A 110,894-nucleotide genomic window follows, 5' to 3' on the forward strand; every position below is an offset into this window, starting at 1 on the left:
CTGATCCCGATGATTGACGTGATGATGTTCCTGCTGGTGTTTTTTGTTCTGATCAGCCTGAACGTTATTCCTTCCCAGGGAATGAAAACTCAGCTGCCGGGCGCGGCCAGCGCGCAGCAGTTAAAACCGCAGCAGCACGCCATCGTTACGCTGGGCATGGATAACCGTCTGGAGCTGGACGGGCAACCGGTTACGCCAGAAACGCTCGTTAACCAGTTGAAAGCGCAGCAGGAAGACGGACAGAAAACGGCGATCGTGCTTAACAGCGATAAAAGCGTGCCCGTCGAGCGGCTGATTGCCGTAATGGACTGCCTGCGGCAGGGCGGCTTTACCGCTATTTCTGTCGCAACACGGAAACTATGACATGTACGCCGTCTATCGCTTTCGCCATGTTGTTAGCTGGCTGCCCGTGCTGATGGCGGCTGGCTGGGTGCTGATGAACCAGCACGCCACGCTGAAAATCGAACCGCGCTACGACGAATCAACCATGGAACTGGCGCTGGTGGAACCGCCATCGGCTGAGACACCGCCGGTTGAAACGCCTGCCGAACCACCAGCGGAACCCGAGCCTCAGCCCGTAGAGGAAACGCCGCCGGAACCGACGCTCTCTTCGCCTGAACCCGTTGCGCCGCCGCCGAAGCCCAAACCAAAGCCAAAGCCAAAACCGAAAACGGCGAGCCAGCCAGCCGGGGCTTCTGTTAAACCGACCGCCGTTGCAAAGCCGATACCCGCCGCGTCGCCGGTTGCCACGCCCAAACCCGTCACACCGCGCGTCAACAATGGCGCCATCGAAAGCGGTTGGATCGCAGGGCTACGTCACGATCTGGAAGCACAAAAACGCTATCCCACCGGCCGTCAGGCCTCGCTGGAACGCCCGGAAGGCAGCGTGGAGATCTGGCTGGAAGTCGATCGCAGCGGTCGCGTACTGGCTTCCGGCATCAGCAGTAAAGCTCGCAATATGCTGCTTAATCGTGCCGCGCTGGGCAGCTTACAAAATATCAGGCAGGTCAAGCCGTTCCCGGCCGACGCCTTCGCCGGACAAAGCAGCAGGCGCTTTACCGCCACGCTGAATTATCGGGCGCCGTGAGCGCCTGACATCAACACAGGAAATAATAATGAGCATTTTTATACGTTCCGGGGTGTGCCTTGCGGTGATGTCGGCCTTATCAATGACGGCACAGGCAGCAGAGAGTACCGATGTCGGTGCCATTAATGTCCAGGGCGAGACGCTGGGCGGCGGCATGATGGTACAGGAAGAGTCAGCGAAAGCGCGTTCTACCATTACTAAAGAGGCGATGCAGAAACAGGCGGATATGGCGGGAAACGCGCTGGATCGACTGAAATATACGCCCGGCCTGAACGTTAACAGCAACGACGCCAGCGGTCTGAGCGGCGTTGATTACACCATGCGCGGCATGAATTCCGATCAGATTGGCCTGTCGATCGACGGCATTCCGATTAACGACTCCGGCAACTACGCGGTTTACCCTAATCTGGTAGGCGACGCAGAAAATATCGAAGAGGTGTTTGTGACTCAGGGCTCGTCAGAGGCGGACGGCCCTCATATTGGATCGAGCGGCGGCAATATCGGTCTGGTGACTAAAAGGCCCGCAAAAGATTTCGGCGGCTTTGTGAAGCAGACGCTGGGCAGTAACAATCTGAGTAAAACCTTCGCCCGTCTGGAAACCGGCGAATATAACGGCTTCAGTAACTGGCTCTCTTATTCGCATACCGAAGCGAAAAAATGGCGCGGCGAAGGACGCTTATATTCCAATAAATTTGAGATGAACTCACTCTTCGAGGCGGAAAATGGCAACAGCAGCAGCCTGATTATGAAGTATAACCGTCAGGAAAATGCCAATTACAACACGTTAAGCAAGGCGCAGTTTGAACAGGACGGACGCTACGCCAACGATTATTCCGCTATGCCGCAGTATAATAGCCGTGGTCAGCTGTTGAGATACTACAAGCTGAACCGTAACCCGTTTGAGAATTTCACCCTCAGCTTTACGCAGAAACTCCAGCTACAGGATAACCTGTCGCTGACGTTGCAGCCTTACTACTACTGGGGCAACGGCGGCAGCTTTACCGGCCAGAGCGCCAGCACGCTGGGGCCAACGTCCGATCGGGCGGGCCAGTACGATCTCAGCAACCTGACCAGCAATACTTATTATCGTCCGTCGTGGACACAAACCTGGCGGCCCGGCATCACGACTAAACTAAAGTGGGATATCAACGAGCAACACAGTCTGGATCTGGGCTACTGGTATGAACGCGCTCGCCAGCTACAAACGCAGCCTTATGTGGCGATCAAGCGCGACGGTAATCCAGCTGACCTGTGGGGCGATCCGAACGGCGCCGGGCAGGTAAAGGATGCCAACGGTAACACCGTGCAGGGCCGCAACCAGTATACCATCACGCCTGCGCAAAAAATCTGGCTACAGGATAGCTGGTTCGTCACGCCCGACTGGACGCTGGTCGGCGGTCTGGCCTGGCAACACGTCGATCGTCGCGGCGAAAACAAAGGCAGCCTGGCAAACGCGCCGGAGCATCGCCATGCCACCTATCACAAGTTCCTGCCGAACTTCAGCGCCAGCTATCGGCTCGATCGGCAGAATCAGGTGTTTTACAACCTGACGCGCAATATGCGTACGCCGCAAAACTACGTGCTCTATAACGTCGGCGATTCGATTAATACTAAACCGGAGCTGAGCTGGAACCATGAGCTGGGCTGGCGCTTTCAGCGGGACGATATGCTGCTCAGCGCCACGCTGTTTTATCTGCGCTATACCGATCGTCAAATTTCCACCACCAATCCGGACGGCGACTATGAAATGATGAACGTTGGCAAGGTGGAGAATCGGGGCCTGGAGGTCGAGTGGAGCGGCAAACTGCCCTATAACTTCAATTACTACACGTCTTACACCTATACCGACTCCGGGCAGAAAGATAACGTCACGCGGGAAGGTATCCCTTTGCCGACCAGCGGCAAGCAGCTGCCCAACTCGCCCAAAAATTTGTTGAACCTGACGCTGGGCTACGATGATGGCCGCTACTACAGCAGCGTCAGCGGAAAATATGTCGGCGCGTTTTACGGCGACATGACCAACGATGAAAAAGTGGGCGGCAGAACGGTGTTCGATCTGGCGGCAGGCGTTTATTTGCCAGTGGATAAAAAGATCGTCAAAAGCGCCGCACTGCGCTTCGGCATCCTCAACCTGCTCGATAAAGAATACCTGACGTCGGCGCGCACTACGGTGTTTAACGCCGATGCGCGTAACGGTCTTGGCGCCGCCACACCTTATTACAATGTTGGCGTAGAGCGTACCTACAGCGTTTCGCTGGAAGCCACTTTTTAACCGGAAGAGAGAAGAAGATGAATGCAACCCTGATGCACGATGCAATCTTTTATGTCATGTACTTCTCGCTGGCGGCAGCGCTGGTGATTATCATTGAACGATCTATCTGGTTTGCGTGGACGCGGCGGCAGGCCAGCCAGCTGGCGGCGGTAATGACGACGGAAACGCACGCTCTGCCGGAAAGCGTAACCCGACGCAGTAGCGTGCCGCTGCGCGCAGTGCAGCCCGTACTGGCACGTAAAGGGCAGGCTTCAGCCGAGGCGCTCAGCGACGAGGTCGACGCGCAGTATCTGCTGAGCAAAGCGGCCATGACGCGCGGCCTGTGGCTACTGGAAACGGTAGTAACCGCCGCGCCGCTGCTGGGGCTGCTGGGCACGGTAATGGGAATTATCGACACGTTTAAAGCGCTGGCGGCGGCAGGCGTGTCGGACGCCAGCCAGGTTTCCGCCGGGATGGGCACCGCGCTGTATGCCACCGGATTAGGCATTGCTATTGCGCTGGTTTGTCTGGTTAGCAATAACTTTTTGCAGAACCGTATGGAGCGCATTAATGAATTACTTAAGGTGCTGCTGTTGCGGGCGGCTACGCCCGTACAGCGGGCCGATCCTGTTGCCGGGCCGCAGGACAATGGCGTGCGCCGCTATGCATGATCTTGCGCAGCGGTGCAAAAGGCTGCTGTGCGGCGGGCTGCTGCTGTTCAGCCCGCTGGGTGAGGCAAAGTTCGCCGTCGCGGGTTATGAACTGGTTTATGATGCCCCTGCCGAAACCACGCTGACGGCGTCAGATCTGCGCAGCAGCGCCGTGGTGTGGCAAGAGATGTTCGCCAGCGCCCGTACACAGATCGATATTGCACAATTTTATGTGGCCAACGAGCCGGGTTCGCGATTGGATAAGGTGATCCAGACGCTGCGGCAGGCTGGCGAACGCGGCGTAAAAATTCGGTTTTTAATGGATCAAAAGGGGCTGAAGCTCAGTACGCCGGAAACGCTGGCGCAGCTGAAAGCCATTCCGGGATTAACCTTGCGCGTTATGCCTTTCGCCCGCCTGGCTGGCGGTATTATTCATGCAAAATACCTGTTGGTGGATGGCAGGCAGAGCTTTGTCGGCAGCCAGAACTTCGACTGGCGGGCGCTGGAGCATATCCAGGAAACCGGCCTGCTGATTAACGACGCGCCTGTTGTAGCGCAAATTGCCGCCATCTTTGATCACGACTGGGCCGCGCAGCCGTTGCTGGAGGCGGGCGAAAAGGTACCCGAAACCGGTACGGATGCTCTGCCTGCCGATCTTCGCGCCGGCCGTTATCTGATCGCCAGCCCGCGCGCCTGGAATCCGGCAGGTATTCCCGATTCACAGTTGGTGCTGCCGCAGCTGCTTGCTTCCGCCAGAAAGCGTATTCGGGTGCAGGTAATGGAATATGCGCCGCTGTCGTTTGGCGAAAATCGCACCCGCCCCTTTTATGCCGTAATTGACAATGCGTTGCGCGCAGCAGCGGCGCGTGGCGTACAGGTTGAGCTAATGGTCGCCAACTGGAATACCAAACAGCCCGACATCGCCTGGCTGAAAAGTCTGGCGCTGGTACCGGGCGTGACGATAAAAATCGTGACGATACCGGAGGCGAGCAGCGGCTTTATTCCCTATGCCCGCGTCGTGCACAGTAAGATCATGACTATCGACGGCGAGCTGGCCTGGACAGGCACCAGTAACTGGAGCGGCGGCTACTTTGATAATTCACGCAACCTGGAGCTGGTGCTGAATGACGCCGTCATGGCGGCACGGCTGGATGCGCTTTATCAGCAGCTGTGGCAGAGCGGTTATGCCGCGCCGTTACGTATTGATACCGACTATCCTGCGCCCGATCCGGGCGGCCTGCTGCGGAAAAATGCGTTGCGCCCGGACGCACCAGAACGCTAAGCATGGGGCAACAGGAGAAACCGGTATAAAGCATCAGCAGCACTCGCTGTCGCCACAACCCGGCCCGTAAAGGATAACCTGTCTCCAGCGGGCAGGCCCTGTCACCGCCAGGCAATCAGCAAAGCCAGCCCCAGAGTTGTGGGCACAATAGCGCCGAACAGCCGGCGAAAATTTATGCGCGCTTCTTTTTTAAACTCGTGGAGGCCGCTTTTGATTTCCTGAATATCTCCCAGCATATGCCAGACATCGGTTTCCAGCCTGGTGACTCGTATCTCCATCTGTTTACCCTCCATTGCGGTCTGCACGGCAAAGTTAACGCTTACGGTAATTAAGATAGCGATTTGCGGCAGCGCGATAATCTATAGCCACATAAAAAGTGGAGAGTTTTTCTGACGGCGCAGCGGAAACACAGCGGAAAAGCATTGAGGATTCCGGCATGGCTCGCATTCGTCGTCCGATTTTGCAGGCTGTTGCAGTATCCGTTGTGCGCTGTCCGGCAGCATTGCTGTTCCTCTTAAACAGGCGGAGCGAGGCTCAACATATTGTTGTATAGATGTTATTCTCAGCCCGGATAAAAGGAGGAACCCATGGCAATGGTTTTATTGCCGGGCGTTATGTGCGACGCCGGGCTATGGCAGGCGGTAGCGGCGGATCTGGCACCGTTTGGCCCGCTGGTTTACGGCGATCTCGCCACTGAAAGCGAGCTTGAGACGATGGCGGCCAGCGTGCTGCGGCAGGCGCCCGAGCGTTTTACGCTGGTGGGTTTTTCAATGGGCGGTTTTGTGGCGCGCGAAGCGGTCCGCCAGGCGCCGGAGCGGGTAGAAAAGCTGATCCTGATCGCTACCTCCAGCGCGGAAGACAGCGCGCAGCTAAAGGCTTTTAAAGCGGCCACGGCACGCTCGCTACAGTCGGCAAGCGGTGCCTTTCGCGGGCTGGGGCAGAAAAGCATTGCGCTTTCGCTCAGTAAAAAACATGCCACCGATGAACAGCTGAAAACGCAAATTTTCCAGATGAGCCTGCGAGTGGGGAAAGAGGCTTACTGTCGTCAGCTGCTGATGGCGCGCAACAGCGATAGCCATCTGCTGTCGCAAATCAGGTGCCCGACGCTGGTTATCGCCGCTGCCGAGGATCGTATGCGCACGATGCCCGAGTCGCACACCCTGTATGAACGTATTCCGCACGCCGATTTGGAAATTATCGAGGATTCGGGCCATATGTTGCCGCTGGAACAGCCTGCCGCCCTGGCTGAAGTCATGACCCGTTGGCTACGGCGCGACGCGGTATAAACATTTACCAAAAATAATGCGGAAACGGGTTCATTCAGGGCGATGAAAAGGTAAATTAACCGGCAGCGTGGAGCCGCCACGCAAAAGCGTAACGGGCAGAGATTTGTTGATGAAAAAATGGATACTGGCGCTGGGTATAGCGCTACTGGCGTCGCAGGCTGGCGCGGCGGAACAGGATCCGCAAAAGGTAAGCCAGGCTTTTTACAGCTGGTATCTTAGCGCCTTGAGCAAGGATGAAAGCCCGATCGACGAGCACGATCCGGTGTTAAATCAGTATGTCACGCCGCAGCTGCTGCAAAAGATCAACGTGCTGATTAAAAGCCCTGACGGCATGGACGACGATTTCTTTTTGCAGGATCAGGATTACAGCGACAGCTGGGTGGATCACGTCAGCGTTAGCCGGTTTACCGTCAACGGCGAAACCGCTTCCGGCGACGTGGCGCTGGGCAAGGATCCGGAGGATCGTCAGCTGCTGCTGGTCACGATGCGCAAAGATCGCGACGGCTGGAAAATTGATGATGTGGCAAAGGAAAATCGCTAAGGTGAACCGCCCGCGGGCCGGTACGGTCACCTGGGGCACGCGGATCAGCGGATATGCGCGGTGAACTGCTCTGCAAGAGCGTCCAGCAGTTCGTAACGTTTCCGGTATTCCGACCGTTTCTTGCTGGCTATCTCCTCCAGCGGCTTACGCGCAAAAGTCACAGGCACGCGACAGAGCTTCGACGACAGCGGAACAGCGTTAAGCGTCTGCCAGAACTCGTCGTAGCTGGCATGAAACAGACTTTTCTTTTTCAGGCGATAGCGCCAGCTGCGGAAAATATGGCCGGTGTCGCTGACGGCCAGAATTTGCGTCATCCCCGTTGCCTTACAGAACAGCGCCAGGGTTTCCATCAGCAGGCGTTTCGGAAATAAACCATAGCAGGCCCTGGTCGCCGAACGGATCAGCTCGTGCGGCGTATCGCGATGCGCGCCCTGAATACCGCCGATTATCACTACCTTTTCACCTTGCTGTGCGGTTATGGCAAAGGTCACTATCGCCAGCTTGATCCCGTCCTGGCTGAAAAACAGATTAACCTCGCCTTCTCTTTCACAGCGTCCGGTACAGGCCATGGTAATGGAAAAGCTTTCGCCGCCTTTGCCTGCAAAACGCAGCAGCTCCGCCCCTTGTTGGCTAAGCAGCGCCTGACGAAAGACCGAGTAAGGCAGGTCTCTGGCGAATCGGTAGTGCGTGATAATCGCCCCGGCCCGGTCGGCCACCGGCATACCGCTATACAGGTAGGGTCGATGGATCTTGCTCGGCAGCGTATGCTGGACGGCCAGCATTTCACGCATTACCGGCTCATGAATAATCGCATCGGCCAGTTTCAGGGTCTGCCGCGGACAGGCGAGCGAGCGAAACAGATACTTGAGGCGATATTCCCGGTCATGCCACAGTTTGCCCGGTTTCAGCCTGCCCGTAACCAGCGACAGAAAAAAGGTCAGGCTGCTCTCCTGACCTGACGTAAATGTGATATCGGACATCTTCGGCGTTCCAGTGGAAAAAACTCAGTTGAACACCGGCAACTTCAACATTGAGTAAATGTTGATTTACAAGTTAAGAGCATTGCCTGTCGGTTGAATGATTGTTTAATTTATTAATCACTTATGCCAAATTGATTGCATAAAACGAGCAAATTAAAAATGACGTTGCTGATGACGTTATACTTTTGTTTTCAGCAGTAGAGATCCTCGCTTAATTTTCCGGAGGCTTGCTTGCAGGGTGTACCCGCGCAGTTTAATGATGAAAAAGATCGCGCCCGCTTTTGCCAGCTTGCCGGGCTGACGGGCGTGGAGCTTTATCAGGCGCATATTTCGCGCTACGCCTTTGAGCCGCACACGCATGAGGCATTCGGCATCGGTACGATAGACGCAGGCGCGGAGCGTTTTCGCTATCGCGGCGCTGTGCATATGGCGCCCGCGCAATCGCTGGTGTTAATGAATCCGGACGAGCTGCATACCGGCGAATCGGCCAGCGAAGAAGGGTGGCAGTATCGTATGCTCTATCTCGATCCGCTGCGGCTGGCCGCCATAACGGGCGAGCAGGGCTGGTGGTTTACCGAGGCAGTGCGCTTCGATCCGCCACGAGCGGCCCGGCTTTCCGCGCTGTTGGCTATGCTCTGGCAGGTGCGGGATCCGCTGGCGAGAGACGGCATTTTACTGACCGCGATCGATCTTTTACGTCCCTGCGCCCGGATTGGCGATAAGGCGGCAGCCGCGCCCCGGCACCGCTTCGACCTCATAAAAGAGTATTTACGCGACAACCTTGCTGACAGTATTACCCTGAACGAGCTGGCGGCGCTGGTCTCGCTCAGCCCCTGGCATTTTCAACGACAGTTTAAGGCGCAGTATCACGTTACGCCCCATCAGATGCTGATGGCGTTTCGCCTGTGGCGCGCAAAAGAGCTGCTGGCCTCGGGCCGCCCGGCCGCTGACGTTGCGCTGGCGGTAGGCCTGACCGATCAGGCTCATCTGACCCGCAGTTTCGCTAACCGCTACGGCACTACCCCGGTGCGCTATCAGAAGCAGATAAGAGGCTAAGCGCAATCTGCTACAATCTTTTCCCCTGACGGCGCGTCAGAATAGCGTTTTCGCTTTAATTAACGGGATCGCTGTTTATGTTTGCTGGTGTCATTTTTGCCCTGAGCGCGGGACTGATGTGGGGACTTATTTTCGTCGTGCCTCTGCTGGTGCCGGATTATCCGGGCGCGCTACAGTCGGTAGGCCGCTATGTGGCTTTCGGCCTGATTGCTCTTCCGCTGGCGTGGCAGGATCGACGCCGGTTGCGTCAGCTGTCGCGCGACGACTGGAGAGAAGCACTCAAACTGGCGCTGGTCGGTAACCTTCTTTATTACACCTTTTTAGCCAGCGCTATTCAGCGTACCGGCGCACCTGTTTCCAGTATGATTATCGGCACGTTGCCGGTAGTTATTTCCGTCAGCGCTAACCTGTTTTATGGGCACCATGAAGGGCGGCTGCCGTGGCGAAAGCTGATGCCGGTACTGCTACTGATCGCGCTGGGATTAGGCTGCGTTAACGTTGCGGAATGGCAGGACAGCGCTCAGCATGGCGATCTGCCACGCTACCTGAGTGGTGTAGGGCTGGCGGTAATGGCAATGATTTGCTGGACATGGTATCCGCTACGTAACGCGCGCTGGTTACGCGCGCATCCGCAGAGAAGCGCGACGACCTGGGCGACGGCGCAGGGCATAGCCACGCTGCCGCTGGCGCTGGTGGGCTATCTGCTGGTGAGCATCCAGCTGCACGTTACCCGTCCCGACTTTTCGCTGCCTTTTGGTCCTCATCCCGCTCTTTTTATCGCCTTAACGATCGCGCTGGGCCTGCTCTGCTCCTGGCTGGGCGCTTTGTGTTGGAACGAAGCCAGCCAGCGTTTACCCACCGTATTGGTTGGCCCACTGATTGTTTTTGAAACGCTGGCGGCATTGGCTTACACCTTTTTATTAAGGCAGGGCTGGCCTTCGGCAGTCACGATCTGCGGCATTTTGGCCCTGATAGTGGGCGTAGTGCTGGTGACGCGTATCAAACCTGAACCGGTTAAAAAATCCGTCTTTTCTTAAGAGACTGGCCAAAAAGGGCACGTTGGTTGGCGGGTTATTTTGATTAAGGTAAAAAAAAGAGCGATTTTTGTGCTCTTTTTTATTGCCGCTGGCAGCAATTTCCGGAAATTTTTAGCTCTATGTGTGATTTTTATCACGTTTTTTTTCGATGCGGCGAAGAAAAAAAGCGGTTTCCCTCAAACAACGCTATGACACAGCGACCGATTGTTCCGCTATAAGAATAATCGCTAATCGGATTTCGTTATTTTCAAATACAGTCAACGCTTACTACACATTCAATATTTCTTCTTTTTTGAGACTGTTTTAGCGACAACAAACCATTTTTAACTCAAATTTTAATGAGCAGCGGCGGATGAAAAGACAAAGCCCGGTAGATTGATACATTAATAAATCACAGAAAAAGATTAGCTTTTCACATCAAAGCCGGTCGTAAAGGTTGTTAATGTTAAGTTGTGTTGCATTATCATTGGTCTTGAACGCAGCGTGGCGAAGCGGGAGGGGCAGTGGCGGCGGGCTTTTCGCGAAAAACGACGCTCAGCGAACCGCAGGAAACAGTGAGAAATGTAAACCATTCGTAAACCGAGAAGTATTACCATTACTGAAGCTGACACGGGATTTTCGGGCTGATTTGTAAGAAGGTTTTATGTCAGAATTGGCGCATTTATCGTTGACCCAAAAGATAAATGCGCTGTTAACTGTATGAAAGTAATGTAATTTTTCTGGTGACGATCAATTGTGGTGGCCTGGCGAGGCGGGTTTATAGGAATAAACTCATCACCGAATCAGGTCGCCATAAAAAGGAACGGTACTTTTTAATTAAAGATCGGAATATTTTAATTTGGTCCTGAACAGTAAAAAAATTGCGCGCTGCGTCGCAATTATTGGTTCTCGCAGTTGTAAGGATAATGATAAACGCTGCGGCTAATATCCAACAAGCGGCAGCTCCGGCGCGTGCCGATATCAAAAGTGTCCTGAAGAAAATTAACCGCCTGACGCTTATCATTGGTAGTAAAGAAGTTTTTCAGTACGCTCTGTAGCATTTCTTTATCAGAAGAGAGCATCTGGAGTTCGCGTTCCATACTGTGTACGCGCTCCTCTAACTCTTTGATTTTTCTTCCTTCTTCAGAGAATAATCCGGCGTATTTCTTTTTCCAGCTGTAGAATGTGGCCTCAGAAATCCCCAGTTCTTCACAAATCTCCTTAACCTTTACGCCGCATTCAGATGCTTTAATGGCACTGGTGATTTGCTCTTCTGTATATCGTGACTTTCTCATGGATGCTATTACCTTTCTTAACTATAAAGTGATGAGAATGGCTGCACTAAAGAATGGATCTAATTTATCCATTAATCAGGACAGCGACGTTAAGTTCGCGATTTGAATTGCAGGCTTTAAGTTAAGGGATTATGAATAAATATCATCATGGGATTTCTCCTATTTTATTTGCAAAGCACCTGGTTAGCTTTCGATAAAGCGCTTTTTGTTATAAATTCGATTCATGCCAGCAGCAAGGCCAGTTGGTAATTCAGAATGATCCAGCATGCGGAAGAAAAAAACTGTGCCAGGATATTCTCCAGCGTTGTTCGTGCTGAGGTACATTGCTAACCAGTATCAAGTCCAGGAAGAATCAGACGGTTCGTTAAAAAAACGATCTGATAAAATAAAATCTTTTAAATAAGAACGGTGCGCTATCGCCCGTAAAATAATATTCCGGACGCTTATTTTTGCCGGGCCCAGGCCAGGTTTACTTTCTCTGTGATAGACAAGGATGTACTGACTTTCGTTATAAGTTATTAGTTTTACGAAGGAAGCTTCAATGAAACACAGTGTCGTCACGAACGCTGCCTGGATGATGTCAGAGAAGGTAGTTTCGGTATTTGGTGTAATTTTTGTTACATCCTATGTTGCAAAATCTTTTGGGCCATCTGTTTTTGGGCAAATCGCATTTTCTGCATCCATTTTTTCCATTGTTCAAACCGTAGCGATTTTTGGTACGGAAACCATCCTGTTTAAAAGCATCAGCAAAAGCGCGGCGAAAGGCCTGCGGCTGATGGCCGTGGCAAAACAGCTACGTATGGCGTTGTTATTACTGCTTTCTTTTCCGGTGCTGGCGTGGGTCTGGCTGGAGATGCGTGAAAACTTTTTGATTTTTGCCGTGGCGTCGTTTCTGTCGGCTATTTTCGTGACTCAGGATATTTTTAGCGTTTATAACAACGCGCGACTGGAATCGCGGATGAACACGGTTGCTAACGCAACGGGAATGATTATCAGTTTCGCCATTAGCTTTGCTATTGCGTGGTTCAAGCTTAATCCGCTACTGCTGTCCTTCTCGATTGTTGCGGTGACCTTGGTGCCGTACCTGATTAAGCGGACGATGTTTTATCAAAAAAATACCATCAGTCCGCCAGCCAGGCGCAAGCACCGCAGCTATCTGCGCTATCTGTTCCATGCGGGACTGCCGCTGGCAATCTCCAGCGTGTTTATTTCTGTTCAGGTAAAGCTGGCGCAGTTTTTCCTGGTCGGCGTGGGATCGGCACACGAGCTGGGGCTGTTTACCGCTGCGAATACGATTTCTGCCTCATGGATATTTATCCCGGTGGCGATTATCACCTCCAGCTTCTCGGAAATTTTCCGTGAGCGGGCGGATGTGGCTTTGAGACTGGCGGCCAGGCTTAACGGCTACGTTATGGCTGTTTCACTGTTTATGCTGCTGGTGGTTGCGCTGTTCGGCGAAAAAATTGTTAGCCTGCTGTACGGCCATGACTATCAGCAGTCGGGCGATCTGGTCACGTTGCTTTCCCTTGCGACCTGCTTTTCCGCAATGGGCACCGTCGCCTATCGCTACATGGTGAAAGAGGGTGGTTTTAATTATCTGCTGGTGAAAATTATTTTACTGGTGGCGGTCAGCGTAGTAACCAACTGGTTTTTCATTCGTTTTTGGGGCTTGACGGGTGCCGCGTGGAGCGTGCTGGTCACGGAGCTGTTATCCCTGACGCTGATGAATTATTTCTTTAAGAATGGGATCATTCTTAAGATGCAGCTTTCCTCACTCAACTACAAAACCTATAGGTGAGTAAGAAAATGGTAGACGCAAAAAAACAACTTAAAAAGGCCGCTCTGAGTTGCATCCGAATTATGCCGTGGTCTTGCCAGGACAGAATATATTATTTTCATCGCTTTAAACGGATGCCGCATATTCGCCATCCCGGTTCCTTTAATGAAAAGGTACTGTTTCGCAAGTTTATTAAAGGCGATTACGATTGTTACGCCGTGTTATCAGATAAAATCCTGGTGCGGGATTATATTTCCCACAAGATAGGTGGGGAATACCTGATCCCGTTGCTACACACCACGGATAATCCTGAGACGCTGTTTGAGCTGGAAACGTTAAAAGATACGGTTATTAAGCCAAATCACGGTTCAGGAATGGTTAAAGTCTTTGTAGAAGAACCTGATTTTGTCGAAAAACATCAGCTGATTGAACGCTGTGGCGAGTGGCTGACAAAAGATTATTCGCATGAAGCGCGTGAAATCCATTACCGCGATATCAAACCGCAGATCATGGTTGAGCAGCGGGTAGGAGACGGTAAGTCTACGGCGATTGACTACAAGTTTCATATGTTTAACAAGCAGGACGGCCACTTTGAGTATGTGCTACAGGTGGTGTTTAACCGTAGCGATAATCAGCCGCTGTCGATGTTGTTCTATGTCAATAATCTTGATAGCTGCTTCTACCGCCGCTTTGACAATGCCGGACTGGATATCAGCCACAACCGGGCCGCGCTGGAGAAGGCACTCGCGCTCAGCAAAAAGCTGGCCAGTGATTTCGATTACGTACGGGTTGACTGGTATATCAGCCAGGGCGACGTCTACTTCGGCGAGCTGACCTTTACGCCAGGCGCAGGCCTGATGCCGGTGCTGAAGCACGGGCTGGACGAAATGATGGGTAAGATGTGGCTGCAGGATGGTCAATCAGCCGCTCTGGCGGAGCGGCTGGAAAGCGCGCCGTCGACGTCGCAGAAAAAACAGTAATAAAACCCAGGACGGCCGCTGGCCGCTCTGTTCGGTAAAAACGGAGTTGTCGTCCCGCGAAGGGCACTACCGCAAGCAGAAATCTGCTCAGCGCGTCCTTAACGGGCTTTTCGTCAGTGAGTTTTCTCTCTTCTGATGCCAGAGGCATGAATCTGGTGTTGTCTTGCAGGAAGCAGAGACCGTGAGCAGGAAAACTGCATAAACGGGTAAAGCAGCTGACGGATTTTTTATGTCTGCCGGGAAAAATGAGACGCGGGTTTCGCGATTTCGGATGGCGAAAAAACGCTATTTTGAAGACATTTTTCCTCAAACAATTATAAAGCCTGCATATGAGGTCGAAAATGCTAAAACTCAAAGCAGAAATAAGAAAAGGTTTCCTGTTCCTTTTCAAAAAAATGCCCTGGTCCTACCAGGACAGAATTTATTATCTGCATAAATTTAAAAAACTACCCAACATACACCAGCCGAAACTTTTTAATGAGAAAGTTCTGTACCGCAAATTCGTCACCGGCGACTACCTGCGTTATGGCATGCTATCCGATAAGTTATTGGTTCGTGACTATATTTCTCAGACCATTGGGGATGAATATTTAATCCCGCTGCTGCATGAAACGGCCGATCCTGTCACGCTGCTGGGGCTTAGCTCGCTGAAGAACACCGTTGTGAAACCCAATCACGGGTCAGGCATGGTGGAAATTTTGCTGGAAGAGCCGGACTGCTTGCAGAAACAGCTGCTGATCAAGCGCTGCGAAGAGTGGCTGAGCCGGGATTTCTCGCACGAAGCGCGTGAGATCCACTATCGCTATATTAAACCGCGCATTCTGGTTGAGCAGTACGTCGGCGACGGTAAATTTGCCGCCGTTGACTACAAGTTTCACATGTTTAACAAGAAAGACGGTACTTTCGAGTACGTTTTGCAGATTATCTATAACCGCTGCGGCAACGCGCCGCTGTCGATGAACTTCTACGTTAACACGTTAAAATCCTGCTTCTATAAGATCCGCGATACGGGACTGGATATCAGCGGCGACCTGGAAACGCTGGAAAAAGCGTTGGCGCTGAGCAAAAAGCTGGCCAGCGACTTCGATTACGTGCGCGTTGACTGGTATATCAGCGAAGGGCAAATCTACTTCGGCGAGCTGACCTTCACGCCGGGTGCAGGCATGGTAACCGGTCTGGATCAGGGGCTGGACAAGATCATGGGCGACATGTGGCTACAGGAACGTAAGCCAAAAACGCTGAAGGCTATTGGCGGCGAAGCGGCGGCCATGGCCGGGACGCTGAAGAAAGTTTAAAGAAGAAAGCCGCATGATCTTCATGCGGCTTTACGCTTTTATGGCAGAGGATAATCGGCTGGGGTATGGCTCATGACGTCAACAAACACGTCTTTGGTGATATGCCAGAAGTTAAGCAGGTTATCCATGCTCAGCGTGATACCTAACAGGCCGGTAACGAACCAGCACGACATGCCTATGCCAACGCCGGTAAAAATGAAGGCCATGCCGTTGCGGCTGGACTGACGACATTTTACGTTAAAGGTGCTGGCGAGAAACATCATGACTGCACTAACCAGTTCCCATCTCATCAGCACCAGGCTAGCGGTTAAGGTACCCATATCTCTGAAACTCCGCGTCAATCAGGCCTGGCAATAGAAAAAGCGTCATCTTTCCGGACGAAAAGGCCAGGATTGCTTTTCATCGGGGCGGATACAGGGAGTAAGTGTGATGACGGTCACATTATAGCATTGCGTCAGGCGAGTTTTGAACACTTTTAAGACCGCCTGTGGGCGTTTTTTGATCGCGCACAATAATCACATTTATTTCCCGTAAGTTAGCGATGATATTGCGCGGCAGGTGCTAAATAGCGCCTTAAAAAGTTAATATCTTGAAGTTGCATTCAAACTCAGGTTATTTTTGAGACAAGGAATGATAGTAATTTACATCATCCCTCCCGCCGTTTCGGAATTGGCTTAACGCTTTAACCTATTTATCCACGCCGTTATTTTTATCTGCTCGCTGAATTATGCCAAATTATCCGGCAATAGTTGGCTCCTTTGGGATGAATCTGACCTGTTAAAAGTTGTATGGGATGAAGAGGAGTTGTAGGATTTTTGAAAACTAATTTTTGCTATTTTATTTCCTGCATAAGCTATTAGCGCTAAACGCGCGCAGGATAGCAACAGCGGAAATTTTACGTCAGATAACCGGAGCCTGCCTGTTTGCCTGTGGCTGTTCAGGGTCGAAAAGCCATTTTTTGCCCGCAAACAACATTCCCCTCGTGTGCAGCTTGCTCTTTACCTCAGATCGGGGCAGCAGCCTGGTCCCGGCAGCATCACTGCTACGGGCGGTCGCCAACGCAAGCCCCCCAATGCAGAAGCGCTGCATGAGCGGAGATCCGTTCGGTTGGCGTGGGAGGAATCATGGATCATGACCGTCCCGCGGGAAATATTACCGCGCAACCGGCAGCTAAGCCGCTGCCTACGCTACGCAAGTCGCTACAGCGTATTCATCTAACTATTATTCTTGTCTCGCTAACGTTCAGCGGCATCTCGCTCTCGCTGCTTTCGGTGCTGGCTTTGCGTAACTATGCCGAAAACAATTCCGAGCTGCTGGCAACGACCATCAGCTACAGCGCCCAGCAGGCGGTAGCGGCAGGCGACGGCACGGCGGCGCGCGCTATTCTCCAGGATATCGGCGCGAAAACGCAGTTTGGTCAGGTGCGGATCCTCGATGCGGATCGACGTTTGCTGGCAAGCTGGGCCGCAAACGATAATCGCGACAAGAGCGCCTTCAGCAATCTGGTGTCGCGCTGGTTATTTCCCAAACCGGTGCAGATCCCCGTCCTGCGCGGCGGCAAAGAAATTGGCACCATCTGGCTGACCGGCGATGGATGTCGGGTAATGCATTATCTTTATCAGGCGCTGACGTGGTTGGGATGCAGTATGTTGCTCTCCGCCCTGCTGGCCTTTTATCTGTCGCGCCGAATGCATTCAGGCATCGTCAGCGCGTTGTCAAACATCGCCTGCGTGGCGCATGAGGTGCGCAAGCGACGAGCCTTTTCATTGCGTGTGCCTTCTTCTTCTATTGCCGAATTAAACAAGCTGAGCGGCGACTTTAACAGCCTGCTGGACGAGCTGGCCGACTGGCAGCGCCATCTGCAAAGCGAGAACGCTACGCTGGCGCATCAGGTGCGGCACGATGCATTAACCGGCCTGCCAAACCGCACGGCTTTCGAGCAGGAGCTGCACAAACAGCTGAACAATTCTTTGACCGCCGCGCGGGTGGCGGTGCTGTTTATCGACGGCGACCGTTTTAAAGAGGTAAACGATCGCTACGGCCATGCTGCTGGCGACAGGGTACTGACCATTACCGCACAGCGCCTGCGCGCGCGCTTGCGCAAAGGCGATTTGGTGGCGCGGCTGGGCGGAGATGAGTTTGCGGTACTGCTGTCTGCGATTGACAGCGGCGAGCAGGCAGGCTGCGTCGCGCAAAGCATTATCGAAGCAATGCGTGAACCCATACGGCTGGACGACGGCACGATCCTTACCCAGTCGCTGAGCATCGGCATCGCGCTGGCGAAAAATCATCACACCGGCGAGGCAACCATTGCCCAGGCCGATGCGGCGATGTACCACATCAAAGCGCTGGGCGGCGGCTGGTATTTTTCGCCCGCGCTCTGGAGCGCGCCAGCGGCGCTGGAGTGCGAAAGCGTTTAGCCGTTGGTGCTGACCGCTGACGGGAACTCAGAGCAGTCAAAATAGAGCGGGCGCTTTTGCTGACGGCGCATGGTGTTGCGCCAGGCCGTTGGCGTTTGGGAAAACTGGCGGCGAAAAACGCGCGAGAAAGTCTGCTGCGAATCATAGCCATACTGCATGGCGATATCAAAAACCGGACGCTGCGTCTGGCGCAGCTCTTTCGCGGCCAGCGTCAGGCGACGCTCACGAATATAGTTGCCCAGCGTCTGTTTGGTCACGGCGCGGAACATACGCTGCAGGTGCCATTTTGAATAGCCGGATCGCGCTGCAACGTCATCAATAGAAAGCGTCTTGTCCAGATTGCTGTCAATCCAGTCGGTAAGCGCGTGAATAATCTCATCATGCATACTGGTCTTCTCCCTGGGGCTGGCGGCCGATCGCTATGGCGAAAAAGAGGGGTTCGCCTTCTTAAGGGCTGGAGTATAATTCCTCAAGTTAACTTGAGGTAAAGTGCAAAGTGAAAAAAAATCCCGTATTGAATAAGCGCGAGCTGACGCCCGGCGACGTGGCCGCACGCTGCGGCGTCGCTGTCTCGACGCTGCATTTTTATGAAAGCAAAGGCCTGATCGTCAGCTTTCGCAACGGCGGCAACCAGCGCCGCTATCATCGCGATGTCCTGCGCCGGGTGGCGGTTATTAAAATTGCCCAGCGGATCGGCATTCCGCTGGCGACCATCGGCGAGCACCTGGTGCAGTTTCCGCCGGGCAAGCGGCTGTCGCCCAAAGAGTGGGCGCTGCTGACCCGTAAATGGCGCGAGGAGCTGGACAGCCGTATTGATACCCTGACCCGACTGCGTGACGATCTGGATGGCTGTATCGGCTGCGGCTGTTTATCGATGGAGGACTGCCCACTGCGCAACCCGGATGACCGCCTGAGCGAACGCGGCACGGGCGCCATCCTGCTGGAGTCTGAACGCGGCCGTCTATACTGATAGCACTTCGTTTACGCACAAGGAAAGGTCATGATCACCATTCACCACCTGAACAATTCCCGTTCGCAGCGTATTCTCTGGCTGTTGGAAGAGCTGGAAACGCCTTATCAAATCAAACTGTACCAGCGCGAAAAAACGATGCTGGCGCCCGAGTCGCTGAAAAAAGTGCATCCTCTCGGCAAATCGCCGGTGATCACCGATGGAAATCGGGTGATTGCAGAGTCCGGCGCGATCCTTGAATACCTGGCTGAGCACTATGACGCAGAAAATCGTCTGAAACTCGCTACGGAAGACGAGCGTATTGAGTCTCGTTACTGGCTGCACTATGCGGAAGGTTCACTGATGCCGCTGCTGGTGATGAAGCTGATTTTCAGCCGCATGGGCGAGGCGCCGGTGCCGTGGCTGCTGCGGCCAGTAGGCCGCGCCTTTGGCAAGGGCGTGCAGAAGGCGTTCCTGGATAAGCAGCTTGCCACTCATCGTGAATTTATCGAGCGACACCTTGCGGGCAACGACTGGTTTGCGGGATCGCATTTCAGCATTGCCGACGTGCAGATGAGCTTTCCGCTTCAGGCGCTCAGCGCGCGCGGCGGCGCAGGCGATTTACCTGCCATCCAGGGCTGGCTGAAGAAAGTCCAAAGCCGTGCGGCCTGGCAGCGGGCGCTGCAGAAAGGCGGTGCGCTCACGCTTGAATAAATTATCGCGCGGCGGCCCCTGACGTTTCATCGCGCCCGCGACCATAAGAAAGTGCTATGACCGCGCTTGTCAGCGAGCCAGCTAAAGTCTGCTCAGGCAGGCGCGGACGTAAAAGCGACGAAAATCTGTCGCCTTCCCGGCATCAGCAGTTGAAAAGGCGGCCTTAAAGGCAGGATAATCGTTTGCCTTTATAAAAAGGGCATTATGCCTGTCGGGTTAAACGTTTGCTTTTTTCCGATCGCGGCTTCTTTACGAAGTTTTGGCGATCTGCAATAGCGCTATCAGGGATGTAAACGTGGTACCAACCCGCCATCAGGCATCGATAATTCATAAGAAAGTTCAGGGGATTTCCATTATGTCGACTCATCATCAGACCGGCGGAACGTTAGACGCCTGGTTTAAAATCTCTGCGCGCGGCAGCAGCGTTCGTCAGGAGATTTTAGCCGGACTTACCACCTTCCTCGCCATGGTCTATTCGGTGATTGTTGTGCCGTCCATGCTCGGCAAGGCGGGCTTTCCTCCCGCCGCCGTTTTTGTCTCTACCTGTCTGGTGGCGGGCTTCGGCTCGGTGATTATGGGGCTGTGGGCCAATCTGCCGATGGCGATCGGCTGCGCCATTTCGCTGACCGCCTTTACGGCCTTCAGCCTGGTGCTGGGCCAGCATATCAGCGTGCCCGTGGCGCTGGGGGCCGTGTTTCTGATGGGGGTACTGTTTACGCTGATCTCCGCAACCGGCATCCGCGCCTGGATTTTACGCAACCTGCCGATGGGCGTGGCGCACGGTACCGGCGTCGGCATCGGCCTGTTTCTGCTGCTGATCGCCGCTAACGGCGTGGGTCTGGTGGTAAAAAATCCCGTACCCGGTGCGCTGCCGGTCGCGCTGGGCGATTTCGCTTCCTTTCCCGTATTGATGACGCTGGCAGGCCTTGCGGCGATCTTCGGTCTGGAAAAGCTGCGCGTGCCGGGCGGGATCCTGCTGACTATTATCGCCATCTCCGTGCTCGGACTGATTTTCGATCCGGCCGTAAAATATCAGGGGCTGTTTGCCATGCCTTCACTGTCGGATGCGCAAGGCAACTCGCTGGTGTTCAGCCTGGATATTCTGGGCGCGCTGAAGCCTGCGGTATTGCCAAGCGTGCTGGCGCTGGTGATGACCGCCGTGTTTGACGCCACCGGCACCATCCGTGCGGTAGCGGGCCAGGCGAACCTGCTGGATAAAGATCATCAGATCCTGAACGGCGGCAAAGCGCTGACCACCGACTCGGTCAGCAGCATCTTTTCCGGCCTGATCGGCGCTTCGCCTGCGGCGGTGTATATCGAATCCGCAGCGGGCACGGCGGCGGGCGGCAAAACGGGCCTGACCGCTATCGTGGTAGGCGTGCTGTTTCTGCTGATCCTGTTCCTGTCGCCGCTGGCTTATTTAGTGCCGGGCTATGCTACCGCGCCTGCGCTGATGTATGTCGGCCTGCTGATGCTGAGCAACGTCTCTAAAATCGACTTTAGCGATTTTGTAGACGCCATGTCTGGCCTGCTTGCCGCCGTGTTTATCGTGCTGACCTGCAATATCGTTACCGGTATTATGCTGGGCTTCGGCTCGCTGGTCATTGGCCGCGTCTTTGCGGGCGAGTGGCGCAAGCTCAACGTCGGCACCGTGGTTATCGCTGTCGCGCTGGTGGCTTTTTACGCCGGCGGCTGGGCGATCTGATCCCCTTTTGCGAGGCCGGTTTTTCCGGCCTCTGTTCCGAATTTTCGCTTTTTTCCACGCAATAGCACACTTCAGCTTTTTCAAGCCATCCCATTTTTGCTTTACTATCATGCAGGGCATTATTTGTTCCGGGCCTGATATTTTTGTCGCTATCTGGAAGCTATGAAAGGACAACATGGAAATCTTTTTTACTATTCTCATCCTCACGCTGGTGGTCTCGCTCTCTGGCGTAGCCGCACGCATTATTCCTTTTCAAATCCCCCTACCGCTGGTGCAAATCGTGATGGGCGCGCTGCTGGCGTGGCCGACTTTCGGCCTGCATGTCGACTTCGATCCCGAGCTGTTCCTGGTCCTGTTTATTCCGCCGCTGCTGTTTGCTGACGGCTGGAAGACGCCAACCAGCGAGTTTTTGCATCACGGACGCGAGATTATTGGCCTGGCGCTGGTGCTGGTGCTGATCACCGTGGTCGGCATCGGTTATCTGATTTACTGGCTGGTGCCGGGTATTCCGCTGCTACCCGCTTTCGCGCTGGCGGCCGTGCTGTCGCCGACCGACGCCGTGGCGCTCTCCGGGATTGTTGGAGAAGGGCGCATCCCGAAAAAAATTATGTCGATACTGCAGGGCGAGGCGCTGATGAACGACGCTTCGGGCCTGGTGTCGCTGAAGTTTGCCGTTGCGGTCGCGATGGGCACCATGGTGTTCACGGTTTCCGGCGCGTCGCTGGAGTTCGTGAAGGTCGCCGTCGGCGGTCTGGTGGCCGGTATCGCTATCTGCTGGCTGTACGGCAAGTCGCTGCGCCTGTTCAGCCGTTGGAGCGGCGACGATCCGGCTACGCAGACGGTGCTGCTGCTGCTGCTGCCTTTTGCCTCCTACCTGATTGCTGAACATATTGGCGTATCGGGGATCCTGGCCGCCGTGGCGGCAGGCATGACCATCACCCGTTCGGGCATTATCCGTCAGGCGCCGCTGGCGATGCGTCTGCGTGCCAACAGCGTCTGGCAGATGCTGGAGTTTGTCTTTAACGGCATGGTGTTCCTGATGCTGGGCCTGCAGCTGCCGGACATCTTACAGCTGTCCGTGGCCCAGGCGGAGGCCGATCCTAACGTCGATCTGTGGATGCTGGTGCTGTCGGTGGTACTGATTTACGCCGCGCTGATGATCGTCCGCTTCGCCTGGCTATGGACGATGCGCCTGATCAGCCAGCGCCTGCTGAAAAAGCGGCCGATGGAGTTCAGCAGCTACAGCCTGCGTGAGCTGCTGATTGCCTCTTTTGCCGGTGTACGCGGGGCTATCACCCTGGCCGGCGTGCTGTCCATTCCGCTGTTTCTGACCAACGGAGACGCTTTCCCGGCGCGCTACGAGCTGGTTTTCCTGGCAATGGGCGTGATCCTGTTCTCGCTGCTGGTCGGCGTAGTGTTGCTGCCGCTGCTGCTGCGCGGCGTGGCGGGCAGGGATAAGACGGCGCACCGCCATGAGATCCAGATGGCGCGCGCGGCGATGGCGGAAACGGCTATCGATAGCCTGCACAAGATGGAAGAGCGCCTGGCGGCCGATACCGAAGAGAATATCGACGCTGACCTGGTCAAGGAAATCGCTTCGCGAGTGATTGGCAATATGCGCCGTCGCGTGGACGGTAAGGACGATCTGGAGCGGGCGCTGTATGCGGAAAATCTGGAACGCCGCTTCCGTCTGACCGCGCTGCGCGCCGAGCGCGGCGAGCTGTATCATCTGCGCGCCACGCAGAAAATCAGCAACGAAACCATGCAGAAGATGCTGCACGATCTCGACCTGCTGGAAACGCTGCTGATCGAGAAAGAAGAGTAGCGGGAAGACCGCGAGCCGCCCGGCTCGCGGTCTTTTTACATTCTATACCGCATCAAACTCAGTGTTCTTCCCGTATCAGCGGGCCGTTTGGCCTTTGGTAATAAGAGGCGCCTTCCATGCTGTAGCTCATGGTTCCCGTTGTCGCTCTGGTAACCTGCATCAACCAGTTTACTTTTTTAATACATCTTTCCTCCGCTTTTATATCCTCAAAACAGAGCAGATGGTCGGTACTATGACTGGGGAAAAAAGTAGTGTCATCGGGTTTTTCTTGCTGATAACCGTCTTTAAAGTCCCAGATAGTTACCCAAAAATTCTCGCCTTTTCTATTTAAAAGAAAAGGGTGTTGTTTATCCAGTTTCCGGGCATTTTCTTTCCACCATTCAATCTTTCCTTTGTTGGTTAGAGGAAAGTTTTTCACCAAAATATCTGTGACGGAATGATTCTGGTGAACAGCTATAACCTCTACAGGCCGTAGCATCATAACGATGACGTACAGCCAGCTGACTACGACCAGAGCCGGGAAAAATCTATTCATCTTTTTCACTTTTTGCTTCCCGTCAGCGTGATGGTCGCTGCCATATTGGTAAAGAAGGGCTTGTACGCGTACCTTCTCCAGCGCTGTAGCACAAACCAGATTCGGAAAATATTCAAATGATGAAAACGAGGAACCATGATATCGCGGTCATCAAGGCCAAAGTGATCCTGGCCTTTGTAATGCAGGGTGGCTTTGTATTTATCTCCGTTAACTTCCAGAGACTTTAGCGTGATTTTTGTCGCGTATATACCGTGCACTGACATACCCAGACCATTCATCTTGTCTTGTAATCTATTAAATGTCGGAAGAAAACTTTCTCCGATAACTTTTCTTAAAGCCTGTTTTTTATTTTCGGCAAGAAAACCATTATTCCAGTCTATATTTTCTCGTATGAATTTATCGATAACCTTTGACGAGTTTGCGTTATCTGAATGCGCGCTTTCTATCAACCTCTTATAAGCCCCATTTAATTCACTGCTGGAAGAGGGTTTTCCATCGCCATATTGAAAATGGTCGATTAGTGCCATAAACAGCCCGCGATGGCCGAAAAAAGAGAAGGGCCGCGACTCGCGGCGGAATTCGTTGAATAGTTTGGCTGCCACTTCATGATGGCGCATCTTATGACGTATCACGGCGTAATTGCTGATGGGAAAATCCGTTCTCTCTGCCCGCCAGGGATCGTACTGACCGGATACTTTCTCCAGCCGATAGAAGTTCTTCAGCTGCAGCTCGCTTAAATCGCCGCACTGCATATCATCGGCACCGTAATCATCCATGCGTTTCTGCGTCTGAAAAACATCGAAGGGCAGGCGTAAAGCCTGTAGAGAAGGTGACATGCAATATTCCTTTTGCTGGTCGACGAGCGCTATTGCCCGGTTTTCTGTTAGTTTATCAGCTTAATTTATGTTCGTCATGCTGCGTTAAGAAAATCGCCTCTGTCATCTGATGTTATTCAACCGTACAGCGAAAGTTAAATTCGTCATATAACGATAATTATATTTTGGAGGGAAGGGAAATATTATGATAAGGGGGGTAGTCGGTGGTTTATTCTGCTTGCTGCTGTTCTGATGAAATGAGAGGTTCCGCCAGGCTAATACTATTTTCTTTTGCTTTTGTTTTGTAAACGGCAGGAAAACGCGCTTTAAGGCTCAGGGTTGGGTCTGGTAAATATCAGGCCAGTCTCTGACGTAACAGTTCTGCTAATTATTGCTGATGAAGTCATACGCTTTCATCCGTGCCGATCTATATCTTCTTCGGCATTCTTTTCCAGAACGCAGAGGCAGCAGACAAGCTGAATAGCAATATCCGTAAGAGGCAGAACGAATAAGATTAAAAGACAAGTAAAAATGCGCCTGTTTAGCGTCTCCGGGGCCGCTGCCAGCGCCCCCGTTTTTTATAACGACAGCGTCGGCGTCTGACCGGGCCAGAACTGGCGACAGCAGGCGATCCAGGCCTGCGCACTCTTTGACAGGTAGCTGCCTTCCCGCCAGATCAGGCCCAGCTGCCAGACCAGCTCCGACTCCAGCGGCAGCCACAGCAGATGGCTTTTATCCAGCCGCTGGCAGATCGGCTCCGGCAGGATTGCCACGCCCATGCCGGCCTGCACCATCGCCGCGAGAAAATCCCACTGGCCGCTGCGTACCGCGATCTGTGGCGTAAAGCCGCTGGCCTGAAAGGCGCGCATCAGCTGGCGATTCAGCGAAAACTCTTCGTTATAAATCAGGATAGGGTGCCCGGCCAGCTCGGCCAGTGGAATATGGGTACGGCGCAGCCATTCTCGGGTTTTCGGCACCAGCACGCAGAGCGGGTGGCTCATTAGCGGCAGTGCGTTCAGCGGCAGATCTTCTGCTACCGGCAGCGCGGTCATCGCAATATCCAGCGTGCCGGAAAGCACCGCCTGCTGCACGGTCAGGCCGCCAAATTCGGAAATTTTCAGCTCGACGCCGGGATAACGCTGGCGGAAAGCGGAGATCGAACCGGCTATCTGCATCCCGACCATTGGCGGAATGCCTAAACGCAGCTCGCCCGTTTTCAGGTCGTTGATATCGCTGATTTCCGCTTCCAGCTGCTTAAATTCCTGAAGGATAGTCAGTCCGCGCTGATAAACGGCCTGTCCGGTATCGGTCAGATGCAGCTTGCGTCCTTCACGGATCAGCAGCGTACAGCCCAGTTCCTCCTCCAGCTGGCGCAGCATTTTACTGATGGTCGGCTGCGTGACGTACAGCTGCTCCGCCGCGCGAGTAAAGCTTTGCTGGCGCACCACTTCCACAAAATAACGCAGGGCTCTGACGTCCATAAACATTCCTGTAAGGCATAGTTCAGATAATATTAAGTCATTTTTTTCACCCTTTGGTACGGCTTTATACTCTCTTTACGCATTATTCAGAGAGAGACCCATCATGAAGCTGGCGATACGCCCGCAAAGCACGTGGCAGCAACGCATTCAGATCCCGTTACAGGTAGTGCTGTATATCGCTTTTTTCCTTGCCGCGCAGCGGCTGGTGGACTGGCTGCGGCTGCCGTTGCCCGCCAATATCGTGGGCATGGTGCTGCTGCTGGCGCTGATTATGCTGCGGGTGCTGCCGCTGAACTGGGTAAAAGCCGGATCGCGCTGGCTGCTGGCGGAAATGCTGCTGTTTTTTATTCCTGCCGTGGTGGCGGTGGTTAACTATTCGCAGCTGCTGCGCGTGGACGGCTGGCGGATTATGCTGGTGATTATGATCAGTACACTGCTGGTGCTGTCCGCTACCGCGCTGGTGGTGGATCGCGTTTATCGTTTTGAAATGCGGCTGGCGGCACGAAAAAAGGAGCGTCAGGGTGAATAACTTTTTTATCAGCCTGCTCTGTCTGCTGGCGACGCTGCTGGTCTATTTTCTCAATAAACGTCTCTATCGGCGCTGGCACAGGCTGCTGCTGATGCCGCTGGTAATGACCCCTGTGGTGCTGGTAGCGCTGCTGCTGCTGACCCATATCTCCTGGCAGAACTATATCGACGAAAACCGCTGGCTGCTGTGGCTGCTTGGCCCGGCCACGCTGGCCTTCGCCGTGCCCGTGTACGAAAATATGGCGATTATTCGCCGCCACTGGCTGTCGCTTAGCGCGGGCGTACTGACCGCCACGCTGGTTGCCGTTTGCAGCTCGGTATGGCTGGCAAGGCTGCTGACGCTGCCAGAGGCAATCCAGCGTAGTCTGGCGGTGCGCTCTATCACTACGCCCTTTGCGCTGGCGGCGGCGAAGCAGCTGGGCGGACAGCCCGATCTGGTGGCGCTGTTTGTGGTGATCACCGGGGTATTCGGCATGGCCGTCGGCGATCTGCTTTTTATGCGGCTTGCCGTCAAGCAGGGGTTGGCGAAAGGCGCCGGGTTTGGCGCGGCCTCACACGGCGCAGGCACCGCTCGCGCCTATGAAATCGGCCAGGAGGAGGGCGTGGTCGCCAGCCTGGTGATGATGCTGTCAGGCGTGGTGACAGTCGTTATCGCGCCGCTAATTGGCCGCCTGATGTGGACAATGGTTTGAAGCCTGTAGGGTTGCCCCTTAACAGCAACATTTACTAAACGAACCTTAAGATTCGTCGCATTCCCATTTTATTTTCTGTATTGATAACCTATCCTCCGCTGCCGTCGGGAAACGGCGTGAGTAAATTCATCAGGAGAATAAAATGAAAGCAGCGGCAACTACCGCAGGCGCTCTGGCGCTGCTGGCGCTGGCCGGTTCAGCGCAGGCGATTGAAGGCGGTGTCGACGTAGGTCGTGATTATACTAATGTACACGCGGGTATGGGCGCTGACTCGCCTGGTCTGGCGCTGACCGGTAACTGGTTGCGTAGCGATCACGACGGCAGCATGGGTAGCCTGGGTCTGGGTTACAATGTGGGTCTGGGCGATATCTTTATCACGCCTGGCGTGAAAGCGATTTCCACCAACCCAACCGATAGCAAAGATGGCTATGCCGTTGCGGTCGGCATTGGCGCAAGCGTTCCAGTCACCAATATGTTCAACGTATTTGGTCAGTATTACTACTCGCCGGATTCTTTCTCCAGCCACATTGATGACTACCAGGAAGCTTCCGCTGGCGTGAGCTTTAAGCCAATCTCTCTGGTTGACGTGCGCGTGGGCTATCAGTACCTGGCGATGAACGGTAAAGACGGTCGTAAAGACAACGTCATTGCCGACGGTGCATACGTAGGTGCATCCCTGCATTTCTGATGTCAAAGGCGGCAACCCGTAAAGGGTGACCTGCCGCTGAACGCGTCCGGCTTCTGGCCGGATCTGCCTGCTCCCGGTACGGCTGATGCCCTGATCCAGGCCGGGAACAGGCTTATTATGCTGAAGTTTTATAAAGTTGTTGCCGCTAATGTGCGAACAGGTGCTCTATATTAAAATATAGCAGATTATATTAACGCCTTTATCTGACATCATTAATATTCCGATAAAGATAAATGCTATATATTTAAACCACTCCGTTTATTGCTTCTTTTTTTACATTTTCGCCTGTAGAGTGACGGCGTGGGAAATGGGGTTTATTTGGTTTTTTATTCTTAATTGTAGCTCTTCCTGACGTTTTTTTAGCATTTATCCCCAGTTACGCCTTTCTGTTTAAATTTTCATTTTTTTGTGTAATTTTCTAAGAAAAAATACCTTTCATCTGTAAAAGTCTTCTGTAAGAATAATCTTGCCGCCCTGAGTAGGGGTTTATTATTAATTTTATTTACCTTATGGTGTAAATGGTCATTAATAAACTGAGATACTGTTAATGCGTTATTGAATCATCTGTTTTTACAGGGGGCTTTTCTCAGCAAAGAGAATAATGTTGTAAATAAATCACAAACGGAAAGATTTATAATCAAAGGAATGTATTTTATGCAAATTAATAAAATCGTACTGTCAGCTATCGCCATTTTCGGCATGACTTCTCTGGCTTATGCCGACCAGGGAAATGGTTCAGTGACTTTTTCGGGATCCGTCATTGAGGCTCCTTGCTCAATTAATCCTGATTCTGTTTATCAGGACGTGCCTCTTGGGCAAATCTCGACTGTTACCCTGAAGGATGGCGGAACCTCCAATCCCCGTCCTTTCCAGATTAAACTGGAAAACTGTACGGTTGCGACCGCCGCAGTGGTAACGGCCATGTTTAGCGGATCGGAAAGCGCTACCGGTCTGTTGGGCATGACCGGGACAGTTAAGGGCGCGAGTATCGCCATCACTGATGGTACTGGCGCAGTGCTTAAGCTCGGCAGTCCGAGCGCTAAGCAGGGCTTGCAGACTGGTTATAATACCTTGAGTTTTTCTGCCTATGTGCAAGGTGATGGCAAAGACGTAACGCCTGGCGAATTCCAGAGTATTGCTGATTTCACACTCGCATATCAATAAGTCGATTTGACAAACCTTGTCCACTCCCGGCGTTTCTGCCGGGAGTGTTTTCTGCCTGGGGCAAAACAGGTTCATGTTTGTCGGCAGAATGGCGGAGTTATTTTTATGCTTATTTTCCTCCGGCAAGAAATTATTAAATCGGTTATGAAAGGCTTACCCAGGGATTAGCTTCTCGCAAGGATGCCGCTGTCAGTGAATATTATCTTAAAAAAAGATATTTTATGGCTATGGTATGCCATATTTCTGCTAGTTATTTGCTTTTTCGCGCGGTCTGTCGGGGCGAATGGAATAGAATTTAATACCGATCTTTTAGATGTGAAAGACAGAGTGAATATCGATCTCAGCCGTTTTTCTCAGGCGGGATACATCATGCCAGGTAACTACACTCTGAAACTTCAGATTAATGATAACGAGCTACCCGAGCAGCCGGTGGACTGGTTTACGACAGAAGATAACGAAAAAGAAAGCAGACCCTGTCTGACTACCGCTCTGGTCAATTTTATTGGCCTGAAGCCTGAGCTACGCCCGCAGTTAACGTGGTGGCATGAGGGCCAGTGTCTGAATATCGACAGTTTGCCGGGTATGAGCCAGCGCGCTGATTTAGGCGCCAATACGCTCTATTTAACTATTCCACAAATTTATCTGGAATACCGCGCGCCCAACTGGGATCCGCCGGCGCAGTGGGATGAGGGGATACCCGGCCTGTTGTTCGATTATTACGCCAGTGCCCAGACCCGACATGAGCACGAGAAGAAAACGGACAACACGTTCACGGGGAACGGGACGGCAGGGGGCAACGTTGGTCCCTGGCGCCTGCGTGCCGACTGGCAGGGGCGCTATGACAGTCAGACCAGTAACAACCTTAACTGGGACTGGACACGCTTCTATGCCTGGCGCGCTTTACCGCACAGGCACGCCAGGCTGGGCGTGGGTGAACATGCGCTCTTTTCAGATATCTTCGACAGTTTTACCTATACCGGGCTGAGCCTGCGGTCAGATGACAATATGCTGCCGCCTAATCTGCGTGGCTATGCCCCGCAAGTCAGCGGGGTTGCGAAAACCAGCGCCAGAGTGGTGATCGTCCAGAAAGGGCGGGTCATCAAGGAAACGCGGGTTGCCGCCGGGCCGTTTCGTATTGAGGATCTTAACGAAACGATCGGCGGCGAGCTGGATGTGCGCGTAGAAGAGCAGGATGGCTCAGTACAAACTTTCAGCATTAATACGGCCAGCGTGCCCTATCTGACGCGGCCGGGCGTGGTGCGCTACAAGCTGGCGGCCGGCAGGCCTTCCAACACTCAGCACCATATGGAAGGCGAGGGCTTCGTAAACGGCGAGTTCTCATGGGGCGTCAGTAACGGCTGGTCCCTGTACGGCGGGACGATAGCCAGTGAGGAATACCAGGCGCTGGCGCTGGGCACAGGGCGCGATCTGATGGCTTTCGGCGCGCTCTCTTTGGATTTTACTCAGGCGTTTGCGCGGCGTTTACCCGCTCCGCTGCCGGATACGCAAAAAGGGGCCTCGTGGCGCGTCAGCTACTCAAAAAGGTTCGACGAGACCGACAGTGAAATGACCTTTGCAGGCTACCGCTATTCAGAGCAGGGCTATATGAGTATGCAGGATTACCTTAACGCGCATAAATACGGCAGGGCCTACGGCAACGGTAAAGAGATGTATACCGCCATATTCAGCCAGCAGCTGCGCGACTGTCGGGCAAGCTTTTATCTGAATTACTCTCATCAGACCTGGTGGGATAAACCGGACAATGACCGTTTTACCCTGACGGCGACGAAATATTTTGACGCCGGGCGCTTGCGTAATATCAGTCTGTCAGCCACCGCCTGGCGTAATAAATATGAAGGCAGCAATGATGATGGGATTTACCTGTCGCTGTCACTACCGTGGGGCAATAGCGGCACGCTGAATTACAACGGATCTTTCAATCAGGGTAATAACACTCATCAGGCCAGCTACTTCAATACGGTGGATGAGCGTAACAACTATCAAATCAGCGGTGGGGCTGCGGGACAGGAGACGCTGGCAAGCGGCTATTACACCTATCGTGGAGACAGCGCGCGGATAAACGTTAATGCCGGCTATCAGGGCAACAGCTATTCAGCTTTAAGCCTTTCGGCGCAGGGCGGCGTAACGGCTACCGCACAGGGTGCGGCGCTGCATCGTATCAGCAGGCCGGGCGGCACCAGAATGCTGATCGACACCGCGGTAAAAGATATTCCGGTAAAAAGCTACGGCGCGGATACCTTAAGTAACCGCTTTGGCAAAGCCGTTATCGCGGATATCAGCAGCTATTACCGTAACCGCATCAGTATCGATATCAATGCGTTGCCGGACAATGCTGAAGCGAGCGCTTCGGTTATCCAGCGCACCTTAACCGAAGGCGCGATTGGCTACGGTGGCTTTAAAGTAGTGACCGGGAGCAAAACCATGGCGGTACTGCGCCTGGAAAACGGCGAAGCCCCGCCGTTTGGCGCTACGGTAAAAAACAGCCAGCGTCAGGAAGTGGGCATTGTGAATGATGACGGCAGCATCTATCTGAGCGGTATCCAGCCAGGCATAACGATGCGGGTAAGCTGGAGCGGCAAAGAGCAGTGCGAATTTAAACTGCCGGAGAGCTTGTTCGGTGATATTTCTCAGCGTCTTTTGTTGCCGTGCCGCCTGTTATAAACCGCGCAGGGCTGCCGCTGATAGTTGACATGGTGTAAGGGGAAAAATGAGATCATATAAAGCAGGTTTATCACGCATCGCCGTTTTACTCACCGTTCTGGTGGCCGTACAAAGCCACGGCGCTGTTTCACTCGATCGTACGCGCGTGATATTTGAGGGCGGCCAAAAGTCTGTCAGCCTGGTCGTCAGTAACGATAATAAACAATTACCCTATCTGGCGCAGGGCTGGATAGAAGATAGCCAGGGTAAAAAAATCCAGCAGCCGCTGACCGCTCTGCCGCCGGTACAGCGCATTGAGCCGGGCAGCAAGAGCCAGGTAAAAATAGAGACGTTGCCTTCCGTGGGCGCGCTGCCGCAGGATCGTGAAACCTTATTCTACTTTAATCTGCGTGAGATCCCGCCGCGATCCGAACGCCCCAACACGCTCCAGCTTGCCTTGCAGACAAAGGTAAAATTATTTTATCGCCCGCAGGCGCTGGTGCCCAAAAGAAACGCGGTGCCCTTTCAGGCGCAGCTGACGCTGACTCGCGTCGGCGATCGCTATCAGGTAAACAATCCCACGCCCTATTTCGTGACGCTGATCGATGGCCGCAACGCCGCCAGGAATAGCGGCATCAGGAATTTCAAGCCGCTGATGATCGCGCCGAAAAGCAAAGACGTGCTTGAGGTCAGCGCTGCAGCGTTGGGAAGCCGCCCGCTGCTCACCTATATCAACGATTACGGCGCCCGTCCGCAGTTGCAGTTTACCTGTAGCGGGGATCATTGTAAGGCCACGGCGGTCAGGCCCGCTGGCTAAGCGCATAGGGTCTTGCCGCTTCGCCAGAGCAGCCGCGCAACGCTTCTTTGCTCAACCGCGTCTTGCCCGGGCTGCGGCAGGTTTATGTTGGATAAGCCGTCATGAACGGCGGCAGGATAAACAGATGGACAGCACAACCACCTTTGCAAAAGCGGTGCTCTGCACGCTAACAGGATTAACGCTATTTTCAGGCCGGGTGACGGCAGCGCCCGAGGTATTCACCTTCACCATGACGGCCAACGTGCTGCAGTCCGCCTCCTGTCAGCTTAATGAAGGCAAAAACGTTGAGGTTTCCTTTGGCGATCGGGTAGATATTGCAAAAATCAACGGCACCAATTACCAGAGCGAGATTGCTTATAACTTTAGCTGCAAGCAGCAGGGTAAAAATACGGTAACGCTGCAAATCGACGGCACGGGCGCAGATTTTGGCCAGGGGATGCTGTATGTCCAGCCCGGCCTGGCGATTAAAATAATGAACGAGGGTAAAGCCCAGCCGGTAAATACCTCGTTTGCCATTGATGGCACGGATCCCCCCGTTCTGATGGCCGTGCTGGTGAAAAATCCAGCGGCCTCGTTAACGCCCGGATACTTTGAGGCGACGGCGACAATTAAGGCGGTCTACCAATGAAAAGGAAATTAATGCGCTGCCTGGGAGCAGGCCTGGGGATAACGCTGTTCGTTGCGTTCGGCTATGCCGCGCCTGCAGAGGTAGCGGTGAAGGCAACATTCAGCGGTACGCTGGTTGAAAATCTCAGCCCCTGTACGATACGGCCCGGTGATGAATACATCACGCTCCCGCTGGCGGCCGTCACGCTGAACATGCTGCAGAGCTCGCAGGAAAGCCCGCGTTACCCGTTTGCCGTTCATCTGGAAAACTGCGAGTTTGATGCGACAACGCCAGGCCGAATTGAAGTTTTCCTGCGCGGGAATGGGGACAGTAACGGGATGCTGCAACCGGATGCGGGCAGTACCGCTACCGGCATCGTTATCGGCATCGAAAATGCGCGGGGCGCGCCGCTGGCGGTCAATGCCACCTCGCCGGGGCTGACGCTGTCCCTGAACGCTGCTGATATCGTTATCCCGATGCAGGCCTGGCTACGGGCGGACGGCGCGACGCCGCCGACGGCAGGAGAATTCACCGCCAGCCTGAATTACATCATCGAATACCCCTGAACCGCCGAAACCGCCGCCGCCGTACGGGGTGCTGGCTGGCTCATAACAAGGAGATAAAATGAAAAGGATTATGTTCGCGCTGAGCCTGATCTGTTTTTCAACGTCGGCGCTGGCGTGGTACTACAATTCCGTGCCGGGCATTACGACCGGCCTGACGGTCAGAAATAATATGATTACGGTGGAGGCCGGCACCGACGTCTGGCTCTGCTCCAGCAGGGGCAGTAACCGCAACCTGGTATTCCATATCTATGGCCTTACCGTCCGCAATCCTGAAGTAGCCGCCACGTTTATCGGGATGAGCGATGCGCCCGGCGGTGTGCCAACCGTACAACAATGCCAGAACGCCACCGACGAACCAGCAAGGCGAATAAAAGTCGCGCAATACCGCTTAACGCAAACGGTGATCGTGTCGGTACAGGAAGGCGATTATAGCGCCTGCTGGTCAGGATGGGATGGCCTGGGTAAAGATGCGCGCTGCAGCGGCGGCATACCGATCACGCCGATCGACGACTGCCATGCGGAGCTGGTGAGTTATCCCAACGATCTGGGTACGGTTATCGTCGGCGAGCCCATTAACCGTAACCACAAAGTAGGGGACCTCACGTTAATATGCAAAACGGTGCCGTCGACTACGGTGGAGATTACGCAGCAGGCATCGGCGGGGAACGTGCTCGATCAGCAGATCCTGGATGAAAGCGGTAAAAAATTGGAAGGGCTGAAATTTTTTACCAGCGACGTAACCGAGGCGCTGTATATGCAAACAACCGGAACGCCGAAAGCGGCACAGCGTATAGAGGATAGCGTGGTCGTGGTGCTGAACTATCACTGAGCGCGGCGCGTCACTGCGCTGCAGGGCGGCTAGCCGCCCTGCAGCTCGCTACTTAGTGACTTTTCCCGCTTTCAATGCCCACGCCGGTTTGCGAACGTACAAACTGCGCCTGAAAACGCTGCCGCTCCTGCTGACCTTCCTGAGAGTGGTCGGTCACGGAAAACAGCCAGGTGCCGATAAAGGCGACCAGCATAGAAAACAGCGCCGGATATTCGTAAGGGAAGACCGGTTTCGCGTGGCCCAGCACCTGAACCCATACCGTAGGGCCTAAAATCATCAGCACTACTGCCGTCAGTAACCCCAGCCAGCCGCCTGCCATCGCGCCTCTTGTGGTCAGTTTCGACCAGTACATCGACAGCAGAATAATCGGGAAGTTACAGCTTGCCGCAATCGAGAAGGCCAGCCCGACCATAAAGGCGATATTCTGTTTCTCAAACAAAATACCCAGCGCGATAGCGACCACCCCCAGCACCAGCACGGTGATTTTCGAGACGCGCAGCTCCTGTTTCTCGGTGGCCTGGCCCTTTTTCACCACGCTGGCGTAAAGATCGTGCGATACTGCCGACGCGCCCGCCAGCGTCAGCCCGGCGACCACCGCCAGAATCGTGGCGAAGGCCACTGCGGAAATAAAGCCCAGGAACAGGCTGCCGCCAACGGCATCGGCCAGATGTACCGCCGCCATGTTATTACCGCCGATCAGCAAGCCGGTCGCATCCTTGAACGCGGGATTAGCGCCGACCAGTAGAATCGCGCCGAAGCCGATAATAAAGGTCAGGAAGTAGAAGTAGCCCATAAACCCGGTAGCGTAAAACACGCTTTTACGCGCCTCGCGGGCGTCGCTGACGGTAAAGAAACGCATCAGGATATGCGGCAGGCCAGCCGTCCCAAACATCAGCCCCAGCCCGAGCGACAGCGCGGAGATCGGGTCGTGTACCAGCCCGCCGGGGCGCATGATCGCCACGCCTTTTGGATGCACCGCCATCGCCTGGGTAAAGAGATTATTAAAGCTGAAGCCCACGGTTTTCATCACCATGATCGCCATAAAGCTGGCGCCAAACAGCAGCAGCACCGCCTTGATAATCTGCACCCAAGTGGTCGCCAGCATGCCGCCGAACAGCACGTACAGCACCATCAGGATCCCCACCAGCACCACGGCGACGTGATAGTCCAGACCAAACAGCAGCTGGATAAGCTTACCCGCGCCGACCATCTGTGCGATCAGATACAGCGCCACCACCACCAGCGACCCGCAGGCGGAAAGCGTGCGAATAGGCAGCTGTTTCAGACGATAGGAGGCGACGTCTGCAAAGGTATAGCGTCCCAGGTTGCGCAGCCGTTCGGCGATCAGAAACAGGATAATCGGCCAGCCGACCAGAAAACCCAGCGAATAGATCAGGCCGTCGTAGCCGGAGGTATAAACCAGCGCGGAGATCCCCAGGAATGAGGCGGCCGACATAAAGTCGCCCGCCATCGCCAGGCCGTTCTGAAAACCGGTAATATTGCCGCCAGCGGTATAATAATCGCTGCGCGAACGGGTGCGTTTGGAGGCCCACCAGGTGATACCCAGCGTGGCGGCCACGAAGATCAGGAACATCACGATCGCTTCAACGTTGGTGGGCTGTTTTTCAACCGCGCCGCTAATCGCATCGGCGGCGCGGGAAGAAACAGGCAGCAGCAGGGCGAAATAAAGGAAAAGTTTCATCCTTTCACCTCATCCAGCAGCGCTTTGGTTAAGCGGTCGAATTCGCCATTGGCCCGCCAGACATAAATACCGGTTAAAAGAAAAGAAATAACGATCAGCCCAATGCCAATCGGAATACCACGGGTAACATTGGTATTAGCGTCAAGCGGCGTACCCAGCCAGCCTGGCGCAAAGGCGATTAATAAAATAAAGCCGACGTAGAGAATAAGCATTATTACCGAGAGCAGCGTGGCGAAAGCCTGGCGTTTTCTTACCAGCTCTTTAAAACGCGCGCTTTTTTCAATCCGCTGATATCTATCGTTCATCACAGAGTCTCCAGAGATAATTGCAAGAGCTGTTATGAGATCCGGCTTGACTGAGCGACCGCGCCGGTAATGCCTCATCATCGGGAAGCTGATAAATAAAGGGCAGCGTGGTAATAATTACGCTGCCCGCTAAAGCCAGACTGCCTTTTACTTATTTTCAGGGCATGGCAATATCCTGTTTCTCCTCCAGCAGTTTTTCCACGACGCCCGGATCGGCCAGCGTCGAGGTATCGCCTAAATTGGTAGTATCGCCAGCGGCAATTTTGCGCAAAATACGGCGCATAATTTTCCCGGAGCGGGTTTTCGGCAGGGAATCCGTCCAGTGCAGCACGTCCGGCGTGGCGATAGGGCCAATCTCTTTGCGCACCCAGCCGCGTACCTCGCTGTAAAGCTCGGGCGTCGGCTCTTCGCCGCTGTTCAGCGTGACGTAGGCGTAAATGGCCTGGCCTTTAATGGCGTGAGGAATGCCGACCACGGCCGCTTCGGCGATTTTAGGATGCGAGACCAGCGCGGATTCTATCTCCGCCGTGCCCAGCCGATGGCCAGAAACGTTCAGGACGTCGTCCACGCGGCCGGTGATCCAGTAATAGCCGTCCTCGTCGCGCCGCGCGCCGTCGCCGCTGAAGTACATGTTTTTAAAGGTAGAGAAGTAGGTCTGTTCAAAGCGCTCGTGATCGCCGAACAGCGTGCGTGCCAGGCCAGGCCAGGCGTCAACGATCACCAGGTTGCCCTCGCAGGCCCCCTCCAGCGCGTTGCCTTCGTTATCGACCAATGCAGGCTGTACGCCGAAGAAGGGTTTGGTGGCCGAACCGGCCTTCAGCTCCGTCGCGCCAGGCAGCGGCGCGATCATAAAGCCGCCCGTTTCCGTCTGCCACCAGGTATCGACAATCGGGCAGCGGCTGTTGCCGATTTTCTGGTAATACCACTCCCAGGCTTCCGGGTTAATCGGTTCGCCGACGGAACCCAGAATGCGCAGCGTGGAGCGATCGGTGCCGCTAATGGCTTTGTCGCCCTCCGCCATCAGCGCACGAATTGCCGTAGGTGCGGTATACAGCAGCGTGACTTTATGTTTATCCACCACTTCCGCCATCCGGCTGGGCTTCGGCCAGTTCGGCACGCCTTCAAACATTAGCGTGGTCGCGCCCAGCGCCAGCGGGCCGTACAACAGATAGCTGTGGCCGGTGATCCAGCCAACGTCGGCGGTGCACCAGTAGATATCGTCGGCATGATAATCAAAAACGTATTTGAAGGTGGTCGCCGCGTAAACCAGATAGCCGCCGGTAGTATGCAGCACGCCCTTCGGCTTGCCGGTGGAGCCGGAGGTATAAAGGATAAACAGCGGATCTTCCGCGCCCATCTCTTCCGGCTGGTGGTGCGCGCTGGCCTTGTTCACCAGTTCGTGCCACCACAGATCGCGGCTGTGCCAGGCGATATCCGCGCCGGTGCGGCGGAAAACCACCACGTTGCTTACCGTGGTGACGCCGGGATTAGCCAGCGCCTCGTCGACGTTTTTCTTCAGCGGGATGGCGCGCCCGGCGCGAATGCCCTCATCGGCGGTCACCACCAGCTTCGCGGCGGAGTCAACAATGCGTCCGGCAACGGCTTCCGGCGAGAAACCGCCAAAAATTACCGAGTGCACCGCGCCGATCCGCGCGCAGGCCAGCATGGCGACGGCGGCTTCCGGCACCATTGGCATATAGATCGCCACCACGTCGCCTTTACCTATGCCCAGCTCTTTCAGCGAGTTGGCGAAGCGGCAGACTTCCCGATGCAGTTCGCGGAAGGTCAGCGTCTTGCTTTCACTGGCGTCGTCGCCTTCCCAGATAATCGCCGGATGGTCGCCCCGGCTGTGCAGATGGCGATCCAGACAGTTGGCCGCCAGGTTGAGCGTGCCGTCTTCAAACCAGCGGATATTAATATTGCCCGGCGCAAATGAGGTGTTCTTCACGCTGGTGTACGGCTTTATCCAGTCGAGGATTTTACCCTGTTCGCCCCAGAACGCCTCGGGATCCTGTACGGACTGCTGGTACATCGACTGATACTGCGGGGCAGCGATCAGCGTATTTTCCGCGATATTCGCGGGAACGGGATGTCGGTGTTGTTGGCTCATGGCTACTCTCCTTGAAGATGTTAATAATATGTCAATCAAAGGTTGGATGGAGCGTGCCGCCGGGCTTTGTTTGCTTTTTGCGCCATGGATCACGCCATAACGTCAGGTGATGAAAATGGTCAAAAAGTTGCCGTAATACGGTGGAACTTTCCGCAACCGTCGGCCACTCATTCGCCGCATAACGCAAACGGGCTGTACAAAAGCCGCACAACTAAACCTGGCTGTTCGGCTGGCGCCTGGTGAGTAACTGCATAGCTATGCGCAGATATGGAGATATATTTCTAATTATAACAAAGAGTTAGTAGTACGCGTCGATTCCAGAGCTTTATCCTGTTCGACGATGATAGTTTAGCCGTATATCACTTAGGGTTGCATTTATACCCGTGAAAATGGTACTGATTACGCGCCTGTAAATCAGGTATCAACCATCCATTATCCGCGCATTCGCCGACATCGGCCTGCTTCCCTTGAGAGTGATCGCTCCGCATTAAAGACGCGGAGAGCGGGTTTTGTTAAGGAAAAAACTATTATGAAAGCTGCAAAATTCAGCCTTGCCTGGCAAATATTGACGGCGTTGGTACTGGGGATCGTCGTTGGCGCGATACTGCATAATCAACCGGAGGATCGTGAATGGTTAATCGCTAACATTCTAAGTCCTGCCGGGGATATCTTTATCCATCTGATCAAGATGATTGTGGTTCCCATCGTGATTTCCACGCTGATCGTCGGTATCGCCGGCGTGGGCGATGCGAAAAAACTGGGACGGATCGGCGTCAAAACCATCCTCTATTTTGAAGTGATAACCACCATTGCCATTGTGGTAGGGATTACCCTGGCGAATGTGTTTCAACCTGGCTACGGCATTGATATGTCGACGCTGGCAACGGTGGACATCTCTAAGTATGAAGCCACCACGGCACAGGTTCAGGGCGGCCCGCACAGCCTGGTGACCACTATCCTGTCGCTGATCCCGCAGAATATTTTCGCGGCGATCGCGAAAGGCGAGATGCTGCCGATCATCTTCTTCTCGGTGCTGTTTGGGCTGGGGCTGTCATCGCTGCCTGCGGAACATCGCGAGCCGCTGGTGAAGGTGTTTCGCTCCACCTCGGAAACCATGTTTAAAGTCACCAATATGATTATGCGCTACGCGCCGATTGGCGTGTTTGCCCTGATCTCGGTGACTATCGCCAACTTTGGTTTCGCCTCACTGTGGCCGCTGGCTAAGCTGGTGATCCTGGTGTACGTCGCCATTCTGTTCTTTGCCTTTGTGGTGCTCGGAACGGTCGCGCGCATCTGTAAGCTGCGCATTACCACGCTAATGCGCATTCTGAAGGATGAGCTGATCCTCTCTTATTCTACCTCCAGCTCTGAAACGGTGCTGCCGAAGATCATGGAGAAAATGGAGGCTTACGGCGCGCCTAAGTCCATCACCAGCTTCGTAGTGCCGACCGGCTATTCGTTTAACCTGGACGGCTCCACGCTCTATCAGAGCATCGCGGCGATCTTTATTGCGCAGCTGTACGGCATTGACCTCTCTATTGGTCAGGAGATCGTGCTGGTGCTGACGCTGATGGTGACATCGAAAGGGATCGCGGGCGTGCCTGGCGTTTCCTTTGTGGTGCTGCTGGCTACGCTGGGCAGCGTGGGCATTCCGCTGGAAGGCCTGGCGTTTATCGCCGGCGTTGACCGCATCATGGACATGGCGCGTACCGCGCTGAACGTAGTCGGCAACGCGCTGGCGGTGCTGGTGATCGCCAAGTGGGAAAACCAGTTTGATGCCAAACAGGCGGTGGCCTACGAGGCGCGTCTGGCATCCGCTTCCTGATCGCCCCGGCGCGACAGAACAGCAAAAATTAAAATGGCCTTCGGGCCATTTTTTTTGCTTTTTTCCATGCCAGAGCGCAGCAGCTATTTTTATAATTATAAATCACATTATTTAAGCGGGGGGGGAAATAACCGTTAGTCTGTTTTTTAATAAAACTATTTCTGAAGTTGACTTCTAAAATCCTATCCCCTGAGTTTTTCTCTTATCTGTTCATTCAGGAATAATATTTTTTTATTTTACGCTAACGCGAAAAGCAGTGGGTATCCTTTTAGCGATAAAAGGAAAATAAGTTAACAGACTTCCGCTAATTAATAGGGTTATTTACGGCGCCATTATATTTTTTTGGGAGTGTCGTTTGTCGCCATAATTTTATATGGATCTTTTGTTGCAGTAACGATGTGATTGTTGTTAACCATTTTTAATTGTTCGTCACGTCGCCTGCCATCGCATTTTTACGGCGGGATTTTTTACTTTTTTCTTCAACGCTGGAGGAAATATCCTTTTTAAATTACATCTCCTTTTGCGAAGACTTATTGCGGCACAGGGCGCGATAGCGCCTGCTTTTTACAGCCGGGCGGCAACGCTGAAATCCTTTTTACCCTGTGTTGCCTTAAGCAGAGCTTCCGCAGCGGCAAGCTTGGTCAGAGGTGGGAAGCCGGCATTGGCACCACCCCCGTCTTTAAAAAATAAGGTGTTGCTCTGTGCGGAAGCGGACTATCGGAAAGAAATCGACGGCAACGACCGGGCTATAACGCAGGCGTAAGGGGGGGGGTTAACCTTTCGCCGGGCGTGATCCGTTCACCATACTAAAACATCTCTGCATATTAATGGCTTGTCATCGACAGGGTTTTGCGGGCAGCTGGAACCGGTTCTTTTCTCGCCAGACGGCTGTCCGTAAGGCTTTGCGATTTTTTACCGTTTGCACGGAATTTAGCTTTAGCAACTAAAGTTCAGGCGGGACGGGCCGAAAATATAACGAATGATAATTTATCCACTCAAAGCCCAATCCTGGTCACCGCTTCAAGGATTTACGCCATGCGCAGCAATCAACCCGTAACACAACAGGAATTTGCGTTTGATGAGAACGCCACGCTGATGTCAACCACCGACGCCAGCAGCCATATCACCTACGCGAACGACGTATTCATCAAAGTCAGCGGCTTTACGCCGGAAGAGATCAACGGGCAGCCTCACAATATAGTGCGCCATCCTGATATGCCGCCGGAAGCGTTTGCCGATATGTGGGCGACGCTGCAACAGGGCGAACCCTGGTCCGCGCTGGTGAAAAACCGTCGTAAAAACGGCGATCACTACTGGGTACGCGCCAATGCCGTGCCGATCGTGCGCAACGGCCAGATACAGGGCCATATGTCGGTTCGCACCCGTCCCGCCGCGCAGGAGATTGCGCAGGCTGAAGAACTGTATAAAGAGTTTCGCGAAGGCAAGCGTAAGGGCTGGCGCTTCCATAAAGGATTGCTGGTGCGTACCGGGGCGCTGCGCTGGGCCTCGCTGCTGAAAACCATGCCGCTGCGCTGGCGCATTCGCTCTGCGCTGCTGGCGCTGTGGCCGCTCTCCGTGGCGGGTGTCTGGGCGCTGGGGCTGCCGGCCCAGCCGCTGGCGATATTCAGCGCCATCATGGCCGTGCTGCTGCTGCTGGCCACGGGCTGGCTTGAGCAGCAGATTTCCCGTCCCGTTGAACGGCTGTGCAAACAGGCGCTGAGCGTGGCAACCGGCGCCTGTCAACAGGTCGACCAGATGGATCGCGTGGATGAAATCGGCACCACGCTGCGGGCGGTCGGGCAGCTGGGGTTGATGTTCCGCTGGCTGCTGGAAGACGTCAGCGGCCAGGCGGTCAACGTGATGAGCGCCAGCGATGCTATCGCGCACGGCAATAACGAGCTGAGCCGTCGTACCGAACAGGCGGCGGCCAACGTTCAGCAAACGGCTGCAACCATGAATGAACTGACCGCCACGGTGAAAAGCAATACCGACACGGCGCAGCAGGTTAATACGCTTTCCGCCAGCACGCGCGATGCCGCGACCAAAGGCGGCGTGGTGATGAAGGATATGGTCGGCATGATGGCGGAAATTGCCGACAGTTCGAAGAAGATAGCCAACATCACCAGCGTCATTGATGGCATCGCGTTCCAGACCAATATCCTGGCGCTAAATGCTGCGGTGGAAGCCGCACGCGCGGGCGAGCAGGGCAAGGGCTTTGCCGTGGTGGCCGGAGAAGTGCGCAGCCTGGCGCAGCGCAGTGCCAAAGCCGCCAGCGAAATCAAAAGCCTGGTGGAGAACAGCGCGCTGAAGGTGGAGTCCGGCAGCGTTCACGTTAACGACGCGGGCAAAACGATGGAGGATATCGTTTCTCAGGTGCAGAACGTTACCTCGCTGATTGCGCAGATCAGTTCCGCCACCGCCGAGCAGGCTACGGCGCTGAGCGAGGTCAGTCTGGCGGTAGAAGACCTGGACAATATCACTCATCAGAACGCCGAGCGGGTGGAAGAGGGCGCACAGGCGGCTGGCCGAATGACGCATCAGGCCACCCGTCTGGTGGAAGCGATCAGCGTGTTCCGCTAGTGGCGATGCAGGCTTCGTTCGCGCCACGTTTTGGCGAGCAGCGAACGGAGCCTGCTTTTTGAACGGCATACTTTTAGACGGTAAGACAAAATTCCCGCTCGCTTTCCTTACGCTTCTGTCCGGGGTTACCGGCCCCGCTTTGCCGAAAAAGGCTGTTGCAACTCCTGTTTTACGCCCTCTCCACGGATATAACGCTTTAAGGCGTGCGGCCTCTCCGGGCTATGTATAGCTAAAACAGCGATAAAAAAGAGCAGGTCTTTCGACCTGCTCCGCATAACGCCCTGGTGGTGGCGTGGTGAGGCTTATCCTGCTACAGAGGGGGATCGTCTGCGTAAAGGGGGAAAAGCGCTGTCAGATACAAGAGGTTTTCCCGGACGCCGCAGAACGATAACCAAAACTGTATAATAATTGACTGATATACTGCAATCTCAAAACCAGTACAGGGAAACAATTAGGATTAATACCGGGTTTTCTAATAATAAATCCTTTAATAATCATGGTACTGTTTTTGTTCATTCGGAGTTTTCCTATGGCGGGTGCGCAGAGGCCCGACCAGAAGGGTCAGGAGTTTTCTTCGGTAAAAAGTGATAAAAAATATAAAATATTCTGTTGTTTTTCCGTTAGCTTTTACCCACGCTTGTTGCCGGTAAAAGGGAAATTACGCCCATTTTAAGCTGCTACTTTTCTCCCCGCTCTGCCTGTTTCCTGCGCGACCGCAGCAGGAATTCAACTACAGTTAGTGACTCAGTCCGCTCTTTTCAGCCAGGAGAAAACAGATTTATGAGTCAGTTTTTCATGCATCAAAAAAGCGATCTGGTCAGTGAAGCCATTGAAGGCGCGCTGATCGGCAACCCGTGGCACAGCCTTAGCCTGCTTGACGCCGGCCCCGATATTCGGGTGGTGGTGCGTAACGACTGGGATAAAAAGGACGTAGCGCTGATTTCCGGCGGCGGCTCCGGGCATGAACCGGCGCATGTGGGCTTTGTCGGAAAAGGAATGCTTACCGCCGCCGTCTGCGGCGATATTTTTGCCTCGCCGAGCGTGGAGGCGGTACTCAGCGCCATCATCAACGTCACGGGTGAAAAAGGCTGTCTGCTGATCGTCAAAAATTACACGGGCGATCGGCTGAACTTTGGCCTGGCGGCGGAAAAAGCCAAAAAGCTGGGCTTTAAGGTCGAGCTGGTGATGGTGACCGATGATATCGCGCTGCCGGATAATCCGCAGCCGCGCGGGATTGCCGGTACGGCACTGATCCATAAAGTCGCCGGCTATGCCGCCGCCAGCGGAAAATCGCTGGAAGAGGTGATGGCGGCGGCCAACGAAGCCATTGCCGCCACCGCCAGTCTCGGCCTGGCCTTCAGCAGCTGCCATGTACCCGGCGAAAAGCGGGACGAGCGGGTTAAAGAAGGCCAAAGCGAGTTAGGCATGGGCATTCATGGCGAACCGGGCGCCTCCACGCTGAAAACGCAGGACAGCCGCGAGATCGTTGCACTGATGGCGGAGAAGCTGGCGGAGCACAATCCGGACAACAAAAAAACGGCGCTGTTAATCAATAACCTGGGCGGATTCTCTTCGCTGGAAATGGCAGTGCTGACGCGTGAGGTGCTGCGTTCGCCGCTGGGAAAACAGGTCGATCTGCTGATTGGCCCGGCGACGCTGGTCAGCGCGCTGGATATGAAAGGCTTTTCGCTGTCAACGCTGCTGCTTACCGATGTGCTGGCGGAAGCGTTGAAGGCGCCGGTTGAGGCCAGCGGCTGGCAGCCCGCGAGCAAGCCTGCTCCGCTTAATACGCGCCGTGGCGAAAAGGTCGCGCGGCAGCAGCAATTTGCGCCTTCGGAAAATGCATCAGCCGCCGCCATAGTGGCCAGCGTTTGCCGCACGCTGGCAGAGCTGGAGACCGAGCTTAACCAGCTGGATGCGAAAGTGGGCGATGGTGACACCGGCTCGACCTTTGCCGCCGGAGCGAAAAAAATCCTGGCCGAGCTGGAAGCGAACAGACTGCCGCTGAACGAGCCGGAAAATCTGCTAACGCTAATTGGCGAAGAGCTGGCGGTGGTGATGGGCGGCTCCAGCGGCGTGCTGATGTCGATTATGTTTACCGCCGCCGGACAGAAGCTGGAAGAAGGCGAGGCGTTGCCGCAGGCGCTGAGCTACGGGCTGGAACGGATGCAGCACTACGGCGGCGCACGGCCGGGCGATCGCACCATGATTGACGCGCTGGATCCGGCCTTCGCCGCGCTGGCGGCGGGCAAAAGTAAAGAAGAGGCGGCGCAGGCGGCAAAAGCGGGCGCGGAGAAAACGGCGCAGATGAGCAAAGCGCAGGCGGGCCGCTCTTCTTACCTTAACCAGGAAAGCCTGCATGGCGTGAAGGATCCGGGTGCTTATGCGGTAGAACAGGTCTTCGCCAGGCTGGCCGCGCAATAACAGCGGCCCTTGCAGGGCGCGGCTCCTTCCGCGCCCTGTTAAAGCTCTCCTTCCGCTTCCCTGTCCAGTACCTGTTCAAACAGCCGCAGACGTTTATAGATAGACAATAGCTCAACCAGCGTACTCCACGAATAAACCAGATATTGAAAGGCGCCGCGCACCTGTTCAAATACGTTATTGATTTGCTGGAGCAGCCCGAAGGTAATGGCGGCGGTGACAATAGAAGGAAACAGCACCACCAGACCGAAAACGGCGTCCAGCTGCAAATAGAGCGAGCGGGCGATATTGAAATAGAGATAGTGAAAGTAGAGCCGGAAATAGTTCTTACGGATAAGCCCGAACAAATTTTGCACCGTGGGCGGACTGGCGCGCGCGGGATCGTCTTCGCCATAGACCAGTTCTTTACGGTAGCCCGCCTCCACCCGCTGATTACGAAACGACAGGCCCGGCAGCCTGATGCCGACGGTGGCCAGCAGCCCGGTGCCCAGTAGCGACCAGAGCACCACGGCAATCACCAGCGCGTAGGGCAGGTCACCCAGCAGCGGCACGTTTTTCACATGTACCGATAGCCCAATCAGCACCGGCAAAAAAGCGATAAGCGTCATCACGGCGTTAATCAGGCTGACGCCCATATCCTCCAGCGTCGAGGCAAAGCGCATGGTGTCTTCCTGCACGCGCTGCGCTGCGCCTTCGATGCCGCGCAGCCGTGACCAGTGCGCCATGTAATAGTTGTTCATCGCCGTGCGCCAGCGGAAAACATAGTGACTGATAAAGAACATATTCAGCACATCCACCAGCACGGCAATCAGCGCAATGCTGAGAAAGCCGATCAGCTGCTGATAAAGCGTGGCGATCGGCACCGAATTAGGATGGGTCAGCGCACGCTGGATCAGATCGTAAAACGGCTCATACCAGGCGTTGATAGCAACGTTCATCTGCACCGAAAACCAGGTCACAAAGATAATCAGCGCCGAACCGTTTACCGACCAGTTTTGCCAGGGATGCGGACTGAACACGCGCCAGAACCCGGCGAACACGGCGAAAGCCGCAAAATAGTACAGGTAAAAAGCGAGGGCGGAAGGCGCGATAAAGCGCAGGGCGTTATTCGGCAGCGGGCCGGAATGGGCCAGGGAGGTCAGAAACTGCCTGCCGCCGGCAAACCAGACAACAATGGCGATCGCACACCAGACGGCTGCGCTGCTGAAGAACAGCGCGGGGCGGGGAAAAAAGGATTTAAACATAGCGACTCCAGAACGGTAAGCCCACCATCTAACGCGATTACTCGTTAATGGTCTTACCGGTTTTGTATCCGCTGATGTCTGACCGCCGCCTTTGCAACAGGCGGGTGTTTCCGTTACGCCAGTAGTTAACGTGAATAGCGGTTGCGAAGCGTTAATAAATTGAAGGTCATTATTTTAATACTCTGCAAACATCTTATCCCGGAATTGTAGCGAACGTGGGTTGCAGCCACGCGTTCAACCCTGCATAGTCCCCCCGCTCTGGCCCGGTGAAATAAATGCTGAATGTTATTTAAACGAGGCCGATAACGATAAGGCACTTTCAGGCAGCGGAGCCTGATAAAGCAAGGTTTTACAGGGAATAGCGGCGCGGGATCGCTTCAGAAAAGGCGGGCTTGTAGCGGAGGGCTGTTTATCTGCAGGCCAGGTCTTGTTCGGGGCAGCGTCTCTCAGGCGGAAAGAAAATGAACGAAAATAATGATGTGATGTACCGGCTGCTGGTGCAAAGCGTGGTCGGCTACGCCATTTATATGCTCAAACCTGACGGCACCGTAGCCAACTGGAACGCGGGCGCGGAGCGGGCGAAAGGCTATCTGCCGGACGAAATTATCGGCAAAAATTTTGACTGTTTTTACAGTGCGGCAGACAGAGAAAAAGGACTGCCGCAGCGCGGTCTGGCCATCGCCCGCGAAAAAGGACGTTTTGAAACCGAAGGCTGGCGCTACCGCAAAGACGGCAGCGCTTTCTGGGCGCACGTGGTGATTGATGCCGTGCACGACGACGACGGCAAGCTAATTGGCTTCGCCAAAATTACCCGCGACTGTACCGAACAGCAGGCTCAGTTTGCCGAACAGCGCGCCCAGGAGCAGAAATTTCGTTTGCTGGTCGAAGGCGTGGTCGATTACGCCATCTATATGCTCGATCCCGACGGCTATGTTGTGAACTGGAATGAAGGCGCAAGGCGTTCCAAAGGCTATACGGCGGAAGAAATCGTCGGCAAACACTTCTCCTGCTTTTACAGCACGCAGGCCCAGCAGGCCAGGCTCCCGGAAAACAACCTGAAAACCGCCTACCGCACCGGCCGATTTGAAGAGCAGGGCTGGCGCTATCGCAAAGACGGCACCTCTTTCTGGGCGCACGTGGTGATTGACGCCGTGCACGACGACGACGGTAAGCTAATCGGCTACGCCAAGATCACCCGCGACTGCACTGAACAACAGCGCGTGTTGCAAGAACAGCGCGAAAGGGAACAGGTATTCCGCCTGCTGGTGGAGGGCGTCACCGACTACGCCATCTATATGCTCGATCCTAAAGGCCATGTGGTGAACTGGAACGCCGGTGCGCATCGTGCCAAAGGCTATACGGCAGAGGAAATCGTCGGCGAACACTTCTCCTGTTTTTACAGCGCACAGGATCGCTTTGCCTGCCTGCCCGACAAAAACCTGGCTATTGCGCAAAGCGCCGGGCGTTTTGAAGATCAGGGCTGGCGCTATCGTAAAGACGGCAGCGCCTTCTGGGCGCACGTGGTGATCGAAGCAATTCATACTAAAGAAGGCCGCCTGCTTGGCTTTGCCAAAATTACCCGCGACTGCACTGAACTGCGCGAGTACGAACAGCAGATCCTGCGGGCAAAAGATCTGGCAGAGCAGAACAGCAATAAGATGGCCGCGCTGTCGAAGTTTCTCGACACCATTATCGGCAATATTCCCTGCTGCGTGATAGTGGAAGACGTGGTATCGCGCGAGGTGCTGCTGCTGAACAGCAAAGCGGAGCAGCTGCTGGGCGTAAAAATGAAGGAGCTTGCCGGTAAAAGGCTGGACGATTACATGCCCTCAGAGCTGAGCGGCTATTTTTCCCAGCTGGCCACCGCCGCACAGCGTAATGAAGGCGTGCATAAAAACGAGCAGCTGTTGCGTACCCGTGGCGGCGAGCGGATCATCAACGCCTCGGCCTCGATTATTAACGGCAACGACGCCCACACTAACTACGTGCTGCTGATTGCTGACGACATCACCGATCAGCGCGCGGCTGATGCGCGCATTCATCATATGGCGCATCATGATAACCTGACCAGCCTGCCGAACCGCGTGCTGTTCAGCCAGCGGCTGAACGAGGCGCTGCGCTGCGATTTCGATAATGGTAAACAGACGGCGGCGCTCTGTCTGGATCTGGATAACTTCAAGAACGTCAACGACGCGCTGGGCCATCAGGTCGGTGACGATCTGCTGCGCGCCGTCGCCAGCCGTTTGCGCGGCGTGCTGCGTGAACAGGATACGCTGGCGCGCAACGGCGGCGATGAATTCTCTATCGTACTGCCGGGCCTGACGCATTTACAGGAGGCCGAAGCGGTGGCGCAAAGGCTGATTGAGGCGATCCGCCCGATCTTCAACGTCGACGGGCATAGCCTGACGGTCGGGTTGAGCATCGGCATTTCTATTGTCGCAGGCGGCCTGAGCACCCCCGCCGAGCTGCTGCGCTGCGCTGATATGGCGCTGTACGAAGCCAAACGCAACGGCCGCAACCGCTTTGAGCATTTCTCCAGTGAAATGGGCGAAGCCGCCAGCAAACGCCGTATGATTGAAACCGATCTGCGCGAGGCGATGACCCATCGCCATCTCAAGCTGTATTACCAGCCGATTACCGATAGTCTGGGTCAGGAGATTATCAGCTACGAAGCGCTGATGCGCTGGCACCATCCGAAACGGGGGCTGATTATGCCGCTGGACTTTATTCCCGTAGCGGAAGAAACCGGGCTGATCCACTCGCTGGGTGCCTTCGCGCTGTACGAAGCCTGCCGCGAGGCGGCGAAGTGGCCGGCGCATCAGAGCGTGGCGGTCAATCTTTCGCCGCTCCAGTTTAAAAACAGTTCGCTGGTGTCGGTGGTGGAAGCGGCGCTGAAGGATTCCGGGCTGGCGCCGCACCGGTTGGAGGTGGAGATCACGGAGTCGGTGCTGCTGGACAACACCCTGGTCAATATCCGCATTCTGCAAAAGCTGAAGAAGCTGGGCGTACGCATCGCGCTGGATGACTTCGGCACCGGCTACTCGTCGCTCAGCTATTTGCGTTCTTTCCCGTTCGATAAGATTAAAATCGACAAGTCGTTTATCAACGATATGAAAGAGAGCCGCGAGGCGCTGGCCATTATCCGGGCCATTACGGGCATGAGCCGCAGCCTGGATATTCAAATCACGGCGGAAGGGGTGGAGAGCAGCGAGCAGTTCGAACAGCTGAAAGTCGAAGGCTGCACGCTGTTCCAGGGGTATTATTTTGGCCGCCCGCAGCCGTCGGAAACACGGCTGAAGCTGTTTGGCCTGGACGAAAAGCACGACGGGCAGGTTCACCCTTAGCGGCCCGGTTCTGAACAGCGCTATGGGTACGATCGCGCAGAGCTTATCCGCCACGTATTGCGTGCTGGCCTTGCGCATTTCTCTGGCTAAAGCACCCGCGCGTAATGTTACAGGCTGGCTCTCTGCGGCCTGACCACCGTAAAGGCAGGCTGCGCGCTGGTTCTGCTGTGGCCGCACGTTCTTCTGCTGCTTAACCCTTACCACCGTCTGCTGCGCGCTGACCCTCTCTGTTGGCGCGCATCTCTCTTTTCGTCTGCCTGATTGTTAATGAAATTGTGCCATTTTGTTTATTTACGCTAATTCTTTGCGCGGATTCCTGTTAAAATACATAAATTGTTACCGGTAACATTGATTCAGATCACGCTAGCGCCCGATTTTTATAAAAAAACAGGTTAGCGGGTCGTCCATCACGAATGCTTACAGCCGAACAACCAGGCCATTTTAAAAGGCAATGTCATGTCAAAAGAAACGATCGGAAGCTCCCGCAGGGACTTTCTGCTGAGAACCATTACGCTTGCGCCCGCCGTGGCGATTGGCAGCACCGGCCTGGGGGCGTTAACCGCGCCTGCCGCAGCCGTAGCCGCGCCCGAACCCGCAGGGCCGCAGCAGGCCCGCGATTACCAGCCCACCTGGTTTACCCCGGAAGAGTACGCTTTTATTAAGGCGGCCGTGGCGCGCCTGATCCCTGCCGACGAACGCGGCCCCGGCGCGCTGGAAGCGGGCGTGCCGGAATATATCGATCGACAGATGAACACGCCTTACGCGACCGGTTCCAACTGGTATATGCAGGGGCCTTTCCATCCCGATGCCGACAAAGAGCTGGGCTATCAATACCCACTGATCCCGCGCGATATTTACCGCCTGGGCCTGGCGGACGCGGATGCCTTCGCCAAAGCGCAGCACGGCAAAGCGTTCGCCGACCTGAGCCACGACCAGCAGGACGCGTTGCTACAGGCCTTTGAAGCCGGCAAAGCAGAATTCAAACAGGTTCCGGCTAAGGTTTTCTTCTCTTTCCTGTTACAGAACACGCGCGAAGGCTTCTTCAGCGATCCTGTGCATGGCGGCAATCAGAATATGGTCGGCTGGAAGCTGATCGGCTTTCCGGGCGCGCGCGCTGATTTTATGGACTGGGTTGAACGGGGTGAGCGCTATCCGTTCCCGCCGGTGTCGATTCGTGGGGAAAGAGCATAAGCATGGCAAACGTAATGAAAAAAGTAGATGCGGTGATCGTAGGCTTTGGCTGGGCGGGATCGATCATGGCGAAAGAGCTGACCGAAGCGGGCCTGAACGTGGTTGCGCTGGAGCGCGGCCCGCATCGCGACACCTATCCTGACGGCGCGTATCCGCAGGTTATTGATGAGCTGACCTATAACATCCGTAAAAAGCTGTTCCAGGATCTCTCCAAAAGCACCGTGACCATCCGCCATAACTCGGCGCAGACCGCGCAGCCCTATCGCCAGCTTGCCGCGTTTTTGCCCGGCACCGGCACCGGCGGCGCGGGCCTGCACTGGTCGGGCGTGCATTTCCGCGTCGATCCGATCGAGCTGCGGATGCGCAGCCACTATGAAGAGCGCTACGGCAAAAAATTTATTCCTGAGGGCATGACCATTCAGGATTTCGGCGTCACCTATGACGAACTGGAGCCGTTCTTTGACAAGGCCGAAAAAGTGTTCGGCACCTCCGGCTCGGAATGGCGCGTTAAGGGCAAAGTCGTCGGCCAGCAGGGACGCGGCAACCCGTTCGCACCGGATCGCTCCGACAAGTTCCCGCTGCCCGCGCAGAAGCGGACTTTTTCCGCGCAGCTGTTTGCGCAGGCCGCTGAATCCGTTGGCTATCATCCTTACGATTTGCCTTCCGCCAATACTTCCGGCCCGTACACCAACACCTACGGCGCGCAGATGGGGCCGTGCAACTTCTGCGGCTATTGCAGCGGCTACGCCTGCTATATGTATTCCAAAGCGTCGCCGAACGTTAACGTGCTGCCGGCGCTACGCCAGGAAGCAAAGTTTGAGCTGCGCGAAAACGCCAACGTGCTGCGCGTCAACCTGACCGACGACAAAAAGCGCGCCACTGGCGTGACCTATGTCGACGCGCTTGGCCGCCAGATCGAGCAACCCGCCGACCTGGTGATCCTGTCCGCCTTCCAGTTCCATAACGTGCACCTGATGCTGCTGTCCGGCATCGGCAAGCCTTACGATCCGGTCACTAACGAAGGCACCGTAGGCCGTAACTTCGCCTATCAGAATATTTCCACCATCAAGGCCTTCTTTGATAAAGACGTCTTTACCAACAACTTTATCGGCGCGGGCGGCGCGGGTGTCGGCGTGGACGACTTCAACGCGGATAACTTCGACCACGGCAAATATGGCTTTGTCGGCGGCTCGCCGTTCTGGGTCAACCAGGCAGGCGTGAAGCCGATCTCCGGCCTGCCAACGCCGCCGGGTACGCCAGGCTGGGGCAGCAAGTGGAAAGCGGCGGTCGCCGATCACTATACGCATCATGTCTCGATGGACGCGCACGGCGCGCACCAGTCCTATCGCAACAACTATCTGGATCTGGATCCTAACTACAAGGATGCCTTCGGCCAGCCGCTACTGCGTATGACTTTCGACTGGCAGGAAAACGACATCAAGATGTCGCAGTTTATGCATGGCCGGATGCACAAAATCGCCGAAGCGATGAACCCGAAACTGATCAGCGGCGCGCCAAAAATGCCGGGCACGCATTTCGACACCACCGTGTATCAGACCACGCATATGAACGGCGGCGCGATCATGGGCGAAGATCCGAAAACCAGCGCGGTTAACCGCTATCTGCAAAGCTGGGATGTGCCGAACGTGTTTGTTCCAGGCGCGTCTGCCTTCCCGCAGGGTCTGGGCTATAACCCGACCGGCATGGTGGCGGCGTTGACCTACTGGTCAGCGAAAGCGATTCGTGAACAGTACCTGAAGAATCCGGGTCCGTTGGTGCAGGCGTAAGGATGACCATGATGAAAATGCTGATCCCGGCTCTGATGCTGGGTATGACCACCTTTGTTGCGACGGCTGCGGATAACGGCGCCGATCTGATCAAGCGCGGCGAATATCTGGCGCGCGCGGGCGACTGTGTGGCCTGCCATACCAAAATGGGCGGCGAATCCTTTGCCGGCGGGCTGGCGATGGCGACGCCCATCGGCAAGATTTACTCCACCAATATCACGCCCGATAAGAAAACCGGCATTGGCGATTACAGCTATGACGACTTTCAGAAAGCGGTACGCCACGGCGTAGCGAAGAACGGCGACACGCTCTATCCGGCGATGCCTTATCCTTCCTATGCCGTCGTTAACGATGAGGATATGCACGCGCTTTACGCTTACTTTATGCATGGCGTGAAGCCGGTCGAGGCCGAAAACAGGAAAAGCGATATTCCGTGGCCGCTGTCGATGCGCTGGCCGCTGTCGATCTGGCGCGGGCTGTTTGCGCCGGACGTAAAAGCTTTCCAGGCGATTAAAGGGCAGGATGCGGTGCTGGCTCGCGGTCAGTATCTGGTGGAGGGGCTGGGCCACTGCGGCGCCTGCCATACCCCGCGCAGCCTGACCATGCAGGAAAAAGCGCTGAACGACAGCGAAGGCAGCGACTACCTTTCCGGCAGCAGCTCGCCGATTGACGGCTTTACCGCAAACAACCTGCGCGGCGACAGCCGTGACGGATTGGGCCGCTGGAGCGAAGACGATCTGACGCAGTTCCTGCGCTATGGCCGCAACGATCATACCGCGGCCTTTGGTGGCATGACCGAAGTGGTGCAGCACAGTTTGCAGCATTTAAGCGACGAAGATATCACCGCCATTGCGCGCTATCTGAAATCTCTGGGCGCGAAAGACTTAAACCAGGTCGGTTTTACGTCGGATGACAAGGTAGCAAAAGCGCTGTGGAAGGGCGACGACAGCAAACCGGGCGCGTCGGTATATGTCGACAGCTGCGCGGCCTGCCATAAAACGGACGGTAGCGGCTATAAGCGCTTCTTCCCGCAGCTGAGCGGTAATCCTGTGGTGTTGGCGGAAGATCCAACCTCGCTTATCCATATCGTTATCAGCGGCGCGACGCTACCGGGCGTGAAGGGTGCCCCTTCCGCCATCACCATGCCGGCTTTCGGCTGGCGGCTGAACGACCAACAGGTCGCCGACGTGGTGAATTTTATCCGCACCAGCTGGGGCAATACGGCTAAAGAGCAGGTCAGCGCCAGCGACGTGGCGAAAGTGCGTAAAAATGACGCTGAACAGCAGGGCAGCGCGGATATCGAGAAGCTGACTGAAGTGAAATAAGCGAGTTTACGATCGAAAACGGCCAGCAAACTGGCCGTTTTTTTTGCTTTATTTTTTAGTTCTCTCGCTATTTTTAGCGTACTGCTTCAGAAAGTGTCTGTTATTTCCGAAAAGACGTGCCTCTTAATTTTTGCGTCAGATTAGATGCAATCTGGTTAGTTGCACATTGTAATAGTTTCCCTGGTGTCGGCATTGACTGAAAATTAAATGACTACTTATTTTATAATTTATTTCCGTATAATAAAGACGAACCCGCATTGAATAACACGGTAGAAAATCCTCTTGAATTACTATCGACAAGATGTTATTGGCTGCGGACTGAACGTTAATTTGCGCCGGGAGAAATAATGAAAATCGTTGTCACGGATAATCCTTCTTTACCGGATGAAGAGTTCGTTATTGATAATTTATGGAAACATAACAGCCAGTTTGACGAAGTGGATATTACACCGCTTTTCCTTACGCTGCGGGACGAGCAAAACCAGATCCTCGGCGGCCTGGTGGCGCGGACGTGGTGGCAGGGCTTAGAAGTGCAGTATCTCTGGGTTGGCGAAGCCGCACGCGGGCAGGGTAAGGGTCGGGAGCTGATGATAAAAGCGGAAGAGGTCGCCAGAAATCGCGGTTGTCGCATGGCCTATGTGGATACCTTTGATTTTCAGGCGAAAGGCTTTTACGAGAAACTGGGCTACAGCGTCTATGGCAGCATGGAAGGCTACCTGGGCAAACATACGCGGTTCTATTTACAGAAAATGTTCTGATAATACGGAAAAAGCTATGCCGCCCACTAATGCGAAAATTAGCGCTTTTCGGAGCTTTATCGCTATGATGGAGCATCTGAACGAGCCCTGGGGTATTAAAGACCTTGATTCCAGACATCTTTATATGAACAAGGCCGCTTACCTTTATACCAATACGCCTGCATCATTCACGGTTGAAGGTGCCCGGGATGATGAGTTCCCGGCTGGTTGGGCGGAATGTTCGGCAGCGCTGCAGGAGCACGATCGCCGGACAGAAGAGCATTTGGGAAGAGTCGCGGTCATTGAAACGCATTATTGGTATGGCCGGGAAACGCTTTCACCTTATATCAGCGAAAAACTGCCGGTATTCGATGAATAGGGAAACTGTATCGGCACTATCTGGAATGCAAGACCGCTCGATACGCTGACGCCGCTGAAGTTTATTAATCACAAAAAGCCTGGCGTACTGACGACCGCTACGGAAAATAAATTATTTACGCCGTCCGAGCTGGATATTATCTTTCTGATGCTGCAAAGGTATACGGCAAAAGAGATCGCTAGTATCTTTAACGTCAGCGTAAAAACAATTGAAAATCGGGTATATACGATATATCAGAAAGCTGACGTGCATTCGTTGAAGCAATTTGAAGAATATTGTATCGCTCATAGTCTGGAAAACTATATCCCTGCCCGTTTGATGAAGAAAGGGATTAACTTTATTTAATACGGAATGTTCTATGCAACACAATGATTTTCCTCTGGAACGCGTGCCACAACACAGCCGCGTTTCTTTTCTGAGCGTGGCTATCGTCCATATGGGAATGCTTACCGCGTTGGATCAATTTATGTTAGGCGCGGTATTGGGCGACAGCATGAGCCTGTCGGCGGCGCTGGCGGCCATTCTGGTAGGCAGCCTGTTATTTGGCCTGGTCACCTTTGGTTTTGGCTATATCGGTATGAAAGAAGGGTTGTCCGGCAGCTTGCTGGCGCGCTGGTGCGGATTTGGCCGAACGGGGTCGGCACTGATCGGCGTCGTGGTGGCGATCAGTTTATTAGGCTGGTTTGGTATACAGAATGCGATTTTTGCGAAATCGCTGAGCGCTGCGTTTTCCGATACGCTTAACTTCCGGACAGCAGCAACGATCTCCGGCCTGTTTCTTACCGTGCTGGTGGCGTTTGGTTTCAAAGCGCTGCGCTTTACGGCACGCATCGCCGTACCGGTTTTTATTGCGCTGATCGCCTGGATTGCCTGGCAGACGCTGGCTACCGATCATGTGCAGGCAATGGCCGTTTCCCTGGCAGGTAAAGAGGTGCTGTCGGTGAACGCGGGCATTACGCTGGTGGTAGGCGGCGCCATTCTTGTCAGCCTGATGACGCCCGATCTGACGCGCTACTCGCGAAAAGGCAGCCACGTTTCGGCGTCACCCTGGCGACCATTGTTCTGGGCGAGTTCATTATCAACGGCCTGGCGATCTTTATCGCGCGTAAGCTGAATACAGGCGACGTGATGTCTATCATCACGCTGGCTTCCGGCACGGCTGGCCTGTTTGCCGTTATTTTTTCTACGCTAAGGGTAAACGATTTGAATCTTTACTCCTCGGCGCTTGGCGTGATTAATGCCGTAGAAAGCCTTAGCGGCATAAAATTAAATTATCGACCCGTCACGCTGGCCCTGGGCGTGCTGGGCACTACGCTATCGGTGCTGGGCATTCTGGATCACTTTGTCGATTTTCTGAATTTGCTCGGCGTTATTGTGCCGCCAGCGTTGGGCGTGATGCTGACGGAGTATTTCCTGCTGAAGAAGTACAGCCTTGCCTTACGACGTTCCGGTCACGACGGCAGTTTGCCTGCGGAAGCGACATTTACCGGCTGGCCCGCGATCCTGGCCACGCTGCTGGGCGGTTATATTGGACTGAACATGGCATGGGGCGTGTCTACCATTAATTCCTTTGTGGCGGCGTGCGCCGGCTATCTGTTGCTGGAGCTGCTGACGGAAAAAGTTATCGCTCGTCGGACAAGAAAAGCCTGAGGCCACGACGACAAAGCGCCGTGACGCGCTTTGTCGTCCCTTTCGGACTACTGTTACCGTGCTGCTTTAAGGCATTCATAAACCGCTTATCCTTTGTCTTCTTTGCATATGTTATTAACCTGTAACATGTAATTAAGCGCCAGATCTCAGTCGCCTGCTACACTTTCTTCGAGCTTGTTCTTCAGCACATACCTCAAACGAAGGAGATGTTATGCAACTTTCGCCTTATTTATACTTTTCGGGAAACTGTGAAGAGGCTATCGCTTTTTATCAGCAGGCCACGGGAGCCGAACTGACGGTTAAAATGACCTGGGGTGACGTGCCTGCGGAAAAAAAACAGCAGCCGCAGAAACAGAACAGCCCAAGCGCGGAGCAGCCAGCGGATGATAAAATCATGCACGCCTTGCTGCATATCGGCGATGGCGAGCTGCAAATGAGCGACAGCGCGGAAGCGGTAAGCTACAACGGTTTTGCCGTCAGCCTGTCGAGCAACGATCCTGCCGAAGGCAAACGCTGGTTCGATAATCTTTCCGCTGGCGGTAAAGTCACGCTGGAATGGGAAGAAACCTTCTGGGCGGCCGGTTTCGGTACGCTGATCGATAAGTTCGGCGTGCCGTGGCGCATCAACGTAAACAAACCTGCTACTGACTGATTTTCAGCCGATCCAGCGTGGCAAGCAGCGCGTCGACCTTCGGCAGCAGCTGCTTTCTGCGCGGCCAGATGATAAATAGCGGCAGGCCTTCTACCGCTAACTCTGGCAGGATCGGCACCAGCGCGCCGCTGGCTAACTCTTTTTCCAGCAGCCAGGTCGCCATCTGCGCCACGCCGAGTCCGGCTACTACGGCGGCGACCTGGGCTTCTCCATCTCCCAACGCCATCCGATAAGGCAGGGTTCGGGTTATCGTTCGTCCATCCGGCGAGCGGATATGCCACGGACTGGTGCTGCCATCTACCCGATTGTAAACAATGGCCCGCCTTTCGGTCAGCGCCTGCAAAGAGCCAGGCACGCCGTGCTGCGCCAGATAGTCCGGCGAAGCGCAGAAGATCAGCCTTTCATTACCCAAAAAGCGGCAGCCCAGCGAGGGCGGAAAATCTGTCGAGCCGCCAATGCGTATCGCGATATCCACGCCTTCCTCAAACAGATCGACAAAGCGATCGGAGAACGAGAGGGCAATCTGCATCTCAGGGTTCTGCCGGCAAAATTCGTTGATTAGCGGCATCACCCGCATCCGGCCAAAGGTGTTGGGCACGGCAATCCGCAGCCGTCCGACCGGAATGGCGCGTTGGGCGGCCAACACGGATTCCGCTTCCGCCAGCTCGCTCAGCACGCGCGTACAGGTTTCATAAAAGGCCTGGCCGGCATCCGTCAGCGCCAGTCGTCGCGTGGTGCGCTCAAACAGCCGCGAGCCGAGCCGGGCTTCCAGCCTTGCCACGCTTTTGCTGATGGCTGAACTGGTCAGATGCAACGAATCGGCGGCGGCGGTAAAACTGCCGTGCTCCACGCTGGCGACAAAGGGGGTGATATCTTTAAGGCGGTCCCGACCGATCATTATTTATGACTCATATTCTTAAATAATATGAATTTATACCTCTAATAGGATTTTAATTCTCTATTAAGCTTAATGAATTAGTAATCAGGAGGAAAATTTATGCAACAACGCGCACTTATTGTCGGCGTCAGCGGCGTTATCGGTACCGCACTGGCAGAGCAGCTGACCGGCGACGGTTGGGAAGTTTACGGCCTTTCACGCGGTCGCACAGCGGTTCCGGCGGGCTGCACGGCATTGACCGCCGACCTTACCGATGCTGGATCCGTTAAGAAAGCGCTGGCTGACCTGAAGGTTGATAAGGTCTTCTTCAGTGTCTGGTCGCGTCAGGCCAATGAAAAAGAGAATATTCGGGTGAACGGCGCGATGGTACGTAATGTGATTGACGCGCTGGGCGACGGTCTGAAAGGCGGTCACGTGGCGCTGGTCACCGGGCTTAAACACTATCTGGGGCCGTTCGACGCCTATGGCAAAGGCGCGGTGCCAATGACGCCGTTCCGCGAAGAGCAGGGCCGTCAGCCGGTCGATAACTTCTATTATGCGCAGGAAGATGAAGTCTTTGCGGGCGCAGAAAAATATGGCTTCACCTGGAGCGTGCACCGCCCGCATACCATTATCGGCTTTGCGCTGGGCAACGCCATGAACATGGGCCAGACGCTGGCCGTTTATGCCAGCCTCTGCAAGCAGACCGGCCAGCCGTTTATCTTCCCCGGCTCAAAAGCGCAGTGGGAAGGCGTGACCGATATGACCAGCGCAAGCGTGCTGGCGCAGCAGCTGGAATGGGCCGCGACCACGCCGTCGGCGCAGAACGAGGATTACAACGTGGTCAACGGCGACGTGTTCCGCTGGAAATGGATGTGGGGCCAGATCGCCGACTATTTTGGCGTGGAAGCCGCGCCTTACCCGGACGAGATGCAGCCGCTGGAAGGGCGGATGGATGCGGCGGCAGAGCAGTGGAAAGCCATCGCGCAGCAGTTCGACCTGAAGGAAGCGGATATCAACCGGCTGGTTTCCTGGTGGCATACCGACGCCGATCTGGGCCGCCCGATGGAGGTCTTTACCGACGTCAGTAAAAGCCGCAAGGCGGGCTTTACCGGCTACCAGCCCACCCGCGACGCGTTTTTCGCGCTGTTTGACAGGCTGAAGGCGGAAAAACTTATCCCGGCCTGATGCTACAGGCGCCGCGCGTGACGGCCATTACGCGCGGCGCGCTGCTTCAGGCTGCACGTATTCCTGACGCAGCATGCCATAGAGCGCGCAGTCCCAGCGCGCTTCTCCTACCGCCACGCCCTGCCGCTGTACGCCTTCCCGCACAAAACCCAGCTTCTCGTAGGTACGTATCGCCGCCTGATTAAAGGTGTAGACGCGCAGCTCAATACGCTCGATGCCTTCCTGCTGAAAAGCCGTCGCAATCAGTTGACGCAGCATGTGCTCCGCCAGATTTTTTCCCCGCATCGCTGGATTGACCACCACGCGACAGAGGCAGGCCAGATGGTTGTTCCAGTCAAAGCCTGTCTGCGCCACGGCAGCCAGTTCGCCCGCCTGTTTTCCGGCAAAAGTAAGCAGGCTGGCAGGCTTCTGGCTGGCGGAATCCAGCAGCGTGGCGAGAAATGACTCTTCCAGCGGCCAGGCGACGCCCGGCCCGGCCCACTGCGTAACGTCGGCCTGTGACGTAAACCAACTGCTTAAGGCAAGCCGATCTTGCTCGGCGAAAAAGGCAATCTGCATAGGGTGCTCGCTCAGGCTAAAAAAGGTGAGTGGCGAAAATCCACGAAGGGTTCAACTTTCTTTGTTCCGCCGGTCTGGCGGCGCTATCCGGCCTCATTTTGCAACAATTGTTTCCTGGTGGAAACAATAGCCGAAAGATGCGCCTGACTGTTGCGAAAAAAGCCGCCTGCGTTAGGATGAAGCTATCCGGGCAGGCCAAAAAGGCGCTGACCCCAACATGACTCTTATACTGGCAGGGGAAACCATGAGCAATAAAACCATTCACTGGAACGGCGGCTTGCAGCCGGAAGCGGTAAATATCCTGTCTGCCGACGGCGGCATGATCGTCTGCCCGACCAAAGTGGGCTACATCATCATGACTTCCGATGCAAAAGGCCTGGAGCGCAAGTTCGACGCCAAGCAGCGCAACCGCAACAAGCCGGGCGTGGTGCTGTGCGGCTCGCTGGAGCAGCTGAAAGAGCTGGCGCAGCTGAACCCGGAAATTGAATCGCTGTATCAGCAGCACTGGGACAAAGACGTGCTGCTGGGCTGCATCCTGCCGTGGAAAGAAGAGGCGGTGGCGCGTATCCCGGAAGACGGTTCAAAAGATCTGATGATGGATCGCCGTCAAACCAGCTGCTTCGTGATTAAATTCGGCGTGCCCGGCGAGAAACTGGCGAAAGAGCTGTGGGAAAACCACGGTAAATTCTCCTTCGCCAGCTCGGCTAACCCATCAGGCAAAGGCAACCGCGGTCTGGTCGAAGGCATCGGCGAGCGTATTGAATCCCAGGCGGATCTGATTATCGAAGCCAACGACTACGTGAAGTCTATCCAGCCTAACGAATCAGAGAAAACCCGCTACGAGCAGGGCGTGATGGTGGCGATGGTGGACGAAAACGGCAAGCTGGTGCCGGAGCAGAAGGGCGAACGCAACATCACGCCTTGTCCGGTACTGATCCGTAAAGGGCTGGACGTGGATAAAATCATGTCGATGCTGTCAGATACCTTCACTACCTGGGATTACCGCCACGGTAATTACTACTAAACGCACGTTAATCTTTAGTCTGAGCCCGCGCTGGCGGGCTTTTTATCTTTGAACAACCGAGACGGCTACAGTATCCGGTTCAGAATAGAGACCTACTGTTATAACCTCTTTTGGATCCTGACCTTGCCAGCAGGCCGCTTCTACAAAACAGGTTGTCTGTTTTGCATAACCCTTTAAATCGAGGTAACGATTTATTTCTCTGGTGTCCCTGGTACCATAAAATTTTACCGTGAAGGCAAAAAATGACGCCGGGCCAGAAACATTCGCATAGTCAAAATCATAGCGTGCAGAAATTCTGGGCATGTTTTTCAATATATCGGGCGTGTAGTAACCATATTCTCGCTTATCCCGTTCAGTATAATGAGCGCTACTCGCCGAGCCCATCTTAAGCCAGGGCCAGACAGAGATAAGGGCTGCGCCCGCAACGATAGCGAGACAGCTGAATATTTTGCAAGCGTTACGCATAGGGCAAGGTGCCTCCTTTCGCTTTGTCCAGGTAGGAGCCGTCAGCCGTGGCGATTTTTACCTTACCGGATTGAAAATCACTCCAGGGCCGTACGGTCAGCATAAAAGCAGGCAGTACACCTTCGTGTGGCCGGGCATGGGGATATTTATCGGGATCGGGAAATAAAATCGGCGTAAAACCTCTGTTCTTCCAGGCGCCAATTTTGCCGTAGTGGTCCCATCTTTTAAGTGCCTCTTTTTTGCTGACCGGCTTAAGGCACGTGAAAACATTATGGTCGGATATAACCCGATAAAAACCCAACAAATCCGAGACTAAATCTTCTCCGCTAAAGCCGCTGTCAGTCACCATGTTGAGGGGAAAAGAGGCCTGAAGACCTTCGAATTTTTGGACCAGGGAAACCATCATTCCGAGCGCGATACTTTGACGTTCATGATGCGAATGTCCATGTTTAATACGCCAGGTAATAAACTTGCCTGTTTTAGTGTTGAAAATATAACTTCTCATAGACTGCGAATAAGTTACATCGTAGTAAGCTTGTCCAGACGCTTCTCCTGCTTCAATTGCCCGGAACAAATTTCTAATATCTTTTCCTTGCGCATGGCCGAGATCTATCCAACGCAAAACTTCTGTATAGATCAGTCCATAGAAAGCTGTTTCTGCCACGTTCCCTTCAATAATTTCGCTGCGCTTGCTCATCCTGAGCCTCTTTTCTGTAGGAGTAAAAAACAGACGAATAGCCCGATAATAGGCTTTCTCGCCCGGCTGTAAACTTCAACCAGCCGGGCTATTATCTGAAACGTCAGCCGTATTTACCGTAGCGCCTTCTGCAACGCAGCGATAAACAGCCTGACGCGTGGGGAAATTAATCCATCGTCTTTGGTCAGGATCCAGGATTGATAAAGATCCATTTCCCATTCCGGCAGTATCCGGCAGAGCTTGCCTTCCTCCATCGCCTGTAGGGCAACGTAATCCGGCAGATAGGCTATGCCCGTTTGCGCCACCGCTGAATTGACCAGCGCGGTACTGTTATTGGCGCGGAACCGGCTGCGCACCTCAATATCCCGCTTCTGCTTTTCCTTGCGAAACGGCAGCGAAATCGTATGGGCCGGGCCGCGAAACAGGATAAAGTCGTGGCGCGTCAGATCTTCCGGCTTGCTGATGGGCTTAAACTGCTTCAGATAGTCGGGCGCGGCATAAAGGCCCCAGCTGATATCCATCAGCGGCAGGCAGTGCGGATGCTCCGGTCTGTCGCGGCGGATGACGATAGCCAGATCGATATTATCGTCCACCAGATTCACCGGCCTGTCGGTAAGGTCAAGATCCACGCTGACGTGCAAATTGTCCGCCACGAACTGGTTCAGCACCGGCACGATGCACTGGCAGCCGAAGGTAACTGGCGCGACGACGCGCAGATTGCCGGTCGGCTCTTCGTGGAAGCGGCGAATAAAAAGTTCGGCGCTTTTTACCTCGCTGAGAATGCGCGCGCAGTAGTGATACCAGGTCATGCCGACCTCGGTCACGGCGATCCTGCGCGTGGTGCGCAACAGCAGCTTTGCGCCCAGGCGTATTTCCAGCGCGGCGATCTCTTTGCTGACCGCCGACTTGGATATCCCCAGCTGTTTTGCCGCTTCGGTATAGCTCAGCGTTTCTACCACGCGGGCAAAAATCACCATCGCGTGCAGGTTTTCGACGTCGCTCATTAGCGCGCGGAGAGGGCCAGCGCGCTGCCCGCAAAGACAAACAGGCTGCCGACGGCACGGTTAAGCAGGCGCAGGCGCGACGGGTTGGCAAATACGCCAGAAAGGCGGCGACCGGCACAGGCGTAAGCGAACATCAGGCCGCAGTCCGTGACGGCCCAGGTGACGGCCAGCGTGGCGAACTGAACAGCGTGCGGCTGGCTGGCCTCCACAAAGTTAGGAAACAGCGCGGCGAAAAACAGCAGGTCTTTGGGGTTACTGATGCCGACCATATAGCCTTTACGAAACAGCCTGAGCAGGCCGGGCATCGCCTGCGGCTGGCCGCTGATAACGATGCTTTCTGCCGGCGTGCTGTTGCGCCAGGCGCTGATGCCCAGCCAGACCAGATAGGCGGCGCCGACCACTTTCAGCACGGTAAAGGCGGTAGTGGAAGCCGCCAGAATCGCGCCCAGCCCCAGTGCCGATGCGGTCATCAGCGTCATGGCCGCCATTACGCCGCCGATCACCGTCGCCAACGCGCGGCGGCGGCCATAGCGCAGCCCGTGCGTCATGCTGACCAACGCAGAAGGGCCGGGAACGGCGATAAGCACGGCAATAATACCGGCATAGGCAAGCCAGAGGTGGAGCGACATAACACTATTCCTTGAACAATGAGCGACAGGAACCTTTCGGGTGGCCGTAGCTTAATGGCTGCGTAGGGGGAAGTAAATTAAGCAGAAGCGGTTGGGGGCGGAGAATGCGAGCCGCCCCGTAAAACTAACGCACTTTTTTCACCAGCACGGGAATTTGGCGCAGTTTGTTAGCCAGCCATAGCCCGCCCAGCAGCATCACGGCGATAAATGCGGAGACGCCAGCCCAGCCGTAGCCGTGCCAGAACACGCCGCCCAGCGTACCCGCCACGCTCGATCCCAGGTAATAAAAGAAAAGGTAGAGCGAAGAAGCCTGGCCCCTGGCGCGACGGGCGCGGTGACCAACCCAGCTGCTGGCAACCGAGTGCGCGGCGAAGAAACCGGCGGCGAACAGCATCAGGCCCGGCAGCACCAGCAACAGCGTGGTGAACTGGGTAGCGATCAGGCCGGCCAGCATCAACAGCAGCGAAGCCATCAGCACCACGCCGCGCCCGTAGCGAGCGGTCATCACGCCCGCCTTCGGCGAGCTGTAAGTGCCGGTCAGATAGACGACGGAAAGCAGACCGACCACCGTCTGGCTGAGGGAAAAAGGCGCGGCCAGAAAGCGAAAGCTGACATAGTTAAACAGCGTCACGAAGCTGCCCATCAGAATAAAGCCGACCAGGAACAGCATCGGTAATCCTGTATCCCGCCACTGGAACATAAAGTTGACCAGCAGCTGATGCGGCCGCAGCGAGCTGGCGCGGAAGTGCTGCGAGGGCGGCAACAGGCGGAAAAACAGCCCGGCGGCCGTCAGCGCGAACAGACCGACCACGAACAGCGAAACGTTCCAGGAAAAGTGATCGGCCAGCATACCGGTAGAGAGCCGCCCAACCAGCCCGCCAATTGAATTGCCGCTGATATAAAGCCCCATTGAGAAAGAGAGGAAAACCGGGTGCAGCTCCTCGCTCAGCCAGGTCATCGCCACCGCCGCGACGCCGCTTAGCGCCAGTCCGGTTAACGCGCGCATCGCCAGTACCCCTTCCCAACTGCTCATGGTGGCGCAGAGCAGCGTAAAGCAGGCGGCCAGCAGCAGTGAAACGGACATCACCGATTTACGCCCGATGGCGTCCGACAGCGGCCCGGTCACCAGCAGTCCCAGCGCCATCATGACGGTGGTGACCGACAGCGACAGACTGCTTTGCGCAGGCGTCAGATGAAAGCTTTGCGAAAAAACCGGCAGCACAGGCTGCACGCAGTACAGCACGGCGAAGGTGGACAGCCCGGCGCAGAACAGCGCCAGCGTGGCGTGCATAAATCTGCGCGTACCGCGTATAATATAGGTTTTATTTATGTCAGGAGAACTAACGGGAGAAACTAAGCTGTCGTCTTCGCCAGCGAGACTTTCCGAGTGCAACGCTGCGGATTTATTTACTACCGGTGCCACGAGATTTCCTTGGTCGTATTTGAAAGGGCTGGTTTGCTATCAGGTAAACTTATCACTGCCATTGCCATAACAGCATTTGGTTCGGGCTAGTATTCGGCCGTTTAAATATAATGTAAATGAGAAATTTAAATATTTTTCAGAGAATGAAAAAGCATCAATTTAATTTTCGATTGTCTTTATTTTATCCCGATCGCGGATAAGCCGGAAAAGGTCGCAAGCCGAAGCCCGACAGGTGGGACAAGGCGGGCGTGGAGCGGTTAAAGCGTGACGGAAAGAGGCAGCTGTTTTATTTCACTTTTTCCGAAAAGTGTAAAAGGGATTTCACCTCTCGTCATTTTTTTAATCAACGGGGAAATAGCCATTTTCCTTCGTCTGTTTATTTTTTGAAATATTATCTTATCTTCTGTCATATTCACGCTTATTTGCACTATGAGACGTGAGTACTATACTTAATTCTATAAAAAATTAACCGTAAACCACATTGTCAAACATCGACATCAGGAGGTTTTTATCGCTTTTAATCATAACGACCTGACCATTGACAATAGCCTGGCAGATTACGAAGCTTATTATCACGATTATGAAGCGCTGGATATGCTGGCCGAACCGCAGCCTGAACCCATTCAGGGGCTGCCCGCGCCGGATATTCTGACGCCGTCCGATCGTTACCAGGAACTCTTTGAAGCCGTGCAAAGCGCAAGGATTTTTGCCGACAGCAAAACCTTTGCAGATTGCGCGCCGAAAATCGAACCGGAGAGGATCCTCTACCGCTATTTTATCCAGCGTGAGCAAGAGGATTTTAACCTGCTGGCCTTTGTGCTGGAGAACTTCAATCTGCCGAAAATTAACGACAGCCGCTACGTGGCCGATCCGGCAAAAAGCATGGGCGAGCATATCGACTCGCTGTGGCCGGTACTGACGCGCAAGCCGGAAAAGCATTCTGAGTTTTCTTCGCTGCTGCCGCTGCCGGAACCTTATGTCGTGCCGGGCGGCCGCTTTGGTGAAACCTACTATTGGGATTCGTACTTCAGCATGCTGGGCTTTGCGGCTGGCGGCCAGACCGATCTGCTGCGTCAGATGGCGGATAACTTTGCATGGATGATCGACACTTACGGTCATATTCCAAACGGCAACCGCACCTACTATTTGAGCCGCTCGCAGCCGCCGGTGTTTGCGCTGATGGTCGAACTGTTTGAAAAAGATGGCGTTAGCCAGGCCCAGCGTTACCTTCGCCAGCTGAAGCGTGAATATGCTTTCTGGATGGACGGCATGGAGTCGCTTACGCCTGGCGAGGCATGGCGTCACGTGGTGATGATGCCGGACGGATCGGTACTGAATCGCTACTGGGACGATCGCGATACGCCGCGCGACGAATCCTGGATTGAAGACGTGGAAACCGCCAGAAATTCGGCGCGGCCTGCCAGCGAGGTTTATCGCGATCTGCGAGCGGGCGCGGCCTCCGGCTGGGACTTTTCCTCCCGCTGGTTAAGCGAGACAGGCCGGCTGGAAAGTATCCAGACCACCAGCATTGTGCCGATCGATTTGAACGCGTTTCTCTATAAGCTGGAAACTACGATCGCCCGTCTGTCTGCCCGTAAAAACGATCGTGCGACGGCAGAACTGTTTCAGCAAAAAGCCGTGCGCCGCCGGCAGGCGGTCGATGCCTGGCTGTGGGACGCGCAGGCCGAGCTGTACCGCGATTACAACTGGCGTGAGCGCGAAAAAGGCGCCTTCTCGGCCGCCGCGGTAACGCCGCTTTACGTAGGAATGGCCAGCCTGGAGCAGGCGGCAGCTACTGCGGCGGCGGTGCGCTCGCATCTGCTGGCGCCGGGGGGCGTGCTGACCACGGTAGAAGAAACCGGCGAGCAGTGGGATAAACCCAACGGTTGGGCGCCGATGCAGTGGATGGCGATCAAAGGTTTCAATAACTACGGTGAAGAGCTGCTGGCCAAGGAAATAGCCGCACGCTGGCTTCAGGTAACGGGCGCCACCTATCATCGTCACCATAAGATGGTGGAGAAATATAACGTTGCCGGTCGCGCGCCGGTATTAGCGGGCGGCGGGGAATATCCGTTGCAGGATGGATTCGGCTGGACAAACGGCGTTACGCGTCGCCTGTTGGCGATGTATCCGGACGCGGCGCCAAAGCGATAAACGGCGCGCTTAATTATTAAAGGCCCTCATTACGAAGGCCTTTTTTATTGATTATCGCTGAAAGAAATATGCCATCAGGGGACAGGATGAACTTTACTAACCGTTTGGGCGGGAAGGCTTTGGCCGATACCGAATACAGGTTATTTCTCTGCTGAAAACTGGCGGCGGTTATCAATAATCTGATGCAGATTAACCTCGATCCAGTCGGCCAGACCTACGATCTTATCGCGCGCCTCGTAGCCCAGCGCAGTAAGTTTGTATTCAACGTGCGGCGGTATCACTTCATAAGCGATACGCTCCACAAAGCCGTCTTCCTCCATAAAACGCAGGGTTTGCGCCAGCATTCTTTCACTGACGCCGCCTATTTTGCGGCGCAGTTCGCCAAAGCGCAGCGTGTCGTTCTCCAGCGCAATCAGCACCAGCAAACTCCAGCGGCCGGTCAGGCGTTTTAACACTTCGCGAGATGGACAGTCGCGGTTCAACAGTTCGCCGCGTTGCAGCCTGTCGCGGAGCGAAAAGATCGGCGGGCTATTTTTTTTCATACTAACAAACCTGTAAGTACTTACTTTTGGTTAGTGTATGGCATAGGCTGATTGAACACAACGCTTCCGGGCTAAGCCGGATGCGCTTTTATTATCGCTAAGGAGAACATCATGATTGCAGTAACCGGAGCAACCGGCCAGCTTGGCCGCCTGGTAATTGACGCTTTACTGAAAAGCGTGCCTGCCGAAGAGCTTGTGGCCGTGGTGCGTTCGCCGGCGAAAGCGGCTGACCTGACCGGGCTGGGCGTTCAGGTACGTCTGGGCGACTATAACCAACCGCAGACGCTGGCCGACGCTTTTCGCGGCGTGGATAAAGTGCTGCTGATTTCTTCCAGCGAAATCGGCCAGCGTGAGGCGCAGCATAAAGCGGCGATCGAGGCGGCCAAAGCGGCAGGCGTTAAGCTGCTGGCCTATACCAGCCTGCTTCATGCCGACAGCTCGCCGATGGGGCTGGCCGATGAACACCGTGCAACCGAGCAGGCGCTGATTGCATCCGGCATGCCTTACGTTATTCTTCGCAACGGCTGGTACAGCGAAAACTATGCCGCCAGCATTGCTCCGGCGCTGACGCACGGCGTGTTTATTGGTGCGGCCGACGAGGGCAAAATCGCTTCTGCCACCCGTCAGGATTATGCTGAAGCGGCGGCTGTCGTGCTGACCAGCGACGCACCCGTTGATAAAGTTTACGAGCTGGCGGGCGACGAGGCCTATACGCTGGCGCAGTTCACGGCGGAAATCGCCCAGGCCAGCGGTAAAACCGTGCGTTATCAAAATTTGTCTCAGGGCGACTTTGCCGCTGCGTTAAAATCGGCCGGCTTGCCTGATGCGCTGGCAGAGATGCTGGCGGATTCGGACGCTAATGCGGCCAAAGGCGCACTGTATGATAACGGCCATACTTTAAGCCGCCTGATCGGCCGGGCGACCACGCCGTGGCAGGATGTGGTAAAAGCGTTTGTGGCCAAAGCGTAAAATCGCGTTTTTCGCACCGGGCGCGGCGATAGCTGTTAAAGCAATGCTGCGCCGGGATAATCCTGCAAAAGGGATCCTCGATCGTTCCGCCCGATCGCCAGGATCTTTTGCTGTTGGCTAATCTTTTTGACAAAGCTGGTCAAATATCTTCACTATCGGGCAAATCGTTAATGCTGCACTATCCTTAAACATTCCTGGTGAAAATAAGGACAACCGGCATGACGTTAATCAAGAAAGTCGCTTTACCGTTATTAATCAGCTCCGCGCTCTGGTCACAATTTTCTGCCGCCGCGCCCGTTAATTACGCAATGGACAGCGGGCATACCTCCGTCGTTGTTTCGTGGACCCACTTCGGTTTTTCCCATCCAACGGCCGATCTGTCTGATGTTACCGGCAATATTGATTTTGATGCCGCTAAAGTCAGCGATTCTAAAGTGGACGTGACTATTCCGGTCAACAGCATTGATACGCACGTAGATAAGCTGACCGAAGAATTTAAAGGCCCGGAATATTTCGACGTGGCCAAATACCCGAATGCGACCTTTAAAAGCACTAAAGTGGTCAGCACCGGTAAAAATACCATGGATGTCCATGGCGATCTGACCATCAAGGGCATCACCAGGCCTGTGGTGCTGCACGCGGTGCTGAACAAGCAGGGCATGCACCCGATGGTGAAGAAGGAAGCGGTTGGCTTTGATGCCACCACCACCTTTAAACGTTCCGACTTTAAGCTGGATAAGTATGTGCCGGCCGTCAGCGACGACGTGAAATTGACCATCACCACTGAAGCCTACGCGAAGTAAGCCGGCTTTTGCTTTACGGCGTCAATTCACCAGGCGCCTTAAAGCGAGCGTCCATAATCGCGCCTGCGGTGGGCACCACTTCTGTCACCGTGCCCAACGTTGGCGTATCCAGCATCAGCTCGTTAACGCGAAAGGGCGTCAGATTACCGATAACCGCATAGCCGTGGGAATCGGTTGTGGTGCCGTATTGATTAATAATGCCGACGCCGCTCGTCTGCGGGACTTCAACCAGCGCGGCCGTTTCGCCCATGCTCTGGCCGAACGTTACGCCGCCCTGATGCGCCACTATGCTGCCCGTTACGCCCAGATAAGCCGTACTCTCCTGTTTTTTTCGGGTGTAAATACCCATCAGATTGCCCGCGTTGTACTGATAATTTGCGCTCATTTTTTGCATGCTGCTCGCGCCATTTTCCTGCGTGTTGCTAAGGTTATAGCTCAGACTGTAATCCTTTAGCGCGGTGCCGGATGATCCTACTTTGCGGCTGGCCGCGCCGTTTTTCGCCAGCGTATGCGCCAGGTTAAGCTTGCTGTGCGGCAGGCCGAACAGCGGCAGCGGGAGAGCCAGCGAAAAATTAAGCTGACTCAGCTCTTGTTCGCCCTGAGGGCGTTCGTAGGAAAAAAAGAGCGAATAGTCTACCCCTCCCCAGCTGCCGGTGTAGCCAGCCTCCAGCGAGACTGTTCGCTTTTTTTTGCCGCGCAGCGTTTCACCGCTCAGCGTCAGATAAAAGTCAGCCTCTTCTGAAAAATTCTGCACGTAGCTGAAGGCCAGCCGGTTCTTTTTTTCCGCCTCGGCCTCACCCACAAAACGGCCATCCTCCCAGTCCCACCAGTAGCGGGTTTGCTGGGAAACCGCCTCGCTGAACGTGCGATAGCGCTGTTTGGGATAGTATTGCGCGGTCAAACTGACGGAAGATGCCCAGTCGGCAAAGGCCCTGGTGTAGCGCAGGCGGGCCATCGACCCCCGATCGGCCTGGGCATAACGCGGATCGTCGGCTTCGGCTACGCTGAAATCCATCGACAGCGCTCCCCAACGTGCAAACCTTCTACCCACGCCTGACACAGCGCTGCGGTAAAGTCCGGACAGCATGACGCCGCCGTAGAGCGTGCTATCCTCAGCCACGCCGTAGCTTAGCGTGGCCTGGGAGAAAAAGGGTTCCTGCTCGGCCAGCAGGTAATAAGGGCGATATTTGCCGAGGGCAACAGCGAACTTGCCCTGGCCTCTGCGAACTAAATTGGGCATGGCGCTGTAGGGAATGATGCGGACGGTTTCCGTGCCATCCTCTTCCTTTATCGTCATCTCTATATCCGCACTGGGATCGGCAGGATAAATATCCTTCAGGACAAATGAGCCAGCCGGGACGGTTGTCTGATAGATCACCGTGCCGTACTGACGGATTTTCACCTCCGACTCGGTGCGGGCAAATCCGCGTATCCAGGACGACAGGGGACGCAGCTCGTCCGGCAGCATTCGGTCATCGGTAGCCAGGCTGATGCCGCGATAGTCAACGCTGTCAAACACGTTGGCGGACGTAGTGTTATCGCCAAGCGTCAGCAGCGATCGCAGTGAACGAACCGTACGAAACGACGTTGCTTTTTCGGTATGCCAGCGGGGTTCGCTGAAGGGATCTTTGCTGTAAACCGGTTCGTAACGAAAGCGCCACGGCCCCAGATTGGCGCCGTAAAGTATATTGATATCCAGCGAGTAAGCACGAGCATATGCCAGCCCGGTGTAGTGCGAGTAGCTGATATCATAATCCGCAAAAATAGCGTTCATGCCGTCATCCCAACGGCTGGTGGCTATGCCGTTAGCAATATGATTCAGCAGCGCGGAGGGAATAATGAGCGTCAGAAGCTGCGCCTCTCGCACGTAGTAGCGGCGTATAGCATGGCTCGCCAGCGACTGAGGCAGAACGCAGCCCTGGTCGGAAAAGGTGAAAGAGGGCAGCTTATCATAACGCACGCCCCATTCCTGGAGCAGCGACGCGGTCAGGCAGGGCAGCTGGCCCGGCCCGATGCTCAACTCAGTGGTGCCTCGCCAGCTGTCATTGACGATAACGCCCACCGAGGTTTCCTCAGCAGCGCTGGCGCATATTATGCCAAACAGCAGGTACGCCATCAGGCGCGGTAACACATTCATCCGTGAACGGTTTTATCCCCAGGCGGAAAAAGCACGACAAAAAGGCGCCGACAGGCGCCTTAAGGGAAAAGCAAACTCAGCTTTGCACCGCGGCCAGATCCGCACGGGCTTTAGCCAGAGCGGCATTGGCTTCTTTTAGCTTCACCTGTTTTTCCACGAGTTTTCTCTGGTATTTAGCAATTTTTTTGCTGTTGCCGGCGGCCTGAGCCTCGCCCAGATCGGCCTGAACCTCCGCCACTTCGGCCTGCGCTTTGGCCACTTTTGCTTCTTGTTTTGCGACTTTTTCCTGCGCGCGCTGCAGCTTAGCGCTGTCCGTACAGTTGGCTTTGACCTGTTCCAGCGACTTTTTCAGACCGGCGACTTTCGCAGTATGGCCATATTTTTCCGCAGCGGCGATTTTGGCTTCCAGTACGGAAGCTTTAATCTCGCAATCGGCAAAAGCCGCGCTGCTGAAGCCTGCACCCAGAACCAGTACCAGAGGTAGTATGCGTAAATTTTTCATTCGACATCCTTAATCGTTAATAGCAACCGGAAGATTGTCTCTTCCAACCTGTAACCCGCATGGTAAGCGGGATGGGTAAGAAGAAAACAGTGTTGCCAGGCCTCATTTCTTTGTAGGAACGGCCTCATTTTCTGTAGTCCTCGCAATAAGCTGCAGCTTATTCTCCCACGGCTCAAGCAGCGTACGGAGTCCCTCTATACTGTCCTGCTGGAGCTTATCGAGCAGTCGCCGTTTATAAGTGCTGATGGTTTTATTGCTAAGCAGTAAACGGTCGGCGATCTCTTTATTGCTCATGCCGCTAACCAGATAACGTAAAACGATAAGTTCACGGTCGGAAAGCGGGGCCAGCGGATTATCTTCTGACGGAACGGCGGGTGTATTGATTAACGTTTCCAGCGTGCTTTGCGGAAAGCAGCCGTAGCCCCGCAGCACCAGCTGGCAGAGCGGTACCAGCTGGCTAATATCGGCATCCTTGCTGAAAAATGCGGCGGCACCGGCCCGCATTGCTCTGGACGCATAGATTTCCGGGGGCAGGCTGCTATAAACGATAGCGCGTAGCGTAAAAGCCTGGCGGCTGAGCTGCTGGAGCAGCTGTAGGCCGTCCATCTTGTTGAGCAGGATATCCAGGATCACCAGGTCGGGCTGATGTTTTCTGATGGAAGCGCACGCGTTGGCGCCGCTGTTAGCGGTATGAATGGCATTTCCGGCAAGCGGCTTCAGCATGGCTTTAACCGCAAAACAGATCGCCGGTTGATCGTCAACGATCACAATTACAGGCATGATAAATTCCTTTTTTCTGGCGCTGTCCTGACCTCAGGCAAAACCTGCCTTAGCGCAACCGTGACGATTATTACCTGCCGTTACCGCTTTGCAAACCCGAAAAAAATCCTAAATATGCCGTTCATCGGGCCTTGTCCGCTGCCGAACCGGCCCGATAAATCGAGATCACTTCCCGTATCGCTACGCCCAGGATCGTCACCTCATGTAACCCATTACCTTCAATAATTTGACCCGAATCGGTGACGATCTGCTGCGTATTGTGGCCGATTTTTGCCCATTCGCAGCGTCCCGCCACATCGATTAAAACGCGGCTGCCCGCGACGGCAGGCCGGTAACGATCGATAATGCAAAAGCTGCCGTTGCAGGCGCAGAGATAGCAATCATCATTGGTCGGCACCAGCTCGTGCAGCCGACTGAACAAAAACTTAACCTGATGCGGCGGCGAAGTCTGAACGTCAGAGGCGCAGGCGCGGTAAACACGATTTTTCAACACGGCTTACTCCATCGCCTTAATGGTGAAGGTCACCACGCCAAAAATATCCAGCTGCTCTTCTTCCGCCAGCACGATGGGCGGCCAGGCCTTGTTCATCGCCAGCAGCCGCACGTCCGGGCGCAGCTGCAGCTTTTTTACCGTGAACTCGCCGTTTACCGCCGCGACCACGATATCGCCGTGATCGGCGGCAATACCGTTATCGACCACCAGCAGGTCGCCGTCATCGATCCCGGCATCCTGCATTGAGTCGCCGCTGACGCGAATGTAATAGGTGCTCTCCGGCCGCTGCACCAGCAGATCGTTTAAGTCCAGGCGTTGTTCAACATGGCCGTGTGCGCTGGCAGGTGAGCCGCAGGGCACGCGGCTCATAAAGAGCGGCAGCCGCAGAAGCGCGCGGACTTCTACCGGACGAAGTAAATTCATGGGGTTATCCCGAAATAAGCTGTATATAAATACAGTATTATCATTTGCGGGAAACGATCAAGCCTGACGATCGTTTTTTTATTTTTGGTGACGCATGAAAAAGATCCGGAACGGGCGTACGGGCTTGTGAGGTAAGGGAAAGGGCCGCAGGGCTGGCCATTGTCTGAAAAGCGACAGGCCGCCTGGTAAAGCGGCGTCAGGCGGGACGTTGTCTCTGGTGCCAGAGCGCTAAAACCGTCTCGGCGAAGGCGTCATCAATCGTATAAAAGTAGCATTCAGGCACGTTGAGCACTTTTGCAAAGGCGCACATCGTTTCAAACGTTGGACGATGGATCCCGCCTTCGTATTGCGAAACGCGAGAGCGCGCCGTTTCCTCTTCAATGCCCGCCAGAACGCCCAGCTTTTCCTGAGTCAGACGAGCATGGAGACGGGCGGCTTTCAAACGAGCTGGGATCATCAGTAGCACCATCAACAATCATACATTGACTTACTGTTTAGCATTACTTAACATCGTAGTTGTTTAGTGATACTCAACAAGCAACGTCTGATGGAAGCTGACAAGGATGACAAAGATAACCGATAAGGACTGGCACCCGGCAGATATCATTGCCGGGCTGAAGAAGAGAGGCACGACGCTTTCTGCCGTTTCCCGCGAGGCCGGACTGGCCTCGTCCACGCTGGCCAATGCGCTGAACCGCCACTGGCCAAAAGGTGAAAGGCTGATTGCCATGGCGCTGGACACCGAGCCGGAGCGCATCTGGCCGTCACGCTACGATAAGCCGCAATAAGCCTCGCCGCCGGGTTTTGCAAAATTCTTCCTGTCTGGCAGACACGTCAGAATATCGCCTCCTGCTTTTTGTTATACCGCTGAGTCGCTACTTAAAAGAGAAGAGGGCAGGTAACCACTGAGCACAGTGGCGCCTGTCAGTAGCTGTTCATTGAGACCTGTCGACAAGCGACAGGGCGATAACCGTGTCCGGTGCCGACGACTAAAAAGATTTTTTCGGATGTGCCAGGAAAGTGAAGAGCAACGACCTCGGGCGTGTTATCAACCAGCAGGCCATAACGATTTCCCGCTCGCCTGTAAAAACACTTTTCCATTCTGGATGAGGAAATTAACTCATCCCAAAAAAGATGGATAATGCTGTTATGCAGAATGATCGTAAAAGAAGTCGAATCGCCGAAATCCTCTATTAATAAATGGATCTTCCATGCGGATTCAGGTATCTGAAGCCCTTATTTTCCCCACTGCCAAAAACGCCCAGACGCTTTCTCACACCGTCGGAACAAAAATTTGTTCGCACGCCTTCCGGAAGAACTTTTGACTGTAAAGAAACGTAATTAAATGTAAGTCACCTGATTTTTATATAAATATTGTTTATGCATTTTACGTGCGTTAATTATATGTTAAACATGTGCAGGTCTTAAAATAAGTAAGTTATCTTAGTTGAATCAGCGCTATTTCTATTGAAAGGTTAGCAAATCAAATAATGAATAATGGACTAATTTTAACCAAAGCAGACAGTATACGTGATGCACTGCCGATAAGTGCCGGAGAATTCACAACCAGATTAAAAAGAGACTCTTTTGTATTATGGTCTTTGCCACAATTCAGGGCGGACGAGCTTGCCGAACCCCCCCTTTTTCCAGCAGACGCGGATCTTGTTGAAAGTAAAAATTCAGATTTACACGGGACTTTATTATCGGCGCATTTCGAGGCTGGCCTGTGGCCCGTAGTATATCAGGGCGAGAACAATGACCATCTGAGTCGCCCGCTTAACTCCGTTTGGCGACCCACGATGATATCTTCGGTGTTAAACAGCTGATGGAGCGGCATCACGTTAAGAATCTGAATACAGCCCAGCGTGAGAACGGGTTTGTTACCACTGATATGACCGGGCAGCAGCTGCAGGATTTAAGCGATAGCGAGAACGGCGTAGCTATTGCTTACGATGAAAAAGCGAAAAAAGTCGTCGGCCTGTTACCGGGGGTATCATGGGGATTTTTAAAACCCTGGCCTGTGTTTGATTATATGGCGGGCATCCTTAAAAATTATCCGTTCAATGGCGAAGTGCTTTCCGCCGCTACTTCTTATCAGTACGGCCCTGTTTGTATTGACGTGGCCTACAGAAGCCAGGGAATTGGCGAAAGGTTGCTGGATTACCAGCGTGAAGTTTTTTCCTCTCGTTACAAGCACACCGTGAGTTTTGTCAACGTGCTTAATCCCCGCTCTTACGCTTTTCATCGAAGGAATAAATTGGAAGATCCGGGTTTCTTTGAGTTTAACAATAATAAATATTATATGCTGGCCATGAATACGACAGAATAAAAAGCTTTCGATCCGGCCCTGACTATGTCAGGGCTTCAGTCTGCAAGTAAATTGTCCACGCGGTCTGGGCAACAAAAAAGAGTGACAAGTTTATTAATAAAACTTATAAATTATTCTGCGGCAGCGGATTTTTTAGTATGAGGTGTCAAATGAAATTAAATGAACTTCTTGCTTTTGTAACGGTTGTGGAAACAGGGAACATCACTCAGGCCGCCGAGCGTCTGAATCGCGTGCAATCAAGCATTTCACATCGAATCAGAAGCCTTGAAGATAATCTGGATGTCACCCTGCTTGATCGGAAAAGCGATGGCTGTTCGCTGACGGCGCAAGGCCAGATACTCTACGACTATGCGGTGAAAATATTGAACCTTGCGGATGATTGCAAAAGCAACATTTTTCACTCCAGAAACAGCCAGGTGAACATGCGTATTGGCATAATCGAATGCCTGCCCGCCTGGGTTATTAGTTCAATGATCGATTCAGGTTACGATCTGGGGTGGAACATCGACGTGTCGATTGGCAATACTGTCAGCCTGCTCAATGCTTTTGATCAGAACGAATATGATGCGGTGATTATCGGCGCTGGTTTCTCCACTGCGCAGCATACGCGTTCCACCTTGCTATCAAGCGAATTGGTTATCATTACAGAAAAAGATTTTCCGACCATCACGGATATCGCCATACTGGATGACGAAGTTTTTATGCTTAGCAGCAAAAAGTGTGCGACTTCAACCCGCAACTACACCTCTCTGTTTAAAGAAGGGGGGATCACCCCCAGACGGATTGTCGAGTGCGGCTCTTACCCCGTGCTGTTTTCAAGCGTTGCTGCGGGTAAGGGCGTCTCACTGGTATTACGCTGTTCGATCGGCAGCGAGATACAAAGCAAAATCAAAATCCATGAACTCTCCGGCCAGTTTAACGACTTCAGAATCGAGCTTGTTTACCGTACCGATTGCGTCAATCTGAACGGTACGAAATTCAAAAGTATGATGACATCCGTTTTTCAGGATCCCCGTCTGCATACCTCCGGTCATTAAGTCCCGCTGTTCTGCCCTTACCCAAGCGTTAACAGACATACGGACTTCCAGCTGGCTCAGCCGGAAGACCGTAATTGTAAACATGTTACATGCCCTTAACCGAAATAACTGACCTGTTTGCCGATCTCGTTCCCTCGAATTATGAAGGCCTGCGCGCAATGACCAGCGCTTTCGTTCTGCACTTTTCCAGAATGAATTTCATCATCGGTACTTCAAAATATTTATACAGAAACGATGCCAGCGAAACGCTAAGCACCAGCGCAACGGCGATCAGCGCGACGCCTTCCGGCAGGCTGAATTTTCTTCCCGCCGTCAGGTTTAAAAAATAGAACAGCACTAAAAAGTGAACCATATAGAACGCATAGGATATTTCTCCCAGCCATACCGAAGTCTGGTTACTCAGCACCGTGTTTTTGTTTTTCAAATCATCGCTGGCCATAGAGATAATCAACAGGCAAACAGGAATGATGAATACCACGCTCATGCTGAACTGATAGGGAATATAACTTGAGCCGACGTAAGTTGCCGCCAGAATGGCAAGCGAGGCCGTTTTGCTCAGCACCGGGGCCCGACCGTTAACCAGTAGCCTTGCGGCAAACATACCCGCGAGGAATTCAAATATGCGGGCCGGAGGAAAAATGTATGACACCCAAAAATGCTGCTGCGAAATCGGAAATGCGCCCATCATATGGTTCGGCTCGACCCAGAAATAAATGCCGGTTTGAACCAGCAGGGAGGCAGCGGCAACCGCAAGTAACCCAACCCGATCGAATTTCGCCGGTATAGCTTTCATCACATTGAAAATAAAAGGGAAAGAGAGGTAAAACATCGCTTCGATACACAGCGACCAGCTGGGGCGATTACCCACAAAGAAATAGTGAACATCATCGAACCAGGTATTCAACAGCAGTAGGTTTACGGACCACAGCTTATATTGGGAGAGGCTGGTCGCACCGATAATAAACGCCATCACCCATGTGAGGCAGTGGGTAGGATAGATCTTGGCAAAACGGCGCAGGTAGAAATTGCCGGGCGTATCGTTATTTTTTGCCGACCATACCATGATAAAGCCACTAAGTATGAAGAAGTAAGACACGCCGAGCCAGCCTGCTTTTCCCACCATTACCGTAAAGATGTGCTGGGTAGTGGTATCAGCAAACGGCGCCAGATCGCTCGGCAACGATGAATGAAATAAAAAAACTAAAAAGGCGGCCCAGAACCGGCTTCCAGTCAGTGAAGGAAGTTTAGGCAGCCTGGGGAGTTCTCCTGCGCCCAACGATTGACCTTCATGAAAATGATTAACGTCGCCGCAAACGGCATTAACATCTGTTTCTCTATTAAGCGCAGTACTCATTATATTCCCCATAAAGATAGTATTGATATACCAAAAAATATTCTGAAAGAGAGCGACAGGCAGAAAAGCAGCAATGACAAAGCAGCCTGAATCAACACTGCCTTGCCATTCGATAAAGCAATTATTTTCAGAGCATAACGCTCATTAAATTTTCTTATTTTTTAATATTGACGACTCCGTATCCTGAATTGCCTTTTTCAATGTGGCCAAATCCCTGTTCTCCAAAATGCATGCCGCCGACAAGAACGCCATCGGAACTGACCATATCGAACACGCGAGAACGAGTTTCTGCCGCCATCTGAGCGTCATAATCAAAGGCGATCGTTACTTCCGGCTTCAGCAGTTGGATATGGGGAAAATGAACAATATCGCCCCAAATCAGCAGGCTCTCCTGAGTGCCTTCAATTCTGTAGCCCGTATGGCCCGGCGTATGGCCTTTCAGCGGTGTGGCAAAAATACCGGGCAGTACCTCACCTTTGTCGAACGGGCGGAAATTCTGCTGATACTTTTTGAATATGCTGCGTGCCAGCAGGAAATTTCCCTTAACCCGATCGGCGACCGCCGCAAAATTTTTGTCATCCTCCAGATAGCAATACTCCTCGTTGTTGATCACCAGCTCGGCATTGCTGAATACCGCCTCGCCCTCCGCATTGAGTAAGCCGCCAATATGGTCGGGATGTGCATGTGTCAGAAGTACCGCATCGATATTGCCCGGTTCCAGGCCTATTTTTGCCAGGTTAGCAATCAGCCCGCCTCCCCAGCCCTTAATACCGCCAGCTCCGCTATCGATAAGAATGTTTTTCCCCTGGCGGCGCACCAGGAAGGTATTGATGTGCACATCGTTAAGCTCCTTTACCTGTGCGCCATTCTGGATGTTTTCGCACTCCGCCTGGTTAACGTTAGCAAGCATGCCGAAGTCAACCTGCAGATAGCCATCGCTTACCGCAGTAACCGACATATCGCCGAGATCCAGGGTGGGAAATAATGTATTCATAGCCTGTTCCTTAGTTTTTTGCACAGATGTTATTTACTTCATAAGAGAAACAGCGGATCCTCGCAATGACCCCCATTTTCTCTCTAATTAATTCATCAACCTGATGCAAAAATGCTTCCAGCACCGGCGCGGTACGAAACGTTTCCTGCCTTAGCTTTGCCTCAAAGTATACCGGCGTGCCGAAACCTATTTCGGCAGTAAGGTAACTAATATGAATATTGTTTTCTTTTGCCTTTAATATCTTCATAGCAAGATCGGCTAATGATGCTGAAAATTCCGCAAAGGCATCGTGATTAATGCGATGGGCCGCGGATGTATAAAGGGTAATACTGGGCATGTTACCTGGTTCCTGAAAATGGCTATTTACGCTGCTTTAATTGAGATTAATCGCATGCTCTTTATGACGTCAGGATTTGCCACCGTACCGAGTTCAGCACATCCACGGCGAAGCCGGTCGAGCAGTTCCATTCCGCTCGTAACTTTGCCAAAGGCCGTATAATTTTGATCCATAAAATGCGAGCGGGCATAGGTAATAAAAAACTGGTGGCTGGCGCTGTGTGGATATCTTGACCTGGCCATGCCGAGCGTTCCGCGTTCAAACGGCAGGCTGTTAACTTCTGCCGCCAGTCTCGGCAGCCTTAAATAATCCAGGCCAGTCTCTCTTACCGGATCTCCTGTTTGTGCCATAAAGCCCTCAATCACTCGCGCGAACGGCATGTCGTCATAGAATCTGGCCCGCACCAGCGTTTTAATACGGTCTACGTGATTGGGAGCCAGCTCGGGAAATAAGCGGAGAGTCACCGTTCCACTATGCAGCTTCATTTCAATAAGCTCATTACGGTTGTTTGCCAGGTTAATCATGGCAGGCAATATCAGCGTGCTGGCGCACAGGCCCAGGCTGCCGCCAATAAATTTCCTACGATTCATAATATTACTCCAGTTGCGCGACCGGGTATTGCCGGGCTTGGTTTACTCAGCCCTGACAGGCCTCAGGCAGGCTTATCGGCGTCAATGAACGAGAGGATTTCATTCGTAAGGGCATCGGGCTGCTCAAAATTGGGCAGGTGTGCCGCGCCAGGTATGGTGTGCAGTTCTGCATGCCATTTTTCAGCCAGGCGCCGCGCATAATCCGGCGGCGTGAGCCGATCTTCTGCGCCTCTCACCACTACCGCTCTGACGCGTGGAAAATTCATATTGGTCAGATCGGTATCGGCAATGGCATAAGAACAACCGGCGAAAGCTTCAACCGTGGTGCGCCGCAGCATCTGCTTCATGCCGTCTGCATAGGGCGAGTCGATAAAGTTCGGCGTGACCCATTTAGCCAAAATACCCATTTCAAGATGTTCAACGCCGTGGTGAAAAACATCTTCAGCTCTGGCTCGCCAAAGCGAAGGCGGAGCGGCATTGACCAGCGAGGTATCGACGATCACCAATCCCTGCACACGCCTGGGTATCTTGAATCCGATCCACTGCGCGATGGTTCCACCAATCGAAACCCCTGCAACCGAGAACTCAGTAATGTGCAGATGATCCAGCGCGGCGATGACATCGTCAGCCAAATCAGACATGGAGAAGGGCAGCGCATCGATTGCGCTTAAACCGTGCCCGCGGATATCCAGCCGCACTACGCGATAGCGCTCGATTAAACGCGGCATTTGCAAATCCCACAGGTGTAAATCTGTGCCCAGTGAATGAAGAAGTACCAATGTTTTCGCATTTTCTGGCCCCTGCACATCGACGTGCTGAGTTAATTTAAGTGGCCGAATAAACATCCAGGACTCCTCATTTTTATTTTTTCTCGCCAGTTCCATCGCTTGCACTATTTGAATTTGCAATCTTTACTTATGGAATCCGTGCATGTTGGCGGGCTGCAGAAACAGGCTGCCGCTCTTATTAATAGGGCAATCCCGACTTTTGCCCTAATGGATAATTTCGATGCCGCTATCGAAATTATTGAACGACCTCCATAAATTCGTACCAGCACTGATGTTAAAGGCCATCAAAGGGATAGCGTTTTCTGCCAGAAGAACAGGGGTGGTCAAAAAACCCTCCGTTGCAGCCAGTCCGGTCTTACAAAATCATTTCTATAATAAATCCTACCGAATAACTATTTTCTCTCTTTTCAGAATATCGCCAGGATATTCATATTTTCGATGAATACCTCGATTTTATTCGCTGGTGTTTGCCCGACGTGAAAAATAACATCTGGCGAACAAGACCCGGCGATAACTTACAGGTTAATGCTTTATTTTATTTCTCTGCATATATCCGTAGCGGATCGCTGTTTTTGATCTTTTCGAAAACTTATTTTAGCGTATGGGATAAATTATGGCGCAGGACGAATTTGATAAGATAATGGTTGAACTGGTTGATTATGCCTATGAGCAGTCAACCTTTGATGATGAAACTTTGCGCCTGGCACGTTTTTGCCTGCTGGATTCCGTAGGCTGCGCGATTGCCGCCTCCAGCGATAATGACTGCTTAAAACTGATGCGCAGCGCGCAATTCAGCAAGAGCAGCGAGGGCATGCCGGTGATGGGAACCGCCCTGAGGCTGGGACCGATTGAGGCGGCCTTTCAGATCGGATCGATGATCCGCTGGCTTGAGTATAACGATACCTGGCTGGCACAAGAATGGGGACATCCCTCCGATAATCTGGGCGCAATTCTGGCGGCCGCAGCGTGGCGTGGCGTGGCAGACGGTAGCCAGCAGGAACCCGATATGGCAGCCGTATTAAATACGCTGATTCGCGCCTATGAGATCCACGGGGTGCTCTGCCTGTCGAACTGCTTTAACGCGCTGGGTATCGATCATGTCGTGCTGGTCAAGCTGGCCTCGGCGATTGCCTCCGCTCAGCTGCTTGGCCTGTCAAAAGAGCAGGCGCTAAGCGCGCTTTCCAACGCCATTATCGATGGCCATGCTCTCAGAACCTACCGGCATGCGCCTAATGCAGGCACGCGCAAATCCTGGGCGGCAGGTGACGCGACAGCGCGCGGACTTCAACTGGCGCTGTTCGCCCAGACCGGTGAAATGGGCTATCCCTCTGCGCTTACCGCCAGCCGTTGGGGATTTGATGATGCGGTTTTACGTGGAAAGCCTTTTAATTTGTCGCGCGGCTTGGCCGACTTTGTCATCAAAAATATCCTGTTCAAGGTTCCCAACCCTGCGGAATACCATGCACAGACCGCCGTGGAAGCGGCGATTAATCTGCGCCAACGGATAGTTGCCGCCGGATACTCGCCCGAAAGCATTGAATATGTCCGTGTGGAAACGACGCGGCCGGCAATGCAGATTATTGATAAATCAGGGCCGCTAAAGAACGCTGCCGATCGAGATCACTGCCTTCAGTACATGATTGCTGTCGGGTTACACACCGGAAATCTCACCGTACAGGATTTCCATGAACCGCTCGCCGCCGATCCGCAGCTGGATGCACTGCGGATGAAAATTACCTGCACTGAACGGCCTGCCTTTACCGAGAGCTACTACGACCCGGAAAAACGCGCTATTCCCAATGCGCTCTACCTGAAGTGTCATGGCATGACGGAAGAGATCGCCGAAGCCATTGATTATCCGCTCGGCCATGTACGTCGTCGTAGAGAGTGTTTCGAGGCGCTGCTGGCTAAATTTCATTTGAACCTTGCAGACAGCCCGCTGCGCAACCGTGCGTCGGCCCTGGCCGACGTCCTGATTTCTGAATCAAAGCTGGATGCGATGCCCGTTACCGACTTCCTGAAGATGTTCTCATGGCTATAGCTCTCATAAAAAACAATAACATCTGTTAATTTCTTTCGAGGTGATAAAGTGAAAAAAGCAATACTGGTTGGCTGCGGCGCGGAGATCGGCGCAAACCTGCTGATTCAAAACGATCCGGCAAAAGATGGCTTCGCTATTCAAACCGTGGTGACGAATCCGCCTTCTTTAGATAAGCATTATCCGGACCTGCGCCCGATTGATGGCATTATTGCCCGCCTGGCGATGGCGCAACCCGGCATCCAGTCTCGTATCGAGATTATTAGCGATAACACGCTCAACATCGACGGTCGCGAAGTTCACTTCTTCTTTGGCAATTTAGCCGAAGAGCTTCCGCCGCAAAGCGGCCGCTTCGACATTGGCTTTATTGCCACCAGCAAGCTGGATATGGACAGGAACAGCCCGGTTGCTCGTAATATGCTGGAGCTTGCCGACGTAGTGTTGGGCGTTGCCGAGGCGAACGAGCTGCCGAGCATTTATGGCTGCCTGGAAGATCTGACCAGCGATGAGATTGGCACCATTCAGCGTCGGGTAGTTGATTCCGGAATGTACTGCCTCGGTTCCTGCCAGACGAATGGAATGCATGCCTCGCTGCGTGTCGTGACAGAGGCACTGAAAGCCGTTCATTTCAATGCCTCGCATATTATTTCAGTAGAAACCGATATCGTGCATCCCGATACGCCTAACGGCGTGCTCGGCACGCGATCTTTTGAAGGGCGCATGCAGGACGCACGCGACAATCTGCGTCCCAGCTTCTCACAAATTGCCATGAGCCAGGAGAAAGTCATGCCCTGGGCGCCGCTGGTGAATACCGTTTCATTACGCGCACCTGTACATGCGCCCGGCTACCAGATTAACCGCTTTATCGTCCGGGACAGCGGTGCGTTAAGCCTCGATCTTATCAGGACGGCGATAGATCGCATAAACGAAACACATCCGCACGTCGTCAGTGCATCCCGGTCGCCTTTGGGCAGCCGTGCTTATGCCTGGGAGCGCCGGTGCTCCACCATTCTTTCTGACAAGAATCACCTGCTTATTTTGCGTCCGGCCTGGCTGGCAGAGCAGAATTTGAGTGAGATTATCGTTCAGTCATTTGTAAATAATACGGTTGGCTATAGCGCGGTCGTTCGCGCCGTCGCGCGCAGCGTCGCGCTTGGCCTGCCCGTCGCCACTTTTCAGGGGATTGAAAAATGACACGCTCTCATACGGTCGATCTGTTGAGTTCAGGTCTTGTCGTCAAGACGGCCAGCTCCGCCACGTTTAATGGCAAACTGAAAGCTGAAGTCGATCAGATACGCGCGCTGCACGATATTTACCCGGATTTGATGGTTCCGGTATTGCACGACGGGCTGGCCGCCGGACGGCAGTTCTACATTCTTGAAAAGATCGATGCCCTTCCGCTGTCTAAAATCGTGTTTGACGAGGGGCGCCCGCTGGCTGAACGCAGAACGATCGTCATCAACGCACTGGAAAATGTTCAGAGAGCCATCGGCATGGAGCTGGATAATCAGCTGGCAACCTTCGACGATATGCCGGCCAGACTACGGGAAGAGTGGGAAGGCACGCGTTTCGCACATGACCTGTTTGATAAGCCGATTCTGCTTAACGGGGCAAGATGCAACCGAACTGCCCGCGAGATTTTTGAAAAGTCGCTGGAGCTGGCGAGAACGGAAAAATTCAGGTCGGTGGAAAAAGCCCACTTCAATTTTCACTTCGGCAACGTGCTCTACAACGAGGAACACGCGCAGACCCGTTTTATCGATCCCGATTTTTCAGTGCGGGGACTCGATCCGCTTTTCGGCTTCTCCCGATTTGCCTTTTCGTTCTGGCACGAACTTGCCGCTGAGGTGAAGGACGCGGTGAAAGTGGTGCCGATGGCTGATGCGTTGATGTTCGTGCTGGCAAAACCCGATTACGGCAACATTCTCGGCAGCATCCCGGAGCTGGGCGGCATTGCCGGTCTGCTGCCGCTGATGGGCGAAAGCATGCGCAATCGGTTCTACGTGCTTACTACCTACTGCTTCCTGAGAAGTATCCGCATCAACGGCAGTAAAATGCTCTGGAAAGCCCCGCTTTCCCCTGTGGTAGCCAGCCCTGAAGAAGTGCTGATGCTGGGCCTGGTAGCTTACCTCGAAGGGGCAAATGTTGAAACTGAAAGCCTTTGTGCGTAATTTTCACCCACTACAGGATGTTAAGGTATGTCGTTGGTAAGCAGTAATACCCTGGAACAGGGATTTGAGGCGCCGAGACGCTACCTGGCGGCAGCGGCTATTTTAATTGGCGTTATTATGGCGGCGCTCGACAGCTCCATTGTTAATATTTCGCTGCCCTCAATTGCCGCAGCCTTACAGGTGGATCCAGCCTCTGTTATCTGGGTGACCAACGCCTATCAGGTTGCCAGCGCGGCGGCGATGTTAATTTGCGCCTCGCTGGGTTCGAGGATTGGGGAGCGACGTTTCTACACGGCGGGAATAATTCTGTTTACGCTGGCGTCGCTGGGCTGCAGCCTCTCCCCAACCTTTGGCATCCTGGTGGTAATGCGGGTGCTCCAGGGAATCAGCTACGCCGTTATGATTAGCGTCGGGCTGGGACTCTATCGGGTTATCTTTCCGCCGCGCACGCTGGGCACCATATTAGGGCTGAACGCGCTGGCGTTTGCGGTGGGCACGGCGATTGGCCCTGCGCTGGGCGGCCTGATCATCTCTTATCTTTCCTGGCCCTGGCTGTTCTATATCAATCTTCCGCTGGGGGGGCTTGCCATCGTGTTCTCGTTTGTTTCTCTGGGCGTGGATGTGGAGAAGGAAAAAGGCTTCGACTGGGGAGGGGCGGTCGCTTCGGCCGCCGCATTAGGCCTGATGGTTGTCGCCGTTGATCAGATTGGCCGCTGGGATAGCCGTACGCTGATGCTGTGCGGCATCTCATCGGCAGCGCTGATTGCCATTTTTATTTATGCGCAGAGGCGTACAAAGCATCCACTGCTGCCTCTTGATATCTTCCATTCCCGGCGATATACCTTTGCGGTGATCTCTTCCGTCTCCCTGTTTGTGGCACAGGGAATGGCGCTGGTTGGGTTACCTTTTGTTCTGCAGCACGTCTTCCACTATTCCGTGCTGGAGGCCGCGTTTATCTTCACGCCGTGGCCGATTGCCGTTGCCGTCTGCGCCCCGCTTGCTGGCAAACTTTCTAACCGTTTAAATCCGACGCAGATTTCCACCGTCGGCGTGATGATTTTCTGCCTGGGTCTGGGAGCGCTGGCGCTGCTGCCGGAAGCCGCCACGGTCAATGATTTCCTGTGGCGGGTGGCGATTTGCGGGATCGGCTATGGGCTGTTCCTGCCGCCGAATAACAAAGAGATGTTTTCGAATGTCGCCGCAAACCGCACGGTAACGGCGTCTGGCGTTTTATCGACGGCCAGGACGGCCGGCCAATCGATCGGCGCAGCCCTGGTGGCAATGGTGATTGCGCTGCTGAACGGACTGAGCAACTCCGCAGGGATGTCGTTCGCCATCTGGTTATTTGGGCTGGCCTGCCTGATATCGGCGCTGTCGACACTCACCAGCCTGCTACGCCTGCAGCGATAAACCTTCCGCCACTTTGCAAGGAGTGGCTTTTATCCCCTTGCCTCTCTTTCTCCCTGTTCTGACGACAAAGCTAATGGCGACGGGACCTTAAGCCAAGGAAAGGTTTGCTGGGTGTCGCAATGTCAGTTCCATCGCGGAGTATAAGACGATGAAGATGAATACCCCTGGAAAAGCCGAAAGGTTTTTTCATACTGCGATGACGGCAGAAAAGAGCTTGCAGCTGGCGGGGGCAGGGAAGTGGCTAAACTTATTAGCGGCAAGACAAAAAAGGGAACCTGATGAAACAGGTTCCCTTTCTGAGGAATATTGTCGCTATTAACCGCTGCAACTGCTGTTGAACACGGTGGGATAGTTTATCTACAATATCCTGTATTTTCGCCCGTTTAGAGACTTATCCCTTAACCAGCGTGCTTTGATGCAGAATGAGTGGTGCCCGGACTCGGAATCGAACCAAGGACACGGGGATTTTCAATCCCCTGCTCTACCGACTGAGCTATCCGGGCAACGGGGCGCATTAAACCGTAAAGGCCGCCCGCCGTCAACGGCTTTGTCATAAAAAAGCGCTAAAGCGTGACTGACTGCCTGCTTTTCAGACAGTCAGCCTGAAAGTTATGCAAATCCATCCGGGACAACCTGTCTTTCAGGCTTCCGTCATGTGCGCTTTCTTTGCCAAAGAACGCCAGAGCCTGTGCGGCATGGGAGCGGCGCGGCGCTTTTACAGTATGGGGCGCTGATCAAACGCACCGTGCTTACGGCTCAACGCGTTAGCTCAACGCACCGTTCTTACGGCAAAGCGCGATACTCAGCACGTCTTCCGCCAGCGAGCGGGCCGTCACCACTTCCTGCACGTTGTGTTTCACCAGCAGCCGACTCAGACAGCCTTCCAGAATCAGCTCCATCTGATGAGCGAGCAGTTCCGGGTTATCGGTTTCCAGCTGGGTCAACAGCTGGTGGGTATATTGCCAGGAAGCGCGCTTTTGCTGCTCGGCAACCTGGTGGATAGGGTGGTCTGGCTGCGGATAAAAGCTGCACGCGGCCACAAACAGACAGCCGGGATAGCGATTGTTGTTAACGGCTTCTTCCAGCACCTGGTAACGCGCCAGCAGCTTGCGCGCCGGGCCCATAGTGTCATCCAGCAGCAGCTTGCGCCGCCAGATATCAACCTGCTGGCTGTGGTAGCGCAGGGCGTCATAGAGCAGCGCCTCGCGGTCGGGCCAGTAGCGTTGCAAATCTTCCTGTTGGCAGGCTGCCGCCTCCGCCATCATGGCGAAAGAGGTGGAGGCGGCCAGCCCGTTCTGCTCGAGTACGTTCAGCGCATGCTCGAGTACCTGTTCACGTTGCAAGCGACTCTCCTCTTGAATGCATTACTTTACGGTAGCGACCGTAAAATTCTTTTCTAGTGTCGTTTACTGCGACAATTTCTGCAAATGCTCCCGGAAGGCTGCGGCATCCATAAAACCGGTCACGCGCGAGCCGGGGATCTCTTTGCCGCTGGCGTCAAAAAACAGGATGGTAGGCAGCCCCAGCACGTTCAGCCGCGCCAGCAGCGCTTTGTCTTCTGTATTATTCGCCGTGACGTTCGCCTGTAGCCGCTGCGTTTTATTCAGCGCATTCTGTACCTGCGGCTCGCTGAACGTATATTTTTCAAACTCCTTACAGGCTACGCACCAGTCGGCATAGAGATCCAGCATGGTGATGCCGTTATGCTGCTGCAGCGCCCGATCGAGCTGGCTGACGGTGGCGATGCGCGTAAAGCTTAACGTCGTGTGGCCTGCCGTTGCAGGCGCGCCGAACGCCCAATCCTGCAAAGGACGGGCCGCGACCAGCGCCGCCGCCAGCATCAGGATCTGCCCCAGGCGCAGCCAGCCGTTAGCGGATTTCAGGCTGATAAAAGCCCAGCCGAAAAAGGCGACGGCCAGCAGGCTCCACAGGCGCAGTCCCCAGGCGTCGCCCACCACGCGCTCAAGCAGGAAGACCGGCAGCGCCAAAATCACGAAGCCAAAGCCTTCTTTTACCGTTTGCATCCACGCGCCGCTTTTCGGCAACAGGCGGTTGCCGAAAAGCGTCACCAGAATCAGCGGCAGCCCCATGCCCACGGCGTACAGCCAGAGCGTGCCCGCCCCGGCCAGCATGTTGCCGCTTTGGGCGATATAAAGCAGGATGGCGCTGAGCGGCGCTGTGGTGCAGGGCGAGCAGATCAGACCGGCCAGCGCGCCCATTAAAAAGACGCCCGGCAGCGAGCCGCCCTGCTGACGATTGCTTAACAGCGTTAGCCGGGTTTGCAGCGCGGAGGGGAGCTGGAGCGTAAACAGCCCGAACATTGACAGCGCCAGCAGAATAAACAGCACGGAGAGACCAATCAGCACCGCCGGTGACTGCAGCGCAGCCTGAAACCGTAGCCCGGCAGCGGCGACGATCACGCCCAGCGCGGTATAGGTCAGCGCCATACCTTGTACATAGACCATAGCCAGCGCAAACAGGCGTTTCAGCGAATAGCGACGGTTGCCACCAAGGATAATCCCGGAGATCAGCGGATACATCGGCAGCACGCACGGCGTAAAGGCAACGCCGATGCCGATCAGCAGCGCCCAAAGCGGCGAAAAGGGCAGTTTATGATCCGGTTGCGCGGGCTGCCCGACGAGGGAGTCGGTTTGCGTGCCGGAGGCCGCGCTTTTGGCTGGCGGCTGGCTGGCGGCCGTCACTTCGTTCAGCGGTACGCTGCGGGTTTCCGGCGGATAGCAAAAGCCGGCGGCGGCGCAGCCCTGCCAGGTCACGCTAAGCGTCGCGCCCTTTTTCGCTGCCAGCAGCGTTAAAGGTACCGTCAGGCTGTCGGGGTAGATTTCCGTTTTGCCGTAAAACTCGTCCTCATGCGGTTTGCCCGCGGGCAGCGCCCAGTCGGCCAGCTTCGCGCCCTGCGCGGTCAGGGAGATTTGCTGGCGATAAAGGTAGTAGCCGGGCTTCACCGTCCAGCTGAGCGTCAGCCGATCGGCCCGCTGGCTGAAATCAAAGCTGAAGGCCTGGTCGACGGTGCCGAAGTGGCCGTTGGCGTTGTTGCCAAACAGCGAGGCGCTGGTGCCCGTACTAAAGAGGGCGATCAGCGCCAGCAGCAGGCAGGTTGTGATGCGTTTCATCATGACAGGGATCATTTTTCCACTACCGATATAAACCAGAAAACAGGCAGTCTCCGACGCGGCGGAGATCTTATGCAAGGCGCAGACTATATCACGGCCTGGCGGCTGCGGCTGTGGCAGGATGCCGCACAGGAAGAAACGGAAAGGGCGTTGTTAAGGCGGGGTTTAACCTGGCGGGCCGTCAGCGCAGCCCGCCCTTATTGCTACAGGAACAGATTGGCGAAGAGAAAGCCAAAGGCGACCGATAGCGCAATCGCCAGCGTGCCGGGCACGATAAATGAATGATTGAAAACGAATTTTCCGATACGGGTCGAGCCGGTATCGTCCATTTCCACGGCAGCCAGCAGCGTAGGATAGGTAGGCAGCACGAACAGCGCCGAGACGGCGGCGAAAGAGGCTATCGCGGTATGCGGCGACACGCCCAGCAGCAGGGCCGCAGGCATCAATGCTTTAGTGGTGGCGGCCTGCGAATAAAGCAGGGTGGAGGCGAAAAAGAGGATCACCGCCAGCATCCATGGATAGTCGTGCAGCAGGCTGCCGGCAACATCCTGAATTTCGTTAATATGCGCTTTGACAAAGGTATCGCCCAGCCAGGCCACGCCCATCACGCAGATGCAGGCGCTCATACCGGAACGGAACGTGCTGGCGGAGAGGATCTTCGCGGTATCTACTTTACAGCTCAGGCAGATCAGCGCCGCAATGGTCAGCATAAATATCACAATAGCTTCGTTGCGCGGCAGCACGGGGTTCTGGATCAGCCCAACGGTTTCGCTAATCGCGGTGGCGTAAAGCACGACGGCTATAATGCCGATCAAAAACAGCAGTACCGATAGCTTCGCGCCCGGTTTCTCTTTAAATACCGTTTCGCCGCGCAGCGTGACCTCGCCCTTTGCCAGACGCTGCTGATAAACCTGATCCTCATGCAGCTCTTTGCCCAGAAAATTGGTGACCATCGCGGCGATGAAAATCGCGACCATCGTAGAGGGAATAGCCACGGCCAGCAGGCCCAGATAGCTGACGCCTTTCGGCTCCAGGATGCCGGAAAGGAACACCACGGCGGCGGAAATAGGCGAGGCGGTAATGGCGATTTGCGAGGCGACTACCGCAATAGAAAGCGGGCGGGAAGGGCGAACGCCCTGTTCCTTCGCCACCTCGGCAATCACCGGCAGCGTGGAGAATGCCGTATGGCCGGTGCCGGCCAGCAGCGTCATTGCGTAGGTCACCAGCGGCGCCAGAAACGTGATATAGCGCGGATGCTTGCGCAGCAGGCGTTCGGCCAGGCTGACCAGATAATCCATTCCGCCCGCGACCTGCATCGCCGCAATAGCCGCAATCACGCCCATAATGATTTCAATCACATCAAACGGGATCGCGCCCGGTTTAATCTGAAACCCCAGCGTCAGAACCAGCATGCCCACGCCACCAGCGAAGCCGATGCCTATACCGCCCAGTCGTGCGCCCAGATAGATCGCCGCCAGCACGACAATAAGCTCTGGTAAAATCATAGTTGCTCCCCTGGTCTGTTTGGTTATGAATTGGTTGATAGCATGTAACTTGCGGCATAAAAAAGGCACGTCGTTCTGTGAACCAACGTGCCTTTTTTCGCTTACCGCGGCGGATTACTCTTCATCGGTGTAGCGTTTCGCTTTATAAACCGGATACATCAGGTTCTGGGTCGAGAAAATGTCATCCAGCTCCGTTTCGGTCAGCAGGCCGCGCTCCAGTACGACTTCGCGCACGCTTTTACCCGTTTCGGCGCAAATCTTGCCGACGATATCGCCGTTATGGTGGCCGATATAGGGGTTCAGGTAGGTAACGATGCCGATTGAGTTAAAGACGTAGGCTTCGCAAACCGCTTTATTGGCGGTAATGCCGTCCACGCATTTCTCCAGCAGGTTGGCGCAGGCGTTAGTCAGGACAGATACCGACTCAAACAGCGCCTGGCCGATGACCGGTTCCATCACGTTCAGCTGGAGCTGGCCCGCTTCTGACGCCATCGTCACCGTCACGTCATTGCCGATAACCTTAAAGCAGACCTGATTAACCACTTCCGGCACGACCGGGTTGACCTTGGCAGGCATAATAGACGAGCCGGCCTGCAGTTCCGGCAGGTTGATTTCGTTCAGTCCGGCGCGTGGGCCGGAAGAGAGCAGGCGCAAATCGTTACAGATTTTCGACAGCTTCACCGCCAGGCGCTTCAGCGAGCTGTGCACCATGACGTAAGCGCCGCAGTCCGAGGTCGCCTCGATCAAATCTTCCGCCGGTACGCACGGCAGATTGCTGACTTCCGCCAGCTTCTGTACGGCCAGCTGCTGATAACCATCCGGCGTGTTAAGGCGGGTGCCGATAGCCGTTGCGCCCAGGTTAACTTCCAGCAGCAGCTCGGCGGTGCGCAGGATGTTTTTGATCTCTTCTTTCAGCAGGACGTTAAACGCGTGGAATTCCTGGCCCAGCGTCATCGGCACGGCATCCTGTAGCTGGGTACGGCCCATTTTCAGAATGGTGTTGAACTCGACGGCTTTACGCTCGAAGCCTTCGCTAAGGTTGCCGATAGCGTCCAGCAGCTGCAGGATCGAGCTATAAACCGCGATGCGGAAACCGGTAGGGTAGGCGTCGTTGGTGGACTGGCATTTATTAACGTGATCGTTGGGATTCAGGAACTGATATTCGCCTTTCTGATGGCCCATCAGCTCCAGGCCGATATTGGCCAGTACCTCGTTGGTATTCATATTGACCGACGTCCCGGCACCGCCCTGATAGACATCAACCGGAAACTGATCCATGCATTTGCCGTTAATCAGCACTTCATCGCAAGCTTTGATAATAGCGTTGGCAACGTTACGGGGAATGGTTTGCAGCTCTTTATTTGCCATGGCGGCCGCTTTTTTTACCATCACCATGCCGCGGACAAATGCCGGAATATCGCTGATCTTACTGTTACTGATATAGAAATTTTCGATCGCACGCAGCGTATGAACACCGTAGTAAGCATCCGCCGGAACTTCTCGCATACCTAACAGGTCTTCTTCGATACGAATGTCGTTAGCCATGAGCACCTTCTTGTGATTGCTGCCGGTTATACTAGCCAGAGTCAGAATGATCCATGAGTCGCCATCAGTCCGGGACGATATGTTAACGTTTTGCGTCATCAGGAGCATCACTATATTCGTTAAAATATTGACGCTTTTCACTTTATAGCGAGGTTTTTTTAGCCATCGTATTGGCGTTGTTTATCTGACGAGGCGGCAGGGAATTTTCCGCTGGCGGTTGAAAAGACAGGGCGACATGCCCATCTTTAATCGATACGATCCTTTTTTTCGCCGCTATGCCTGGCGCATGGCGGCTCTAACCGACAGGAGACTGCGGTGCGCTGGTTACCGTTTTTAGTACTTTTTCTTCTCGCCTGGATTGAGATCACTATTTTTATCCAGGTCGCCCATGTGATGGGCGTGCTGCTGACGCTGCTGCTGGTGGTGTTCAGCTCGTGCATCGGTATTTCGCTGGTGAAAAACGAAGGCATGAAGAACTTTATGCTGATGCAGCAAAAGCTGGCGGCGGGGGAAAGCCCGGCGGCAGAGATGCTAAAAAGCGTCTCGCTGATCCTGGCCGGTTTTCTGCTGCTGCTGCCCGGCTTTTTTACCGACTTCCTGGGCCTGCTGCTGCTGCTGCCGCCGGTGCAAAAACACCTGACGCTGAAGCTGATGCCGCACCTGCGCAGCTGGCGTGGGCCTGGCGCGGGGCCGGACAGCGGCTATACCGTGGACGGCGAGTATGAGCGTAAAGACACCACGCTTATCGAACACGACGACAAGCACGACAGGCAGTAATCTTCAGAAAGGCGGGCAACCCGCCTTTTCTTTTACCCGCCGTTGCGCTGACTGTTATTTGTGCAGTTGTGGCGCAGAAGCAAAATTTTTATTTTTTACCCCTTGAAAGGGTCGGGCGCTGTCCCTATCTCTTGCGTCACGAGGCCGGTGCCAGTGAAGCCCGGCATTCATCCCAAAATGACTGATTGGACTTCTCAAAGGAGAGCTATCAATGAAAATTCGTCCATTGCACGACCGTGTTATCGTCAAGCGTAAAGAAGTGGAATCTAAATCGGCTGGTGGCATCGTTCTGACTGGCTCAGCAGCAGGGAAATCTACCCGCGGCGAAGTGCTGGCTGTTGGCAATGGCCGTATCCTGGAAAATGGCGAAGTGAAGCCACTGGACGTAAAAGTCGGTGACGTCGTGATTTTCAGCGAAGGCTACGGTGCGAAAACTGAGAAAATCGACAACCAGGAAGTGCTGATCATTTCTGAAAGCGACATTCTGGCAATTGTTGAAGCGTAATCTACGTAACTCATTGAACGAAACGAATTTAAGGGATATTGATAATGGCAGCTAAAGACGTAAAATTTGGCAACGACGCTCGTGTTAAAATGCTCCGTGGCGTTAACGTACTGGCAGACGCAGTAAAAGTAACCCTGGGCCCGAAAGGCCGTAACGTAGTGCTGGATAAATCCTTCGGCGCGCCAACCATCACCAAAGACGGCGTTTCCGTTGCACGTGAAATCGAGCTGGACGACAAGTTCGAAAACATGGGCGCGCAGATGGTGAAAGAAGTTGCCTCTAAAGCGAACGACGCAGCGGGCGACGGCACCACCACCGCCACCGTGCTGGCGCAGTCTATCATCACTGAAGGTCTGAAAGCCGTAGCCGCGGGCATGAACCCGATGGATCTGAAGCGCGGTATCGATCAGGCCGTTATCGCTGCGGTTGATGAGCTGAAAAAACTTTCCGTTCCTTGCTCCGATTCCAAAGCCATTGCTCAGGTTGGTACCATCTCCGCTAACTCCGATGAGAGCGTGGGTACCCTGATTGCTCAGGCGATGGAAAAAGTGGGCAAAGAAGGCGTGATCACCGTTGAAGAAGGCACCGGCCTGCAGGATGAGCTGGACGTGGTTGAAGGTATGCAGTTCGATCGCGGCTACCTGTCTCCTTACTTCATCAACAAGCCAGAAACCGGTGCGGTTGAGCTGGAATCACCGTTCATCCTGCTGGCTGACAAGAAAATCTCCAACATCCGCGAAATGCTGCCGGTGCTGGAAGCCGTGGCAAAAGCAAGCAAGCCGCTGCTGATCATCGCTGAAGACGTTGAAGGCGAAGCGCTGGCAACTCTGGTGGTTAACACCATGCGCGGCATCGTGAAAGTGGCTGCGGTTAAAGCGCCTGGCTTCGGCGACCGTCGTAAAGCTATGCTGCAGGATATCGCTGTGCTGACCGGTGGTACCGTTATCTCTGAAGAGATCGGTATGGAGCTGGAAAAAGCAACGCTGGAAGACCTGGGTCAGGCAAAACGCGTTGTGATCAATAAAGACACCACTACCATCATCGATGGCGTGGGCGAAGAGTCTGTGATCTCTGGCCGCGTAACCCAGATCCGTCAGCAGATCGAAGAAGCGACCTCCGACTACGATCGTGAAAAACTGCAGGAGCGCGTAGCGAAACTGGCAGGCGGCGTGGCTGTGCTGAAAGTAGGCGCAGCGACTGAAGTTGAAATGAAAGAGAAGAAAGCTCGCGTTGAAGATGCTCTGCACGCTACCCGTGCGGCAGTAGAAGAAGGCGTGGTTGCCGGTGGCGGCGTGGCGCTGGTGCGCGTGGCGGCTCTGCTGTCCGAGCTGAGAGGCCAGAACGAAGACCAGAACGTGGGTATCAAAGTTGCGCTGCGCGCAATGGAATCCCCTCTGCGTCAGATCGTTTCTAACGCAGGCGAAGAGCCATCTGTAGTCGCTAACAACGTGAAAGCGGGCGACGGTAACTACGGTTACAACGCGCAGACCGAAGAATACGGCAACATGATCGACTTCGGTATCCTGGACCCAACCAAAGTCACCCGTTCTGCACTGCAGTACGCGGCTTCCGTTGCGGGCCTGATGATCACCACCGAGTGCATGGTCACCGATCTGCCAAAAGCTGACGCGCCAGACTTAGGTGCAGGCGGCGGCATGGGTGGTATGGGCGGCATGGGCGGCATGATGTAAGTCGGCACCCAGCCCCTGAACGAAAAAAACCTGCCAGCGATGGCAGGTTTTTTTATACCTGAACCTCAGACCGTGCATTGGCGGTAAAAAGCGAGGCCAGGGCGTGTTTCACGGGCTGCTGCCGATCGCGTGGTCAGCTGATTAACCCTTCGCCCTATTTCTTCGTAACAGGCAATCTCATCGCCATTTCTGGATGTATTCAATGCATCGCGGATTTTATGTTAACCTGCGAATGGGTCTGTAAATAATAATGGAGATTAAAATGCGGATTAACGTCTTGCTGGGGCTCTCTGTCGCGGCGGTGCTGCTGGCGGGTTGCAGCAGCTCTACCAAACTGAGTTCAGCAGGTGAACGCGTCACCTTCACCGACCAACAACCGGCAAGCGGCTGTCAGCTGCTGGGCAACCTGACCGGCTCACAAAGCAACTGGCTGAGCGGCGCGGGCGGCGGTGAAAGCAGCTCTCTGCGCGGTGCGGCTAACGATCTACGCAATCGCGCGGCGGAAATGGGCGGCAACGTGATTTACGGCGCAACCAGCCCAACGCAGAACATCTGGTCAAGCTTCGCGCCGCTGGACAGCAAAATGAGCGGTCAGGTTTATAAGTGTCCCTGAGGCGTTAGCAGTACGGATCACCCGAACAGGAGAAGATCGCCGCTTCTCCTGTTTTTTTATTGCTGACGCAGCTGCAAATCAAGCGGCGTTTTGCTTGGCTCGCCGCCAATCTCTCTTGCCAGCTTCGGCACCATATAGCCGGAAATCTGGCTCAACAGTTCCCGCATAATGTTCCTCGCCTGCTCGTCGGAAACGTAGAAGTGCGCCGCGCCCTGGACTTTATCCAGCACGTGCAGATAGTAGGGCAGGATCCCGGCGTCGAACAGCGCGTTGCTGAGTTCTGCCAGCGTGGCGGCGCTGTCGTTGATGCCGCGCAGCAGCACGCTCTGGTTCAACAAGGTGACGCCTGCTCGCTTCAGCTGCCGCATGGCTTCCCGCAGCTGGTCGTCAATCTCGCGCGCGTGATTAATATGGGTAACCAGCAGCGTTTGCAGTCGTGATCCTGCCAGCCGCTGGCAAAGCGCAGAGGTGATACGCGCAGGGATAACCACCGGCAAACGCGTATGGATACGCAGCCTTTTCACGTGCGGGATCTGCTCCAGCTCGGTTATCAGCCACGCCAGCTCGCTGTCTTTCGCCATCAGCGGATCGCCGCCGGAGAAAATTATTTCATCCAGTTGCGGCTGCTGTCGGATATACTCCAGCGCCTGCTGCCAGTTGCGCTTGTTGCCCTGGTTATCCGAATAGGGAAAATGACGGCGGAAGCAGTAACGGCAGTTGACGGCGCAGCCGCCTTTCACCAACAGCAGCGCGCGATTATGATATTTATGTAACAGACCCGGCACTACGCTGCTTTGCTCGTCGAGCGGATCGGTACTGTAACCTGGCGCATCGATAAACTCCTGGCTTTGGGTGATCACCTGGAGCAGCAGCGGATCCTGCGGATCGCCCTTTTGCATTCTTGCCGCAAAAGCGCGCGGTACGCGCAGAGCAAAAAGACGGCGCGCATTGGCGCCGCCCCGAAGCTCAGGATGTGAATCAAGGCCTAAAAGCTGTAATAGTTCATCAGGGTCGGTGATTACATCTGCAAGTTGATGCAACCATTCTTCTCGCGAAGGGGTATTTAGGGTTACAATGTGTGCCATTTTTTTGGCTAAGTACCAGTATTAAATTGTAGAGGGCCTTTATGGCGACTTATTCTAGCAACGATTTCCGTCCCGGTCTTAAAATCATGTTCGAAGGCGAGCCTTATGCCGTCGAATCCAGCGAGTTTGTAAAGCCAGGTAAAGGCCAGGCGTTCGCACGTGTGAAAATGCGTCGTCTGCTGACCGGCACTCGCGTTGAGAAGACCTTTAAGTCTACCGACTCCGCCGAAGGCGCAGACGTAGTAGATACCAACCTGAACTACCTGTACAACGACGGCGAGTTCTACCACTTTATGCACCCGGAAACCTTCGAACAGCACCCTGTCGAAGAGAAGACCGTTGGCGACGCGGCAAAATGGCTGCTGGACAACGCAGAGTGTATCGTGACGCTGTGGAACGGCAAGCCGATTCAGGTTCTGCCGCCAAACTTCGTTGAGCTGGAGATCGTGGATACCGATCCAGGCCTGAAAGGCGATACCGCAGGTACCGGCGGCAAGCCAGCCAAACTTTCTACCGGCGCGGTAGTGAAAGTGCCTCTGTTCGTACAGATTGGCGAAGTGATTAAAGTAGACACCCGTTCGGGCGAATACGTTTCTCGCGTAAAATAAGTGGTATGGGCCTGCCTGTGCGGGCCCTTATTTTTCCCCGCCCCATAAACCGCATTGTTTTATTGCCGTCACTTTCACGGCCCGCGCGCTGAGCGCTACCTTACCTTCCACGGCTTCGGCAAAGATGTTCAGCATCTGGGCGGCGTCATCTCATACGTTGTCAGTTGAGTTCCCGCCTTCCTTTTCGCCTCGCCAGACGCATTCGCGAAATTACGACTATGCTTAACACGCTGTACTTTACCGCTAATTAAAAGGAACTGGTTATGTTAAAGAAAAGTATTGTCGCGATCTTTTCCGTTCTGGTGCTTTCTTCTGCGCTTACCGCCTGTAATACCACCCGTGGGGTAGGCGAAGACGTGTCCGCAGGCGGACGAGCGATCCAGCGAAGCGCTCAGTAAAAGAGAGGCCGGTGTTTGCACACCGGCCTTCTTGCTTTAGCCTCTACAGGACGTTAATCCGGCCTCACCTTTCCAGCCACTACAGGGCATTAATCCTGCTTCACCCAAATCAGCTTGTTCACGTCAAAACCGGCCTGACGCGCCTTCGCCGTCAGCGCTTCTTTTACCTTGCCGTCGAGCTGCGGCGTGCGCGATAAAATCCACAGATAGTTTCTGTTTGGCCCGCAGACCAGCGCGTGCTGATAGTCTTTATCCAGCGCGATCACGTTGTAGCCGCCATAAAAAGGTCCGAAGAAGGAGACTTTCAGCGCCGCCTGGCTTGGCGAACCGGTAAAGTAGGCTTTGCCGATGCTTTCCTGCCAGCGCTGTTTTTTGACGTTAAAGCCGCGATTGATCACCTTCAGCCCGCCGTCGTCGCGCTTGCTGTAGGTGGCGGTCACGTGATCCAGGCCGCGTTCGAAACGGTGATCCAGACGGGCGATTTCATACCAGCTGCCCAGATAAAGGTCGGCGTTGAAGCCTTCGATGGGCGTTACGCCTTTCGGCGGCGTGGTGGTACAGGCGACAGAGAGAAGGGCGCCGGCGCCTGCGGCCAGCATTTTCCAGAGAGACATAAGCGATTCCTTTGCGTTTGAACTGCTTAAGTATAGGCCATTTTGCGCAGGCGGCCCGAAGCCGCCCGGTTATCAAAGCGTCAGTACGCCAATCGCGGTGACGATGCTCAAAATGGCGGCCAGGCCATAGAAAAACCATTTGCTGGCGGGAAGGTGGATTTTCAGGTCGTGCGTCATATGGTGCAGCCGATGCACCGCGCACCAGAGCGGCAGCACGATAGCCAGAAAAAGAAAGAGGCGACCTGGCCAGCTTTGCGCGAAGCCAAGGATGCGCTCAAAGCTGAAGGCTGACGGCGTGCCCAGCTCCAGCGGCATCATGATCCCTGCCAGCAGCACCAAAACGGGCGACACCAGCGCGGCCCACATGCCGCCCGCGCCAAACATGCCCCAGAATAACGGCTCGTCAGAACGGTTTTTATTTTTCATTATCCCCCCCTTACCAGCAGAACAGCGGCCAGCATGGCAAGGCTAATCAGCGCCATCGCCAGCCACAGGCTTTTAACAACCGGCCCGGACGACAGCTTTTTGTCGCCGATAACGATAATCGCCGCCTTAGGCGCCAGCTCAAACCAGGTTTTGCTGTGCAGCAGCGCCGCCGCCAGCGCGATCAGGTTCAACAGCAGCAGTACGGGATGGTGCAGGACATCGATAAAGGCCGCCCAGCTTTCCGCGCCGCGCTTCAGCGCGTACAGCCCGAAAATCAGCTCTATGCTAAACAAGAGCGCCGGAAGCGCCGTGCCTTCGCGCAGCATATAGAAGCGATAGAAACCCGTTTTGCGCCACCAGTCGGCCATAACCGGACGGTGATAAGCATTGCGTTTAGAACTCATCTGGCAACTCCTTATTGTGGCCTGAGGCTGGCGATCAGATAGTCTTTGGCGCTTTCCACTTTGCTCTGCTGGATAGCGGCGGCCGGATCGACATGTTTCGGGCAGACCTCCGAGCAGAAGCCGACAAAAGTGCAGGGCCAGACGCCGTTATCGCCGTTCAGCTGCGGCATTCGCGCGCGTTTACCCTTGTCGCGGCTATCGAGGTTATAGCGGTGGGCCAGCGTAATAGCGGCCGGGCCGATAAATTCCGGATTAAGCCCAAACTGTGGACAGGCGGCGTAGCACAGGCCGCAGTTGATGCAGCCGGCAAACTGGTGGTAGCGCGCCATTTGCGCCGGCGTTTGTCGGTTGGGGCCGTTCTGCGCCTGCGACGAATCGCCGATAATCCAGGGCTTGATCGCCGCCAGGCTCTCGATAAAGCGGCTCATATCCACCACCAGATCGCGCTCGACGGGGAAGTTGGCCAGCGGCTCCACGCGAATACCCTGTGGATAGTGCCGCAGGAAGGTTTTACAGGCGAGCTTTGGCACGCCGTCCACCATCATGCCGCAGGAGCCGCAGATAGCCATGCGGCATGACCAGCGAAAGGACAGGTCGCCTGCCAGGTTGTCTTTGATATATCCCAACGCGTCCAGCAGCGAGGTTTGCTCATCCCAGGGCACCGCGTAGGTGGCAAAATAAGGTGCCTTATCCGTTTCCGGGTTATAGCGTTGGATGGCAATATTGCAATGTGGCAGGTCAGCCATTTTGCGCCTCCTTATGTTCTGATTCCGCGCCGTAAACGCGTTTAGCCGGCGGCAGTCGGGTAATCATGACGTCGCCCCAGGCGACGGTCGGCGCGCCCTGCGCGTTGAAAAAGCTCAGCGAGTGCCGCAAAAAATGCTCGTCGTCGCGTTCGCGACAGCCTTCATCCAGACGCTGGTGCGCGCCGCGCGACTCTTTACGCGCGAAAGCCGCGTGTGCCATACATTCCGCCACGTTCAGCCCGTGCTCCAGCTCAATAGCATAGAGCAGCTCGGTGTTGAAGACGCTGGAGCTGTCGCGGATGCGCACGCGGGCGAAGCGCGCTTTCAGCTCCGCCAGCCTGTCGATAGTCTGCTGCATCAGCTCCGGCGTGCGGTAGATGCCGCAGCCTTCCTCCATCGTCATGCCCATTTCATCGCGCAGCGTTGACCAGCGCTCGTCGCCGGGCTGATTAACCAGCGCCTTCAGCCGCTGCTGGCAGTCGCGGGCCTGGGCATCCAGCGCGGCGGTGGCGAAGTTACGGTTTTCCAGCGCCCTGACGGCGGCGTTTTCACCGGCCAGGCGACCAAACACCACCAGCTCCGCCAGCGAATTCGATCCCAGCCGGTTAGCGCCGTGCAGGCCTACCGACGAGCATTCGCCCACGGCAAACAGCCCACGGATAGGGGTTTCACAGTTGGCGTCCGTAGCGATACCGCCCATGGTGTAGTGCGCTGTCGGACGGATAGGGATAGGGCTGGTAACGGGATCGACGCCGACGTAGGCTTTGCTCAGCTCGCAGATAAACGGCAGCCGCTCCAGCAGCTTCTTCTCGCCCAGATGGCGCAAATCGAGGTGAACGACTTCGCCGCGCGGCGTATGAATGGTGCGGCCTTTCTGCGACTCATGCCAGAAAGCCTGCGACACCTTGTCGCGCGGCCCCAGCTCCATATATTTGTTTTTGGGCTGGCCGAGCGGCGTTTCCGGGCCCATACCGTAATCCTGCAGGTAGCGATAGCCGTCTTTATTAACCAGAATGCCGCCCTCCCCGCGACAGCCTTCGGTCATCAGGATGCCGGAGCCGGGCAGTCCGGTCGGGTGATACTGTACAAACTCCATGTCCCGCAGCGCCACGCCGTGACGCAGCGCCATCCCCATGCCGTCGCCCGTAACGATGCCGCCGTTGGTGTTATAGCGATAGACGCGCCCCGCGCCGCCGGTTGCCAGCACCACCGATTTCGCCAGAATTTTTATCAGCGTGCCTTCCATCATGTTCATGGCAACCAGCCCGCGTGCCTCGCCGTTATCCACCAGCAGATCGAGAACGAAATGCTCATCAAAGCGAATAATCTGCGGATATTTCAGTGAGGTCTGAAACAGCGTATGCAACATATGGAAGCCGGTCTTGTCGGCGGCAAACCAGGTGCGCTCGATTTTCATGCCGCCGAAGCGGCGCACGTTGACCGAACCATCTTCACGACGGCTCCACGGGCAGCCCCAGATCTCCAGCTGGGCCATCTCCTGCGGGCAGTGCTGCACAAAATAGTCCACCACATCCTGCTCGCACAGCCAGTCGCCGCCGGAAACGGTATCCTGAAAATGCAGATCGAAGCTGTCATGCGCCTGCGTGACGGCGGCGGAACCGCCTTCGGCGGCAACGGTATGGCTGCGCATGGGATAGACTTTTGAAACCAGCGCAATGGAAAGCGTGGGATGGGCCTCCGCAGCGGCGATGGCCGCCCGCAGCCCGGCACCGCCCGCGCCGACAATCACCAGATCGGCAGTAAAAGTTTGCACGATATTCTCCCTGTCAGGCCGTTATAGAAAGGATGAGGGGATACCCTCGGTTAACGGAGACAGCAGTATAAAACCGGCGGTAGCGGGTAAAATTGATATGCTCAGGCAAACAGGTGAAAAAATGACGGCAATAATGTTAAGGGGTTAACGTTTTCCACGGCGGACGCTGTATCGGGGGGGCGTTTTTTTTACCGGCGCAGGTTTGTTTGTCGGTGTCGCCTCGGGTAGACTGCTTCACCCTGATCCCTGAGGAGTACAAACTATGAGCGATACGGCCAGCTGGCAGCCGAGCGCGCCCGTCACCAACTTGTTAAAACGGGCAGCGATAATGGCTGAAATCCGGCGTTTCTTTGCCGATCGTGGGGTGCTGGAAGTGGAAACCCCGGCGATGAGCCAGGCAACCGTAACCGACATCCACCTGTTTCCTTTTCAGACGCGTTTTGTCGGGCCGGGTGCGGCGCAGGGGCTGGATCTCTTTCTGATGACCAGCCCGGAATACCATATGAAGCGGCTGCTGGCGGCGGGCAGCGGGCCGATTTTCCAGCTTTGCCGCTGCTTCCGTAATGAGGAAGCGGGACGCCATCACAACCCTGAGTTCACCATGCTGGAGTGGTATCGGCCGCATTACGATATGTACCGGCTGATGAACGAGGTGGACGATCTGCTGCAGCAGGTGCTGGAGTGCGCGCCTGCGGAAACGCTCTCCTACCAGCAGGCTTTTCTGCGTCATCTGGAGATGGATCCGCTGTCGGCGGATAAAGCCCAAATGCGTGAAGTGGCGGAGAAGCTGGGCGTGGGCGATTTAGCTAACCGCGAGGAAGACCGCGACACGCTGCTGCAGCTGCTGTTTGTCACGGGCGTGGAGCCGCAAATCGGCAAAGAGAAACCGGCGTTTGTTTACCATTTCCCGGCCAGCCAGGCGGCGCTGGCGGAGATCAGCACTGAAGATCACCGCGTGGCGGAACGCTTTGAGGTCTACTTCAAAGGCATCGAGCTGGCCAACGGCTTCCGTGAGCTGACCGACAGCCGCGAGCAGCGCCAGCGTTTTGAGCAGGATAACCGCAAGCGGGCGGCGCTTGGCCTGCCACAGCAGCCGATTGACGCTAATTTGCTGGACGCGCTGGCGCACGGCATGCCGGAATGCTCCGGCGTGGCGCTGGGCGTGGATCGCATTGTGATGCTGGCGCTTAAGGCATCGCAGCTGAGCGAAGTGATCGCGTTCTCCGTCGACCGCTGTTAAGTTGCCATAAAAAAGGCCAGGGATTGCGCCCTGGCCTGCGTCTACAGCCCGCCTGATTTGTACGTTCTGGCCGCCGGCACGCCGTTGTTGACCGGCGTTTTGCGCCCGATGGTTTCCATACGTACCTGGAACGGTGGGAAAGGCATCTCCAGCCCGTGCTCGTGATAGCCCTGCAAAATAAGCTGGTGCAGCTCGTGGCGCAGCGGCATCCGGTGGCCCATTTCCGCCGCATGAATGCGTAGCTCAAACAGCTGAATACCCTGCTGCAAATCCACCAGAAAAGCTTCCGGCGGCGGCGTGTCGAGCACGTACTGACAGCGCTGCGCGGCGGTCAGCAACACGTTGGTAACCTCTTCGCTGTTGGCTTCCGCTGCCGCAGGAATAGTCAGCACCACGCGCGTAACCGAATCGGAGAGCGACCAGTTAATAAACTGCTCGGTAATAAAGGCCTTGTTCGGCACGATAATCTCTTTGCGATCCCAGTCGGTGATCGTCGTCGCGCGCGTGTTGATCCGCGTAATGCTGCCGGTCAGATCGCGAATGGTGACGGTATCGCCGATGCGGATCGGCTTTTCAAACAGGATAATCAGGCCGGAAATAAAGTTGGCGAAAATTTCCTGTAATCCGAAGCCCAGCCCCACGCCCAGCGCCGCTACCAGCCATTGTAGCTTCGACCAGTCAATGCCGATCATTGAGAATCCGGCCAGGCCGCCAACCAGAATCAGCGTGTATTTGGTCAGCGTGGTAATGGCATAACCGGTGCCGGGCGTCAGATTAAGGTGCTGGAGCAGCGCCAGCTCAAGCAGCGCCGGCATATTGCGCACCAGCTGCGTGGTAATAATCAGCACCAGGATCGCGATCAGCACCGAGCCGAGCGTGATCGGCTCCAGGCTTTCCACGCCCTGCACCGTGGTGCTGGCATCCCATAGCCTGATGTTCTCCAGAAAGCCGAACGCCGAATGGATCTCTGACCAAAGCACAATAACCGACACCAGCGCAATCAGCGTCAGAATGGAGCGCACCAGCCGCAGCGACTGGGCGCTGATGGCGTCCAGATCGATAACCGGCTCGTCGACTTCCGTTTCCGTGCTCTGCGTGGCGGTGGTTTCTTCTTCGCCTTTGGCGCGCTGGGCCAGTATTTCCGCCCGCCGGTTGCGCGCGCGATCGAAAGCGATGCGGCGACGCTGAATAAGCATCCAGCGGCGAATAATGTGATAGATAATCAGCAGCAGGAACCAGATCGCCAGCGAGGTTTCCACCCTGGCCAGCAGCGCCTGGGCGGTGGCCAGATAGCCGATGCAGGAAGCCAGCGCGGCAATCAGCGGAATGCAGATCATCATGTTCCACAAAATATTGCTGATAAAGTTTTCGCCGTTGCCCTCTTTATCCAGGTAAAGAGGAATGCCCGCGCGTTTCAGGCTGATGGTCACCAGGCTCAACGCGCCGCAGATCAGGATAAAGCAGAGGCGGCCCAGCGTGGCGGAGAAATGACGCTCGTCCAGGTTATCAAAGCCTATCAGCAGCATAATCAGCGGCACCACAAAGCCGATGCAGAGCGTATAGAAGCGCATCGCGCGCGCCACCCGATTCTGCTGCCAGCGAAAGTGGACGATAAACAGGCCTTTGGATCGGGCAAAGCCCGCGCTGATCATAAAGGCCCACAGCAGCGGCACGGTAGCGGTAATGCCGTCGCCAATCGCCACGGCGACGGGGTAGGGCCAGGCGTGCTGCAAACCGTAGCCCAGCGCCATCCACAGCACCGGCAGCGGCAGCGCGACCAGAATCGACCAGAACACGGTGCGCATGGTCAGCCCAAAACGATCCTGGGTGACTTTGCCCACTTTACTGGCGGAACGGTCGAGAAAATCACGGTAGTGACGACGTGAACTCAGGCTGAAGCCCACCAGCAGGATCGCGCCGATAATGGGCAGCACGGTTTCCCGGTTGGTAAACATCATCACCAGTGCACCGCCCAGCTGGCCCAGCGTATTCAACGACAGCAGATTACGTAGATCGCGCATCAGCAACAGCGGAAAGTCGAGATGCAGCGCGCCGACATCGGCCGTCCAGAACAGATAGCGATGCGTCGCCTCTTTAATCTCCCGCAGCGCGTCCTCAAGCTGGCCGTTGGCGACTTTAAGCTTGGTGACTTCAAGGATCAGGTTATCGCTGCCGGAAAGCAGCGAGCCAATCAGCTCGCGTTGGGTTTTCAGCTGGGCGTCGAGGATGCGGCGCTGCTCGCTGGTTAGCGGCGTGCCATCATCCTGGCGGAGCTGACGCAGCTGCTGCTGGCGCTCCAGAAGATCTTCATAGCGCAGCCGCTGAACACGCAGCTGGGCCATATCGTTATCCAGCTGCTGCGGTTTGGGCATTTCCGGCAGGCGGGCCACCTGCGCGCGCAGGGCTTCGCCCAGCACCGTGGAGACGCCGAGCCACTGCGACTGCTCGCGGATGGTGCTCAGCGCCTGGCGAACCTGAATAGTTTGATTAACGGCGGTACGCTGCTGCGAGGCGACCAGATCCATGCGCTGCGCCTGTTCGTTCAGCGCGGCGGACAGCTCACGGTTAATACGGAACTGTTCGCTGAGTCTTTGCGGCAGCTCGCCGCTGTTTTCCGCCAGCTGTTCCGTTTTTTCCAGCGCGATTTCCGCTTCGCGCTGACGGCGGCTGTTCAGCTGGTTGCGCAGCGCCTGCAGATACGCATCCAGCTGGGTGGCTTTACGCTGGTGAAGCTCGCCGCGCATCCGCGCCAGCTCCTGACGGTTGTTGGCCGACAGCTGTGCCAGCTCCAGCTCATCGACGCGGGCTTTGCGCGCTGCCGACTCTGCCTGGCGGGCGAAAAGCTGCGCCTGAGCGAGCGGCGTGCCAGGGGTGGGCTGAGCCTGAAGGCGCCGTTCAATCTCATTCAGCGCGCGCCGGGCGTCGGTTTGCTGCTGCGGCAGCTGGGCCAAAGAGTCGCTGATTTCCCTGGCGCGATCCTGCTCCTGCTGCGCCTGGCGGCCTTCTTCCAGCAGCTGGCTGCTGATCTGCAGGATCTCCTGATCCAGCTCCGCCGCCGTCATGGTGCTGCTTACCGTTTTGCTGCTGTCGCCCAGCACGACCAGCTGCTGGCGTAATTCGCGGGAAAGGCGGGGGAAATCGTCAATAACCTGCTGATAGTCGCTGGCGTTGGCCTGCGACTTTTGTTGATCATCGATCCAGTTTAACGCCGACTGAAGCGCATCCACGATTTCCGCCTGATTGGGCGTATCCTGGCTGGACTTCGCCTCTTCCAGGGCCTGTTTAATCTGCGCAGCGTCGGGGGCGCTGGCGGCCCAGGCGGGCTGGAGCAGCGTCCAGCCCACGAAAAGAATAACTATCAGGCGTAACATACGTCTCTGCTATGGGTGATGTAAGACTTCTTCAGCACTGGTTTTTTGCAGCGCGATAGCCAGCGGCTGGCCCAGACGCGTGGTGGTTTCCGGCGTCAGGCTTTCCGCCAGTTTCACTTTACCTTCGGCGAACAGGTTGATAACCGTCGATCCCAGCTTAAAGCGGCCCATCTCCTGGCCTTTCAGCAACACCACCGAACCCTCTTCTTCCGCGCCCGGCCAGCGCCAGCGTTTGATCACGCCTTCGCGCGGCGGCGTTACCGTGCCCGCCCAGACGGTTTCAATGCTGCCCACAATAGTGGCACCAACCAGAATCTGCGCCATCGAGCCAAACTCGGTATCAAACAGGCAGATAACGCGTTCGTTACGGGCAAACAGGTTAGGGATGTTTTGCGCCGTCAAAGGATTCACGGAGTAAAGATCGCCCGGCACATAGATCATCTCACGCAGGATACCGTTGCACGGCATATGCACGCGGTGATAGTCGCGCGGCGCGAGGTAAGTGGTGACAAACTCGCCGTTGCGAAACATATCGGTCATCGCTACGTCGCCCGCCAGCAGCGCTTCCAGGGTATAGGTGTGGCCCTTCGCCTGGAAGATGCGATCCTCGTCGATGTGGCCCAGCTGGCTGATTGCGCCGTCGCATGGCAGCACCAGCAGATTAGGATCGGTTTCAATCGGACGAGCCTCGTCACGCAGCGGACGTACGAAAAAGTCGTTAAACGTCCGGTAGCTGGCGGTATCGGGCTTCTGCGCCTCTTTCATATCAACTTTGTAGAACCAGACAAAAATATCAATAACGGCTTTAGTCAGCCAGCCGGCGCGCTTGCCTGCGCCCCAACCGGCCAGTTCAGTAAGGCCTTTTTTCGGCAAAACAGCATTCAGGCCGAGCTTCAGACGATCCAACACAATAGCCTCCTGGCTTTCTGAAATAATTAAGGGTGCGGATTGTAACAGCGTCCGTGCATTCAGGCTACGACGCCCGCCGCGCGGATCTCAGTCGCTGTTTTCAGAAAAACTGCGTCGCGTTTTTAGCTGCATGTCCGACATGCTGTCCAGAATACGGTGGTAGTTGGCAAAACGCGACTCATCGATATCGCCGCGTTCTACCGCTTCGCGGATAGCGCAGCCCGGATCGGCGTCATGCTTGCAATCACGGAATTTGCAGTGACCTAAAAACTCACGGAATTCGACAAATCCGCGGGTGATTTGTTCCGGCTCCAGATGCCATAAACCGAATTCGCGCACGCCCGGCGAATCGATAACGTCGCCGCCGTTAGGGAAGTGGTAAAGACGGGCTGCGGTAGTGGTGTGCTGGCCAAGACCGGAGACGTCGGAAACATCGTTGGTCAGGATCTCTGCCGCAGAGTCCAGCCCCAGCAGCGCATTAAGCAGGCTGGATTTCCCTACGCCTGACTGGCCGGCGAAAATGCTGACGCGGTCGACCAGCGCGGCTTCCAGTTCGCTCAGGCCCTGCTTACGATGGCTGGAAACCATCACGACGCGATAGCCGATGCTGCGATAAATAGTCATCTGCTGCTGCACAAAGACCATGCCTTCGTCATCCAGCAGATCCGTTTTATTCAGCACCAGCAGCGGCTCAATATCCAGCGTTTCGCTGGCCACCAGATAACGGTCGATAATATTCAGCGACAGCTCCGGCAGGATGGCCGAGACGATAACGATCTGATTGATATTGGCGGCAATCGGCTTTACGCCGTCGTAGAAGTCAGGACGGGTCAGTACCGAGGTGCGTTCGTGCACCGCTTCCACAATGCCTTTGGCGCTCTGTACGCCGGGCCGCCAGAGTACGCGGTCGCCCGTTACCAGCGAACGAAGGGTGCGACGGATATTACAGCGGTGGACGCTGCCGTCCGCATCTTCTACGTCGGCGTGCATCCCGAAACGGCTGATCACCACGCCGTCGCGCGCTTCACCAAACAGGCTATCATCCGGCTCCGGCTTGTCGGCGCGCTGCTTCAGACGGCGCTCATGGTTGGCACTGACGCGACGTTGCTGACCTTTAGACAGTTTGTTCTTGCTCACGCTTCCTCACAGGCTTAGCTTCGCCCTGACAGGGCAAAACGTTTATGATACACCCTAACGTTTGATGATATAAGCCACGGCGAGAAACCCTATGACAGTAAATGCCAGTAATCTGATCTGGATTGACCTTGAAATGACCGGCCTGGATCCGGAACAGGATCGTATTATCGAAATCGCCACGCTGGTGACCGATGCCGATCTGAATATCCTTGCTGAAGGGCCGGTGTTCGCCGTCCATCAGTCCGATGCGCAGCTGGCGCTGATGGATGAGTGGAACGTGAATACCCATACCAACAGCGGGCTGGTGGAGCGAGTGAAAGCGAGTCAGTACGACGATCGCGCCGCCGAGCAGGCGACGCTGGCGTTCCTGAAAAAGTGGGTGCCGGAGAACAGTTCCCCAATCTGTGGCAACAGCATCGCTCAGGATCGTCGCTTTCTGTTTAAATATATGCCGGAGCTGGAGGCCTACTTCCACTATCGCTATCTTGACGTCAGTACGCTGAAAGAGCTGGCGCGCCGCTGGAAGCCGGAGATCCTTGCCGGTTTTAAAAAGCAGGGCACGCACCAGGCGATGGATGATATTCGGGAATCGGTTGCCGAGCTGGCCTGGTACCGCGAGCATTTTATTCAACTCTAGTAGCGAAGCGCTGACAAAATTAGCGTTATGCTGGTTTTGTCAGCAATCAGGCGGCAAAGCGAAAAAAAGTGGCGTCGCAGGCTTGCGGCGATTCTCATTTCTCGTATAATGCGCTCCCCGTACAGGAAGAGTTTTTACCTGATACGCAGAGCGGGAATAGCTCAGTTGGTAGAGCACGACCTTGCCAAGGTCGGGGTCGCGAGTTCGAGTCTCGTTTCCCGCTCCAAACGTTTTACAGCACCACCCCAAGCGGGAATAGCTCAGTTGGTAGAGCACGACCTTGCCAAGGTCGGGGTCGCGAGTTCGAGTCTCGTTTCC

General features: G+C 54.9%; 101 protein-coding genes, 2 tRNA genes and 2 pseudogenes (1 of these 105 only partly in view). 60 read left to right on the forward strand and 45 right to left on the reverse strand.

Annotation, left to right across the window (positions count from 1 at the left end; all coding sequences use genetic code 11):
* The 5 genes in view from EGK14_RS16520 to EGK14_RS16540 are tightly spaced (at most 28 nt apart) and all read left to right on the forward strand, a layout consistent with a single transcriptional unit that may run on beyond the window.
* Nucleotides 1–363 carry the 3' portion of a biopolymer transporter ExbD gene (locus EGK14_RS16520; RefSeq protein WP_125290194.1) on the forward strand. It extends 45 nt beyond the left edge of the window, so only the last 363 of its 408 coding nucleotides appear in the window; the start codon falls outside the window, past its left edge; the stop codon is at nucleotides 361–363.
* Nucleotide 364: 1 nt separating this feature from the next.
* Complete coding sequence (locus EGK14_RS16525) at nucleotides 365–1,087, forward strand: energy transducer TonB (protein ID WP_125290195.1); 723 nt, start codon at nucleotides 365–367, stop codon at nucleotides 1,085–1,087.
* A 28-nt stretch (nucleotides 1,088–1,115) separates the two neighbouring features.
* Nucleotides 1,116–3,359: a TonB-dependent receptor gene (locus EGK14_RS16530; protein ID WP_125290196.1), complete on the forward strand. Its 2,244-nt coding sequence runs from the start codon at nucleotides 1,116–1,118 to the stop codon at nucleotides 3,357–3,359.
* 17 nt (nucleotides 3,360–3,376) lie between these two features.
* The gene (locus tag EGK14_RS16535) at nucleotides 3,377–4,009 is read left to right on the forward strand and encodes a MotA/TolQ/ExbB proton channel family protein (protein ID WP_125290197.1); all 633 of its coding nucleotides are present in this window, start codon (nucleotides 3,377–3,379) and stop codon (nucleotides 4,007–4,009) included.
* Nucleotides 4,002–5,270 (forward strand): phospholipase D-like domain-containing protein, encoded by a 1,269-nt coding sequence (locus EGK14_RS16540; protein WP_233598521.1) that lies wholly within the window; start codon nucleotides 4,002–4,004, stop codon nucleotides 5,268–5,270. Before EGK14_RS16535 ends, EGK14_RS16540 begins: the two co-directional genes overlap by 8 nt.
* 101 nt (nucleotides 5,271–5,371) lie before the next feature.
* Here the strand turns inward: EGK14_RS16540 and EGK14_RS21315 are convergent, their stop codons facing one another.
* Entirely contained in the window at nucleotides 5,372–5,548 is a 177-nt protein-coding gene (locus EGK14_RS21315; RefSeq protein WP_158616061.1) for a hypothetical protein, read from the reverse strand.
* A gap of 309 nt (nucleotides 5,549–5,857) precedes the next feature.
* On the opposite strand from EGK14_RS21315, the gene EGK14_RS16545 reads away from it, so the two are divergent.
* Together EGK14_RS16545 and EGK14_RS16550 are read left to right on the forward strand one after the other, a co-directional pair.
* Nucleotides 5,858–6,556: an alpha/beta fold hydrolase gene (locus EGK14_RS16545; protein ID WP_125290199.1), complete on the forward strand. Its 699-nt coding sequence runs from the start codon at nucleotides 5,858–5,860 to the stop codon at nucleotides 6,554–6,556.
* Between the two features lie 109 nt (nucleotides 6,557–6,665).
* Nucleotides 6,666–7,097 (forward strand): DUF3828 domain-containing protein, encoded by a 432-nt coding sequence (locus EGK14_RS16550; RefSeq protein WP_125290200.1) that lies wholly within the window; start codon nucleotides 6,666–6,668, stop codon nucleotides 7,095–7,097.
* A gap of 44 nt (nucleotides 7,098–7,141) precedes the next feature.
* Here EGK14_RS16550 and EGK14_RS16555 read toward each other — a convergent pair whose 3' ends face one another.
* A complete protein-coding gene (locus EGK14_RS16555) occupies nucleotides 7,142–8,077 on the reverse strand; it encodes a VirK/YbjX family protein (protein ID WP_125290201.1) in 936 nt (311 codons plus the stop codon).
* Between the two features lie 231 nt (nucleotides 8,078–8,308).
* Between EGK14_RS16555 and EGK14_RS16560 the strand changes: the two genes are divergently transcribed.
* Together EGK14_RS16560 and EGK14_RS16565 are read left to right on the forward strand one after the other, a co-directional pair.
* The gene (locus EGK14_RS16560) at nucleotides 8,309–9,133 is read left to right on the forward strand and encodes an AraC family transcriptional regulator (RefSeq protein WP_125290202.1); all 825 of its coding nucleotides are present in this window, start codon (nucleotides 8,309–8,311) and stop codon (nucleotides 9,131–9,133) included.
* A 77-nt stretch (nucleotides 9,134–9,210) separates the two neighbouring features.
* Nucleotides 9,211–10,170, forward strand: a complete 960-nt coding sequence (locus EGK14_RS16565) for a DMT family transporter (RefSeq protein ID WP_125290203.1) — start codon at nucleotides 9,211–9,213, stop codon at nucleotides 10,168–10,170.
* A gap of 878 nt (nucleotides 10,171–11,048) precedes the next feature.
* Here EGK14_RS16565 and EGK14_RS16570 read toward each other — a convergent pair.
* The gene (locus EGK14_RS16570) at nucleotides 11,049–11,444 is read right to left on the reverse strand and encodes a transposase (RefSeq protein WP_125290204.1); all 396 of its coding nucleotides are present in this window, start codon (nucleotides 11,442–11,444) and stop codon (nucleotides 11,049–11,051) included.
* Between the two features lie 541 nt (nucleotides 11,445–11,985).
* Here EGK14_RS16570 and EGK14_RS16575 point away from each other — a divergent pair.
* The 4 genes from EGK14_RS16575 (at nucleotide 11,986) to EGK14_RS16585 (ending at nucleotide 15,496) form a co-directional block, all read left to right on the forward strand.
* Nucleotides 11,986–13,242, forward strand: coding sequence for a polysaccharide biosynthesis C-terminal domain-containing protein (locus EGK14_RS16575; RefSeq protein WP_125290205.1), 1,257 nt, complete (start codon nucleotides 11,986–11,988; stop codon nucleotides 13,240–13,242).
* 197 nt (nucleotides 13,243–13,439) lie between these two features.
* Nucleotides 13,440–14,201: an ATP-grasp fold amidoligase family protein gene (locus EGK14_RS16580; protein ID WP_370256460.1), complete on the forward strand. Its 762-nt coding sequence runs from the start codon at nucleotides 13,440–13,442 to the stop codon at nucleotides 14,199–14,201.
* Between the two features lie 229 nt (nucleotides 14,202–14,430).
* The gene (locus tag EGK14_RS21420; protein ID WP_199746460.1) at nucleotides 14,431–14,637 is read left to right on the forward strand and encodes a hypothetical protein; all 207 of its coding nucleotides are present in this window, start codon (nucleotides 14,431–14,433) and stop codon (nucleotides 14,635–14,637) included.
* Complete coding sequence (locus tag EGK14_RS16585; RefSeq protein ID WP_125290207.1) at nucleotides 14,543–15,496, forward strand: ATP-grasp fold amidoligase family protein; 954 nt, start codon at nucleotides 14,543–14,545, stop codon at nucleotides 15,494–15,496. Before EGK14_RS21420 ends, EGK14_RS16585 begins: the two co-directional genes overlap by 95 nt.
* A 38-nt stretch (nucleotides 15,497–15,534) precedes the next feature.
* Here EGK14_RS16585 and EGK14_RS16590 read toward each other — a convergent pair whose 3' ends face one another.
* The gene (locus EGK14_RS16590; RefSeq protein WP_125290208.1) at nucleotides 15,535–15,816 is read right to left on the reverse strand and encodes a YjcB family protein; all 282 of its coding nucleotides are present in this window, start codon (nucleotides 15,814–15,816) and stop codon (nucleotides 15,535–15,537) included.
* An 804-nt stretch (nucleotides 15,817–16,620) separates the two neighbouring features.
* Between EGK14_RS16590 and EGK14_RS16595 the strand changes: the two genes are divergently transcribed.
* Nucleotides 16,621–17,916, forward strand: coding sequence for a diguanylate cyclase domain-containing protein (locus EGK14_RS16595; protein ID WP_125290209.1), 1,296 nt, complete (start codon nucleotides 16,621–16,623; stop codon nucleotides 17,914–17,916).
* Here the strand turns inward: EGK14_RS16595 and soxS are convergent.
* Nucleotides 17,913–18,302: a superoxide response transcriptional regulator SoxS gene (soxS, locus tag EGK14_RS16600; protein ID WP_125290210.1), complete on the reverse strand. Its 390-nt coding sequence runs from the start codon at nucleotides 18,300–18,302 to the stop codon at nucleotides 17,913–17,915. The two genes, EGK14_RS16595 and soxS, sit on opposite strands and share 4 nt — an antisense overlap.
* 110 nt (nucleotides 18,303–18,412) lie before the next feature.
* Here soxS and soxR point away from each other — a divergent pair, with 110 nt between their 5' ends.
* The 4 genes from soxR (at nucleotide 18,413) to EGK14_RS16620 (ending at nucleotide 23,109) form a co-directional block, all read left to right on the forward strand.
* A complete protein-coding gene (gene soxR / locus EGK14_RS16605) occupies nucleotides 18,413–18,886 on the forward strand; it encodes a redox-sensitive transcriptional activator SoxR (RefSeq protein WP_125290211.1) in 474 nt (157 codons plus the stop codon).
* A 30-nt stretch (nucleotides 18,887–18,916) separates the two neighbouring features.
* Nucleotides 18,917–19,579, forward strand: a complete 663-nt coding sequence (locus EGK14_RS16610; RefSeq protein ID WP_125290212.1) for a glutathione S-transferase family protein — start codon at nucleotides 18,917–18,919, stop codon at nucleotides 19,577–19,579.
* 355 nt (nucleotides 19,580–19,934) lie between these two features.
* A complete protein-coding gene (locus tag EGK14_RS16615) occupies nucleotides 19,935–21,284 on the forward strand; it encodes an NCS2 family permease (protein ID WP_125290213.1) in 1,350 nt (449 codons plus the stop codon).
* A gap of 175 nt (nucleotides 21,285–21,459) precedes the next feature.
* Nucleotides 21,460–23,109: a Na+/H+ antiporter gene (locus tag EGK14_RS16620; RefSeq protein WP_125290214.1), complete on the forward strand. Its 1,650-nt coding sequence runs from the start codon at nucleotides 21,460–21,462 to the stop codon at nucleotides 23,107–23,109.
* A 58-nt stretch (nucleotides 23,110–23,167) separates the two neighbouring features.
* Here the strand turns inward: EGK14_RS16620 and EGK14_RS16625 are convergent, their stop codons facing one another.
* The 3 genes from EGK14_RS16625 to EGK14_RS16635 all read right to left on the reverse strand — a co-directional run bounded on the left by EGK14_RS16625 (nucleotide 23,168) and on the right by EGK14_RS16635 (nucleotide 25,940).
* Nucleotides 23,168–23,644, reverse strand: coding sequence for a DUF943 family protein (locus EGK14_RS16625; RefSeq protein ID WP_233598524.1), 477 nt, complete (start codon nucleotides 23,642–23,644; stop codon nucleotides 23,168–23,170).
* 5 nt (nucleotides 23,645–23,649) lie between these two features.
* Nucleotides 23,650–24,480, reverse strand: coding sequence for a DUF3289 family protein (locus tag EGK14_RS16630; RefSeq protein WP_125290216.1), 831 nt, complete (start codon nucleotides 24,478–24,480; stop codon nucleotides 23,650–23,652).
* 557 nt (nucleotides 24,481–25,037) lie between these two features.
* A complete protein-coding gene (locus tag EGK14_RS16635; RefSeq protein WP_125290217.1) occupies nucleotides 25,038–25,940 on the reverse strand; it encodes a LysR family transcriptional regulator in 903 nt (300 codons plus the stop codon).
* A 103-nt stretch (nucleotides 25,941–26,043) separates the two neighbouring features.
* Between EGK14_RS16635 and EGK14_RS16640 the strand changes: the two genes are divergently transcribed.
* From EGK14_RS16640 to EGK14_RS16680, 9 genes are all read left to right on the forward strand, one after another.
* On the forward strand, nucleotides 26,044–26,469 hold the full coding sequence (locus tag EGK14_RS16640; protein WP_125290218.1) for a CidA/LrgA family protein: 426 nt from the start codon (nucleotides 26,044–26,046) through the stop codon (nucleotides 26,467–26,469).
* Nucleotides 26,462–27,160 (forward strand): LrgB family protein, encoded by a 699-nt coding sequence (locus EGK14_RS16645; RefSeq protein WP_125290219.1) that lies wholly within the window; start codon nucleotides 26,462–26,464, stop codon nucleotides 27,158–27,160. Before EGK14_RS16640 ends, EGK14_RS16645 begins: the two co-directional genes overlap by 8 nt.
* Nucleotides 27,161–27,302: 142 nt before the next feature.
* The gene (locus EGK14_RS16650; protein WP_125290220.1) at nucleotides 27,303–27,848 is read left to right on the forward strand and encodes a YfaZ family outer membrane protein; all 546 of its coding nucleotides are present in this window, start codon (nucleotides 27,303–27,305) and stop codon (nucleotides 27,846–27,848) included.
* Nucleotides 27,849–28,502: 654 nt separating this feature from the next.
* Nucleotides 28,503–29,012, forward strand: a complete 510-nt coding sequence (locus tag EGK14_RS16655) for a fimbrial protein (protein ID WP_125290221.1) — start codon at nucleotides 28,503–28,505, stop codon at nucleotides 29,010–29,012.
* A gap of 180 nt (nucleotides 29,013–29,192) precedes the next feature.
* Complete coding sequence (locus EGK14_RS16660; protein ID WP_125290222.1) at nucleotides 29,193–31,694, forward strand: outer membrane usher protein; 2,502 nt, start codon at nucleotides 29,193–29,195, stop codon at nucleotides 31,692–31,694.
* A gap of 46 nt (nucleotides 31,695–31,740) precedes the next feature.
* Nucleotides 31,741–32,490, forward strand: coding sequence for a fimbria/pilus periplasmic chaperone (locus EGK14_RS16665; RefSeq protein WP_125290223.1), 750 nt, complete (start codon nucleotides 31,741–31,743; stop codon nucleotides 32,488–32,490).
* A 124-nt stretch (nucleotides 32,491–32,614) separates the two neighbouring features.
* The gene (locus tag EGK14_RS16670; RefSeq protein WP_125290224.1) at nucleotides 32,615–33,118 is read left to right on the forward strand and encodes a fimbrial protein; all 504 of its coding nucleotides are present in this window, start codon (nucleotides 32,615–32,617) and stop codon (nucleotides 33,116–33,118) included.
* Entirely contained in the window at nucleotides 33,115–33,663 is a 549-nt protein-coding gene (locus tag EGK14_RS16675) for a fimbrial protein (protein ID WP_125290225.1), read from the forward strand. The genes EGK14_RS16670 and EGK14_RS16675 overlap by 4 nt, the downstream gene beginning before the upstream one ends.
* A 58-nt stretch (nucleotides 33,664–33,721) precedes the next feature.
* Complete coding sequence (locus EGK14_RS16680; protein ID WP_125290226.1) at nucleotides 33,722–34,492, forward strand: hypothetical protein; 771 nt, start codon at nucleotides 33,722–33,724, stop codon at nucleotides 34,490–34,492.
* A 52-nt stretch (nucleotides 34,493–34,544) separates the two neighbouring features.
* On the opposite strand, the gene actP is transcribed toward EGK14_RS16680, so the two are convergent.
* The 3 genes from actP to acs all read right to left on the reverse strand — a co-directional run bounded on the left by actP (nucleotide 34,545) and on the right by acs (nucleotide 38,609).
* Complete coding sequence (gene actP, locus EGK14_RS16685; protein WP_125290227.1) at nucleotides 34,545–36,194, reverse strand: cation/acetate symporter ActP; 1,650 nt, start codon at nucleotides 36,192–36,194, stop codon at nucleotides 34,545–34,547.
* The gene (locus tag EGK14_RS16690) at nucleotides 36,191–36,499 is read right to left on the reverse strand and encodes a DUF485 domain-containing protein (RefSeq protein ID WP_125290228.1); all 309 of its coding nucleotides are present in this window, start codon (nucleotides 36,497–36,499) and stop codon (nucleotides 36,191–36,193) included. The genes actP and EGK14_RS16690 overlap by 4 nt, the downstream gene beginning before the upstream one ends.
* 157 nt (nucleotides 36,500–36,656) lie before the next feature.
* Nucleotides 36,657–38,609 carry an acetate--CoA ligase gene (gene acs / locus EGK14_RS16695; RefSeq protein WP_125290229.1) on the reverse strand — a complete coding sequence of 651 codons (1,953 nt, stop codon included), beginning with the start codon at nucleotides 38,607–38,609 and terminating at the stop codon, nucleotides 36,657–36,659.
* Between the two features lie 529 nt (nucleotides 38,610–39,138).
* On the opposite strand from acs, the gene gltP reads away from it, so the two are divergent.
* The 3 genes from gltP (at nucleotide 39,139) to EGK14_RS16710 (ending at nucleotide 45,438) form a co-directional block, all read left to right on the forward strand.
* The gene (gene gltP, locus EGK14_RS16700; RefSeq protein ID WP_125290230.1) at nucleotides 39,139–40,434 is read left to right on the forward strand and encodes a glutamate/aspartate:proton symporter GltP; all 1,296 of its coding nucleotides are present in this window, start codon (nucleotides 39,139–39,141) and stop codon (nucleotides 40,432–40,434) included.
* A gap of 1,035 nt (nucleotides 40,435–41,469) precedes the next feature.
* Nucleotides 41,470–43,014, forward strand: a complete 1,545-nt coding sequence (locus tag EGK14_RS16705) for a PAS domain-containing methyl-accepting chemotaxis protein (RefSeq protein WP_125290231.1) — start codon at nucleotides 41,470–41,472, stop codon at nucleotides 43,012–43,014.
* A 780-nt stretch (nucleotides 43,015–43,794) separates the two neighbouring features.
* Entirely contained in the window at nucleotides 43,795–45,438 is a 1,644-nt protein-coding gene (locus EGK14_RS16710) for a dihydroxyacetone kinase subunit DhaK (RefSeq protein ID WP_125290232.1), read from the forward strand.
* A gap of 38 nt (nucleotides 45,439–45,476) precedes the next feature.
* Here the strand turns inward: EGK14_RS16710 and sbmA are convergent, their stop codons facing one another.
* A complete protein-coding gene (sbmA, locus tag EGK14_RS16715) occupies nucleotides 45,477–46,679 on the reverse strand; it encodes a peptide antibiotic transporter SbmA (RefSeq protein WP_125290233.1) in 1,203 nt (400 codons plus the stop codon).
* A gap of 461 nt (nucleotides 46,680–47,140) precedes the next feature.
* Here sbmA and EGK14_RS16720 point away from each other — a divergent pair, with 461 nt between their 5' ends.
* From EGK14_RS16720 to yjdN, 8 genes and pseudogenes are all read left to right on the forward strand, one after another.
* Entirely contained in the window at nucleotides 47,141–50,023 is a 2,883-nt protein-coding gene (locus EGK14_RS16720; RefSeq protein WP_125290234.1) for a bifunctional diguanylate cyclase/phosphodiesterase, read from the forward strand.
* 456 nt (nucleotides 50,024–50,479) lie between these two features.
* Complete coding sequence (locus EGK14_RS16725) at nucleotides 50,480–51,214, forward strand: gluconate 2-dehydrogenase subunit 3 family protein (protein ID WP_125290235.1); 735 nt, start codon at nucleotides 50,480–50,482, stop codon at nucleotides 51,212–51,214.
* Between the two features lie 2 nt (nucleotides 51,215–51,216).
* Entirely contained in the window at nucleotides 51,217–53,001 is a 1,785-nt protein-coding gene (locus EGK14_RS16730; protein ID WP_125290236.1) for a GMC family oxidoreductase, read from the forward strand.
* Between the two features lie 11 nt (nucleotides 53,002–53,012).
* Nucleotides 53,013–54,326 (forward strand): cytochrome c, encoded by a 1,314-nt coding sequence (locus EGK14_RS16735; protein WP_370256472.1) that lies wholly within the window; start codon nucleotides 53,013–53,015, stop codon nucleotides 54,324–54,326.
* Nucleotides 54,327–54,673: 347 nt separating this feature from the next.
* Complete coding sequence (locus EGK14_RS16740; RefSeq protein WP_125290237.1) at nucleotides 54,674–55,084, forward strand: GNAT family N-acetyltransferase; 411 nt, start codon at nucleotides 54,674–54,676, stop codon at nucleotides 55,082–55,084.
* A 16-nt stretch (nucleotides 55,085–55,100) separates the two neighbouring features.
* Nucleotides 55,101–55,787 (forward strand): annotated as a pseudogene (locus EGK14_RS16745) (helix-turn-helix transcriptional regulator).
* Nucleotides 55,788–55,800: 13 nt separating this feature from the next.
* Nucleotides 55,801–57,092, forward strand: a pseudogene (locus EGK14_RS16750) (cytosine permease).
* A gap of 211 nt (nucleotides 57,093–57,303) precedes the next feature.
* On the forward strand, nucleotides 57,304–57,744 hold the full coding sequence (gene yjdN, locus EGK14_RS16755; protein WP_125290238.1) for a VOC family metalloprotein YjdN: 441 nt from the start codon (nucleotides 57,304–57,306) through the stop codon (nucleotides 57,742–57,744).
* Here yjdN and EGK14_RS16760 read toward each other — a convergent pair.
* Entirely contained in the window at nucleotides 57,734–58,642 is a 909-nt protein-coding gene (locus EGK14_RS16760) for a LysR family transcriptional regulator (RefSeq protein WP_370256464.1), read from the reverse strand. The two genes, yjdN and EGK14_RS16760, sit on opposite strands and share 11 nt — an antisense overlap.
* Nucleotides 58,643–58,741: 99 nt before the next feature.
* On the opposite strand from EGK14_RS16760, the gene EGK14_RS16765 reads away from it, so the two are divergent.
* Nucleotides 58,742–59,809: an SDR family oxidoreductase gene (locus EGK14_RS16765; protein WP_125290240.1), complete on the forward strand. Its 1,068-nt coding sequence runs from the start codon at nucleotides 58,742–58,744 to the stop codon at nucleotides 59,807–59,809.
* Nucleotides 59,810–59,836: 27 nt separating this feature from the next.
* Here the strand turns inward: EGK14_RS16765 and EGK14_RS16770 are convergent, their stop codons facing one another.
* Entirely contained in the window at nucleotides 59,837–60,367 is a 531-nt protein-coding gene (locus EGK14_RS16770) for a GNAT family N-acetyltransferase (RefSeq protein ID WP_125290241.1), read from the reverse strand.
* A 244-nt stretch (nucleotides 60,368–60,611) separates the two neighbouring features.
* Between EGK14_RS16770 and EGK14_RS16775 the strand changes: the two genes are divergently transcribed.
* Entirely contained in the window at nucleotides 60,612–61,391 is a 780-nt protein-coding gene (locus EGK14_RS16775; RefSeq protein ID WP_125290242.1) for an L-threonylcarbamoyladenylate synthase, read from the forward strand.
* A gap of 42 nt (nucleotides 61,392–61,433) precedes the next feature.
* Here EGK14_RS16775 and EGK14_RS16780 read toward each other — a convergent pair whose 3' ends face one another.
* The 5 genes from EGK14_RS16780 to EGK14_RS16800 form a co-directional block, all read right to left on the reverse strand.
* Nucleotides 61,434–61,856: a hypothetical protein gene (locus EGK14_RS16780; protein WP_125290243.1), complete on the reverse strand. Its 423-nt coding sequence runs from the start codon at nucleotides 61,854–61,856 to the stop codon at nucleotides 61,434–61,436.
* Entirely contained in the window at nucleotides 61,849–62,553 is a 705-nt protein-coding gene (locus EGK14_RS16785) for a hypothetical protein (protein ID WP_125290244.1), read from the reverse strand. Before EGK14_RS16785 ends, EGK14_RS16780 begins: the two co-directional genes overlap by 8 nt.
* Nucleotides 62,554–62,666: 113 nt before the next feature.
* Nucleotides 62,667–63,557 (reverse strand): LysR family transcriptional regulator, encoded by an 891-nt coding sequence (locus EGK14_RS16790; RefSeq protein WP_125290245.1) that lies wholly within the window; start codon nucleotides 63,555–63,557, stop codon nucleotides 62,667–62,669.
* Nucleotides 63,557–64,186, reverse strand: a complete 630-nt coding sequence (locus tag EGK14_RS16795; protein ID WP_125290246.1) for a LysE family transporter — start codon at nucleotides 64,184–64,186, stop codon at nucleotides 63,557–63,559. Before EGK14_RS16795 ends, EGK14_RS16790 begins: the two co-directional genes overlap by 1 nt.
* A gap of 124 nt (nucleotides 64,187–64,310) precedes the next feature.
* A complete protein-coding gene (locus EGK14_RS16800; protein ID WP_370256465.1) occupies nucleotides 64,311–65,477 on the reverse strand; it encodes an MFS transporter in 1,167 nt (388 codons plus the stop codon).
* Between the two features lie 642 nt (nucleotides 65,478–66,119).
* Between EGK14_RS16800 and treF the strand changes: the two genes are divergently transcribed.
* Nucleotides 66,120–67,763, forward strand: a complete 1,644-nt coding sequence (gene treF / locus EGK14_RS16805; RefSeq protein WP_233598525.1) for an alpha,alpha-trehalase TreF — start codon at nucleotides 66,120–66,122, stop codon at nucleotides 67,761–67,763.
* 140 nt (nucleotides 67,764–67,903) lie between these two features.
* Here treF and EGK14_RS16810 read toward each other — a convergent pair whose 3' ends face one another.
* Complete coding sequence (locus tag EGK14_RS16810) at nucleotides 67,904–68,305, reverse strand: helix-turn-helix domain-containing protein (RefSeq protein ID WP_125290249.1); 402 nt, start codon at nucleotides 68,303–68,305, stop codon at nucleotides 67,904–67,906.
* Nucleotides 68,306–68,416: 111 nt separating this feature from the next.
* Between EGK14_RS16810 and EGK14_RS16815 the strand changes: the two genes are divergently transcribed.
* On the forward strand, nucleotides 68,417–69,274 hold the full coding sequence (locus EGK14_RS16815) for an SDR family oxidoreductase (RefSeq protein WP_125290250.1): 858 nt from the start codon (nucleotides 68,417–68,419) through the stop codon (nucleotides 69,272–69,274).
* Between the two features lie 218 nt (nucleotides 69,275–69,492).
* Nucleotides 69,493–70,077 (forward strand): YceI family protein, encoded by a 585-nt coding sequence (locus EGK14_RS16820; protein WP_125290251.1) that lies wholly within the window; start codon nucleotides 69,493–69,495, stop codon nucleotides 70,075–70,077.
* Between the two features lie 13 nt (nucleotides 70,078–70,090).
* Here EGK14_RS16820 and EGK14_RS16825 read toward each other — a convergent pair whose 3' ends face one another.
* From EGK14_RS16825 to EGK14_RS16850, 6 genes are all read right to left on the reverse strand, one after another.
* Entirely contained in the window at nucleotides 70,091–72,214 is a 2,124-nt protein-coding gene (locus EGK14_RS16825) for a fimbria/pilus outer membrane usher protein (RefSeq protein WP_125290252.1), read from the reverse strand.
* A 76-nt stretch (nucleotides 72,215–72,290) separates the two neighbouring features.
* A complete protein-coding gene (locus tag EGK14_RS16830; RefSeq protein ID WP_125290253.1) occupies nucleotides 72,291–72,716 on the reverse strand; it encodes a DUF1090 domain-containing protein in 426 nt (141 codons plus the stop codon).
* Nucleotides 72,717–72,818: 102 nt separating this feature from the next.
* Nucleotides 72,819–73,496: a response regulator transcription factor gene (locus EGK14_RS16835; protein ID WP_125290254.1), complete on the reverse strand. Its 678-nt coding sequence runs from the start codon at nucleotides 73,494–73,496 to the stop codon at nucleotides 72,819–72,821.
* 121 nt (nucleotides 73,497–73,617) lie between these two features.
* Nucleotides 73,618–73,989 (reverse strand): hypothetical protein, encoded by a 372-nt coding sequence (locus EGK14_RS16840; RefSeq protein ID WP_125290255.1) that lies wholly within the window; start codon nucleotides 73,987–73,989, stop codon nucleotides 73,618–73,620.
* A gap of 3 nt (nucleotides 73,990–73,992) precedes the next feature.
* Nucleotides 73,993–74,412, reverse strand: coding sequence for a translesion error-prone DNA polymerase V autoproteolytic subunit (umuD, locus tag EGK14_RS16845; protein WP_125290256.1), 420 nt, complete (start codon nucleotides 74,410–74,412; stop codon nucleotides 73,993–73,995).
* A gap of 196 nt (nucleotides 74,413–74,608) precedes the next feature.
* Nucleotides 74,609–74,869: a helix-turn-helix domain-containing protein gene (locus EGK14_RS16850; RefSeq protein ID WP_125290257.1), complete on the reverse strand. Its 261-nt coding sequence runs from the start codon at nucleotides 74,867–74,869 to the stop codon at nucleotides 74,609–74,611.
* 115 nt (nucleotides 74,870–74,984) lie between these two features.
* Between EGK14_RS16850 and EGK14_RS16855 the strand changes: the two genes are divergently transcribed.
* From EGK14_RS16855 to EGK14_RS16865, 3 genes are all read left to right on the forward strand, one after another.
* Nucleotides 74,985–75,200: a helix-turn-helix transcriptional regulator gene (locus EGK14_RS16855; protein WP_125290294.1), complete on the forward strand. Its 216-nt coding sequence runs from the start codon at nucleotides 74,985–74,987 to the stop codon at nucleotides 75,198–75,200.
* A 1,103-nt stretch (nucleotides 75,201–76,303) separates the two neighbouring features.
* Entirely contained in the window at nucleotides 76,304–76,741 is a 438-nt protein-coding gene (locus EGK14_RS16860) for an N-acetyltransferase (RefSeq protein WP_233598522.1), read from the forward strand.
* A gap of 149 nt (nucleotides 76,742–76,890) precedes the next feature.
* Entirely contained in the window at nucleotides 76,891–77,778 is an 888-nt protein-coding gene (locus tag EGK14_RS16865; RefSeq protein ID WP_125290259.1) for a LysR family transcriptional regulator, read from the forward strand.
* 139 nt (nucleotides 77,779–77,917) lie between these two features.
* Here EGK14_RS16865 and EGK14_RS16870 read toward each other — a convergent pair whose 3' ends face one another.
* From EGK14_RS16870 to EGK14_RS16890, 5 genes are all read right to left on the reverse strand, one after another.
* On the reverse strand, nucleotides 77,918–79,132 hold the full coding sequence (locus EGK14_RS16870) for an acyltransferase (RefSeq protein ID WP_125290260.1): 1,215 nt from the start codon (nucleotides 79,130–79,132) through the stop codon (nucleotides 77,918–77,920).
* Between the two features lie 154 nt (nucleotides 79,133–79,286).
* On the reverse strand, nucleotides 79,287–80,126 hold the full coding sequence (locus EGK14_RS16875) for an MBL fold metallo-hydrolase (RefSeq protein ID WP_125290261.1): 840 nt from the start codon (nucleotides 80,124–80,126) through the stop codon (nucleotides 79,287–79,289).
* Nucleotides 80,127–80,136: 10 nt separating this feature from the next.
* Complete coding sequence (locus EGK14_RS16880) at nucleotides 80,137–80,463, reverse strand: hypothetical protein (RefSeq protein ID WP_125290262.1); 327 nt, start codon at nucleotides 80,461–80,463, stop codon at nucleotides 80,137–80,139.
* Between the two features lie 26 nt (nucleotides 80,464–80,489).
* Nucleotides 80,490–81,053, reverse strand: a complete 564-nt coding sequence (locus tag EGK14_RS16885; protein ID WP_125290263.1) for a peptidylprolyl isomerase — start codon at nucleotides 81,051–81,053, stop codon at nucleotides 80,490–80,492.
* Between the two features lie 62 nt (nucleotides 81,054–81,115).
* Nucleotides 81,116–81,961, reverse strand: coding sequence for an alpha/beta fold hydrolase (locus EGK14_RS16890; RefSeq protein ID WP_233598523.1), 846 nt, complete (start codon nucleotides 81,959–81,961; stop codon nucleotides 81,116–81,118).
* A gap of 493 nt (nucleotides 81,962–82,454) precedes the next feature.
* Here EGK14_RS16890 and EGK14_RS16895 point away from each other — a divergent pair, with 493 nt between their 5' ends.
* The 5 genes from EGK14_RS16895 to EGK14_RS21320 all read left to right on the forward strand — a co-directional run bounded on the left by EGK14_RS16895 (nucleotide 82,455) and on the right by EGK14_RS21320 (nucleotide 87,779).
* Entirely contained in the window at nucleotides 82,455–83,882 is a 1,428-nt protein-coding gene (locus EGK14_RS16895) for a bifunctional 2-methylcitrate dehydratase/aconitate hydratase (RefSeq protein WP_125290264.1), read from the forward strand.
* Between the two features lie 48 nt (nucleotides 83,883–83,930).
* Nucleotides 83,931–85,073, forward strand: coding sequence for a hypothetical protein (locus EGK14_RS16900; protein WP_125290265.1), 1,143 nt, complete (start codon nucleotides 83,931–83,933; stop codon nucleotides 85,071–85,073).
* Nucleotides 85,070–86,050, forward strand: coding sequence for a hypothetical protein (locus tag EGK14_RS16905; protein ID WP_125290266.1), 981 nt, complete (start codon nucleotides 85,070–85,072; stop codon nucleotides 86,048–86,050). Before EGK14_RS16900 ends, EGK14_RS16905 begins: the two co-directional genes overlap by 4 nt.
* A gap of 27 nt (nucleotides 86,051–86,077) precedes the next feature.
* Entirely contained in the window at nucleotides 86,078–87,460 is a 1,383-nt protein-coding gene (locus tag EGK14_RS16910; RefSeq protein ID WP_125290267.1) for a DHA2 family efflux MFS transporter permease subunit, read from the forward strand.
* Between the two features lie 148 nt (nucleotides 87,461–87,608).
* Complete coding sequence (locus EGK14_RS21320; protein ID WP_158616063.1) at nucleotides 87,609–87,779, forward strand: hypothetical protein; 171 nt, start codon at nucleotides 87,609–87,611, stop codon at nucleotides 87,777–87,779.
* A gap of 108 nt (nucleotides 87,780–87,887) precedes the next feature.
* On the opposite strand, the gene EGK14_RS16915 is transcribed toward EGK14_RS21320, so the two are convergent.
* From EGK14_RS16915 to aspA, 5 genes are all read right to left on the reverse strand, one after another.
* A tRNA-Phe gene (locus EGK14_RS16915) sits at nucleotides 87,888–87,963 on the reverse strand.
* A 261-nt stretch (nucleotides 87,964–88,224) separates the two neighbouring features.
* Nucleotides 88,225–88,803 (reverse strand): transcriptional regulator, encoded by a 579-nt coding sequence (locus EGK14_RS16920; RefSeq protein ID WP_125290268.1) that lies wholly within the window; start codon nucleotides 88,801–88,803, stop codon nucleotides 88,225–88,227.
* A 63-nt stretch (nucleotides 88,804–88,866) separates the two neighbouring features.
* A complete protein-coding gene (locus tag EGK14_RS16925; RefSeq protein WP_125290269.1) occupies nucleotides 88,867–90,594 on the reverse strand; it encodes a protein-disulfide reductase DsbD in 1,728 nt (575 codons plus the stop codon).
* A 200-nt stretch (nucleotides 90,595–90,794) separates the two neighbouring features.
* Nucleotides 90,795–92,096, reverse strand: coding sequence for an anaerobic C4-dicarboxylate transporter (locus tag EGK14_RS16930; protein ID WP_125290270.1), 1,302 nt, complete (start codon nucleotides 92,094–92,096; stop codon nucleotides 90,795–90,797).
* A gap of 114 nt (nucleotides 92,097–92,210) precedes the next feature.
* Nucleotides 92,211–93,641 (reverse strand): aspartate ammonia-lyase, encoded by a 1,431-nt coding sequence (aspA, locus tag EGK14_RS16935; RefSeq protein ID WP_125290271.1) that lies wholly within the window; start codon nucleotides 93,639–93,641, stop codon nucleotides 92,211–92,213.
* 315 nt (nucleotides 93,642–93,956) lie between these two features.
* Here aspA and EGK14_RS16940 point away from each other — a divergent pair, with 315 nt between their 5' ends.
* The 4 genes from EGK14_RS16940 (at nucleotide 93,957) to EGK14_RS16955 (ending at nucleotide 97,227) form a co-directional block, all read left to right on the forward strand.
* Entirely contained in the window at nucleotides 93,957–94,418 is a 462-nt protein-coding gene (locus tag EGK14_RS16940) for an FxsA family protein (protein WP_125290272.1), read from the forward strand.
* Between the two features lie 211 nt (nucleotides 94,419–94,629).
* On the forward strand, nucleotides 94,630–94,923 hold the full coding sequence (locus EGK14_RS16945; RefSeq protein WP_125290273.1) for a co-chaperone GroES: 294 nt from the start codon (nucleotides 94,630–94,632) through the stop codon (nucleotides 94,921–94,923).
* Between the two features lie 44 nt (nucleotides 94,924–94,967).
* Nucleotides 94,968–96,614, forward strand: coding sequence for a chaperonin GroEL (gene groL, locus EGK14_RS16950; RefSeq protein ID WP_125290274.1), 1,647 nt, complete (start codon nucleotides 94,968–94,970; stop codon nucleotides 96,612–96,614).
* 262 nt (nucleotides 96,615–96,876) lie between these two features.
* Nucleotides 96,877–97,227, forward strand: coding sequence for a DUF4156 domain-containing protein (locus tag EGK14_RS16955; RefSeq protein WP_125290275.1), 351 nt, complete (start codon nucleotides 96,877–96,879; stop codon nucleotides 97,225–97,227).
* Nucleotides 97,228–97,283: 56 nt separating this feature from the next.
* On the opposite strand, the gene epmB is transcribed toward EGK14_RS16955, so the two are convergent.
* The gene (gene epmB, locus EGK14_RS16960) at nucleotides 97,284–98,312 is read right to left on the reverse strand and encodes an EF-P beta-lysylation protein EpmB (RefSeq protein WP_125290276.1); all 1,029 of its coding nucleotides are present in this window, start codon (nucleotides 98,310–98,312) and stop codon (nucleotides 97,284–97,286) included.
* A 41-nt stretch (nucleotides 98,313–98,353) separates the two neighbouring features.
* On the opposite strand from epmB, the gene efp reads away from it, so the two are divergent.
* Complete coding sequence (gene efp, locus EGK14_RS16965) at nucleotides 98,354–98,920, forward strand: elongation factor P (protein WP_125290277.1); 567 nt, start codon at nucleotides 98,354–98,356, stop codon at nucleotides 98,918–98,920.
* 263 nt (nucleotides 98,921–99,183) lie between these two features.
* Nucleotides 99,184–99,318 (forward strand): entericidin A/B family lipoprotein, encoded by a 135-nt coding sequence (locus EGK14_RS16970; RefSeq protein WP_034939964.1) that lies wholly within the window; start codon nucleotides 99,184–99,186, stop codon nucleotides 99,316–99,318.
* Between the two features lie 89 nt (nucleotides 99,319–99,407).
* Here EGK14_RS16970 and EGK14_RS16975 read toward each other — a convergent pair whose 3' ends face one another.
* From EGK14_RS16975 to frdA, 5 genes are all read right to left on the reverse strand, one after another.
* The gene (locus tag EGK14_RS16975) at nucleotides 99,408–99,932 is read right to left on the reverse strand and encodes a lipocalin family protein (RefSeq protein ID WP_125290278.1); all 525 of its coding nucleotides are present in this window, start codon (nucleotides 99,930–99,932) and stop codon (nucleotides 99,408–99,410) included.
* A 72-nt stretch (nucleotides 99,933–100,004) separates the two neighbouring features.
* The gene (gene frdD / locus EGK14_RS16980; protein ID WP_125290279.1) at nucleotides 100,005–100,358 is read right to left on the reverse strand and encodes a fumarate reductase subunit FrdD; all 354 of its coding nucleotides are present in this window, start codon (nucleotides 100,356–100,358) and stop codon (nucleotides 100,005–100,007) included.
* A complete protein-coding gene (gene frdC / locus EGK14_RS16985; protein ID WP_125290280.1) occupies nucleotides 100,358–100,762 on the reverse strand; it encodes a fumarate reductase subunit FrdC in 405 nt (134 codons plus the stop codon). Before frdC ends, frdD begins: the two co-directional genes overlap by 1 nt.
* 11 nt (nucleotides 100,763–100,773) lie before the next feature.
* Nucleotides 100,774–101,508 (reverse strand): succinate dehydrogenase/fumarate reductase iron-sulfur subunit, encoded by a 735-nt coding sequence (locus tag EGK14_RS16990; RefSeq protein ID WP_125290281.1) that lies wholly within the window; start codon nucleotides 101,506–101,508, stop codon nucleotides 100,774–100,776.
* Entirely contained in the window at nucleotides 101,501–103,282 is a 1,782-nt protein-coding gene (frdA, locus tag EGK14_RS16995) for a fumarate reductase (quinol) flavoprotein subunit (RefSeq protein WP_125290282.1), read from the reverse strand. The genes EGK14_RS16990 and frdA overlap by 8 nt, the downstream gene beginning before the upstream one ends.
* Before the next feature lie 262 nt (nucleotides 103,283–103,544).
* Here frdA and epmA point away from each other — a divergent pair, with 262 nt between their 5' ends.
* Entirely contained in the window at nucleotides 103,545–104,522 is a 978-nt protein-coding gene (gene epmA, locus EGK14_RS17000) for an elongation factor P--(R)-beta-lysine ligase (RefSeq protein ID WP_125290283.1), read from the forward strand.
* Between the two features lie 41 nt (nucleotides 104,523–104,563).
* Here the strand turns inward: epmA and mscM are convergent, their stop codons facing one another.
* From mscM to rsgA, 3 genes are all read right to left on the reverse strand, one after another.
* Nucleotides 104,564–107,893 (reverse strand): miniconductance mechanosensitive channel MscM, encoded by a 3,330-nt coding sequence (gene mscM / locus EGK14_RS17005; protein WP_125290284.1) that lies wholly within the window; start codon nucleotides 107,891–107,893, stop codon nucleotides 104,564–104,566.
* A gap of 9 nt (nucleotides 107,894–107,902) precedes the next feature.
* Entirely contained in the window at nucleotides 107,903–108,802 is a 900-nt protein-coding gene (asd, locus tag EGK14_RS17010; RefSeq protein WP_125290285.1) for an archaetidylserine decarboxylase, read from the reverse strand.
* Between the two features lie 87 nt (nucleotides 108,803–108,889).
* Complete coding sequence (gene rsgA / locus EGK14_RS17015; protein ID WP_125290286.1) at nucleotides 108,890–109,939, reverse strand: small ribosomal subunit biogenesis GTPase RsgA; 1,050 nt, start codon at nucleotides 109,937–109,939, stop codon at nucleotides 108,890–108,892.
* Nucleotides 109,940–110,030: 91 nt separating this feature from the next.
* Here rsgA and orn point away from each other — a divergent pair, with 91 nt between their 5' ends.
* Both orn and EGK14_RS17025 read left to right on the forward strand, forming a co-directional pair.
* The gene (gene orn, locus EGK14_RS17020) at nucleotides 110,031–110,576 is read left to right on the forward strand and encodes an oligoribonuclease (protein ID WP_125290287.1); all 546 of its coding nucleotides are present in this window, start codon (nucleotides 110,031–110,033) and stop codon (nucleotides 110,574–110,576) included.
* Nucleotides 110,577–110,726: 150 nt separating this feature from the next.
* Nucleotides 110,727–110,802, forward strand: a tRNA-Gly gene (locus EGK14_RS17025).
* The last annotated feature ends 92 nt before the right edge of the window (nucleotides 110,803–110,894 follow it).

The organism is Erwinia sp. 198, from assembly GCF_003937915.1.
GTDB classification, from domain to species: domain Bacteria; phylum Pseudomonadota; class Gammaproteobacteria; order Enterobacterales; family Enterobacteriaceae; genus Erwinia; species Erwinia aeris.

Bases quoted from the DNA above. Each gene is read 5' to 3' on its own strand.
- soxS (WP_125290210.1), bottom strand. From the start codon at position 18,302: ATGCATGATGAGATTATTCACGCGCTTACCGACTGGATTGACAGCAAT.
- EGK14_RS16880 (WP_125290262.1), bottom strand. From the start codon at position 80,463: ATGCCCAGTATTACCCTTTATACATCCGCGGCCCATCGCATTAATCAC.
- EGK14_RS16835 (WP_125290254.1), bottom strand. From the start codon at position 73,496: ATGCCTGTAATTGTGATCGTTGACGATCAACCGGCGATCTGTTTTGCG.
- frdD (WP_125290279.1), bottom strand. From the start codon at position 100,358: ATGAAAAATAAAAACCGTTCTGACGAGCCGTTATTCTGGGGCATGTTT.
- EGK14_RS16570 (WP_125290204.1), bottom strand. From the start codon at position 11,444: ATGAGAAAGTCACGATATACAGAAGAGCAAATCACCAGTGCCATTAAA.
- EGK14_RS16970 (WP_034939964.1), top strand. From the start codon at position 99,184: ATGTTAAAGAAAAGTATTGTCGCGATCTTTTCCGTTCTGGTGCTTTCT.
- EGK14_RS16575 (WP_125290205.1), top strand. From the start codon at position 11,986: ATGAAACACAGTGTCGTCACGAACGCTGCCTGGATGATGTCAGAGAAG.
- orn (WP_125290287.1), top strand. From the start codon at position 110,031: ATGACAGTAAATGCCAGTAATCTGATCTGGATTGACCTTGAAATGACC.
- EGK14_RS16820 (WP_125290251.1), top strand. From the start codon at position 69,493: ATGACGTTAATCAAGAAAGTCGCTTTACCGTTATTAATCAGCTCCGCG.
- EGK14_RS16690 (WP_125290228.1), bottom strand. From the start codon at position 36,499: ATGAACGATAGATATCAGCGGATTGAAAAAAGCGCGCGTTTTAAAGAG.
- actP (WP_125290227.1), bottom strand. From the start codon at position 36,194: ATGAAACTTTTCCTTTATTTCGCCCTGCTGCTGCCTGTTTCTTCCCGC.
- EGK14_RS16530 (WP_125290196.1), top strand. From the start codon at position 1,116: ATGAGCATTTTTATACGTTCCGGGGTGTGCCTTGCGGTGATGTCGGCC.
- EGK14_RS16525 (WP_125290195.1), top strand. From the start codon at position 365: ATGTACGCCGTCTATCGCTTTCGCCATGTTGTTAGCTGGCTGCCCGTG.
- EGK14_RS21420 (WP_199746460.1), top strand. From the start codon at position 14,431: ATGTCTGCCGGGAAAAATGAGACGCGGGTTTCGCGATTTCGGATGGCG.
- EGK14_RS16830 (WP_125290253.1), bottom strand. From the start codon at position 72,716: ATGAAAAATTTACGCATACTACCTCTGGTACTGGTTCTGGGTGCAGGC.
- EGK14_RS16810 (WP_125290249.1), bottom strand. From the start codon at position 68,305: ATGAAAAAAAATAGCCCGCCGATCTTTTCGCTCCGCGACAGGCTGCAA.
- EGK14_RS16550 (WP_125290200.1), top strand. From the start codon at position 6,666: ATGAAAAAATGGATACTGGCGCTGGGTATAGCGCTACTGGCGTCGCAG.
- EGK14_RS16850 (WP_125290257.1), bottom strand. From the start codon at position 74,869: ATGATCCCAGCTCGTTTGAAAGCCGCCCGTCTCCATGCTCGTCTGACT.
- EGK14_RS16790 (WP_125290245.1), bottom strand. From the start codon at position 63,557: ATGAGCGACGTCGAAAACCTGCACGCGATGGTGATTTTTGCCCGCGTG.
- EGK14_RS16930 (WP_125290270.1), bottom strand. From the start codon at position 92,096: ATGATTTTACCAGAGCTTATTGTCGTGCTGGCGGCGATCTATCTGGGC.
- EGK14_RS16630 (WP_125290216.1), bottom strand. From the start codon at position 24,480: ATGTCACCTTCTCTACAGGCTTTACGCCTGCCCTTCGATGTTTTTCAG.
- EGK14_RS16545 (WP_125290199.1), top strand. From the start codon at position 5,858: ATGGCAATGGTTTTATTGCCGGGCGTTATGTGCGACGCCGGGCTATGG.
- EGK14_RS16680 (WP_125290226.1), top strand. From the start codon at position 33,722: ATGAAAAGGATTATGTTCGCGCTGAGCCTGATCTGTTTTTCAACGTCG.
- EGK14_RS16595 (WP_125290209.1), top strand. From the start codon at position 16,621: ATGGATCATGACCGTCCCGCGGGAAATATTACCGCGCAACCGGCAGCT.
- EGK14_RS16865 (WP_125290259.1), top strand. From the start codon at position 76,891: ATGAAATTAAATGAACTTCTTGCTTTTGTAACGGTTGTGGAAACAGGG.
- EGK14_RS16555 (WP_125290201.1), bottom strand. From the start codon at position 8,077: ATGTCCGATATCACATTTACGTCAGGTCAGGAGAGCAGCCTGACCTTT.
- EGK14_RS16610 (WP_125290212.1), top strand. From the start codon at position 18,917: ATGATCACCATTCACCACCTGAACAATTCCCGTTCGCAGCGTATTCTC.
- EGK14_RS16535 (WP_125290197.1), top strand. From the start codon at position 3,377: ATGAATGCAACCCTGATGCACGATGCAATCTTTTATGTCATGTACTTC.
- EGK14_RS16770 (WP_125290241.1), bottom strand. From the start codon at position 60,367: ATGCAGATTGCCTTTTTCGCCGAGCAAGATCGGCTTGCCTTAAGCAGT.
- EGK14_RS16795 (WP_125290246.1), bottom strand. From the start codon at position 64,186: ATGTCGCTCCACCTCTGGCTTGCCTATGCCGGTATTATTGCCGTGCTT.
- EGK14_RS16640 (WP_125290218.1), top strand. From the start codon at position 26,044: ATGAAGCTGGCGATACGCCCGCAAAGCACGTGGCAGCAACGCATTCAG.
- EGK14_RS21320 (WP_158616063.1), top strand. From the start codon at position 87,609: ATGAAGATGAATACCCCTGGAAAAGCCGAAAGGTTTTTTCATACTGCG.
- gltP (WP_125290230.1), top strand. From the start codon at position 39,139: ATGAAAGCTGCAAAATTCAGCCTTGCCTGGCAAATATTGACGGCGTTG.
- EGK14_RS16870 (WP_125290260.1), bottom strand. From the start codon at position 79,132: ATGAGTACTGCGCTTAATAGAGAAACAGATGTTAATGCCGTTTGCGGC.
- EGK14_RS16585 (WP_125290207.1), top strand. From the start codon at position 14,543: ATGCTAAAACTCAAAGCAGAAATAAGAAAAGGTTTCCTGTTCCTTTTC.
- EGK14_RS16725 (WP_125290235.1), top strand. From the start codon at position 50,480: ATGTCAAAAGAAACGATCGGAAGCTCCCGCAGGGACTTTCTGCTGAGA.
- EGK14_RS16905 (WP_125290266.1), top strand. From the start codon at position 85,070: ATGACACGCTCTCATACGGTCGATCTGTTGAGTTCAGGTCTTGTCGTC.
- mscM (WP_125290284.1), bottom strand. From the start codon at position 107,893: ATGTTACGCCTGATAGTTATTCTTTTCGTGGGCTGGACGCTGCTCCAG.
- frdC (WP_125290280.1), bottom strand. From the start codon at position 100,762: ATGAGTTCTAAACGCAATGCTTATCACCGTCCGGTTATGGCCGACTGG.
- epmA (WP_125290283.1), top strand. From the start codon at position 103,545: ATGAGCGATACGGCCAGCTGGCAGCCGAGCGCGCCCGTCACCAACTTG.
- EGK14_RS16670 (WP_125290224.1), top strand. From the start codon at position 32,615: ATGGACAGCACAACCACCTTTGCAAAAGCGGTGCTCTGCACGCTAACA.
- EGK14_RS16540 (WP_233598521.1), top strand. From the start codon at position 4,002: ATGCATGATCTTGCGCAGCGGTGCAAAAGGCTGCTGTGCGGCGGGCTG.
- EGK14_RS16990 (WP_125290281.1), bottom strand. From the start codon at position 101,508: ATGGCTGACCTGCCACATTGCAATATTGCCATCCAACGCTATAACCCG.
- EGK14_RS16975 (WP_125290278.1), bottom strand. From the start codon at position 99,932: ATGTCTCTCTGGAAAATGCTGGCCGCAGGCGCCGGCGCCCTTCTCTCT.
- EGK14_RS16860 (WP_233598522.1), top strand. From the start codon at position 76,304: ATGACCGGGCAGCAGCTGCAGGATTTAAGCGATAGCGAGAACGGCGTA.
- EGK14_RS16565 (WP_125290203.1), top strand. From the start codon at position 9,211: ATGTTTGCTGGTGTCATTTTTGCCCTGAGCGCGGGACTGATGTGGGGA.
- EGK14_RS16620 (WP_125290214.1), top strand. From the start codon at position 21,460: ATGGAAATCTTTTTTACTATTCTCATCCTCACGCTGGTGGTCTCGCTC.
- EGK14_RS16775 (WP_125290242.1), top strand. From the start codon at position 60,612: ATGAGCAATAAAACCATTCACTGGAACGGCGGCTTGCAGCCGGAAGCG.
- EGK14_RS16910 (WP_125290267.1), top strand. From the start codon at position 86,078: ATGTCGTTGGTAAGCAGTAATACCCTGGAACAGGGATTTGAGGCGCCG.
- EGK14_RS21315 (WP_158616061.1), bottom strand. From the start codon at position 5,548: ATGGAGATACGAGTCACCAGGCTGGAAACCGATGTCTGGCATATGCTG.
- EGK14_RS16675 (WP_125290225.1), top strand. From the start codon at position 33,115: ATGAAAAGGAAATTAATGCGCTGCCTGGGAGCAGGCCTGGGGATAACG.
- EGK14_RS16650 (WP_125290220.1), top strand. From the start codon at position 27,303: ATGAAAGCAGCGGCAACTACCGCAGGCGCTCTGGCGCTGCTGGCGCTG.
- EGK14_RS16785 (WP_125290244.1), bottom strand. From the start codon at position 62,553: ATGAGCAAGCGCAGCGAAATTATTGAAGGGAACGTGGCAGAAACAGCT.
- EGK14_RS16945 (WP_125290273.1), top strand. From the start codon at position 94,630: ATGAAAATTCGTCCATTGCACGACCGTGTTATCGTCAAGCGTAAAGAA.
- EGK14_RS16955 (WP_125290275.1), top strand. From the start codon at position 96,877: ATGCGGATTAACGTCTTGCTGGGGCTCTCTGTCGCGGCGGTGCTGCTG.
- sbmA (WP_125290233.1), bottom strand. From the start codon at position 46,679: ATGTTTAAATCCTTTTTTCCCCGCCCCGCGCTGTTCTTCAGCAGCGCA.
- EGK14_RS16740 (WP_125290237.1), top strand. From the start codon at position 54,674: ATGAAAATCGTTGTCACGGATAATCCTTCTTTACCGGATGAAGAGTTC.
- EGK14_RS16655 (WP_125290221.1), top strand. From the start codon at position 28,503: ATGCAAATTAATAAAATCGTACTGTCAGCTATCGCCATTTTCGGCATG.
- EGK14_RS16590 (WP_125290208.1), bottom strand. From the start codon at position 15,816: ATGGGTACCTTAACCGCTAGCCTGGTGCTGATGAGATGGGAACTGGTT.
- EGK14_RS16730 (WP_125290236.1), top strand. From the start codon at position 51,217: ATGGCAAACGTAATGAAAAAAGTAGATGCGGTGATCGTAGGCTTTGGC.
- EGK14_RS16625 (WP_233598524.1), bottom strand. From the start codon at position 23,644: ATGAATAGATTTTTCCCGGCTCTGGTCGTAGTCAGCTGGCTGTACGTC.
- EGK14_RS16665 (WP_125290223.1), top strand. From the start codon at position 31,741: ATGAGATCATATAAAGCAGGTTTATCACGCATCGCCGTTTTACTCACC.
- yjdN (WP_125290238.1), top strand. From the start codon at position 57,304: ATGCAACTTTCGCCTTATTTATACTTTTCGGGAAACTGTGAAGAGGCT.
- epmB (WP_125290276.1), bottom strand. From the start codon at position 98,312: ATGGCACACATTGTAACCCTAAATACCCCTTCGCGAGAAGAATGGTTG.
- EGK14_RS16735 (WP_370256472.1), top strand. From the start codon at position 53,013: ATGAAAATGCTGATCCCGGCTCTGATGCTGGGTATGACCACCTTTGTT.
- EGK14_RS16825 (WP_125290252.1), bottom strand. From the start codon at position 72,214: ATGAATGTGTTACCGCGCCTGATGGCGTACCTGCTGTTTGGCATAATA.
- aspA (WP_125290271.1), bottom strand. From the start codon at position 93,641: ATGGCTAACGACATTCGTATCGAAGAAGACCTGTTAGGTATGCGAGAA.
- umuD (WP_125290256.1), bottom strand. From the start codon at position 74,412: ATGAATTTACTTCGTCCGGTAGAAGTCCGCGCGCTTCTGCGGCTGCCG.
- EGK14_RS16615 (WP_125290213.1), top strand. From the start codon at position 19,935: ATGTCGACTCATCATCAGACCGGCGGAACGTTAGACGCCTGGTTTAAA.
- acs (WP_125290229.1), bottom strand. From the start codon at position 38,609: ATGAGCCAACAACACCGACATCCCGTTCCCGCGAATATCGCGGAAAAT.
- EGK14_RS16635 (WP_125290217.1), bottom strand. From the start codon at position 25,940: ATGGACGTCAGAGCCCTGCGTTATTTTGTGGAAGTGGTGCGCCAGCAA.
- EGK14_RS16885 (WP_125290263.1), bottom strand. From the start codon at position 81,053: ATGAATCGTAGGAAATTTATTGGCGGCAGCCTGGGCCTGTGCGCCAGC.
- EGK14_RS16925 (WP_125290269.1), bottom strand. From the start codon at position 90,594: ATGATGAAACGCATCACAACCTGCCTGCTGCTGGCGCTGATCGCCCTC.
- EGK14_RS16800 (WP_370256465.1), bottom strand. From the start codon at position 65,477: ATGCACGCCACGCTGGCGCTGTTCTGCGCCGGGCTGTCCACCTTCGCC.
- EGK14_RS16710 (WP_125290232.1), top strand. From the start codon at position 43,795: ATGAGTCAGTTTTTCATGCATCAAAAAAGCGATCTGGTCAGTGAAGCC.
- EGK14_RS16780 (WP_125290243.1), bottom strand. From the start codon at position 61,856: ATGCGTAACGCTTGCAAAATATTCAGCTGTCTCGCTATCGTTGCGGGC.
- EGK14_RS16660 (WP_125290222.1), top strand. From the start codon at position 29,193: ATGCCGCTGTCAGTGAATATTATCTTAAAAAAAGATATTTTATGGCTA.
- EGK14_RS16720 (WP_125290234.1), top strand. From the start codon at position 47,141: ATGAACGAAAATAATGATGTGATGTACCGGCTGCTGGTGCAAAGCGTG.
- EGK14_RS16705 (WP_125290231.1), top strand. From the start codon at position 41,470: ATGCGCAGCAATCAACCCGTAACACAACAGGAATTTGCGTTTGATGAG.
- EGK14_RS16895 (WP_125290264.1), top strand. From the start codon at position 82,455: ATGGCGCAGGACGAATTTGATAAGATAATGGTTGAACTGGTTGATTAT.
- efp (WP_125290277.1), top strand. From the start codon at position 98,354: ATGGCGACTTATTCTAGCAACGATTTCCGTCCCGGTCTTAAAATCATG.
- EGK14_RS16760 (WP_370256464.1), bottom strand. From the start codon at position 58,642: ATGATCGGTCGGGACCGCCTTAAAGATATCACCCCCTTTGTCGCCAGC.
- EGK14_RS16875 (WP_125290261.1), bottom strand. From the start codon at position 80,126: ATGAATACATTATTTCCCACCCTGGATCTCGGCGATATGTCGGTTACT.
- EGK14_RS16815 (WP_125290250.1), top strand. From the start codon at position 68,417: ATGATTGCAGTAACCGGAGCAACCGGCCAGCTTGGCCGCCTGGTAATT.
- groL (WP_125290274.1), top strand. From the start codon at position 94,968: ATGGCAGCTAAAGACGTAAAATTTGGCAACGACGCTCGTGTTAAAATG.
- EGK14_RS16765 (WP_125290240.1), top strand. From the start codon at position 58,742: ATGCAACAACGCGCACTTATTGTCGGCGTCAGCGGCGTTATCGGTACC.